Source organism: Frigoribacterium sp. MEB024 (assembly GCF_000878135.1).
Taxonomy (GTDB): domain Bacteria; phylum Actinomycetota; class Actinomycetes; order Actinomycetales; family Microbacteriaceae; genus Frigoribacterium.
In genome coordinates this window covers 168,907-281,555 of sequence record NZ_JXQZ01000032.1, presented here as the reverse complement: position 1 = coordinate 281,555, position 112,649 = coordinate 168,907, and the positions used below count along the sequence as shown (strand labels likewise).

The following is a 112,649-nucleotide window of genomic DNA, read 5'->3' as shown; positions in this document are numbered from 1 at the left end:
GCTATTCCCGGGCCATCGTCGACGGTGAGCAGATCCAGCTCAGTTCCCCGCCCAAGCTGAAGAAGCAGATCAAGCACGACATCTCGGTCGTCGTCGATCGCCTCGTCGCCTCCGATCAGGCGCTGACCCGTCTGACCGACTCCCTCGAGACCGCCCTCCGCCTGACCGACGGCCTGGTCACGATCGACTTCGTCGACACCGACGAGGGCGCAGCCGGCAAGTACCGGACGTTCTCCGAGAAGCTCTCGTGCCCGAACAACCACCCCGTCCAGCTCACCGAGATCGAGCCTCGGACGTTCTCGTTCAACGCCCCCTTCGGCGCCTGCCCCGAATGCTCCGGTCTCGGCACCAAGATGTCCGTCGACTCCGACCTGCTGCTCGGCGACCCCGAACTGAGCCTCGCCGACGGTGTCATCCTTCCCTGGACCCAGTCCGGCAAGGGTCTTTACAACTACTTCCAGAAACTCCTCGAGGGTCTGGCCGGCGATCTCGGCTTCAGCCTCAAGACTCCGTGGCACGACCTGCCCGAGAAGATCCAGCACGCCGTCCTCCAGGGCAACGACTTCGAGGTCACGGTCAAGTGGCGGAACCGTTTCGGGCGTGAGATGACGTACTCGACCGGTTTCGAGGGTGTGATGCCCTACATCGAGCGCAAGTACGCCGAGGCCGAGACCGACACCCAGCGACAGCGCTACGCGTCCTACCTCCGCGAGATCCCGTGCGTCGTGTGCAAGGGCAAGCGGCTCAAACCCGAGGTCCTCGCCGTCCTGGTCGACGGGAACGACATCGCGACCGTGTCCGAGCTCAGTCTCGCCGACGCCTTCGAGTTCATGAACAGCCTCACCCTCACGACCCGCGAGGCGCGCATCGCCGCCCAGGTCCTTCGAGAGATCCGGGTCCGACTCGAGTTCTTGCTCGAGGTGGGACTCACGTACCTCTCGCTGGCCCGCGCCGCCGGGTCCCTCTCGGGTGGCGAGGCCCAGCGCATCCGCCTCGCGACCCAGATCGGCTCCGGCCTCACCGGAGTGCTCTACGTCCTCGACGAGCCGAGCATCGGCCTGCACCAGCGCGACAACCGCCGCCTGATCGACACGCTGGTCAAACTCAAGAACCTCGGCAACACGCTGATCGTCGTCGAGCACGACGAGGACACCATCAAGACGGCCGACTGGGTCGTCGACATCGGTCCGGGTGCCGGCGTCAACGGCGGCACGGTCGTGCACTCGGGCAGCTACGAGGACCTCGTCGCGAACACCGACTCGTACACGGGCGACTACCTCGCCGGACGGCGCTCCATCGAGACCCCGACCAGCCGTCGTCCCGTCGACAAGAAGCGCATGATCTCGGTCGTCGGCGCCAAGGCCAACAACCTGCGCGACGTCACGGTCGACTTCCCCCTGGGTACCTTCGTCGCCGTGACGGGCGTCAGCGGTTCCGGCAAGTCCTCCCTCGTCAACGACATCCTGTACAAGGTCCTGGCGAACCAACTCAACGGAGCCCGTCAGATCCCCGGCAAGCACACACGTGTCACGGGGCTCGACGCCCTCGACAAGGTCGTCCACGTGGACCAGGCGCCGATCGGCCGCACCCCGCGCTCGAATCCCGCGACCTACACGGGCGTGTTCGACCGAATCCGCACCCTCTTCGCCGAGACGACCGACGCGAAGGCCCGCGGTTACCTTCCGGGTCGGTTCAGCTTCAACGTCAAGGGCGGCCGCTGCGAGAACTGCGCGGGTGACGGCACGATCAAGATCGAGATGAACTTCCTGCCCGACGTCTACGTGGCCTGCGAGGTCTGCGGCGGCGCGCGGTACAACCGCGACACCCTGGCGGTGCGGTACAAGGGCAAGAACATCTCCGAGGTCCTCGAGATGCCGATCAGCGAGGCCGCCGAGTTCTTCGCCCCCATCTCGGCGATCTCGCGCTTCATGTCGACCCTGGTCGACGTCGGCCTGGGCTACGTGCGACTCGGTCAGAGCGCCACCACGCTGAGCGGTGGCGAGGCCCAGCGCGTCAAGCTCGCGACCGAGCTGCAGAAGCGATCGAACGGTCGCAGCGTCTACGTGCTCGACGAGCCGACCACCGGTCTGCACTTCGAGGACGTCCGCAAGCTCCTCCTCGTGCTGAACGGTCTCGTCGAGAAGGGCAACACCGTCATCACGATCGAGCACAACCTCGACGTCATCAAGTCCGCCGACTGGCTCATCGACATGGGCCCCGAAGGAGGCGCGGGTGGCGGTACCGTCATCGCCACCGGTACGCCCGAGCACCTCGCCACCGTGTCCGAGAGCCACACAGGCGTCTTCTTGAAGGAGATCCTCGAGTCGGGTCACACCGTGCCTCGCGTCCAGAAGAAGAAGGCCACGCCGACGCGACGTCGGGAGGCCGTCGAAGCCCGATGAGCAACACCGTCTCCTGGCGCCCGAAGGCGGGCGAGATCCCGACAGACCCTGGCGTCTACCGCTGGCGTGACGAGCGGGGCCGGGTCTTGTACGTCGGCAAGGCCAAGAACCTCCGGGCCCGGCTGAGCAACTACTTCGCCCCGCTGCCTTCCTTGCACGAACGAACCCGACGGATGGTCCTGACGGCGAGGTCGGTCGAATGGACCGTCGTGGGCAGCGACATCGAGGCCCTGCAGCTCGAGTACACGTGGATCAAAGAGTTCGATCCTCCGTTCAACGTCAAGTTCCGCGACGACAAGACCTACCCCTTCATGGCCGTCACCCTGGCCGACGAGGCGCCCCGGGTCATGGTCACGCGGAACCCGCGCATCAAGGGGGCCAAGTACTTCGGGCCGTACCCGAAGATCTGGGCGGTCCACGACACCATCGACCTGATGATCAAGGTCTTCCCGATCCGCACGTGCTCCGACAGCAGCTACAAGAAGGCCATGCAGACGGGCAAGCCCTGCTTCCCGGGGCAGATCGGTCGTTGCGGCGGGCCCTGCTCGCACAAGGTGTCGATCGAGGAGCACCGGGCGATCGTCGACGAGTTCGTCAAGTTCATGGGCAGCTACGACAAGCGGGTGATCGCCGACCTCCAGCGCTCGATGAAGACGGCCGCCGTCGAGCAGCGCTTCGAGGACGCAGCCACGTACCGTGACCAGGTGCAGGCCCTCGAGGCCGTGCTCGACAAGTCGGCGGTCGTCCTCCGCGACAACGTCGACCTCGACCTCTACGCCCTCGCCGAGGACGAGCTGGCGGCCGCCGTCCAACTCTTCACGGTGAGGGGCGGTCGCATCCGTGGTTCCCGCGGATGGGTCGTCGACAAAGAGATCGACATCTCGACCGGCGACCTCGTCGAGCAGGTCCTGCAAGGCATCTACACGGCCGGCGCCGAGCTTCCCCGCGAGATCGTCGTGACCGAGACCCCGGACGACAACGACGCCCTCGAGAGCGTGCTGAGTTCCCTCCGCGGGCGCGGACGGGTGCAGATCCACACGGCACAGCGAGGTGAGAAGGCGAACCTGATGCAGACGGCGACCCTCAACGCGCAGCAGTCGCTCATGCTCTACAAGACCCGTCGCAGCGCCGACTTCGCCACCCGGTCGACCGCCCTGGCCGACATCCAGGAGGCCCTCGGCATGAGCGACGCTCCCTTGCGCATGGAGTGCTACGACGTGTCCCACCTCTCGGGCACGAACATCGTCGCCTCGATGGTCGTGTTCGAGGACGGCCTGCCGCGGAAGGACCAGTACCGGCGATTCAACATCCCGCAGTCGACCGACGACACGGAGTCGATCTACCAGACCCTCAGCCGCCGGCTCTCGCGCCTCGACGACGAACTCGCCCCCGTCGAGGAGGTGGGTGAGCAACGCAAACGGTTCGCGTACCGCCCCAACCTCCTCATCGTCGACGGCGGACAACCCCAGGTGGCAGCGGCCCGACGAGCACTCGACGACGCCGGCGTCACCGACATCGCCCTGTGCGGCATCGCGAAGCGGCTCGAAGAGATCTGGCTGCCCGACGACGACTTCCCGGTCATCCTGCCGCGCAACAGCGACGCGCTGTTCCTGATCCAGCGCATCCGGGACGAGGCGCACCGGTTCGCGATCACACACCAGCGGCAGCGACGCAAGCGTGACATCTCGACGCAACTGGCCGAGATCCCGGGGCTGGGCCCCTCCCGCGTGGCCGTGCTCCTGAAGCACTTCGGCTCGGTCAAGCGACTGAAGGACGCCGAGCTCGCCGACATCTCGGCGATCCGCGGCATCGGACCGACGCTCGCCGCGGCCGTCGTCGAACGCCTCCGCGGAGCCGAAGACGTGACCGTCGACGACGCCGCGCCCCCCACGAGCCCCGCCTAGACTCGATTCACCGCCCGCCGACCCGGAGGACACCACCGACATGAGCGACGTCAGCGAACAGCAAGAGGTCCTGATCGTGACGGGCATGTCCGGTGCCGGGCGGTCGACGGTCGGCAACGCCCTCGAAGATCTCGACTGGTACGTGGTCGACAACCTGCCCGCGCAGATGCTGCGACCGTTGCTCGACCTGGCCGAGCGCGCGGGGGACTCGCTCCCCAAGATCGCGGCCGTCGTCGACGTCCGCGGCGGTCGTCTCTTCAGCGAGGCACAAGAGGCCGTCCGCACCCTCCGGGCGAGCATGCCCAGCAAGGTGCGCGTGCTCTTCCTCGACGCGACCGACGCAGCCTTGGTGCGGCGTTTCGAGCAAGTCCGGCGGCCACACCCGCTGCAGGGCGACGGCACGTTGCTCGACGGCATCCTCGCCGAGCGTGCACGGATGGAAGAACTCCGAGAGACCAGTGACGTGATCATCGACACGTCAGAACTCAACATCCATCAGCTGGCCACGACGATCTCCGAGAAGTTCGCCGAGACCGACCGTGCCGGGGTGCAGGTGACCGTCCTCAGCTTCGGGTTCAAGTACGGCCTGCCCACGGACGCCGACATGGTGGGCGACGCACGGTTCCTCCCCAACCCGTTCTGGGTGCCCGCACTCCGGCAGCAGTCGGGGCTCGACGAACCCGTGACGACGTACGTCATGCAGCAGGACGGGGCACGGGAGTTCGTCGACGCCTTCGCCGCCTCGCTCGTCCCCGTGTTGTCGGGCTATCAGCGTGAGAACAAGAGACACGCTACGATCGCCATTGGCTGCACCGGGGGCAAACATCGATCGGTCACCCTCGTGGGTGAACTGGCGGCGCGTCTGCGTGGACTCCCCGGCGTGGCCGTCAGCGTGAAACACCGCGACCTCGGCCGAGAATGACCCACCGAGGTCCTTCAGCACGCCCGTGTACCGACGACAAGTCGACCTGACGAAAAGGAACAACCGGAGTGGCCCAGACTGCCGACGTCAAAGAAGAACTCGCCCGCGTCGAGGTGAGCAGGACGACGATCCGGGCTGCCGAGCTCGCCACCGTCCTCCGTTTCGCCGGGGGACTGCACCTCATCTCCGGTCGGATCGCGGTCGAGGCAGAACTCGACTCGGCGCTCATCGCTCGACGGGTCCGCAAAGACCTGGCCGAGCTGTACGGGGCGCGGAGCGACGTGGCCATGACGGCTCCCTCGGGGTCACGACGCACGCCCGGGTTCCTCGTGCGGGTCCACGAGGCCGGCGAGACGCTTGCCCGTCAGACAGGACTCATGGACGCCCGCCGACGACCCGTGCGCGGCCTGCCGAACCGGCTCACGACCGGCTCGCGCGACGATCTCGCCGCGATCTGGCGCGGGGCCTTCCTCGCCCAGGGCTCCCTGACCGATCCCGGTCGTTCCGCCTCGCTCGAGGTCGTGTGCCCCGGCAACGAGACCGCCATGGCGCTGGTCGGGGCCGCCGGCCGACTCGGCGTCGCGGCGAAGGCCCGCGAGGTCCGCGGCGTCCACCGCGTGATCATCCGTGACGGCGAGGCCATCGGCACCATGCTCAAGGTGATGGGTGCCGAGAAGAGCGTCACCGACTGGGAAGAGATGCGGCAGCGCCGGGAGGTGCGCGCGACCGCGAACCGACTCGTCAACTTCGACGACGCGAACCTGCGACGCTCGGCCCAGGCCGCCGTCGCCGCCTGCGCCCGGGTCGACCGGGCCATGGAACTCCTGGGCGACGACATCCCCGATCACCTCAAGTACGCGGGCGAGCTGCGCCTGGCCCATCGTGACGCCAGCTTGGACGAACTCGGTCACCACGCCGACCCCCCGATGACCAAGGACGCCGTCGCCGGACGCATCCGCCGTCTCCTCGCCATGGCCGACAAGAAGGCCAGCGACCTGGGCCTGCCGGGTACGGACGCCAATCTCCCGAACGACCTCGACCTCGACTGACGACCGGCGGAGCGGGTCCCGTGACGTCACGGGACGACGAATCCGAGGGGGCTGCTGCTACTGTCGTAAGCGGTGTCCGACCCGAGGTCATCGAGAGTTCGGGCGTCGCCACGGGCCTGGTCGCCCACACCCTCCACGCGTCCCCACGACGCCTGATCATCAGGAGTTTCATTGACCGTCAAGATCGGCATCAACGGCTTCGGTCGCATCGGCCGTAACTACTTCCGCGCGGCGCTCGCCAAGGGAACCGACATCGAGATCGTCGCCGTCAACGACCTGACCGACAACGCCGCCCTCGCGCACCTCCTCAAGTTCGACTCGATCACGGGTCGTCTCGACGCCACCGTCGAGCTGGACGGCGACTCGATCGTCGTCGACGGCAAGCCGATCAAGGTGCTCGCCGAGCGCGACCCCGCCAACCTGCCCTGGGGCGAGCTGGGCGTCGACATCGTCGTCGAGTCGACCGGCTTCTTCACCAAGGCCGAAGACGCGCGCAAGCACATCACCGCCGGTGCCAAGAAGGTCCTCATCTCGGCTCCTGCCACCGGTGACGACGCCACCATCGTGTTGGGCGTGAACGAGGGCATCTACGACCCCGCCAACCACCACATCATCTCGAACGCGTCGTGCACGACGAACAGCCTCGCGCCCCTGATGAAGGTGTTCCTCGACAACTTCGGTGTCGAACGCGGTCTCATGACGACCGTCCACGCGTACACGGCCGACCAGAACCTGCAGGACGGCCCGCACAAGGACCCCCGTCGTGCCCGCGCCGCCGCGCTCAACATCGTCCCGACGTCCACCGGTGCCGCCAAGGCGATCGGCCTCGTGATCCCCGAGCTCGCCGGCAAGCTCGACGGTTACGCCCTGCGTGTTCCCGTCCCCACCGGCTCGATCACCGACGTGACCCTCGAGACCAGCACACCGGTGACGGTCGAGCAGATCAACGCCGCGTACAAGGCCGCTGCCGAGGGCGAACTCAAGGGCATCCTCGCCTACTCCGAAGACCCGCTGGTGTCCACCGACATCACGACCGACCCGCACTCGTCGATCTACGACTCCGGGCTCACCAAGGTCATCGGCAACCTCGTCAAGATCACCTCGTGGTACGACAACGAGTGGGGCTACTCGAACCGCCTCGTCGACCTGACGAAGTACGTGGCCGACCGCCTCTAGTCCGACCTCGATGCCCCGGCCCTCACGGGCCGGGGCATCGTCCTCCAACCCCGAAACGAACCCATGAGCCTGCGAACCCTCGATTCCCTCGGTCCCTTGTCGGGCAAGCGCGTCATCGTCCGATGCGACCTCAACGTCCCGCTGAAAGACGGTGAGATCACCGACGACGGACGCATCCGTGCCTCCCTCGAGACCCTGGACCTGCTGATCAACCAAGGGGCGAGGGTGGTCGTCATCTCGCACCTCGGTCGCCCCGACGGTGAGGCCAAGGCCGAATACAGCCTGCGACCGGTCGCTCAGCGACTCAGCGAACTCCTCGGCAAGAGCGTCGGCTTCGCATCGAGCACCGTCGGTGACGAGACCAGCGCAGCGGTCGCAGGTCTGACCGACGGTCAGATCATGGTGCTCGAGAACCTCCGCTACAACGCTGCCGAGACGTCTAAGGACGAGTCGGACCGTCAGGAGTTCGCTCGTCGCCTGGCCGAACTCGGCGACGTGTTCGTCTCCGACGGCTTCGGCGTCGTACACCGCAAGCAGGCGAGCGTGTACGAGCTCCCCTCTCTCCTCCCGAGCGCCGCGGGCACGCTGATCTCCCGCGAGCTCGAGGTCCTCGACAAGCTGACCGAGAACCCCACGCGGCCCTACACCGTGGTCCTCGGCGGCTCGAAGGTGTCCGACAAGCTCGGCGTCATCGAGCACCTGCTCCCGCGGGTCGACAACCTGCTCATCGGCGGCGGTATGCTCTTCACGTTCCTCGCCGCCCAGGGGCTCCCCGTCGGCAAGAGCCTGCTCGAGAAGGACCAGCTGGACCGGGTCCGTGGCTACGTCGACGAAGCCGCGCGTCGGGGCGTCAACCTCGTCCTCCCCGTCGACGTGGTGGTCGCCTCGTCGTTCAGCGCCGATGCCGACCACACCGTGGTCGCCTCGGACGGCATCGAGTCCTCTCCTCTCGGCGCGGATGCCCTCGGGTTGGACATCGGTCCCGAGACGGCGGCCCGCTTCGCCGAGACCGTCCAGACGTCGTCCACGGTCTTCTGGAACGGACCCATGGGAGTCTTCGAGTTCCCGGCGTTCGCACACGGCACCAAGGCGGTCGCCGAGGCTCTCACGCATGTCTCAGGTCTCGGTGTCGTCGGCGGTGGCGACTCCGCCGCGGCGGTTCGTGCCCTGGGCTTCACGGACGACCAGTTCGGCCACATCTCCACCGGTGGTGGAGCCAGCCTCGAGTTCCTCGAGGGCAAACGACTCCCCGGACTGGAGGTCCTCGGATGGTGACCACACGCACCCCCCTCATCGCCGGCAACTGGAAGATGAACCTCGATCACCTGCAGGCGATCGCGTTCGTCCAGAAGCTCGCCTGGTCCCTCAAGGACGCCAAACACGACTTCGACTCGGTCGAGACCGCGGTGTTCCCGCCGTTCACCGATCTCCGCAGCGTGCAGACCCTGCTCGACGCCGACAAGCTCGAGCTGGCTCTCGGGGCCCAGGACCTCTCCGCCCACGATTCCGGTGCCTACACGGGCGAGGTCTCGGGGCAGTTCCTCGCCAAGCTCGACGTACGCTTCGTCCTGGTCGGGCACTCGGAGCGCCGCACGCTCCATGCTGAGGACGACGAGGTCGTGGCGACGAAGGTCGCCGCGGCTCACCGGTCCGGCCTCGTACCCGTGATCTGCGTCGGTGAGACGGCCGACGACCTCGAGCAGCACGGTCCCAGTGCCGTTCCGGTGGCCCAACTCCGTGCGGCGCTCGCCCAGGTGCCCGCCTCCGCGGAGATCGTCGTGGCCTACGAGCCCGTCTGGGCCATCGGGTCCGGGCAGGCCGCCACGGCCGAACAGGCCGAACAGGTCTGCGCCGCGCTGCGGGCAGCCCTGGTCGACGTCATGGGTTCGGAGTCCGCCGCAGCCACCCGCGTCCTCTACGGCGGATCGGTCAAATCCACCAACATCGCGTCCTTCATGCGTGAGCCCAACGTCGACGGAGCCCTCGTCGGTGGGGCGAGCCTCGACGTGTCCGAGTTCGCCAGCATCGTCCGCTTCCAGGCACACGTCGGCGTCTGAGCCGCCGGGCGCGTCGGTCATCGGCGCCCGTCCGACTCGACCTGCCGGGGCGACGGCCTCTCGCGGTTATACTGTTCAGCGGTCTCACCGCATCGAAAGGTCCTACGTGGAAATTCTCCAGGTCATCCTGCAGGTGTTGCTCGGCATCACGAGCCTCCTGTTGACCCTCCTCATCCTGCTCCACCGCGGCCGTGGTGGCGGTCTCTCCGACATGTTCGGCGGTGGCGTCACGAGCAACCTCGGGGCGTCGGGTGTCGCCGAGCGCAACCTCAACCGCATCACGGTCTTCTTGGGTCTCGTCTGGATCACCTGCATCGTGGTCCTGGGTCTCATCACCAAGTTCGCGGCGGTCAGCTGATGGCCTCGGGCGGTAGCGCAATCCGTGGCTCGCGCGTCGGCGCGGGTCCCATGGGTGAGCAAGATCGTGGCTTCCACGCCGAGCGGATCACCATCTCGTACTGGGATGCCCTCGGCAACGAAGTCGTCCGTCACTTCGCGGCCAACGTGCCCGACGAAGAAATCCCCGAAACCGTCGACTCGCCCTCGAGCGGACTGCCGGCAGGGCGCGACAAAGCCAACCCGCCGACGGTCGCAAAGCTCGAACCGTACAAGACGCACCTCGCGTACGTGAAAGAGCGACGGACCGAAGAAGAAGCCGAGCAGCTGCTCGAAGAGGCACTGCAGCAGCTGCGCGTTCGACGCGGCAAGGCCTGACCCAGCCGAGCGCGCCTTCTGGTGTCCCGACACCGAACATGACGAAGGGCCCCGCAGCCGTGAGCTGCGGGGCCCTTCGTCATTCGGTCCGGGGCAGTTGCACCCGCGGTGGTGACTCAGTAGGTCGAGGCGATCAAGTTCTCGGGCACCTCGGCCGCCGCGTCCCGATCCACGAAGAAGACCGTCCGCTTGCGTCCCTTGACCCCTGCCACCGGCACCTGGTCCGCGCCGGCACCCGCCAGGGCGAGCCCCAGCGACGAAGCCTTCTCGGCTCCGGCGAGGATCATCCAGACGCGCTGCGAATTGTTGATGACCGGCAGGCTCAACGTGAGGCGTACCGGCGGGGGCTTGGGGGAGTCGTCGATCGTGAGCACGGTCGGCTCGAGCTGGCGGATCTGTGCTTTGTCGGGGAACAACGAAGCGACATGGCCGTCGGGACCGACGCCGAGGAGCGTGATGTCGAAGCGGGGGGCCGCGTCGTCAGCCTGTGCGTGCTGCAACAACTCGTCGCGGTAGGCGGCGGCTGCCGCCTCGACGTCGTCGAAGTCGCCCACCGCACCGAAGCGGTGGACGTTCTCGGGCAGCAACCCGATGTGGTCGAGCAAGTCGATGCCTGCCTGGGTGTCGTTCCGATCCGCGTCACCTGCGGGGACCCAACGCTCGTCGGCCCACCAGATCGAGACCTTCGACCAGTCGACGCTGTCACGTGCCGGCGACGCGTTGATGGCCGCCAGCACGAGCGTGCTCACCGAGCCTCCGCTGACGACGACCGACGCATAGTTCTGCTCTTCGAGCACGTCGATGATCTTGGTGATGAACCGGGCGGCCACGGAGGCACCCAGTGATTCTTTGTCGGGGTGGACCAGCACCCGGCGTTCGTTCGTCACGGTTCTCTATCTGCTCTAGTTGCTCTGGACGGGTTCGCTCAGTTGGCCGACCCCGTGTCTCACGACGTTCCCGAACAGGTCGTCGGGGTCGAGTCTACGGAGTTCCTCGGCCAGGCAGTCGCGCAGCGAGCGGCGTGGCAGCGCCAGGTCGTGCGTGGGCTGACCCGGTTGGGTCAGCGTCGCGACGTCGTCCAGGGAGCGTTCGAGGACGATCGATCCGGACGCGCGAACGAGTCGCACTCCGTGGATGCCGCTCGAGCCGGTCGCCCGGGTCGTCAAGTCGCCGTCGACCGGAACCTGGAGCTGCAGACGCAGCCAGGCGGCCAGGAGGAGCGTCGAGGGGGAGTCGGGCGCCCCGGAGACGCCGACCTCGGTGACCGACTCGTAGGGCGGCTGGTCGAGCACCGCGGCGAGCTGTGCCCGCCACAGGGTGAGGCGGGTCCAGGCGAAGTCGGTGTCACCGGGAGCGTAGCTGCGGGCGAGGTCGATGATCGACTGGCGCGGGTCGGACTGGCTCGCGGCGTCGGTGATGCGCCGTTGCGCGATGCGCCCCAGGGGAGACTCCGAGACGACGGGAGGCGCGGTCTTGGGCCACCACGCCACGACGGGAGCGTCGGGGAGCAGGAGCCCCGTCACCAATCCCTCCTCGTCGCTCGCGGTCTCACCGTAGGCCCGCAGCAAGATGACCTCGCTGGCGCCCGCGTCACCGCCCACGCGGATCTGGGCGTCGAGTCGCCCGTCGACGTCGTCGAGGTCGGTCGACGTGGACACGACGATGACCCTCATGGGGTGCTCGCGTGACGCGTCGTTCGCGGCCTCGATGGCTTCTTCCTCGTCGCCGAGACGAGTGGAGATGATCAAGGTGAGGACGCGGCCCAACGCGACCGCGCCTCCTTCTTCCCTGATCTTGACCAGCGTCTTCTGGACGCGGCTGATGGTGCTGTCGGGCAGGTCGACGATCACGGACGCCTCCAGGTACGGCCGTCACGGGCCATGAGTTCATCGGCGGAGGTGGGGCCCCACGTGCCGGGTCGGTACTGCTCGGGCTGGCCCTGGGTGGCCCAGAACTCTTCGATCGGGTCGAGGATCTTCCAGGAGAGCTCGACCTCCTCGTGCCGAGGGAAGAGGGGTGGGTCGCCCAGGAGCACGTCGAGGATGAGGCGCTCGTAGGCCTCGGGGCTCGCCTCGGTGAAGGCGTGTCCGTAGCCGAAGTCCATGGTGACGTCGCGGACCTGCGTACCGATGCCGGGCACCTTGGACCCGAATCGGAGGGTCACTCCCTCATCGGGCTGGACGCGGATCACGAGGGCGTTCTGCCCGAGTGACGTCTGGGTTCCGAAGATGTTCTCGGGCACCTGCTTGAAGACGACGGCGATCTCGGTCACGCGACGCCCGAGCCGCTTTCCGGCCCGGAGGTAGAAGGGCACGCCCGCCCACCGCCGGGTCGCGATCTCGAGCTTGATGGCGGCGAAGGTCTCGGTCGTGCTCTCGGGGTTCATGCCCTCTTCGTCCAGGAAGCCGAGGACCTTCTCCCCACCTTGCCACCCCCCGGCGTACTGACCCCGAGCCGTGCCCGTCGCGAGGTCGGCGGGCAGACGGACGGCCGAGAGGATCTTCTCCTTCTCGGCCCGGAGGTCGCGGGCGGCGAACGTGACCGGCTCTTCCATCGCCGTCAGGGCGAGGAGTTGGAGGAGGTGGTTCTGGATGACGTCGCGGGCGGCCCCGATGCCGTCGTAATAGCCGGCGCGACCACCGACGCCGATGTCCTCGGCCATGGTGATCTGGACGTGGTCGACGTAGTTCGAGTTCCAGAGGGGTTCGTACATCTGGTTGGCGAACCGGAGCGTGAGCAGGTTCTGCACCGTCTCTTTGCCGAGGTAGTGGTCGATGCGGAACACGCTGTCGGGCTCGAAGACCGTCTCGACGACGGCGTTGAGTTCGCGGGCCGTCTTGAGGTCGGAGCCGAAGGGCTTCTCGATGACGACGCGTCGCCACGCGCCGTCCTTCTCCTCGGCGAGCCCGGAGTTGCGGAGCTGCTCGGTGACCATGGGGAAGGCCTTGGGCGGGATCGAGAGGTAGAACGCGTGGTTGCCCATCGTGCCGCGTTCGCGGTCGAGCTCTTCGATGGTGTCCTTCAGTCGCGCGAACGCATCGGCGTCGTCGAAGACACCCTGGACGAAACGGAACCCCTCTTTGAGCTGACGCCAGACGTCTTCGTCGAACGGCGTGCGCGCGTGGTCCTTGACGGACTGATAGACGACCTGCTCGAAGTCCTGGCCCTCGAACTCTTGACGGGCGAACCCGACCAGCGCGAAACCGGGCGGCAGCAAGCCTCGGTTGGCGAGGTCGTAGACGGCGGGCATGAGCTTCTTGCGGGAGAGATCACCCGTCACACCGAAGATGATGAGACCGCTGGGGCCCGCGATGCGGTTGAGACGTCGGTCGGAGGGCAACCGCAACGGGTTGGACTCCGGCGTGATCGGCACCGGTGACATGGGGTTCCGTTCTGTGGTTCGAGGGGCGATCGGGTCGAGGACGGGTGAGACCCGCGGAGACCACCCGGGGGCAAGACGAAAGGGCCGGCGTCCGTGAGGACGCCGGCCCTTTCGGCTCAGCGGAGTGCGGCGGTGATGACCGGCAGCGCGGCGGCCACGTCGGTCACCGTCAGCGTGAGCACGGGACGACCGTGCTCGGCCAGGACCTTGGCGTCACCGGCGGCCTGTGCCTGCACGAGCTGCCCGAACGTGAACGGGCTCTCGGGGATCTCGAGGTCGGTCGCGGGCACCTGCGTGATCTGCAGGAAGACGCCGTTGGCCGGGCCGCCCTTGTGGTACTGACCCGTCGAGTGCAGGAAGCGCGGCCCCCACCCGAAGGTGACGGGACGCTGTGTGCGTGCCGCGAGCAGATCACGGATCTCCTCGAGCTGCGGGTTCGCCACGCGATCCACGTATGCCTGGATCGAGACGTAGCCGTCATCGCTCAGGTGCGAGAGAAGCGCGGCGACGGCCGACTCGAGAGAGTCGCCCAGTTCGATGCCTCCGACCTCGCGGACCTCGACACCCTCGGCCGTGAAGGCCGGGGGAGTGGGCTCGGGTCGGTCGTCGAGCAACGCCCGCGTCGCGACCTTCGCCGACTCGACGTCGGGCTGGTCGAACGGGTTGATGTCGAGCAGACGCCCGGCCACCGCGACGGCGTACTCCCAGACCATGATCTGACCGCCGAGCGAACCCGAGATCTCGACCTCGCCGGGCGCGACCTCACGGGTCTCGTCGGCGTTCGCCACGAGACGCACGACCTGCACGTCGTGGAGGCCCGCCGTGATCTCGGGGGCCGAGGTGCCGATGACGACGGGGAGCAGGCCGCGACCCTGTTTGCCGGTCGACTCGGCGATGAGCTGCTCGGCCCAGTCCGGGAACCCCACGATGTGGGTGCCGTCGGCGACGATCGCGATCTTGTCGCGCAGGGGTGAGGTGCCCGCCAGGACGGCACCCAGCACGAGGCCCGGGTTGTCGGCGCGGTCCTGGGCCAGCTCGACCGTCACGGCGTCGGCCTCGGCGAGCAGCTCGCGGATGTCGGCACCGGCCAGGCCGGACGGCACGAGGCCGAACGCCGACAGGGCCGAGTAGCGCCCGCCGATGTTGGGGTCGGCGTTGAAGACGCGGTAACCGGCCTCACGGGCCTGCCCGTCCAGGGGCGATCCGGGATCGGTGACCACGACGATGCGCTCGACGGGGTCGATGCCGGCGTCGGTGAACGCCTTCTCGAACGTCTTGCGCTGGCTGGCCGTCTCGACGGTCGAACCCGACTTCGACGACACGACGAGCACGGTGCGCTCGAGACGGTCGGCGAGGGCCGTGAGGACCTGACCGGGCTCCGTCGCGTCGAGCACGGTGAGCTCGACGCCGTAGGTGCGGGTGATCACCTCGGGCGCGAGCGACGAGCCGCCCATGCCCGCGAGCACGACGTGGTCGACGCCCTTGGCGGCGAGCTCGTCGCGCAACGAGTCGATCTCGTCGAGCAGCGGGGTCGAGACCACGACGGCCTCGGTCCAACCGAGGCGTTTGGCGGACTCGTCCTCGGCGTCAGGGCCCCACAGGGTGGGGTTCTGCGCCGTGATGCCCGAGGCGACGAGGTCGCTCACGAGCGTCGGGACGACCGCCTCGACCGCCTGCGCCGCGTCTCCGCTGGCAGCGATGGTGATGGTCACTTGGACTCCCCGGCGGGCTTGGCTGCCTCGAGGGCCGCGGTGACCGTGTCGAGCAGTTCGTTCCACGACACGATGAACTTCTCGACGCCCTCCTTCTCGAGGGTCTCGGTCACGTCGTCGTAGGACACGCCCTGCGCGGCGATCGCGTCCATGGTCTCGTTGGCCGAGGCGTAGGAGGCGCTGATCGTGTCGCCACGGATCACACCGTGGTCGAAGGTCGCCTCGAGGGTCTTCTCGGGCATCGTGTTGACGACGTCCTGGGCGACGAGCTCGACCACGTAGGTGGTGTCGAGCACGGCGGGGTCCTTGACTCCGGTCGAGGCCCAGAGGGGGCGCTGCTTGTTGGCGCCGGCAGCGAGGAGGCCCTTGGCCCGCTCGGTGTCGAAGGCCTGCTGGTACACCTCGTAGGCGAGCTGAGCGTTGGCCACGCCGGCCTTGCCCTTGAGGGCCTTGGCCTCGTCGGTCCCGACCGCGTCGAGGCGCTTGTCGATCTCGGTGTCGACGCGCGACACGAAGAACGAGGCGACCGAGTGGATCTCGGAGATGTCGATGCCCGCGGCCTTGGCCTGCTCGAGACCCGTGAGGTACGCGTTGATGACGGCGCGGTAGCGCTCGAGGCTGAAGATCAAGGTCACGTTGACGCTGATGCCCTGGGCGATGACCGCCGTGATGGCCTCGAGACCCTCGACGGTCGCCGGGATCTTGATGAGGGCGTTGGGGCGACCGACCTTGGCGGCCAGCTTGACCGCCTGGTCGATGGTGCCCTGCGCGTCGTGCGCGAGACCGGGCTCGACCTCGATCGACACGCGGCCGTCGAAGCCGTCCGTCGTGTCGTAGAGCTCGCGGAAGATGTCGCAGGCACGGGTGACGTCGTCGGTGGTGATCTCGAAGACGGCGTCCGTGACGCTGACGCCGGTCTTCGCGAGCAGGGCGACCTGGTCGTCGTAGGCCTCACCCTTGGCGAGAGCCGAGGCGAAGATCGTGGGGTTGGTGGTGACGCCGACGACGTTGCGCTCGGCGATCAGCTTCTGCAGGCCTCCCGCGTTGATGCGCTCGCGCGACAGGTCGTCGAGCCAGATGCTCACGCCGGCGGCGGAGAGCTGTGCGGTGTTCGAATCAGTCATGTTCTTCTTCTTCCTTCGTCGACGCTCAGAGAGCGGCGATCGAGTCCTTGGCGGCGGCGACGGCGGCTTCGGTCGTCATGCCGAACTGCTTGAACAGCGTCTTGTAGTCGGCCGAGGCACCGAAGTGCTCGATCGACACGCTGCGACCGGCGTCGCCGACGATGCCGCGCCACGGCATGGCCACACCGGCCTCGATCGAGACGCGAGCCTTCACGGCGGCCGGGAGGACCGCCTCCTTGTACTCGTCGCTCTGCTCGTCGAACCACTCGATGCTCGGAGCCGAGACGACTCGGGCGTTGATGCCCTCGCCGCGCAGGACCTCACGGGCCTCGACGGCGATCTGCACCTCGGAACCCGTGGCGACGAAGATCACGTCGGGCGTTCCACCCGGCGCCTCGGCCAGGACGTAGGCACCCTTGGCCACGTTCTTCGCCGACGCGAAGGTGTCGCCCTCGGCGTCACCGGTGCCGCGCTCGAAGACGGGCAGGTTCTGACGGCTGAGCGCGATGCCGGCGGGGCCGTGGTGGCGCTCGAGGATCGTCGCCCAGGCCCAGGCCGTCTCGTTGGCGTCGGCGGGACGCACGACGTCGAGGTCGGGGATCGCCCGCAGCGACGCGAGCTGTTCGATCGGCTGGTGCGTCGGACCGTCCTCGCCCAGGGCGACGGAGTCGTGGGTCCAGACGTAGATCGCCGGAGACTTCATCAGGGCCGCGAGGCGGACCGCGGGGCGCATGTAGTCACTGAAGATCAGGAACGTGCCGCCGAACGGGCGCGTGTTGCCGTGCAGCGTGATGCCGTTGAGGATGGCGCCCATCGCGTGCTCGCGGATGCCGAAGTGCAGCACACGACCGTAGGGGTCGCCGCTCCACTCGTCGGTCGACCACTCGGTGGGGACGAACGACTTCGAACCCGTGATCGTCGTCAGGTTCGACTCGGCCAGGTCGGCCGAGCCGCCCCAGAGCTCGGGGACCACACCGGCGAGGGCGTTGATGACCTTGCCCGAGGCGGCGCGGGTGGAGACGTCCTTGCCGGCCTCGAAGACGGGGAGCGCTTCTTCGACGCCCTCGGGGAGCTCGTTCGCGAGGATGCGGTCGAGCATGACCTTCTTGTCGGGGTTGGCCGACGCCCACGCGGCGAGCTTCTCGTCCCACTCGGCGTGCTGGGCCTGTCCGCGCTCGACGGCCTTGCGGGTGTGCTCGAGGACGGCGGGGTCGACGTCGAAGGACTTCTCGGGGTCGAACCCGAGGACCGACTTGAGGCCGGCGACCTCGTCGGCACCGAGGGCCGAACCGTGGATCTTGCCGGAGTTCTGCTTCTTGGGCGAGGGCCAGCCGATGATCGTCTTGAGGATGATCAGCGAGGGCTTGTCGGTGACGGCCTTGGCCTTCTCGATGGCGTCGTGCAGTTCGGCGACGTCCTCGACGTATTCGCCGGTCTTCTTCCAGTCGACGACCTGGACGTCCCAGTCGTAGGACTCGAAGCGCTTGTGGACGTCCTCGGTGAAGGCGATGTTCGTGTCGTCCTCGATCGAGATCTGGTTCGAGTCGTAGATGGCGACGAGGTTGCCGAGCTTCTGGTGCCCGGCCAGCGACGCGGCCTCGCTCGTGACGCCCTCTTGCATGTCGCCGTCACCGGCGATGACGTACACGAAGTGGTCGAACGGGCTCGTGCCGGGTGCGGCGTCGGGGTCGAACAGGCCGCGCTCGAAGCGGGCGGCGTAGGCGAAGCCCACCGAGCTGGCGAAGCCCTGGCCCAGCGGACCGGTGGTGATCTCGATGCCGTCCGTGTGGCCGTACTCGGGGTGGCCCGGGGTCTTCGAGCCCCAGGTGCGCAGGGCCTCGAGGTCGTCGAGCTCGAGACCGTAGCCGCCCAGGTAGAACTGGATGTACTGCGTCAGCGAGCTGTGGCCGACGGACAGGATGAACCGGTCGCGACCGATCCAGGTGCTGTCGCTCGGGTCACGACGCATGACCTTCTGGAAGAGCAGGTAGGCGGCGGGCGCCAGGCTCATCGCGGTGCCGGGGTGACCGTTGCCGACCTTCTCGACCGCGTCGGCCGCGAGGACGCGGACCGTGTCTACTGCTTTGTTGTCAATGGATTCCCATTGCAGATCTGCCACTGGAAGTTGACCCTTCTTGATGCGAACTGCGCGGGGTCGATTCGCTCCCGCGCTGACGTGCGCCTGCCGAGACGTCGTCGGCTGGGTCGCACACACGCCGGGGCGGAGATCGGGACGGTTCGTCCGGTGATTCGGGACCGAGAGGGCGTACGACTGGCAAGCACCTGCAAGTATAGGGACGAACCCCCTTCTCCCGTCCGCATCGGCCGAGGGTTCGCCGTCAGCGTCGACGTTCATCGCCTAGACTCCTTGGGCAAACCGTTCGTCTCGTTAGAGGACTCATGACCGCAGCCGTTGACATCCGCCCCGACACGTCACCCCGGGGCTTCCGTCGCAAGGCTCGGGCGTACGTCGCCCTCACGAAGCCCCGCGTGATGGAGCTCCTGCTCGTCACCACGGCGCCGACGATGTTCCTGGCCCAGGGGGGCATCCCCAACCTGTGGCTCGTCGCCGCGACGCTGATCGGTGGGGCGCTGAGCGCCGGCTCGGCCTCGGCCTTCAACTGCTACATCGATCGTGACATCGACCGCATCATGAAGCGGACGCAGGGCCGACCGCTCGTGACCGGTGAGGTCAGCGACCGCGAGGCGTTGATCTTCTCGTACGTCGTCGGCGTCGCGTCGATCGTCTGGCTCGCCCTGACGGTCAACCTCCTCTCGGCGGCGCTGTCGCTCGGAGCCATCCTCTTCTACGTCGTCGTGTACACCCTCTGGCTGAAGCGTCGCACGCCGCAGAACATCGTGTGGGGCGGCATCGCCGGGTGCATGCCGGTGCTCATCGGCTGGGCCGCCGTCACGAACGACCTGTCGTGGTCGGCCGTCATCCTCTTCATGGTCATCTTCCTCTGGACGCCGCCGCACTACTGGCCGCTGTCGATGAAGTACCGCGACGACTACGCCGCGGCCGACGTCCCGATGCTCGCCGTGGTGCGCGGCCGGTCCATCGTCGGCTTGCAGGTCATCCTCTATGCCTGGGCCACCGTGGTCTGCTCGTTGATCCTCGTCCCCGTCGCCGGCATGGGCGTGCTCTACACGGTCGTGGCCCTCGCCAGCGGCGCCTGGTTCGTCTGGGAGTCGCACCGGCTGTACAGCCGAGCCATCCAGCACGTCGCCGAGGTCCGGCCGATGCGCGTCTTCCACAGCTCGATCACGTACCTCACGCTGCTGTTCGTCGCCGTCGGCGTCGACCCCCTGCTCCCGTTCTAGCCTCGTGAGCCCCTTCGACTGGACGGTGCGTCCGGCGCGCCCGGACGACGTCGAGCCGTTGACCGACCTGAAGCTCGTCGTCCTGAGGCCCGAGTTCGAGCGTCTCGGCATCTGGAACCCGCCGCGTCACCGTGCGCGCTTCGTGCGCGAGTTCATGGCCGACGAGACGCAGGTCGTCGAAGGCGACCAGCGCCTCCTCGGCTGCATCGCCCTGCATCCGGACGGCGACACGACCTGGCTACGCCACTTCTACCTGGCCGAGGAGGCGCGAGGCCAGGGCATCGGGACAGCCCTGCTCACCGAGGCGATCGGCTCGGTCACCACGGGGTCGATCACCCTCGACGTGCTCACCGGAAGTCGTGCCGTGTCGCTCTACGAGCGCACGGGGTTCGTCGTCGTCGATCAGGACGACGTCGACACCGTCATGCGTCGCGACTAGGGCACCCGGTCGCGTCGATCAGGCGCGGACGGCAGCCGCCTCGACGATCGGTTCGACCTCGTCCGGGGCCTGGTCGTTGCGCAGGGACAGCACGACGGCGGTCGTCGCGGCCACGAGCAGTGCGGCCAGCACCATGTGGCTGCCGACGAGCAGGGGCGGCAACCCCGAGCGCGCCTGGGTGATGCCGACCGCGATCTGGACCAGCTCCACGCCGAGCAGGGCGAGGGGGAAACGGCGGGGGAGGCCTGCCCGCAGCGTCCAAGCGACGACGGCCAGGGTCAGGGCGAGGGTGGCGTATGCCGGCCAGCTGTGGACGTGGTCCATGATCGCCGGGTCGAGACCGTTGCGGGGAGTGGCCGCGTCACCGGCGTGCGGGCCGGAGCCGGTCGTGAGGACACCGACGATCACCGTGACGCCGACGACCGCCGCCGTCACGTGGACGAGCCGTCCGTAGCCTCGCGGCGTCGCGGCGTGGCGCCCCCGGGGGCCGCGGTACACCCGCCAGAGCAACGTCGTGGTCAGTGCGACGAGGACGATCGAGACGACGAAGTGGGCCCCGACGATGTAGGGGTTGAGCCCGGTCAGGACGGTGATCCCCCCGAGCACGGCCTGGAAGGGGATGCTCAGGCCCTGGACGAGGGTCAGCCAGAAGAAGTCGCGCCGGACCGTGCGCATGCGGAGCACGAGGAGGAACGCGAGGATGACCACGAGGGTGAGCACGAAGGTGAGCAGTCGGTTGCCGAACTCGATGACGCCGTGGACGCCCATCTCGGGCGTGCTGACGAACGAGTCGGCGGTGCAGCGGGGCCAGGTGGGGCAACCGAGTCCCGATCCCGTGAGGCGCACCGCGCCACCTGTGCCGATCAGCAGCACCTGACAGACGAACGACGCCCAGGCGATGAAACGGACCCGACGGTCGACGGTCGTGGGGAGCCACGACCAGGCTCGGGTCAGGACTCCGGTGGCGCCCACCTGTGCGTTGCTCACGACTTGCTGCCTTTCGTCACTTTCGGCGGTCGGCCCTGTAGAATCAACGGGTTCAGGAACACGACCCGGCAGGGTGTCGACGGAGACATCCGAAGACCGTGAGATCCGCAGAAGCGGTGCACGGCCTTCAGCACCAGTCTAAGCAACGCCACCTGACGACTCGATCACGTCGAGCGTCGTCCGGCGAGGCGACGACAGCCGGTGTGTTCGACTCGCAGGGCGAGCAACCGGGCTGCTCCACCACCCGGGGAATGCCGTTCGGCCGACCCGTGTTCGGTCCGGCAGAGAAAGAGGTAGTCATGTCAGACGTGTTGATCGATCGACCCGAGCTCGCGAGCCTGGGGCAGTACGAGTTCGGCTGGTCCGACTCCGACTCCGCGGGCGCCTCGGCGCGCCGGGGGGTGTCACCCGAGGTCGTCACCGACATCTCGAACCTGAAGAGCGAACCCGAGTGGATGCTCAAGAACCGCCTCAAGGGGCTGACGCTGTTCGAGCGCAAGCCCATGCCGACGTGGGGTGCCGACCTGTCGGGCATCGACTTCGACAACATCAAGTACTTCGTGCGTTCGACCGAGAAGCAGGCGACCACCTGGGACGAGCTTCCGGACGACATCAAGAACACCTACGAGAAGCTCGGCATCCCCGAGGCCGAGCGCAACCGCCTCGTGGCGGGCGTCGCCGCCCAGTACGAGTCCGAGGTGGTCTACCACCAGATCCGCGAGGACCTTGAGCAGCAGGGTGTCATCTTCATGGACACCGACACGGCGCTCCGCGAGCACCCCGAGCTCTTCCAGGAGTACTTCGGCACGGTCATCCCCGCCGGCGACAACAAGTTCGCCGCGTTGAACACGGCCGTGTGGTCCGGCGGTTCGTTCGTGTACGTCCCCAAGGGCGTCCACGTCGAGATCCCGCTGCAGGCGTACTTCCGCATCAACACCGAGAACATGGGCCAGTTCGAGCGGACGCTGATCATCGCCGACGAAGGCAGCTACGTCCACTACATCGAGGGCTGCACCGCCCCGATCTACAAGTCCGACTCCCTGCACTCGGCCGTGGTCGAGATCATCGTGAAGAAGAACGCCCGTGTGCGTTACACCACGATCCAGAACTGGTCGAACAACGTGTACAACCTGGTCACCAAGCGCGCGATCGCCCACGAGGGCGCGACGATGGAGTGGATCGACGGCAACATCGGCTCCAAGGTGACGATGAAGTACCCGTCGATCTACCTGGTCGGCGAGCACGCCAAGGGCGAGACGCTCTCCGTCGCCTTCGCGGGCCCCGGTCAGCACCAGGACGCCGGCGCGAAGATGATCCACATGGCGCCCTACACCACGTCGTCGATCGTGTCGAAGTCGATCGCCCGAGGCGGCGGTCGCGCCGGTTACCGTGGCGAGGTCCGGGTCGACGAGGCCGCCCACCACGCGGCCAACACGGTGCGCTGCGACGCCCTGCTCGTGGACACGATCTCCCGGTCGGACACCTATCCCGCCATCGACATCCGCGTCGACGACGTTCAGCTCGGTCACGAGGCCACGGTGTCGCGAGTGAGCGAAGAGCAGCTCTTCTACCTCATGTCGCGGGGCATGGCCGAAGACGAAGCGATGGCCATGATCGTCCGTGGCTTCATCGAGCCCATCGCCCGCGAGCTCCCGATGGAGTACGCGCTCGAACTCAACAAGCTCATCGAGATGAGCATGGAAGGATCAGTCGGCTAGATGTCCGCCGCAGCACCCACCACCACACCAGAGTCCACCACCGAGCCGGGCGTTCAGCACGGCGCCGGTGCCCACAGCGACGGCGGCTGGGGCCTTGTGCCCGTGCAGACGCGTTCCGAGCGGTTCACCTCGGTCGACCCCGCGGCGTTCCCCGACGTGACCGGTCGCGAGGTGGACTGGAAGCTGAGCCCGGTGTCGCGCCTCCGTCCGTTGATCGACGGCGACCTCGACGGCTCGCCCTATGCGTACCTGGCTCGAGAGACGCCCGGCGCCACCGTCGAGTGGATCGACCGCGGCGACTCTCGGGTCGGCACGGCCGGAACGCCCGAGGACAAGGCCGCGGCGAACGCGTGGGCGAGTGCCGAGAAGGTGCTGGCCGTCACGCTCGAGGGTGACGAACCGTCGGCGATCACCGTCGGACGCTCGGGTCTCGACCGCGAGCCACGGGCCGGCCACACCCTGATCCACGCCAAGGCGAACAGCCAGGCCATGGTCGTCCTCCGCAACACCGGGTCGGCGCAGCTGGTCGAGAACGTCGAGATCGTCGTCGACGAGGGGGCGCACCTCACCGTCGTCACCCTGCAGGAGTGGGACGACGACGCCGTCCACCTCGCGAGCCACCACGCCCGCATCGGTCGGGACGCCCAGCTCAAGCACTTCGTCGTCAGCCTCGGCGGCTCGGTCGTCCGGGTCAACCCCTCGGCCCACCTGGCCGAGCAGGGCGCCGACGCCGAGCTCTACGGCGTCTACTTCGCCGATGCCGGTCAGCACCTCGAGCAGCAGGTCTACGTCAACCACGACGCTCCCAAGACACGGAGCCGCGTCAACTACAAGGGTGCCCTCCAGGGTGCCGGTGCCCGGACCGTGTGGATCGGTGACGTGCTCATCGGTCGGACGGCTCCCGGAACCGACAGCTACGAGCAGAACCGCAACCTGGTGCTGAGCGAGGGCACGCGCGCCGACTCGATCCCGAACCTCGAGATCGAGACCGGCGACATCGAGGGCGCGGGTCACGCCAGCGCGACCGGTCGCTTCGACGACGAGCACCTGTTCTACCTGCAGTCGCGCGGCATCTCCGAGCACGAGGCCCGTCGCCTGGTGGTGCTCGGCTTCCTCGTCGAGGTCATCCAGAAGATCGGTGACGCCGACCTGCAGGCCCGGCTCGTGGACGCCATCGAGGTCGAACTGGCCGCGGGCGAGGCGACATCGACCGAGACGGTCGCCTGATGGCCACGAAGGTCTGCGGCGTCGACGACGTCAGCCCCTCCCAGGCGCACCGCGTCGTCGTCGACGGCGTCGCGATCGCCGTCGTGAAAGACAGTGCCGGCACGATCCACGCGATCGGCGACACCTGCACCCACGGCGACATCTCCCTCTCCGAGGGCTTCGTCGAGGACGACACCCTCGAGTGCTGGGCCCACGGCTCCAAGTTCGAGCTCACCACCGGCAAGCCGCTCACGCTGCCCGCCTACGAACCCGTACCGGTCTTCTCGGTCTCCGTCATCGACGGCGAGGTGTACGTCGACACCACCTCGACCTCCACCGGCGCCGCACAGTAAAGGAACAGAACGCATGTCCACTCTCGAGATCCGCGACCTCAAGGTCAGCATCGACACCGACGCCGGCCCCAAGCCCATCCTCAAGGGCGTCGACCTCACCATCAACGAGGGCGAGATCCACGCCGTCATGGGCCCCAACGGCTCGGGCAAGTCCACCCTCGCCTACACGATCGCCGGCCACCCCCGCTACAACGTCGACGGGGGCTCCATCCTCCTCGACGGTCGTGAGGTGCTCGAGATGAGCGTCGACGAGCGCGCCAAGGCAGGGCTCTTCCTCGCCATGCAGTACCCCGTCGAGATCCCCGGCGTCACGGTCTCGAACTTCCTCCGCACGGCCAAGACGGCTCTCGACGGCGAGGCTCCGGCCATCCGCGGCTGGATCAAGGACCTCCGCGAGTCGATGAACGCGCTCAAGATGGACTCGGCCTTCGCCGAGCGCAACGTCAACGAAGGCTTCTCGGGTGGCGAGAAGAAACGACACGAGATCATGCAGCTCGAGCTCCTCAAGCCGAAGTTCGCCGTCCTCGACGAGACCGACTCGGGTCTCGACGTCGACGCGCTGAAGATCGTGTCCGAGGGCGTCAACCGTGCCAAGACCAACACCGGACTCGGCTTGCTGCTCATCACGCACTACACGCGCATCCTGCGCTACATCAAGCCCGACTTCGTCCACGTGTTCGTCGACGGTCACGTCGCCGACGAGGGTGGGCCCGAGCTGGCCGACCGCCTCGAGAACGATGGCTACGACCGGTACGTCACGGCAGCCGCCGCCGAGGCCGCCGCGACCCCGGCGGTCTGACCGTGGCCGTCGCACTCAGCCCCGAGAAGTTCGACCAGACCATCGAGGCACTGAAAGAGGTCGTCGACCCCGAGCTGGGCGTCAACATCGTCGATCTGGGGCTCATCTACGACCTCGCGATGGACGAAGAGCACGAGAACGCGCTCATCATCAGCATGACCCTGACGAGCGCCGGCTGCCCCTTGACGGACGTCATCGAGGGCGACACGGCCAATGCCCTCGACGGTGTCGTCGACGCCTTCCGCATCAACTGGGTGTGGATGCCGCCGTGGGGCCCCGATCGCATCACGGACGACGGTCGCGACATGATGCGCGCCATCGGGTTCTCCATCTGAAACCCGCCCGTCGGAACGACGACGAAGCCCCGCCCCTCCGAGAGGGGCGGGGCTTCGTCGCGTGTCCTCGACGATCACGCCGGGGAACGGGAGGCGCTAGTCACCGATGCGCTTCAGCGCACGCCAGGCGAGGGGCAGGGCCGCCGCCGCGATCAGCCACTTGGCGATGCCGCCGACGATGAACGGGTACAGGCCGGCCGCGAGGACGCTCGGCAGGTCGTTCGGCAGACCCAACGACCCGAGCACGACGGCCAGGTAGGGGAGGCCGACGGCGAAGGGGATCAGGCTCGCCAGGAAGAAGGCCGCCGCCGAGCGCCACCACTTCTTGTCCCAGTCCCGCTCGGAGAGCCAGCCGATGACGGCCGCTGCGACGACGAACCCGATGACGAACCCGAAGCTCGGCTTGAGGACGCTGAGGGGTCCGCCCGAGAACTCGGCGAAGATCGGCAAGCCCGCGACACCCAGCACCAGGTAGGTGGCCAAGGAGAGCGCCCCGCGACGGGCGCCGAGGGAGGCGCCGACGAGCATCACACCGAGCGTCTGTCCGGTGACGGGCACCGGCCAGAGCGGCACCTGCACCTGCGCGAGGGCCGAGACGACGGCGACTCCACCGAGGACGAGGGCCACGTCGGTGGCGACGCCCCGGGCCACCAGACGGTCGGCGAGGACCGGCCGTGAGGTCGATGCGGCAGTGTTCGTCATGGGGACTCCTAGAATGGGTAGGTTGATCGGCCGAGCGGCTGGTCGGCAGCGCAGTGCTGCGACCCTCTCCACACGACGTCCCCATCCTATGGGCGGCCCCCTTCCGGGCCCCGTTGTGGACTCCTCACCAATCGATTGGACATCTGCTGTGCTCTCCGTGCACGATCTCGAGATCCGCGTCGGCGCGCGCCTCCTCATGGCCGACGTCTCGTTCCGGGTCGACCGGGGCGACAAGATCGGCCTCGTCGGCCGCAACGGCGCCGGCAAGACGACCATGACCAAGACGCTGGCCGGCGAGACCCTCCCGACGGGCGGCAAGATCGAGCGCTCCGGTGAGATCGGCTACCTCCCGCAGGACCCCCGCAGTGGCAACCCCGAAGACCTCGCCCGGACCCGCATCCTCGACGCCCGGGGTCTCGGCCAGTTGCTGCTCGGCATCCAGGAAGCCACCCTCGCCATGGGTGACCCGGATCCCGACGTCGCCGCCCGCGCCATGAAACGCTACGGCGATCTCGACGACCAGTTCAACGCCCTCGGCGGGTACGCAGCCGAGGCCGAGGCGGCCTCCATCGCGAGCAACCTGAGCCTGCCGGACCGCATCCTCGACCAGCCCCTGTCGACGTTGTCGGGTGGTCAGCGCCGGCGCATCGAGCTGGCCCGCATCCTGTTCTCGGCCGCCGATACGATGATCCTCGACGAGCCCACGAACCACCTCGACGCCGACTCCGTCGTCTGGCTCCGCGAGTACCTGAAGACCTACCAGGGCGGCGTCATCGTGATCAGCCACGACATCGAACTCGTCGAGGAGGTCGTCAACCGCGTCTTCTACCTCGACGCCAACCGCCAAGCCATCGACGTCTACAACATGGGGTGGCGCAACTACCAGCGGCAGCGTGCTGCCGACGAGGAGCGCCGCAAGAAAGAGCGCTCGAACGCCGAGAAGCAGGCCTCGGCCCTGCAGAAGCAGGCGGCCCGGTTCGGCGCCAAGGCGTCGAAGGCCGCTGCGGCTCACCAGATGGTGGCACGAGCCGAGAAGCTCCTCTCCGGTCTCGACGAGGTCCGCGCGGTCGACCGCGTGGCCAAGCTGCGATTCCCGACGCCGGTGGCGTGCGGCAAGACGCCCCTCATGGCCTCGAACCTGTCGAAGAGCTACGGTTCGCTCGAGATCTTCACCGCCGTCGACCTCGCCATCGACCGTGGCTCGAAAGTCGTCATCCTGGGCCTGAACGGTGCCGGCAAGACGACCCTCCTGCGCATCCTCGCAGGGGTCGACGCTCCCGACACCGGGCAGCTCGAGCCGGGCCATGGGCTGCGGGTCGGCTACTACGCCCAGGAGCACGAGACCATCGACGTCAAGCGCAGCGTGCTCGAGAACATGGTGTCGTCCTCGCCGAACATCACCGAGATGGAGGCTCGACGGGTGTTGGGCTCGTTCCTCTTCACGGGCGACGACTCGGCCAAGCCGGCCGGTGTGCTGTCCGGCGGCGAGAAGACACGGCTGGCTCTGGCGATGATCGTCGTCTCGGGCGCGAACGTCCTGCTGCTCGACGAGCCCACCAACAACCTCGACCCCGCGAGTCGCCTCGAGATCCTCGACGCGCTGAGCAACTACGAAGGGGCCGTCGTCCTGGTGAGCCACGACGAGGGTGCCGTCGAGGCGTTGAACCCCGAGCGCGTGCTGATCATGCCCGAGGGCACCGAGGACCACTGGACCCCGGACTACTCCGACCTGATCAACCTGGCCTGATCAACCTGCCCTGCTCGACCTAGCACGACCGAGAACGGGCCAGGCCCTGGGGCACCAGCGCCCGGCCGGTGGTCCGGTCAGCGGCGCGCGCCGTCGAGGATCTCGTCCTCGACGTCGTTGTCGTGGCGGGGCCGGGCGTCGCGACGACGCTGCCGTTCGGCCTCGCGCTCGACGAGTTCGTCGTCGTCGGCGTTCTGGTTGCGGTACTCCTGTCGGAAGACGTAGAACAGGAACCCGAAGGCTCCGACCGCGAACATGAGCCACTGGACGAAGTACGACAGGTTGAGCCCGGTGTCGATCTCGGGCTTGGAGGACGGCACGGGTGCCGTCGCCGGCGCGGGGCTCTCGCTGACGACCAGACCGTAGGCGCTCGAGTAGACGGGCTGCCCGACTCGCGATTCGACCTCGCTGAGTTGGATGGTCGCGATCTGGTTCGTCCCGGGAACGCCCGTCCGGTCGCCCAGCGCCGGCTCGCCCGGCTTCAGGCGTGCGATCACGGTGACGTCGCCCGAAGGAGGCGCGGGCACGACGTCGGGGGAGTCCTGGGCGTTGCCGGTGGGCACCCAACCGCGGTCGACGACGAAGATCTCGCCCTGGGTGGTGCGGAACGGGACGAGCACCTCGAAGCCGGGCTGCCCGTTGAGCGGGCGGTTGCGCACCAGCAACTCGTCGTCGGTGAGGTAGCGCCCGGTCATCTCGACCGGCTGCCACTCTTGAGCGGCGTCGTAGGACGACAGTTCGGGCAAGGCCTGCTGCAGGGGGATCGGATCGGCGTCGTAGGTCTGCTCGAGCTGGTGCACGACCGCGAGCTTCTCATCGTGCCGCGACCACTGCCAGTGGGCGAGGAACACGCAGATGATCGCGAAGACGACGGCGACGGCGAGGTAGCCCAGCCATCTGCGCGAGAGGGCGAAGCGGATGTTCGTCACCGCGCCTCCGTTCCGACCTGTTCGACGACCTCTGACACCCCCGTCACGACGACCGGGAAGTCACGTGCCTCGAGGAACTCACGCAGGAAGTCGACGTGCTCGTCGCACGCCGACCACACCTTGACCCGATCGATGCCATGGATCTTGGGGTTGCGCCAGTGGACATTATGCCGTGCCTCGGCTCGACAGGAGGCGCGAGAGCACTGCACGCCGACGGGATCGAGGCCGAGCATCAGGCGCTCCGCCGATCGTGATCCGCCTCGCCGGGCGCGTCATCGGACGAGGCGGCGGGGCCGGCAGGACCCGCGTCGCCGTCGACCACGGTCGGCCGGAACGGCGCCTGCGGCTCGCGGTAGAGCTCGATGCCGCCCGGGCTCTCGACTGCGTCGCCCGCCTCGTGGCCCACGTTCGCGAAGACGACGGCGATGTAGGGGATGACGACGGCACCGATGACGGGCAACAGGGTCCACCAGCCGAGGGGGAAGACGAAGCAGAGGGCGATGCAGACCAACCTGATGCCCATCGCCACCAGGTACTTGACCATGCGGGAGTGCCGGTCGTCGGTGGGGGAGGGCGGGAGGGATGTGATCGTGTTCGAGGCCTTCACGGGGCACACCTCGATGTCGGGAAGAGGGCGGACGCACCACGGACGGGTGCCGGACGGGACTCGGGCACGAGACGTCCGGGGGAGCGCCTCGATCCTATGACCCGGGTCCGACAGTAGGCTGGTCGGCGGCCTGCCGATCACAGGTTCGCCGATCCGCGCCGCGACCTCGCGGCCACCGTCGAGATCGCTCACGAGGAGACAACCCATGACCACGCCCCGCACCGTCCTCGTCACCGGCGGCAACCGAGGCATCGGCTTCGCCATCGCCGAAGAGTTCGTCGCCCAGGGTCACCGCGTCGCCGTCACGGCCCGCAGCGGGCGGGGCCCCGAGGGGACGCTCACCGTCGTCGCCGACGTCACCGACGCCGCGTCGATCGACGCGGCCTTCAGCACCGTCGAGGCCGAGCTCGGGCCGGTCGAGGTCGTCGTCGCCAACGCCGGCATCACGAAGGACGGTCTGCTCATGCGCATGACCGAGGACGACTTCACCTCGGTCGTCGACACCAACCTCGGCGGCGCCTTCCGCGTCGTCAAGCGGGCGTCCAAGGGCATGTTGAAGGCCCGCTTCGGACGCATCGTCCTCGTGTCGAGCGTCGTCGGTCTCTACGGCGGCCCGGGCCAGGCCAACTACGCCGCCTCGAAGGCGGGCCTGGTGGGCTTCGCCCGCTCGCTGACCCGCGAGCTCGGGGCCCGCGGCATCACCGCCAACGTGGTGGCCCCGGGCTTCGTCGAGACCGACATGACCGCCGTCCTGCCCGAGGCGCAGCAGGCCGAGTACAAGAAGAGCATTCCCGCCGGCCGGTACGGCACCACGGGGGAGGTCGCGAAGACGATCACGTGGCTCGCGGGCGACGACGCCGCCTACATCTCGGGGGCCGTGATCCCGGTCGACGGCGGCCTCGGCATGGGCCACTAGGTCCGACCACGCAGGAGGCGCGGGTCGTCCCCTCGAGGGACGCCCGCCTCCCGCCGCGGGTCAGCCGCGCAGTCCGAGCAGGGGCAGCAGCTGAGAGAGGTCGTTCGTCCCGACGACCACGTCGGCTCGCTCACGGACCCGCGGCTTGGCGTTGAACGCGACCGAGAGTCCCGCTACGGCCATCATCTCGAGATCGTTGGCCCCGTCGCCGACGGCGACGGTGTGCGCGAGGCCGACCCGCGCCTCCTCGGCCCATTGCCGCAGGGCGACGGCCTTGGCGTGCGCGTCGATCACGGGGCCGGAGACCCGTCCGGTCAGCCGGCCGTCCCGCACCTCGAGGCGGTTGGCCCGGCGGAAGTCCAGGCCCAGGTCGTCGGCCAGCGGGTCGAGGGTCTCGTGGAACCCGCCCGACACGACGCCGACGAGGCCACCCGCGGCGTGGACGCCGTCGAGGAGTTCACGGACGCCGCGGGTCGGCTTGATGCGCGAACGCACCTCGGCGAAGACGGACTCGGGCAAGCCCTCGAGCGTCGCGACGCGCTCGGCCAGGCTGGCAGCGAAGTCGAGTTCACCCGCCATCGCCCGAGAGGTGACGTCCTCGACGCGCTCTCGCGAACCGGCGGCGTCGGCCAGCAGCTCGATCACCTCGTCCTCGATCAGGGTGGAGTCGACGTCGAGGACGATGAGGAAACGCGGCACGCCGACAGCCTAGGGCCGTCGGCGCACCGCGCCTCTCGTGTGACCTCGGAGGACTACTGGTCGACGCGGACGCCCTTGCCGACCACCGTGATGCCGGACGGCGTGACGGTGAAGCCACGGGCCCGGTCGGCCTCGGGATCGACGCCGACGGAGGCCCCGGCCGCGATGACGACGTCCTTGTCGAGGATCGCCCGGTTGACGACGGCGTTCGGGCCGACGTGCGCCCGCTCGAAGACCACCGAGTCGACGACCCGCGAGCCGCTGTCGAGGGTGCACCAGGGGCCCAGGACGCTGCGCTCCACGTGCGCCCCCGAGAGCAACGAGCCCAGCGACACGATCGAGTCGATCGTCGTTCCGAGGTTGCCGTGGCCGTCACGGACGAACTTCGCCGGGGGAGAGTTGAGCTGCTGGCTGAAGATCGGCCAGTCGGTGTTGTAGAGGTTGAAGATCGGCAGGGCCGAGATCAGGTCGCGGTGCGCGTCGTAGAACGAGTCGATGGTGCCGACGTCGCGCCAGTAGTAGCGGTCGCGCTCGGTCGCCCCGGGCACCTCGTTGCGGTTCAGGTCGTAGACGGCCGCGTCGCCACGGGACACGAAGTCGGGGACGATGTCGCCGCCCATGTCGTGGTTCGAGTCGGGCTTCTCGCCGTCGCGCAGCACGGCGTCGATCAGGACGTCCGCGTCGAAGACGTAGTTGCCCATGGACGCGAGGATCTCGTCGGGGGAGTCCGGCAGACCCGTGGCGTCCGTCGGCTTCTCGAGGAACCGGCCGATGCGGGTCGGGTCGTCGGAGTCGACCTCGATGACGCCGAACTGGTCGGCGAGGGAGATGGGCTGACGGATGGCAGCCACGGTGACCCCGGCGCCCGAGGCGATGTGCGCCTCGATCATCTGGGAGAAGTCCATGCGGTAGACGTGGTCGGCGCCGACCACGACGACGATGTCGGGCTTCTCGTCACGCAGCAGGTTGAGGCTCTGCAGGATGGCGTCGGCACTGCCGGCGAACCAGCGCTTGCCGAGCCGCTGCTGGGCCGGGACCGAGGCGACGTAGGCGCCGAGCAGGCCCTCGATGCTCCAGGTCTGCGACACGTGGCGGTCGAGGCTGTGCGACTTGTACTGCGTCAGGACGACGATCTGCCGAAGACCCGAGTTGATCAGGTTCGACAGGGCGAAGTCGACGAGGCGGTAGTTGCCACCGAACGGGACAGCGGGTTTCGCGCGGTCGGCGGTCAGCGGCATCAGGCGTTTGCCCTCGCCACCAGCCAGGACGATGCCGAAGATCTTCTTTGATGCCATGGGGCCAGAATGGCACGATTCGCGGTCGCACGACTACGGTGAACCACGTGCGAGTCGATGTCATCACCAAGGAATACCCGCCCAACGTCTACGGGGGCGCGGGCGTCCACGTCGTCGAACTCGTCAAGGCCCTGCGTCAGGGCGTCGAGGTGCAGGTGCGGGCGTTCGGTGAGGTCGACTCCGAACCCGACACGACCGGGTACCCCGACCTCCCCCAGCTCGACCAGGCGAACGCCACCCTGCGCACCCTGGGAGTGGACGTCACCATGGCCCAGGACGTCGCCGGAGCCGACGTCGTCCACAGCCACACCTGGTACGCGAACGCGGCCGGCCAGCTGGCCCAGATGCTGCACGGCGTCCCTCACGTCCTGACGGCCCACAGCCTCGAACCGCTCCGGCCCTGGAAGGCCGAACAGCTCGGCGGCGGCTACCGCGTCTCGAGCTGGATCGAGCGCCAGGCCTACGAGACCGCCGACCGCGTCATCGCCGTCAGCGACGGCATGAGACGCGACATCCTGCGCTCCTACCCGTCGATCGACGAGTCCAAGGTCCACGTCGTCTACAACGGCATCGACCTCGAGGGGTGGCAGCGCGTCGACGACGCCGAGCTGGTCCGGGGCCTGGGCATCGACCCCGATCGCCCGTCGGTCGTCTTCGTCGGTCGAATCACCCGCCAGAAGGGCCTCCCGTACCTGTTGCGCGCGGCCAAGCTGCTGCCCGCCGACGTGCAGCTCGTGCTCTGCGCCGGGGCGCCCGACACACCCGAGATCATGGCCGAGGTCACGGGCCTGGTCCGCGAGCTCCAAGAGGAACGCACCGGGGTCGTCTGGATCGACACCGTGCTGCCCCGTCACCAGCTCAGTGCGGTGCTGAGCGCCGCCACCACCTTCGTCTGCCCGTCGGTGTACGAACCCCTCGGCATCGTCAACCTCGAGGCGATGGCCTGCGGCGTTCCCGTCGTCGGGTCCGACACGGGCGGCATCCCCGAGGTCGTCGCGGACGGTCTGACGGGCCGGATCGTGCCCCTCGACCAGGTGCAGGACGGCACCGGCACCCCGGTCGACCCCGACCGCTTCGTGGCCGACCTGGCGGCCACCCTCACCGAGGTCGTCTCCGACCCGGCACTCGCCCGCCTCATGGGACGAGCCGGCCGCATGAGGGCCGAAGAAGAGTTCTCGTGGTCGCGGATCGCCGAGCAGACGCTGGGGATCTACGAGGGACTGCTCAACTAGGCTGAGGACCATGCCTACCGTCCTGCAGCTCACCGATGTCTCGATCGTCCGAGGCGGCACCGCCGTCGTCGACAAACTGACCTGGACGGTCGACTCCGACGAGCGCTGGGTCGTGCTCGGCCCGAACGGTGCCGGCAAGACGAGCCTGCTGCAGGTCGCCGCCGCGCAGAGCCACCCGTCCTCGGGCGAGGCCAGCATCCTCGGCTCCGATCTCGGCTCCGTCGACCTGTTCGACCTGAGGCCGCGCATCGGCTTCGCCTCGACGGCCATCGCCCGGCGCATCCCGGCTAAGGAAAAGGTCGTTGACGTCGTCCTGACGGCCGCCTACTCGGTCACCGGGCGCTGGAACGAAGAATACGAGGGCGTCGACGTCCGTCGGGCGCACCGCGTGCTCGACGAGTGGAAGCTCGACCACCTCGCGGACCGTACCTTCGGCGAACTGAGCGACGGCGAGCAGAAGCGGGTCCAGATCGCGCGCTCGGTCATGACCGACCCCGAGCTGCTGTTGCTCGACGAGCCGGCCGCCAGCCTCGACCTCGGCGCCCGCGAAGAGCTGCTGCAGATGCTGTCGGGCTACGCCTCGTCCGAGGGTGCTCCGGCCATCGTCATGGTGACCCACCACGTCGAAGAGATCCCCAAGGGATTCACGCACGCCCTGCTGCTCGACCACGGCTCCGTCGTGGCCGCCGGTCCGCTCGACGAGGTCATCACCGCCGAGACCCTCGGCGCGACCTTCGGCGTCGAGCTGCGGGTCGAGTCCGACGGGGGCCGGTACTCGGCCCGCGCGGCCGGCTGACCCGCGCCTCCTACGATCCGGGCCGTCGGTCTGGTATCGTTGACAGCTGGTCCGCAGCGTCGCTGCGCGTGCCTCCTGAACTCACCATCATCACTCGTTCGCTAGACCTAGGACAATCATGAAGACCGACATCCACCCCGAGTACAAGCAGATCGTCTTCCGGGACCTCGCGTCGGGCGCCACGTTCCTCACGCGCTCCACCACGACGAGCGACAAGACCATCGAGCTCGACGGTGAGACCTACCCGGTCATCGACGTCGAGATCTCGTCCGAGTCGCACCCGTTCTACACGGGCAAGCAGCGCATCCTCGACTCGGCCGGTCGCGTCGAGAAGTTCAACTCGCGCTACAAGAACTTCGGCAAGTAGGCTTCGGCCCGCAACCCCGTCAGAGGCGGTCCACTTCGGTGGGCCGCCTCTTTCGCGTACCCGGGCGGACACGCCTCGGGTGGGGACGCCCCGGGTGGGGACGCCACGGCGGGTCACGTGGAGAGCACGAGAGGCCGGGTGGACCCGAGGGGACTCGGGGCACGACCCCGTTCAGGCGAACGGGAGTGGGCGGTGCGGCCAGTCACCGTGAGCGGTGAAGGTGGGGTCTTTCGCACGGCGCATGTACTGCTGGAAGCTCTCGGCCTGGGTCGAGCACCACCCGACCTGGAGGTCGTGCAGCTCGGTGACGGGCACGTCGAGCCGGTCGGGGTACCGCTTGGCCATGGCCTGGGCAACGCGACCAGCGGCGATCGCGTCGGCCCCGGCGTCGTGGGCGTCGTCGAGCGAGACGCCGTAGACGGCTGCGGCGGCCTCGAGGGTGCGTTTGCCCTTGCGGTAGGTGTCGACGGCCTTGTCGATGACGAGCGGATCGACGACGCAGCCGATCTCGCCCACCTCGCCGAGAGGTTCGACACCGTGGCGGCGGGCCTCACGGTCGAGCAGCGTGAGGTCGTAGGGCGCGTTGTAGACGACCAACGGCACGCCGCGAGCGAAGACGGCACGGATGGCCGCGACGATCTCGGCCACGACCTCGGCGGCCGGTCGCCCCTCGGCTCGGGCCCGCTCGGTCGAGATGCCGTGGACGGCGCTGGCCTGCTCGGGGATCTCGACGCCCGGATCGGCCAACCACTCGCCGTGCGCGACCGTCGCACCGGTGGCGTCGATCAAGCCGACGTGGGCGGTCACGATGCGGGCCGTCTCGACGTCGATGCCGGTGGTCTCGAGGTCGAAGACGCCGAGCGCCTGCCACCAGGCGGCCGGCGGCTCGCCCACGGCCGCGAGGTCGGGAGCGGTGCCGGTCGTCTCGGTGTCAGTCACCCTGCGAGTTTAGGAGGCGCCACCGACAGCGGATGCCGCCGCAGCAGGCACGTCGCCGACGTGCAACCAGAAGAACGCCTGCGTCCCGAGGGTCAGCGTGACCTTCCCCTCGTCGTCGAACGAGGGGAACTGCGCTCCACCGAACAGGTCGAACAACGTGCGTCCGGCGAACTGCGGGGCCACGATGTCGACCGAGGTCGGGTTGTGACCGAACGAGAAGACGCAGAGGATGTCCTCGGCCGAGTCGCCGAACTGCGTCCCCGCCCCTTCGTACGAACGGACGAACGACAGGACGGACTCCTGGTTGGTCTCGAGCACCTCGAGGGTGCCGAGGCCGAAGGTCGGGTGGGCCTTGCGCACGTGGATGACGTTGCGCACCCAGTGCAGGAGCGACCGTGACTGCGCCAGCTGGCTCTCGACGTTGACCAGGTTGTAGTTGTAGACGAGCGACTGGACAACGGGCAGGAAGAGCTTGCCCGGGTCGGCGGTCGAGAAGCCGGCGTTGCGGTCGGGCGTCCACTGCATCGGCGTGCGGGACGAGTCGCGGTCCGGAAGCCAGATGTTGTCGCCCATCCCGATCTCGTCGCCGTAGTACAGGAACGGACTGCCGGGCAGCGAGAAGAGCAGCGCGTGGACGAGTTCGAGTTCGGCGCGCGAGTTGTCGAGCAGAGGAGCGAGGCGACGACGGATGCCGATGTTCGAGCGCATGCGGGGGTCGTACGCGTACCAGCCGTACATCGCCTGCCGGTACTCCTCGCTGACCATCTCGAGGGTGAGCTCGTCGTGGTTGCGGAGGAAGACTGCCCAGGCCGCGCCCGGGGGCACCTCGGTCGTCTCGGAGAGGATGCGCTTGAGCTCGTCGGCGCTCTGGGCGCGCAGCGAGTAGAAGATGCGGGGCATGACCGGGAAGTCGAAGGCCATGTGGCACTCCGGCTCGTCCTCGGTGCCGAAGAACGCCGCCGTCTCGGCGGGCCACTGGTTCGCCTCGGCGATGAGCACGCGACCGGGGAACTCCTCGTCGACCATGGCGCGCAGACGCTTGATGAACTCGTGCGTGGCCGGTTCGCCCTCGCCGTTGCCCTCTTCGGTCTCGAACAGGTACGGGATCGCGTCGAGGCGGAGCCCGTCGACGCCCATCGCCAGCCAGTGACGGACGACGTCGAAGACCGCCTCCTGGACGGCGGGGTTCTCGAAGTTGAGGTCGGGCTGGTGCGAGAAGAAGCGGTGGAAGAAGAACTGACGGCGTACCGGGTCGAACGTCCAGTTGGACTCTTCGGTGTCGACGAAGATGACGCGGATGTTCGAGTACTCCTCGTCGGTGTCGCGCCAGACGTAGAAGTCGCCGTAGGGACCCTCGGGGTCTTCGCGGCTCTGCTGGAACCACTCGTGCTGGTCGCTCGTGTGGTTGAGGACCATGTCGATGACGATGCGCATGTTGCGCTCGTGCGACTTGGTCACGAGGTCGCGGAACTCGTCGAGCGTGCCGAACTCGGGCAGGATCGCCTTGTAGTCCTGGATGTCGTAGCCACCGTCGCGCAGGGGCGACTGGAAGAACGGCGGCAGCCAGAGGGCGTCGACGCCGAGCCACTGCAGATAGTCCAGACGGGTGAGCAGACCTTGCAGGTCACCCGCTCCGTCGCCGTTGCTGTCGACGAACGACCGCACCATCACCTCGTAGAACACCGCCCGGCGGTGCCAGTTGGGGTCGAGGGTCAGTCCGGGCTGCTGGATCGGGGCAGTGAAGCTCACCCGCCCACCCTACGGGCGCGCGACCCGGGGCGCGCACTCCGCCCAGCGCGTCGCTCGTAGACTCGGGCGCGTGATCGTCCGACCCCCGCGCGTGAAGTCGCCGTACCGTGCCCTCCTCGACGCCCGACCGGTGCGCGACGACGTCGTCGAGGTCGCCGGCAGCCTCACGCGGTACTGGACGTACGAACCGCCAGAAGGGCAGGAGGCGCGGGTCACCGTCGTCGCGGTGCACGGCTTCCGGGGCGACCACCACGGTCTCGAACCGGTCGTGGCGCACCTCGACCACGTGCGGGTGGTCATGCCCGACCTGCCGGGCTTCGGCGAGTCGACCCCGCTGGACGGCGAGCACAGCGTCGCGGCGTACGCGGGCTGGCTGACCGCGTTCGTGGCGACCCTCTCGCTCGGTGACGACGTCGTGGTGCTGGGGCACTCGTTCGGCTCGATCGTCACGTCGGCCGCGGTGGCCGACGGGCTCCGCGCCTCCCGGCTGATCCTGGTCAACCCGATCGCCGCTCCCGCCCTGCAGGGCCCGCGCGGCGTCGTGACGCGGCTGGCCGTCTTCTACTACTGGGCCGGCGCGGCCCTGCCCGAACGCGCCGGTCAGCAGGTGCTGCAGAACGCCGCCGTCACGCGGATCACCAGCCTCGCGATGGTCAAGACGCACGACCGGGCCCTGCGCCGGTGGATCCACGACCAGCACGACAGCTTCTTCTCGCGCTTCTCGGACCGTCGCGTGGTGCTCGACGCGTTCCGCGCCTCCGTCTCGAGCGACGTGAGCACGTACGCGGCCCGCGTCGCGGTACCCACCCTGCTGATCGCCGCCGACCGCGACGACATCACCGCCCTGCCGGCACAGCACCGGCTGCAGGCACTCTTCCCCGACGCGACGCTCGACGTGATCGAGGGGGTCGGTCACCTGATCCACTACGAGAAGCCGCGCCAGGCCGCCGCCGCGATCGGGGCGTTCGTCCGATGAGGATCGTCGTCGACTGCCGGTACGTCCGTGTCGGACGCCACGACGGCATCAGCCGGTTCAGCGCCGGCGTCGTGTCGGCCCTGGCCGAGCGCCACGCGGTGACGATGCTCGTCAGCGACCCGCGTCAGCTCGACAAGCTGCCCGACCAGCCGCACCTGCTCGTCAGCGCGCCCACGAGCGTCCTCGAGCCCCTCGTGGCCCGGCAGGTGAACCGGCTGCGTCCCGACGTCGTCTGGTCGCCCATGCAGACCATGGGCTCGGCCGGGCGCCGGTACCCGCTCGTGCTGACCCTGCACGACCTGATCTACTACACGAACCGCACGCCACCACCCGAGTTCGCCCTGCCGATCAAGCTGCTGTGGCGGCTGTACCACCTGGCCTGGTGGCCGCAGAGGGTGTTGCTGGACCGAGCCGACTCGGTCGTCACGGTGAGCCGTACGACCCGTGACGAGATGCATCGCCACCGGCTGACCCGGCGTCCCGTGACGGTGGTGTACAACGCGGCCGACCCGGTCGACGCGGTCGAGCCCCGCACCGCACCCGCGCGGCGCGACCTCGTCTACATGGGGTCGTTCATGCCGTACAAGAACGTGACCGCGCTGGCCAGGGCACTGCCGTTGCTCGACGGGTACCGACTGCACCTGATGAGCCGGGTGTCCGTGGCCGAGCGCGCCTCCTTGGCGGCCCTGGCGCCCGCCGGGGCGCTGGTCTTCCACGACGGGGCGAGCGACGACGAGTACCGCGAGACGCTGCTCGGTGCGACGGCCGTCGTGACGGCCTCGCGGGCCGAGGGATTCGGCATCCCGCTCGTCGAGGGCATGGCGCTCGGCACGCCGGCCGTGGTCAGCGACATCCCGATCTTCCGTGAGATCGGTGGCGACGCGGCGCTCTACTTCGACCCGTCGTCGCCTGCGTCGATCGCCACCGCCGTCCGTCGGCTCGAGGGCGAGTGGGAGGCGCGCTCGGCCGCGTCGGTCGAGCAGGCCGCCCGGTTCAGTTGGCGTGACTCGGCCGACGTGCTGCTGCGCCTGCTGGCCGACGTCGCCGCGGCGGGCAGCCACCGACGTCGACGCTCGGGACGCTGACGCCCCGGTCACCGACCGGACGGGCGCTCAGGCCGGATCGGCCGCGTCGCGCTCGAGGGGGTTCTGGTACTCGAAGGAGTAGGTGCCCGGGCGTTCGGACTCGACCTCGATCGGGTCGTCGAACTCGCGCAGCGTCAGGGCGTCGCCCGCGAACTCGAACGAGTGGATGGACCCGTTGCGGATGGGCACGCCGAGGTGCGCGTCGGTGTCGGGGGAGACGTGGTTCACCACCGCCCGGATGACCGCGCCGTGCGTCGCGACGACCACGGACGCGCCGTCGCCGTACCGGGCGGCGATCGCGGCGAGGGCGGGCAGCACCCGCGCGACGAGGGCCCCGCGACTCTCGCGGCCGGGCACCGGGGTGCCCGTGGGGAACCGTGCCTCGACCTGCTCGCCGGTCAGGCCCTCGGCGTCGCCGTAGCGGCGCTCGGCGACCTCGGGGGCGAGCTCGGGCGCGGCCAGGCCCAGGCGCTCGGCGATGATCGACCCGGTCTCGGCCGCCCGCGAGAGAGGGCTGGCGACGACGGCGTCGAACCGGCGGCGCGCGAGCAGGTCGCCCGCCTCTCGGGCCTGCGAGCGACCGAGGTCGTTCAGGGGGATGTCGGTGGAGCCCTGGATGCGTCGGGCGCGGTTCCAGTCGGTCTCGCCGTGGCGGACCAGGTACAAGAGCGTCATCGTTCCTCCGGTGGGCACGGCCCGGGAGGCTACGCGCCCAGGTGCTCGGCCAGGGCCGTCAGGGTCTCCGACGTGCCGGCGTCCAGCTTAACCGTGGCCCGAGAGTCGCCCTTGGTGACGCCCCGGTTCAGGACGACCACGGGCAGCTTGCGGCGCGTCGCCTGGTCGAGCAGGCGGATGCCGCTGTTGACGACGAGCGACGAGCCGGCGACGAGCAGCGCTTCGGCGCCGACGACCATCGAGCGCGCCTCGGCGAACCGCTCGGTGGGCACGAACTCGCCGAAGAACACGACGTCGGGTTTGAGCAGGCCGCCGCATACCGTGCAGGTCGGCACGACGAACGCGTCGATGTCGTGCACCTCGACGTCGCCGTCCGGCGCGAGCCGCACCTGGTCGGGCTCGTCGATCCAGGGGTTCTCGGCGGCGAGGCGGGCCGCCACCATGTCGCGGGCGAACGCCTGCCCGCAGGTGAGGCAGACGACGCGGTCGACGGTGCCGTGCAGGTCGACGACCCGGCGCGACCCGGCGCGGACGTGCAGGTTGTCGACGTTCTGGGTGATGACGCCGTTCGTGACGCCGGCGGCCTCGAGCCGGGCCAGCGCGCGATGCCCCTCGTTGGGCCCGGCGGCACGGAAGGACTTCCAGCCGAGGTGGCTGCCGGCCCAGTAGCGCTTGCGGTAGCTCTCGCTCGAGAGGAACTGCTGGAAGGTCATGGGATTTCGTGGCGGAGCACCCTCGCCCCGGTAGTCCGGGATGCCCGAGTCGGTGCTGACCCCCGCCCCGGTGAGCACGGCCACGCGGCGCCCGCGGAGGGCCTCGACCGCGGCCTCGAGGGCCTGCTCGTCGGTGGGGGCCGCGGGGGCGTTCGACACGGGTGGGGCTCCTTCGGGTGCGGTGACGCTAGCCTAAACGCGTCCCCCTCCGATTCGATTCCAGCGGTCGCCCGTCCGCCGGGGCCGTCCCCCGTGGAGCACCGTGCACGTCACCCGCATCACCGACCTCGACCACGAGGCACTCGCCGACTACAACCGGCTCACCGACGTCGCCCTGCGGCGCGTGTCCGAGCCCGAGGGCGGGCTCTACATCGCCGAGTCGACCAAGGTCATCGAACGGGCGCTGCGAGCGGGCCACGTGCCCCGGTCGGTGCTGATGACGGACCGCTGGCTGCCCGACATCGAGCCCCTCGTGGCCGACCACGAGGGCGAGATCTTCGTCGGCGACGCGGCCCTGCTCGAGACCCTCACCGGCTACCACCTGCACCGTGGCGCCCTCGCCGCCATGCACCGTCCCGAGCTGCCCACGGTCGAGTCGGTGCTCGACGGCGCGCGGCGCGTCGTCGTGCTCGAGGACATCGTCGACCACACGAACGTGGGCGCGATCTTCCGCGCCGTCGCGGGCCTGGGGGCGGACGCCGTGCTCATCACCCCGCGCTGCGCCGACCCGCTCTACCGCCGCAGCGTCCGCGTCAGCATGGGCACCGTCCTGCAGGTCCCGTGGACGCGTTTCCCCGAGTGGCCGGCCGGTGCCGAGTTGCTCCGTGAGGCGGGGTTCGAGGTGGCCGCCCTGGCGCTGAGCGACGACGCGGTGACCCTCGACTCCTACGCGGCCGCGCCTCCTGGCCGCGTCGCCCTTCTGCTCGGCACCGAGGGTGACGGACTCAGCCGTGCCGCCCTGCAGGCCGCCGACACCGTCGTCACCATCCCGATGCTGCACGGCGTCGACAGCCTCAACGTGGCCGCCGCCTCGGCCGTGGCCCTCTGGGCCCTCCGCGTGCCGGCGGGCGGGTCCGAGGCGGTCGCGTGACCGGCGTCGACGGGCGTCGTCGTCCGGGCGTCGTCCGGAGGCGCGTGGGCGTGATCGCGCTGCTCGCCCTGATCGTCGCCGTCGGCGGGTACGTCCCCCTCGCCCTGCTCAGCCCGCTGGCACCCGCCGCGGCGGACGTCGCCGCCTACACCGCGCCGGCCGAGGCGAGCCCCGATCTCACCTTCCCCTCGTACGGTGCGACGGCGGTCGAGGCGACCGGCTGGGACGACAGCCTCACGACGAGCGGCGACGAACGGCCCCGCCCGATCGCGAGCATCAGCAAGGTGGTCACGGCCCTCGTCGTCCTCGACGAGAGACCGCTCGACGGCGGCGACGGTCCGACGTTGACCTTCGGCCCGGCAGAGGCGGCCCTGGTCGACGCGTACCGGGCGCAGAACGGCAAGGTGGCACCGATGGCCGCCGGGCAGGCCCTCACCGAACGCCAGGTGCTCGAGGTCATGCTCATCGAGTCCGCCAACAACTACGCCGAGGTGCTGGCCCGGTGGGCGTTCGGCAGCGACCAGGCCTTCGTCGACGCCGCGCGGGCCTGGCTCGCCGACCACGACCTCACCTCGACGACGCTCGTCGAGCCGACCGGGCTGTCGCCGCAGAACACGAGCACCTCGACCGACCTGATCGAACTCGGGCGGCTGGCCCTGGCCGACCCCGACGTCGCCCGCACGGTCGGCACGGCGACGACGACCGTGCCCGGCATCGGCGAGATCAGCAACAGCAACGAGCTGCTCGGGCTGGACGGCGTCGTCGGCATCAAGACGGGCACCCTCGACGAGGCGGGCGCCTGCCTGCTGTTCGCGGCGGACTACACGATCGGCGGTCGGCAGGTCACGGTCGTGGGCGCCATGCTCGGCGGCGTCGACCACGACCAGCTGGACCGCGACGTGCAGGCCCTGCTCTCCAGCGTCGCCGACCGCTTCCGGACCGTCACGCTGACCACCCGCGGTGACGCCTTCGCCGACTACGACCTGCCCTGGGGCGACGCCGCCCGTGCGGTGGCCGCGGAGGACGCCAGCGTGCTCGTCTGGGGTGACGAGACCGTCGAGGCCTCGGTCGAGACCGACGACGTGGGGGCGGCCCCGGCCGGCACCCGCGTGGGTGACGTCACGTTCACCGTCGACGGAGAACGGCACGTCGTGCCCCTCGAGCTCGACACGACCATCGGCGAGCCCGGGGCGTGGTGGCGACTGACGCACCCCGACGAGGTGCTCTGAGACGACCGTTCGCACGGCGACCCGTCGCACGGCGACCCGTCGCACGGCGACCCGTCGCACGGCGACCGCCCGGACGCCGACCGGTCAGACGTCGTCGCGATGGACCATCATGACGGCGTCCGGACGCTTGGCCTGGACGAAGTCGCCCGACGACTGGTGTCGGATGCGACGCACGACCCAGGGCACGAGGTACTCGCGCGCCCAGCCCATGTCGTCGGCCCGGGCGCTGCGCCACGGTCGGCGCTCGAGCGGCTCGGGTGCATAGGGGGCGAGGTCGTTCTCGACCGCGAGGGCCTGCAGGACCATCCGTGCGATCGTGTGGTGGCCGAGGGGGCTGAAGTGCAGCCGGTCCGGTGCCCACATGCGTGGGTCGACGAGCTGACGCAGCGCCCACATGTCGGCGACCACGGCGTCGTGCCGCAGCGCGATGGCGTGGACGTGCTCGTTGTAGATCGCGACCTTGCCGCGCAGGCGACCGAGGACCGGGGTGAGGCCGATGTCGGGCCCGGTGAAGACCACGACCGTGGCACCGTCGGACCGCAGTCGTGCGACCAGCCCTTCGAAGCCCGCGGCGACCTCGTCGGGGTCGGTGCCGGGGCGGATGATGTCGTTGCCCCCGGCCGAGACCGAGATGAGGTCGGGCCTCAGGGCGAGCGCGGCCTCGGACTGCTCGTCGATGATCTGTTTCAACAGGCGGCCCCGGACGGCGAGGTTCGCGTAGGCGAAGTCCTCGGTCGAGGCGCCCAACACCTCGGCGACGCGGTCGGCCCAGCCCCGGTGGCCCCCGGGGGAGCGCTCCTCGGGGTCGCCTATCCCCTCGGTGAACGAGTCGCCGAGGGCGACGTAACGGGACCACGGGTGTTGCTGACTCATGCGACCAAACTACTCTCGACGCGTGCCCGCACCGAAGCCCGCCCCCGCGTCCGACCCGACCCGCGCCTCCTGGTCGCCCGACGAGCTGCTGCCCGACGGGCTGCTCGAACGCTTCCGGGGGCGGGCCGCGGGCCACGACCGCGAGAACACGTTCCCCCACGACGACCTCGCCGAGCTGCGTGAGCGCGGCTACCTGCGGGCCTTCGTCCCGACCGACCGAGGAGGCGCGGGTCTCGGACTCGAGCAGGTCGCGTCCCTGCAGTCGCGCCTCGCGACCGCGGCCCCGGCGACGGCGCTGGCGGTCAACATGCACCTGGTCTGGACCGGGTGCGCGGCCGTGCTGCACGCCCGGGGCGACGACTCGCTCGACCTCGTGCTCGAGGACGCCGCCCACGACGAGGTCTTCGCCTTCGGCGTCAGCGAGCCCGGCAACGACCTCGTCCTGTTCGACTCGGTGACCTCGGCCGACCCCACGGGCGACGGCGGCTACCGGTTCACCGGCACGAAGGTCTCCACCTCGCTCTCGCCGGTCTGGACGCGCCTCGGCGTCTTCGGACGGGACGACTCCGACCCGGACTCGCCGGCCCTCGTCCACGGGTTCGTGCACCGCGACCAGCCGGGCCACGCCTCGCTCGAGGACTGGGACACCCTCGGCATGCGCGCGACGCAGAGCCACACGACCCGGCTCGCCGGCGTCGAGGTCCCCGCCTCGCGCATCGTTCGTCGACTGCCCGTCGGCCCGAGCGCCGACCCGTTCGTCTTCGCCGTCTTCGCCGTGTTCGAGACGACCGTCGCCGCCGTCTACCGGGGACTCGCCCGCCGGGCCCTCGAGCTCGCCGTCGAGTCGGCCCTCGGGACGACCTCGAGACGCGCCGGGGGAGCGGCCAGGGCGCTCGACCCGGTCCTGCGGTGGCGCGTCGCCGACGCGGGGCTGGCGGTCGACGGGCTCGAACCCCAGGTGGACCAGATCGCGCGGGACGTCGACGCGCTCGTCGACCACGGTGCCGACTGGCCGAGGCTCGTGCTCGGGCTCAAGACGCGCGCCACCGAGACGGCCCGCGCGGTGGTCGAGCAGGCGGTCACCGTCGCCGGGGGTTCGTCGTACCGGTCGTCATCCGAGCTCGGGCGCCTGCAGCGCGACGTCCTCGCCGGACGTTTCCACCCGTCGAGCACCGACTCGGCGCACGCCACGATCGCGGCGGCGCTGCTCGGACCGGGGGCCTGACGGGCTCGCACGCCCGGTCGAGGCGGGACCCGTCACCCGGGCGGCCCGGGGGGCCGCGTCCCGGGCGACGCCGATGTCGGTGGCTCGTGTGAGGATGCTCCGGTGAGCAAACAAGACGGCAGCGGGCGACTCGTCACCACGGTGCCGACGGACGATGCGACCGCACCGATCTTCCACGTCGACATGGACGCCTTCTTCGCCTCCGTCGAACTGCTCGACCACCCCGAGTTGCGGGGGCGACCCGTGGTCATCGGGCACCGCTCCGACCGTTCGGTCGTCACGGCCGCCACCTACGAGGCACGCAAGTACGGGGTCAACTCGGCGATGCCCATGGCGATCGCGTTGCGTCGCTGCCCTCAGGCGGTCGTGCTCGAACCGCACTTCGAGAAGTACCAGCACTGGTCCTCGCGCGTCATGTCGATGTTCGACGACGTCACGCCACTGGTCGAGCGCCTCGGCATCGACGAGGCGTTCCTCGACGTCAGCGGGTCGATCCGCCTCATGGGCTCCCCGTTCGAGATCGCCACGGCACTTCGTCGTCGGGTGCACGCCGAGACCGGCCTGCACTGCAGCATCGGTGCCGCGTCGACCAAGTTCGTCGCCAAGCTCGCCTCGAGCGTCGCCAAGCCCGACGGGCTCCTGCTCGTGCCGCACCGTCACACCCTGGCCTTCCTCCACCCGCGGCCGATCAGCGCTCTCTGGGGGGTAGGGGGCAAGACCGAGCAGGTGCTGCTCGACCGTGGCCTGCGAACGGTCGGCGACGTCGCCGCGGCCCCCCTCGACATGCTCGTCCACGCGGTCGGGCCGGCGGCCGGCGCGAAGCTGCACGACCTGGCGTGGGGCCGCGATCCCCGCAGCGTGCACACCGAGACGGCCGAGAAGAGCGTCGGCAACGAGAACACCTTCGGCACCGACGTCGTCGACCCGGTCGTCGTCCGACGCGAACTCCTCCGCTTGAGCGACAAGGTCGGCACCCGCCTGCGGGCCGCGGGCGTGAGCGGCCGCACGGTCGTGCTCAAGCTGCGGACCACCGACTTCGTGACGATCACGCGGTCTCGGACGCTCGCCGACCCGACCGACCTCGGTCGCCGCATCTACGACGAGGTCGTCTCCCTCTACGAAGCCACGGGGAAGCAGCACGAACGCATCCGGCTCGTCGGCGTGCGCGTCGAACAGCTCAGCGAGGGGACGGGCGGTGATTCGCTCGGCCTGTGGGACGACGACGCCGACTGGCGCGAGGCGGAGTCGACCATGGACGCCCTCCGGGCCAAGTTCGGGTCGGCCATGCTGACGCCCGCCTCGCTGCTCGGCGCCTCGCGACGTCGACCCGGCACCTCCGGTCGAGATGCCGGTGCCGCGTCCGTCGACGACGCCGGTCGAGGGTAAACTCGGTTCGAGTGAGCACCGCCAACGCATCCGACCCCGCCGGGGGTGAGCAGCACCTCGACGGCCTGTCGTCCGACCCGCTCGACGTCGGCGTCTCGGCAGGCAACTCGGCCGCCGAACATCTCTCGCCCGCGTTCCCCGAGCGGGCCGCTTGGGGCACCGCCAGCAAGTTGCGCGCGTGGCAGGCCGACGCCCTCGAGCTGTACTTCTCGACGATGCCGAGGGACTTCCTCGCGGCGGCCACGCCGGGCGCCGGCAAGACGACGTTCGCCCTCCGCCTCGCGACCGAGCTCCTGTCCCGCGGCGAGGTCGACCGTGTCGTGGTCGTCGCTCCCACCGAGCACCTGAAGCGCCAGTGGGCCGACGCCGCCGACCGGGTCAACCTCCGCCTCGATCCGATGTTCAAGAACGCCGACGGCACGTTCGGGCGGCACTACCACGGCATCGCCGTCACCTACGCCCAGGTCGGCATGAAGCCCGAGGTGCACAAGGCCATCACGACGGCCGGTCGCACCCTCGTGATCCTCGACGAGGTGCACCACGGCGGCGACGCGCTCAGTTGGGGCGACGGCATCCGCGAGGCCTACACGGGCGCGACCCGCCGCCTCTCCTTGACGGGCACCCCGTTCCGGTCCGACACGGCACCGATCCCGTTCGTGCAGTACGCCCCCGACGAGCACGGCATCCGCACCTCGAGGGCGGATTACTCCTACGGCTACGGTCGCGCCCTCGCCGACGGTGTCGTGCGTCCCGTCCTCTTCATGGCGTACGCCGGGCAGATGCGCTGGCGCACCCGGATGGGCGACGAGATGAGCGCATCCCTCGGCGAAGCCGTGACGAAGGACATCACGGCTCAGGCCTGGCGCACGGCGCTCTCACCCCAGGGCGACTGGATCCCGGCCGTCCTCTCGGCGGCCGACAAGCGTCTCACCGAGGTGCGCCGGGGCGTTCCCGACGCCGGCGGTCTGGTCATCGCCACCGACCACACCGCGGCTCGGCAGTACGCGGCGGTGTTGCAGAAGCTCACGGGCGAGCGCCCGACCGTCGTCCTGAGCGACGAGAAGGCCGCCTCCGACCGCATCCAGGCCTTCTCCGATGGTGACAGCCGCTGGATGGTCGCCGTCCGCATGGTGTCCGAAGGCGTCGACGTCCCGCGGCTCGCCGTCGGCGTGTACGCCACCTCGGCCTCGACGCCGCTCTTCTTCGCCCAGGTCGTCGGTCGGTTCGTCCGGGCCCGGCGACGGGGTGAGACCGCATCGATCTTCCTGCCGAGCGTGCCCAGCCTGATGGCCCTGGCCAACCAGCTCGAGCTGCAACGCGACCACGCGCTCGACCGGCCCACCGACGCCGACGACGGGTTGTTCGCGCCCGAGGAAGACATGATGGCCGCGGCCAACCGCGACGAGAAGGCGTCGAGCCTTCTCGAGCAGCAACCGTTCGAGGCCCTCGACTCGCAGGCGTCGTTCGACCGGGTGCTCTACGACGGAGGCGAGTTCGGCACCGGAGGCGAGATCGGCAGTCTCGAAGAACTCGACTTCATCGGCATCCCCGGTCTGCTCGAGCCCGATCAGGTGCGCGACCTGCTGCGGCAGCGCCAGGCGACCCAGGCACGACGGGCTCCGAAGACCGGGTTGCCGACGACCGTTCCGGTCGACGAGGCCCGGCCGCTCTACCAGACGATCAAGGAGCAGCGGCAAGAGCTCAGCAGGCTGGTGTCGATCTGGTCACGTCATTCGAACGAGCCGCACGGGCTGATCCACGCCGACCTCAGGCGCATCAGCGGGGGGCCGTCGGTCGCCCAGGCCAGCACCGAGCAGATCCAGAAGCGCATCGACGTGCTGCGCGGTCGCCTCGGCCAGCGCGCCTGACCCGGGTACGATCGACCGATGCTCGACGAGAACGTCCCCGATCGGTGGACCGTGCGCGCCGATCCCGAGGCGGCCCCCGAGGCTGTCGTCGAGCGTTTCGGCGGCGGGTACCGGCTCAGCCGGTGGAGTCCGACCGACGCCGAGCCGGCCCGACTGGGCGTCTACACGTCCCCGGAACTCGCCGAGACCGCCTGGTGGCGCCTCGTCGACCGCGAGCAGGGTCAGGGCAGGCGGACGATGTCGACCAGGCGGACGGGGCTCGAGGACGCCTGAGGGACACCACCCCGTGCTGTGCGTCCGCCCGTTCCACGGCCCGCGTCGAGCACGGACACGCCGTCGTCGCCGCACAGCAGGACCGGTCGGACCTCGAACGGTCGTCCTCGACCGAGCGCCCGGAGCCCTTCGGCCCACCGTCGATCCGAAGGACCGCACGACGCGGCCCCGACCCTCTCGAGGACGAACGCCACGGTCCCGGCGCCGAACTCCGTGGCGACGGCCGCCAGGGCGTCACCGTAGTGGTCCAGGGCGGAGGTGTCGGGCACCTCGGGGATGCCCTCGAGCGGCACCATGAGGGGCAGGGGGACGTCGTCGTCGTCGAAGAACAACGTCCAGAGCTGCCGACGCACCGCCACGGGGACGATGGCCTCGACGTGCCGGACGAGGTCGGCGACGTCGCGGACGGGCGCGTGCGGATCGACGGCCCGTGCCGGGTCGCACTCGTCGCGGGCCCCGATCCCGTCGTCGGGCGGTCGGGCGGGGGTGGTGTCGAGGACCGAGGTGAGTGTCATGGATCGAGCATCTCGGGCCGCCACGACGCTCGGTGGGTTCTCCCCAGTCGCCACCGTCGTCGACGGGCGATGCCGGGCTGGGGAGGACCGGTCAGCCCTGGAGCCGGACGGAGTCGCCGACGGTGACCGGTTCGGCGCCGTGGCCCGGTGCACCCGAGAGGGCCCGGAGCGCGCGACGGAGGACCGTGCTGGACGTGCTCATCGTGTACGGGAAGTAGACGACCTCGACCCCCACCTCCCCGAACTCGCGCTCGAGCCGGAGGCCCTTCTCGGTGCCCCGCCAGTCGTCGCCCTTGAAGAAGACGTCGAAACGCAGCTCGCGCCAGACGTCCATCTTGTCGGGCACCGTCTCGGCGTGGACGCCGTCCACGACGTCGATGTGACGGACGATCTCGAGTCGTTCGGCGAGGGGGACGACCGGCGAGATCCCCTTCGTCACCTGCAGCATCTCGTCGGACACGACCCCGGCGATGAGGTGGTCGCACTGCGCGGACGCGTGCCGCAGCAGGTTCAGGTGGCCGATGTGGAACAGGTCGAAGGCGCCGGCCGCGTAGCCGACCCGGCCCGCGCCTCCTCGTCCTCTCCCGACCTCGACGGGGTCGAGGGCGAGGCCGGTGGCGGGGGTGGGGATGACGTCCACGGGTGTGGTCCTCTCGGAGGGGTGCTGCTCGGGTGTGGTCACGACAGGGCACCGGGCCGGCGTCGGAGGCGGGGGAGGTCCTGGAGCGGACGGGTCCCGCCGGCGTGGTCGACGAGGTCGGCGATGCTGAAGGAAGGGGCGGGTTCCGCGACCGGCTGGCGGATGTCGTCGTCCAGCCAGGTGGCACGCACCAGGACCCGGCGCCACGGGGGCACACCGGTCAGCACGACGCCCACGGGCTGGACGTCCAGGCTGAGCAGTTCGGCGCTCAGGCTCCGGAGGGACTCGGCGGTCGTGACGCCGGACCGGACGACGAGCAGCACGCCGTCGACCTCGTCGGTCACGCTGCGCAACGCGAGCGGGTGGGAGTCGCTCGAAGCCTGCACGACGGACACGTCGTAGTCCTCCCGGAGGGCGGCGAAGAACGCGTGGGTCCCGGAGCGGACCAGATGACGGGACGACGCCACGACCCCGTCGGGCACCGGCACGCGGTCGTATCCGTGCCGATCGGCCTCGACCTCCTCGGGCACGGCGCCGACGGGCACCGTCGAGGGGCGGGACAGGGTGCGGGTGTCGAAGTCGGACTGGACCAGGGCGCAGGTGGCGCCGAGCTCGACGACGGCGCGCGCGAGACCGCCGTCGACGCCGACCGCCTCGCGGACCGAATCGGTCCGTGCCAGCAGGAGCGTGGCGGGCAGTGCGCCGCCGCGCAGTGCCCGCGTGTTCTGGACGATCTCGCGGAGGGCCGTGCGGGTCCGGGCGGACGAGACCCCGGTGACCGGGTCGTCGCCGTGTCGGAGGGCCCCCGGGAGCTGTCCCACGACCGGGAGCCCCGTGATCCGGCGGACGTCGTCGACCGAGTCGACCGTCGGCCGGGCACGGGAGAGGACGAGCGCGCCCGCGAGGCCCACGGCCAGACCGGCCAGGAGTCCCGAGAGCATCGTCAGCGCGAGGCCCGGTTCGTCAGGCGTCGTCGGCACGGCCGCGGGGGAGGTGAGGTCGAGCGCGACGGTCCGACCGTCCGGATCGCCCTGGGACTCCACGCGGTCCACGACCGCCGTGAGGCTCTCCGCGACGTCGTCGGCCAGCGAGGCCGCCTCGTCGGGCGTCCCGGCCGTCGTCTGCACGCGGAGGACGGCGGTGCCGCCCGGGTTGACCACCGAGACCCGTTCGGCGAGTTCGTCGACGGGCACGCCGAGGTCGGCGGCGACCGGCCCGAGGACCTCGGGGCTCGTACCCAGCTCGGCGTAGGACGCCACGCGCTGCTGAGGGAACTGCCCTCGGGCCGCGAGGCCCGATCCCGGGGACTCGACGCGGACGAGGAGGGTCGCCTCGGCGCGCCAACCTGCCGGAGCTGCTTGCGACGCGCCGACGCCGGCGGCCACCCCCAGGAGGGCCGCCACGCCGACGAGCGCGGCATGGCGTGACACGGCCCGACCGAGACCACCGACGAGGGCACGTCGGGCAGGTGCGCCCTCGCGGCTCACGGCCTCGACCCGATCGACGGGGGCGTCACGGACTTCAGTTCGCGGAACCACTTCGGCAGGGCGAGGACGAGGTAGCCGGCGTTGGCGACGAGGAGGGCGAGGTAGACCACGGTGAACGCGGGCGGCCAGGCCAACAGGACGAATGCGAGGCACATCAGGCCGTAGTCCGTCGGGACGACCGCCAGGGAGTAGAGCAGCCCTGTACGACGTCCCACGGGCGCGGCGACGCCGGTCCGGGCCGCCTCCGCCCGGCGGAGCTGATCGGTCAGGACGATGGCGAAGAACGCGACCGTCGCCACGACCTGGTACACGAGCGGTGCGGCCAGCAGGGCCTCGCGACCGTCCGGTTCACGCAACCACGACGCGAAGACGGCCAGGTGCAGCACCGCGATCTTGGTCGCGTCGATGACGTGGTCGAGCCACTCGCCCGCGGGGCTGCCGCCACCACGGAGTCGGGCGACCTGCCCGTCGGCCGAGTCGAGCGCGTATCCCACGACGAGGAGCAGGACGACGGCCACGGCCGTGCCGATGCCGGACGGCGCGAGGGCGAGGACGGCGATGCCCGCGAAGGTGCACGCCGCGCTCAGAGCGGTGACCTGGTTCGGCGTCGCACCCAGCGTGTAGGCCACCGCGGCGGCCCAGCGACCGAGGCGGCGGTTGACGAAGCGCGAGTAGGCGGGCGCACCCGTCGACGGCTTCTGGGCCGACGCCAGGGCGGCGAGGGCGGGCCGCACGGCACGGGGCACGGCGGGTCGGGCCGTGGTCGACGCAGAGGTCGTGGTGGTGTCGCTCACGAGGCCACCGCCAGCGAGTCGACGTCGGCCGTGTGCAGTTCGCGCGTGACGACGGCACCGATGCGGCGGCGCATGCGTTCCGGCGTGAACCGCTGCAGGTAGGCCTCGCGGGCGTGGCGCCCGGCGACGGCCAGGGTGGAGACGTCCATCGACGCGAGGATCGCCGTCAGGCCGTCGACGTCGCGACGGTCGAAGAGCCAGCCCGTGCGGCCCTCGTCGACGACCTCCTCCGGACCACCGGAGCGGCTGGCGATGACGGGACGCCCCTGACTGAACGCCTCGAGGGTCACGAGTCCGAACCCCTCGAGGGTGTCGGTCGGCAGGATGACCGCGTCGGCGTCGCGCAGGTAGGGCGACGCGTCGTCGACCTCTCCCACGACGACGACCGTCTCGGGCCGCGAGACGATGGCAGCGACGAGACCCGGCACGTCGACCGAGGAGCCGACGGCCGGGGGGCCGCCCAGGACGACGAGCTGACCGGGGCAGCCCGCCGCGTTCCAGGCGGTGAGCAGCGTCGCGTGGCCCTTGTGGCCGTTCCATCGGCTCGCCACCACGTACTGGGGCTCGCGGCCCTCGGTGCGGTCGCTCGCGGCGATCGACCGGTCCGAGACGCCGTTGTGGACCACGACCGCACGCGAGTCGTCCGAGAGGCCGGACGAGTCGAGCACCGAGCGCGACACGGCGACCAGCGAGGTGCAGGCGCGGGCCAGAGGACGGAGGCCACGACGGTCACCGGCGCTCCAGGGCTCTTGCAGGTGTCCCACGACGCGGCGGACGCCCATGGCCCGGGCGACGGGAGCGACGACGAGACACGCGCTCGTCGCGCAGTAGACGAGGTCGAAGTGGCGTCCGGACAAGCGGAGCGCCGTACGGGCCGCGTCACGGGCCAGGCGGACGAGTCCGAGCGGCCCGAGCCGGGTCCGGCGCAGGATCGGCAGGGGCGTCCGCTCGACGCGTGCGCCGAGTTCGCGCAGCCTCGGACCCAGGGGCCCGACCGCGACGTCGGAGGGCAGCCAGACCGTGACGTCGAGGTCGTCGCGGGCGGCGAGCTCGCCGACCACCTCGAGGACGATCCGGTCCGAGCCGTACATCTCGTCGGACGAGTGCACGAGCAGCACCCGGCTGCGACGCGATCCCCTCCGGCGGCGGGGGAGTTCGGGCAGGTCGACGCCCGCGCGGGCGTCCTCCCGAGTGGCCGGTGCGGCGGTCACCGTCGGTGCGGCGGTCGCCGTCGGTGCGGCGGTCGCCGCCGGTGCGGACTCGCGGTCCCTGTAGTGCCTGATGTCGACGGACATGCTGTCTCCCCTGTCGTCGTGAGCGTGGTCCGGGCCCGTGAACGGCCCGTGGTGGTCTCGGATGCTGCTGGACGGGCTCAATACGCTCCCCGGTGCTCGAAGAGCACGCGGACGGTGCGCCACATGATGACGAAGTCGACCGTCAGCGACCAGTTCTCGACGTAGTAGAGGTCGAGACGGACGCTCTCCTCCCAGCTGAGGTCGCTGCGCCCGTTCACCTGCCACATGCCGGTGAGACCGGGCTTGATGTAGAGACGTCGGTGGACGTGGTCCTCGTACCCCTCGACCTCGCGGGGGAGGGGCGGCCGGGGCCCGACGACGCTCATCTCGCCCCGGACGATGTTCCACAGCTGGGGCAGCTCGTCGAGCGACCAGCGGCGGAGGACACCGCCGACGCGGGTGACTCGGGGGTCGGACTTCATCTTGAAGAGGAGGCCGGCGCCCTCGTCGGCCTGCGTCAGGTCGGCGAGACGGCTCTCGGCGTCGACGACCATCGAACGGAACTTCAGCATCTCGAAGGTGCGCCCGTCCCGGCCGACCCTGCGCTGGCGGAACAACACCGGGCCGGGGCCGTCGAGCCGCACCGCGAGGGCGACCACCGCGAACACCGGCGCGAGGACGACGAGGGCGGCGGACGCCAGCACCAGGTCGGACAGACGTTTGAGGGCGTGCCGCGGGCCGTCGAACTGCGGCAGCTCGACGTGCATCAGGGGAAGACCCTCGACCGGACGGTAGTGGATGCGCGGCCCGGCGACGTTCGTCAGTCGCGAGGCGATGACGAGCTCCGTCGCGCGTCCCTCCAGCGACCATCCGAGGTCGCGGAGGTACTCGCGGCCACGACCGGGTTCGCCGGCGACGATCACGCTCTCGGCGCCCAGACGCCAGACCGCACGGGGGACCCCGTCGAGGTCGGCCACCACGGGGACGACGCGACCTCCGACGACGATGCCCCGCGGGTCGGCGTCCGGGACGGCGGCCCCGACGACGTCGTACACGGCACCGCTCGTCTTGTCGATGCGACGGACGACGTCCGCGATGTCGTCGCGAGACCCCACGACGACCGCCCTCGAGAGGTAGTGACCTTTCGCACGCTGACGCTCGAGCCAACGCCGCATCGTCCACCGGCCGACGACCAGGCCGGCCCCGCCGACGGGCAGCGCCACGAGGAAGTAGCCCTCGCCACCGATGTGACCGACCGACGCGAACCCGATCGCCACGACGGCGAACGCCCAGACGCTGGCCGTGAGGAGGCGCTTGTACTCGACGACGCCGCTGCCGACGACTGCGAGGTCGCGGGTGCGGTGCAGCGTCAGGCACAGGGTCCAGACCAGTCCCACGACGACGGGCAGCACGGGCGAGCCGACCGACTCGACGAGGGTGGTCGCGTCCGAGCCCCGACCGGCGGCGATGGCCCTCGCGGCGTCCACCGCGACGGCACCGACGATGCTCAGGGTCAGGACGACGGTGTCGACGAGGCGGAGGCGGCGCCGGTAGCGGCGAGCCCAGGCCGCGCCGGACTCGGCGTCGTGTGTCGCGGCGGGGGAGGCGAGGGAAGCCTCCGACTCGGGCAGGTCGAACGGGGGGTCGATCCGTCGGGGTGACGACGGTCCGACCAGGACTGAGCGGAGTTCGCTCTGCGTGCTGGACATCGGGTCTCGGGTTCGGGTAGGCGACGGCACGCCCACGTCGGTGGTGACGACGGGGCGGTGGCGGGCGGTCGATCGAGATTCGGGTTCGATCGACCGCCCAGGCGTCGCGCCGCGGCACGGACGTCACGAGGGTGCGCGACGGCGGCCGGGGCGGCGACGGGCGCGCCGGGCAGCGGGTCTGCTCGGCGCACGATTCGGGTCGGTGCGGTGATGTGGGAGCACGAGCTCCCGGGGAGAGGGTCGGGTTTCTCGGGTTCCTGGTGATTTCGGGTCGACCAGGAGGATGCTGTGACTCTAGTTCGGGGGGCACCCGACGCAGGAGCCCATCGAGACCCCCCGTTCGGGGGCGGTCGTGTCCCCCCTGTTGCCGACACCCGAACGGGTGACTCCCGACCCCCGTCGTGTCACCCGTGCGGGGGTGACAAGGAGCCGTGAAACGGGCCGGTGCGGCGTGTCCCTCCGAAGGCAGGACGCGAGCATCCGGTCACCCTCTGCAAAATACCTGATCAGAGGCCTGATCACACCTACCAACGGATGCTCGACACGCGAACGAGGACGGCGTTCACCATCACGACACGTGTCGTTCATCCGACCTCGTCCCCCTCTCGGAGGACACCGGTGGGGTACAGACGGACAGCGCCCCCCGACCGACCGGTCGAGGGGCGCATCACCCGTCACAATCACCCTCGCCCGCGTGTCACGGACGGGTGACGAATCCTTGCTCGACCATCCAGTCGAAGGCCACGTCGGCCGGCTCCTGGCCCTCGACGTCGACCGCCAGGTTGAGGCGGCGCATCTCGGTGTCGGTGAGGGCGGGTGAGATCTCGTCGTACACCTCGGCCAGCTGCGGGTACTCCTCGAGCGTGGCCGTCGAGAGCACCGGTGCGGCGTTGTAGGCGGGGAAGAACCCGCGGTCGTCCTCGAGCACGTCGAGGTCGAGCGAGTCGATCCGACCGTCGGTCGTGAAGACCTCGCCGAAGTTGCAGCTGCCCCGGTCCGTCGCGGTGTAGACCGTGCCCGTGTCGAGGATGCTGACGTTGCTCGTCGGCACGCCGTCCGCGGCCCCGAGTTCGAGCCCGTAGGCCGCGAGCATGGGGGCGAAGCCGTCGGCCCGAGAGTTGAACTCTGCCTCGACGCAGAAGGTGCGCTGGTCGACGGGCAGGTCGGCGATCTGTGAGAGCGACGTGATGTCGCCCAACTCGGGCGCGGCCTCGGCCCGGACGGCCATGGCGTAGGTGTTGTTGAGGGGCGCGGGCTCGAGCCAGGTCAGTCCGTTGTCGGCGTCCGCGTCGCGAACGGCCTCGTACTGCTCCTGCTGGTCGGGGATGCCCTCCGCCTCGGCGAGGTAGGTCAGCCAGGCGGTGCCGGTGTACTCGTAGGTCATGTCGGCCGTGCCGTCGAGCATCAGCTGTCGCACCGCCACCGACCCCGGCACGTTCGTCATGTCGGTCACCTCGAAGCCCGCGGCCTGGGCGGCCAGCACCGCGATCTTGCCGAGGATCAGTTGCTCGGTGAAGTTCTTCGCCGTCACGGTGATGGCCGCGTCGTCGGGCAGCCCCTCGATGGCGCGGATCGAGCCGGGCGCCACCGCGGGCACGAAGGCCGTCGCCGGTTGCAGACCGCACCCGGTCAGCGCCACCGTCGCCGCGGCGACGACGGCGAGGCACGAGGAGGCGCGGCGCAGCCGGCGGGGGAGGCGGGAGGTGGTCATGCGCGGAGTCCCTTCGGACGGGCGACGTACTCGACGACACGACCCAGCCAGTCGATCATGAGAGCGAGCAGAGCGATGAGCAGGGCCCCGGAGACGAGGACCCGGGGCAGGAAGAGGTTGACCCCGGTGGTGATCAGGAGGCCCAGGCCGCCGGCGCCGATGAACGTGGCGAGGGCCGCCGACCCGACGAGCAGCACGAGGGCCGTGCGGATGCCCGAGAGCATCACGGGGACGGCCAGCGGCAGCTCGACCTTGAGCAGGACCGCGGACGCGCTCATGCCCATGCCTCGACCGGCCTCGACGAGGCGGGCGTCGACGCTCTGCAGCCCGATCATGGTGTTGCGCAGCACCGGCAGCACCGCGTACAGCACGAGCGCGACGACGGCCGCCCAGAAGGTGAAGCCGAGCCAGAACGCGAGCAGCACGATCAGACCGATGGCCGGAGCGGCCTGCCCGAAGTTCGCGACGACGAGCACGGGTCCGCTGATGCGGACGAACGGGCGCCGGGTGAGCAGCACCCCGAGCGGGATGGCCAGCACGAGCACGATCGCGGCCGACACGAACGTCAGGGCGAGGTGCTCGCCCGTGTAGGCCAACAGGTCGGAGGGGTTGAGCGTGGTGCGTTCGGCCGTCGTGAGGTCGGCCGTGGTCAGCCAGACGACGAACGCCGCGAACACGGCGAGCACGGCCACGGGTTGCACGAGCAGTCCGAGCCACGCCGGGCGGGGCCCACGCCGACCGGACGAGCGCCCGTCGATCGAGGCCGGAGCGGCCGAGGCGGTCACGCCGCGTCCTCGTCGTCCGCGGGGGCCCCCGGCACGATGTCGAAGGAGCCCGTGTTCGTCCCCACCGGCGCGTCGTGTTGGGCCTCCGCCGCCGATGCGCGCGCCCGGGTGATGGCCTCCATCACGACCTCGACCGTGATGACGCCGATGAATGCGTCGCGTCGGCCCGTGACCAGTGCGGCGCCCGCACTCGAGACCAGCATGGTGTCCAGTGCGTCGTTGAGGGTGGCGCCGCTGCCGATGACGGGCAGGTCGGCGTCGGGTGTCGACCCCAGCACGCCGAGCCGGCCGAGCTGGCGGCGTGAGGGCCACGAGACGGGTCGTTCCCGGTCGTCGACGACGACCGCGTGGCCGTGGCCGGCGGCCTCGACCCGGGCGAGGACGTCGGCGGCGGACTCGCCCGAGCGGGCGACGACGGCCTCGGCGAGGTCGACGTCGCGCACGCGCGTCAACGTCAGTTGCTTGAGGCCGGCCCCCGACCCGATGAAGTTCTCGACGAACTCGTTCGCGGGCTCGGCGAGGATGCGCTCCGGGGTGTCGTACTGCACGATGTGCGCGCCCTCGGAGAAGATGACGATCCAGTCGCCGAGCTTCACGGCCTCGTCGAAGTCGTGGGTGACGATGACGATGGTCTTCTGCAGCTCGTGCTGGATGTTGATCAGCTCGTCCTGCAGGCGTTGGCGGGTGATGGGGTCGACGGCACCGAAGGGCTCGTCCATCAGCAGCACGGGCGGATCGGCCGCCAGTGCCCGCGCGACGCCGACCCGCTGCTGCTGACCACCCGAGAGCTCGCGCGGGTAGCGGTCGCGGTACGTGGCCGGATCGAGCGACACGAGTTCGAGCAGCTCGTCGACGCGGGCCGAGATGCGCTCCTTCGACCAGCCGAGCATCTTCGGCACGATCGCGATGTTCGCCGCGACGCTCATGTGCGGGAACAGCCCGCCGGCCTGGATCACGTAGCCGATGCGACGGCGCAGCTCGTCGCCGTCGATGGAGGTGACGTCGTCGTCGCCCAGGACGATGCGGCCCTCGGACGGCTCGATCAGCCGGTTGATCATCTTCAGGGTCGTGGTCTTGCCACAGCCGGAGGGCCCGACGAGCATGACGATCTTGCCCGCAGGGATCTCGAGGGTGATGCCGTCGACCGCCGGCTTCGCCTGGCCGGGGTACCGCTTGGTGACCTGGTCGAGGGTGATGCTGCGGCCCGAGACCTCGTCCGAGGGGGACGAGGAGGCGCGGGTGGGGTCAGTTCTGGACACGGATGCCTCTCGAGACGGTAAGGCGGCCGAGGCCGACGAGGAGGAGGTCGAGGACGAGGGCGAGCAGGACGACGCCCACCACGCCCGTGACCACGGAGGCGAGCGCGTTCGCCCCGCCGAGTCGGGACAGGCCCGAGAAGATGAAGCCGCCGAGGCCGGGCCCCAGCGCGTACGCCGCCACCGCGGCGATGCCCATGACCATCTGGGCGCTCACGCGGATGCCCGTGAGGATGATGGGCCACGCGAGGGGCATCTGGACGGTCGCGAGGGTGCGGAACCTGCCCATGCCGATGCCCCGCGCCGACTCGATGATGGAGCCGTCGACCTCGTGGAGCCCGACGACGGCGTTCCGCAAGATCGGCAAGGCGGCGAAGAACGTCACGACGATGACCGACGGCGCGACGCCGAAGCCCGCGAAGGGGATCAGCAGGCCGACGAGCGCGAAGGACGGGAGGGTCAGCCCGACCGCGGAGACGCCGTTCGCCAGGGCGTAGAGCTTGGGGCTGCGGTGCACGAGGGCGGCGAGCCCGACCGAGATGAGCACGGCCAGGACGAGGCACTGCACCACGAGGGAGAAGTGCTGCCAGGAGGCGAACCAGATCTGGCTCCACCGGTCCACCACGAAATCCCACGCCAAGCAGACCATCTCCTCTGAGCAACGACCATCAGTCCGAATCGTCGCTTCCCCGAGAGGCGACCGACGCCCACACTAACCACGGCCCCGACGCCGCGTCATGTCGCCGACCACCCTTCCGGGAGCCCGAGAGTCGCCTGCCGTTATGAAATCCGACGGACGAAAGCCCTGATGGGAACGGCGTGTCGACTTTCGCCGACACGCCGTTGTAACGATCCTAAGATCCTCGCCCCGCAGGGCCTCCGTCAGTCGACGCGGGCTCCGGTCGAGACCTTGTACCGCGCCCCGTGGTGCTCGTCCGGCAGCCGGTCTCCGCGCCCGAACAGCTTCTGCCGCAGCGTGCCCGGTTCGTACCCGGTGGGATAGACGCCCCGGGCCTGGAGCACGGGGATGACGTGCTCGACGACGTCCTCGAACGTGCCGGGAGTGATCGCGTAGGCGAGGTTGAACCCGTCGACGTCGGTCTCGTCGACCCACTCCTGCAACTGGTCGGCGATCTCCTCGCCGGACCCGACGATGCGGGGTCCGAGGCCGCCGATCCCCGCCGCCTCGGCGATGTCGCGGATCGTCCACTCCTTTCCCGTGTCGCCCTCCTGCGCCTGGAAGTTCGCGAGTGCCGACTGGATGGCGTTGCTCTCGACGTCACCCACGGGGTCGTCGAGCGAGTAGGTCGACAGGTCGACGCCCATCCAGCCCGACATCAGCGTCAGGGCCCCTTCGTGGGAGGCGTAGCGCCGGTACTCGTCGTGCTTGGCCCGGGCCGCCTCGGGGGTGGCGTCGGTGATGATGGTCAGCAACGTGTAGATGCGCGCCGAGTAGCGGTCGCGGCCCGCGGCCTCGAGGGCGTCCCGGATCTTGCCGACCGTCGCGGCCAGGCGTTCCTTGGTCGGGGCGGCCACGAAGATCGACTCGGCGTTGCCGGCGGCGAAGCGGATGCCCCGCGGCGAGGCACCCGCCTGGTAGATCACGGGCGTGCGTTGAGGGCTGGGCTCGGCGATGTGGATGCCGGGCACCTTGTAGTACGTGCCGTCGTGGCCGATCTCATGGACCTTCGTCGGGTCCGTGAAGACGCCCGACTCGCGATCGCGCACGACGGCGTCGTCCTCCCACGACCCCTCCCACAGCTTGTACAGGACCTCGAGGTACTCGTCCGCCTGGTCGTAGCGGGTGTCGTGGTCGAGCTGGTCGTCGGCCCCCATGTTGCGGGCGGCGCTCGGCAGGTAGCCGGTGACGACGTTCCAGCCGACCCGCCCCTCCGTCAGGTGGTCGAGCGTCGACATGCGCCGGGCGAACGGGTAGGGGTGCTCGTAGGCCGTGCCGGCCGTGATGCCGAAGCCGAGGTGCTCGGTCGCGGCGGCCATGGCCGAGACGAGCAGCACCGGGTCGCCGACCGGGGTCTGGGTGCCGTTGCGCAGGGCCGCGTCGTGGTTGCCGCCGTAGACGTCGTAGGTGCCCAGCACGTCGGCGATGAAGAGCCCGTCGAAGACGCCCTTCTCGAGGAGGCGCGCAAGGGAGGTCCAGTAGCTCAGCTTCGTGTAGTCGGCCGAGCGGTCGTCGGGGTGCCGCCAGAGACCGGGGGACTGGTGCCCCACGCAGTTCATGTCGAAGGCGTTGAACCGGATTCGTCGAGTCATGAGGCCATCCTCACGACCCGGGCTCGTGCTGTCGTCCGTGCTGACACACGACGTCACACTCCACGCCCCGTAGCCTGTGTCGGTGCTCCCGTTCCGCCCCCGCGTCGCCGACGTCGACCGCCCCCGTCTCACCCGCGACGTCTACGTCCTCGGCGTGATCGCCTTCTTCGTCATGGTCGGCTTCGGCGTGGTCGTCCCCGTCCTGCCGGTCTACGCCCGCAGCTTCGGCGTCGACCACGCCCTGGTGGGCGCCGTCCTCTCGGCCTTCGCCCTCATGCGCCTCGTGGCGAGCCCGTTCGTGGGGCGACTCATCGACCTGATGGGCGAGCGGGTCGTGCTCTCGGTGGGCATCGGCATCGTGGCACTGTCGAGCGGTCTCGCCGGGCTCGCCCAGACCTACCCGCAACTCCTCCTGCTCCGGGGCGCGGGCGGCATCGGCTCGGCCATGTTCAGCATCGCGGCGATGACGTTGCTGCTCGGCGCCACCGATCCGTCGCTCCGGGCCCGGGCCGTCGGCTTCTACCAGGGCGGGTTCCTCGTCGGCGGGATGGCCGGGCCGGCCCTCGGCGGACTGCTCGCCACCGTCTCGTTGACGGCGCCGTTCTTCTTCTACGCGGGCACGCTCGCCGTGGCCGGCCTGGTCGGCGTCGTGCTCTTGCGCCGGGCACCGCAGCACTCCTCGACGATCGTCACCGCGCCTCCGGTGCCCCTCGGGGTCGTGCTGCGCGACGTGCGGTTCCGGACCGCGTGCGTGGCCAACTTCGCGCAGGGCTGGTCGTCGCTGGGGGTGCGCAGCGCCCTCGTCCCCGTCCTCGTGGTCGAGGTCCTGCGCGGTCCGACGGCGTGGACGGGCCTGCTCTTCGCCGCGTCGGCGGTGGCCCAGACCCTCGCGCTGGCACCGGCCGCGCGCTTCGTCGACACCGTCGGCCGTCGACCGGCCGTGATCGGTGCGTTCGCGGTGGCCGCCGTGACCCTGTTCGCGGTGTCGCTCGCGTCGGACGTCTGGACCCTCGGCGCCCTGCTCTGCGTCTACGGCGTGGCGACGGCGTTCATGGGCACCGCGCCGGCAGCGCTCGTCGGCGACGCCGCGGGCGCCCGGGGCGGTCGTCCGGTCGCGATCTTCTCGATGTGCTCCGACGTCGGGGCGATCGCCGGACCGCTCGTCGCCGGCCTGCTCGTCGACACGGTCTCGTACCCCGCGGCGTTCGGAGTCGCGGCCGTCCTGCTGGCCGTGGCGGCCGGGGCGGCGATCCGCCTGCCCCGGACCGCCGCCGGCACGCCCACCCCGGCCTGATCAGCCGAGGTGCACGGGCGCCTCGGTGGGCAGCAGGTCCTCCTTGCGGCCGCGGATGAGGAAGAACGAGATCGGCGCCGCGAGCAGCATGGCGATCGCGGCGGCCAGGAACGCCACCGAGTAGCCGTCGACCAGCGCACCGAGCGGCCCGCCCACCGTCGACGTCGAGGACGCGACGGCACCGGCGTAGAGGTTCGTGAACACGGCGAGACCGATCGATCCGCCGATCTGCATCATGGCGTTCGAGGTCGCGCTGGCGGCACCGGCGTCGTGCGGCGCGACCCTGCTGAGCGCCAGGTTCTGCATGGGCACGAAGACGCCGGCGAGGCCGACGCCCATGACGAGCAGGGCCGGCAGCACCTGGACGGCGTACGAGCCGTCGGCCGTGATCTGCGTGGCGAGCCAGAGCAACCCCGCCCCGGCGACGAGCGGCCCGACGATCATCATCGGGCGAGGGCCGACGACCGGCAGCAGCTTCGTGAGCAGGGGAGCGCAGACCATGATGACCAGCGTCATCGGCAGGCTGGCGAGCCCCGCCTCGAGCGGACCGAAGCCGAGGACGATCTGCAGGTGGAAGGTCAGGTACAGCAGGGCGCCGATCATGACGCTGCCGACAATCAGCTGCACCAGGAAGGCCCCGCCCCGCACGCGGTCGGCGAGCACGCGCATCGGCAGCAGCGGATGGTCGCTCCGTCGCTCGACGACGACGAACAGGGCGAGCAGGCCGGCCCCCAGGGCGATGAAGCCGATGACGACGACCGACCCCCAGCCGTCCTCGGCCCGGGTGAAGCCGTAGACGAGGCTGGCGAGGCCGGCGGCGACGACGATCGTCCCGACGACGTCGAGGCGGTTGCGACCCTCGGCCCGGCTCTCGCTCACCACGAAGGCGGCGGCGACGATGGCGACGAGCACGATGGGCACGTTGACGAGCAGGCACCAGCGCCAGCTGACGAACTCGGTCAGCACCCCGCCGAGCACGAGTCCGACGGCCGCACCCGCGCCCGAGATGGCACCGAAGACCGCGAAGGCGGTGTTCCGGTCACGTCCCGACGCGAAGGTGGTGGTGAGCACGGCGAGGGCCGCGGGGGCGAGCAGGGCGGCGAAGACGCCCTGCAGGCCACGGGCGAGGATCAGCTCGCCGCCGGTCTGCACGAGTCCGCCGAACGCCGAGGCGGCGCCGAATCCGACCATCCCGACGATGAAGGTGCGCTTGCGCCCCCAGAAGTCGGCGATCCGACCACCGAGCAGCAGCAGCGCGCCGAAGGCGAGCGCGTAGGCCGTCACGACCCACTGGCGGTTCTCGTCGCTGAGGCCGAGGTCGGCCTGGGCGTCGGGCAGGGCGATGTTGACGATGGTGCCGTCGAGGACGACGACGAGTTGCGCGAGGGCGACGATGACGAGCACCCACCAGCGGCGCGACGAACGCGTCTCGGTGGGGGCGGGGGCGACGGTGGTCACTGCGGTACCTGTTTCTCTGGGGGACGACGGACCACCCTACCTACTAGTTGGTTGGTTCGTAAGTCGGCTACGGTGATCCGATGCGAACCGATGCCGCCGAGACCCGTCGAGCCATCCTCGAGGCCGCGACGGCGGAGTTCTCGCGACACGGGTTGGCCGGGGCGCGCGTCGACCGCATCGCCGCCGAGGCAGGCTGCAGCAAAGAGCGTCTCTACGCGAACTTCGGTGACAAACGATCGCTCTTCACGACCGTCCTGAACGGCACGTTCGAGACCATGGGGGACGCCGCGTCCCGCCCCGCCGCGAGCGTCGAGGAGTTCGCCCTGGCCGTCTTCGACCACATGCAGGCCCACCCCGACCACAACCGGCTCCTCGCCTGGGCCCGGCTCGAGGGCGAGCACGACTGGGAGTCCTCGGTGCCCACCCTGCGCTCGGTCCAGGACGCCGCCCTGTCACAGCTCGACCGTCTTCGCGGCGACCCCGCCGTGACGGTGTCCTGGAGCAGCGACGACATCTTCGCCCTCGTCATGTCGCTCGCCTGCGCCTGGCAGAACCTGCCCGGTCTCGGCGAGGCGCACCCGGGTGTCGTCCTCGACCCCGCCCTCCAGCGCGAGATCGTACGCGAGGCCGTGCGGCGACTCACCACCGCCTGAGCCGGGCGCCGGGCCGCTCGACCGCACCGACGACGAGGGAGGCGCGCCCCGGTCACCCGGGACGCGCCTCCTTCTGTCGGTCGCTCGCGTCTACTTCTTCGCGTCGACCTTGGGCGTGACCTTGAGGAAGCCCGCACGCGGGTCGCCGAGGCCGACCAGCGGAGTCGTGTCGCGGCCGCCGACGAAGTTCGTCACCCAGCCGGACAGGATGCGGAACTTGCGGTTGAGCGTCGGCATCGCGTACAGGTGGTAGCCGCGGTGGGCCATCCAGGCCGGCACGTTCTTGAGCTGCAGGCCGAACATGCTGGCCGCACCCTTGCCGATGCCGTAGCTCGCCACGGTGCCGAGCGACTCGTGGCGGTACTCCTTGACGGGCTCGCCCGAGAGGGTGGCGATGACGTTGTCGGCCACGGTGACCGCCTGACGCACGGCGTTCTGCGCGTTCGGCGGGTAGTAGGCGGGCTGCTTCTCGGAGAGGAGGTCGGGGACCTGCGCCCCGTCGCCGAGAGCCCAGACGCCGTCCAGCTTCTGGCCGTCCTCGGTCTGCACCTGCAGCGTCGCGCTGACGTTGACGTGTCCCTTCGGGCCGAGGGGCAGGCCCATGTCGCCCAGCACGGGGTTCGGCTTGACGCCGGCCGTCCAGACGATCGTGCCCGCGGGGATGGTCTCGCCGTCGCTCAGCACGACGTCGCCGTCGACGCACGAGGGCATCGTCGTCTTGAGGCGGATGTCGATGCCGCGACCGCGCAACTGGCCGAGTGTCCACTTCGAGAGCTCGGGGCCGACCTCGGGAGCGACGCGGTCGAGGGCCTCGACGAGCACGAAGCGCAGTTCGTCGCGGGACAGGTTCGGGAACGTGTCGACGGCCGAGTTCGCGGCGTCGGACAACTCGGCGAGGGCCTCGACGCCGGTGTAGCCGCCGCCGACGAAGACGACGGTCAGGAGCTTGCGTCGGACGGCCGGGTCCTTGACGCTGGCCGCCTCGGCGATGTTGCCGAGGATGCGGTCACGGACGTACTGCGCCTCTTCGACGCTCTTGAAGCCGACGCCGTTCTCGGCGAGCCCCGGGGTCGGGAAGGTGCGGGTGACGGCGCCGAGGGCGACGACCAGCTGGTCGTAGGCGATGTCGGTCGACTCGCCGTCCGCGCTGGTGACGGTGACCTTCTTGGCCTCGCTGTCGAGCCCGGTGACGGACGCCTCGACGACCTTCGTGCGCTTCAGCGTCTTGCGCAGCGGCACGGTGACGTCGCGCGCCGCGATGTGGCCACCGGCGACCTCGGGCAAGAACGGCTGGTAGGTGAAGTACGGGGCCTGGTCGACGAGGGTGATGCTCGCCGCCTGGGGTGGGTGTCGCTTCTGCAGTTCGAGTGCAGTGGTGAGCCCGGCGGAACCGCCGCCGAGAATTACGATTCGCTTGGTCATGTATGTGTTCCTCCCTCAGACGACCGTACCCCCGGGGCCGCCTGCCGGAACGCCACACGCCGAACGGCCCGGCACCCCTGAGAGCCGGGCCGGGCACGGCCACGCGTCGGACGGTGCGGTCAGCGGCCGCCGTCGAGGTCGCTCTGCGTGAACGACCCGTCCGGTTCGCCGTCGTGGGGTCCGCCGTCGGCGGCCGGCTCGTCCGGGACCTGCGCGTCGACGTACGACCCGTCGCCCTCGCTCGTGCCGGCTTCTTCGGTGTAGGTGCCGTCGGCCTCGCCGTCGTGCGGCCCACGCGTGCGGGCGCCGCCGTCGAGGTCGTCGTCGACGTACGAGCCGTCCTCGCCCGAGGTGGGTCCGCCGGTGCTCGGCCGGTCGTGCTCGTGGTGGTTGGCGTCGCTGCCCATGGGTGCTGCCCTTCGTCGAGGTCGGTCGGCGTCGTCGCCGCCCGTGCGGCTCACCTTAGACCGACGCGGCCACGGCCGACCGAGCGGAGCGACGGCGTCAGAACCCCTCGTTCTCGCGGGTCACGTAGGGCGACTCGAGCGCGTCCAGCTCGTCGTCCGTGAGCCACAGGTCGACCGAGGCCACGGCGTCGTCGAGGTGCTGCATCTTCGTGGCCCCGACGATCGGCGAGGTGACCGCGTCCTGCTGCCGCACCCAGGCCAGCGCGACCTGTGCGCGCGAGACGCCCCGCGCCTCCGCGACGTCGGCGACGGCCTGCGCGACGGCCCGGTCGCCGTCCTCGCGCTGCTTGTAGAGCGTCTGACCGAAGCGGTCGGTCTCGGTCCGGACCGTGGTGGCGTCCCAGTCGCGGGTCAGCTTCCCGCGGGCCAGGGGAGACCACGGCAGCACACCGACGCCCTGGTCGAGGCAGTAGGGGTGCATCTCACGTTCTTCCTCGCGTTGGATCAGGCTGTACTGGTCCTGCATCGAGACGAAACGCGTCCAGCCCCCGAGGTCGGCCGCGTGCTGCATCGAGGCGAACTGCCAGGCCCACATGCTCGAGGCGCCGATGTAGCGGGCCTTGCCGGCCTTGACGACGTCGTGGAGCGCCTCCATCGTCTCCTCCACGGGCACCTCGGGGTCGAAGCGGTGGATCTGGTACAGGTCGACGTAGTCGGTGCCGAGCCGGCGCAGGCTGTCGTCGATCGCGCTCATGACGTGCCCCCGGCTGAGCCCGGCCCCGTTCGGGCCGGGACGCATGCGGCCGTGCACCTTGGTCGCCAGGACGACCTCCTCGCGGGTCGCGAAGTCCCGCAGGGCCCGCCCGACGATCTCCTCGCTGGTGCCGTCCGAGTAGACGTCGGCGGTGTCGAAGGTCGTGATGCCGAGCTCGAGCGCCCGGGCGATGAACGGGCGGCTCTCGTCCTCGGGCAGGCTCCACTCGTGCGTGCCGCGGTCGGGCACGCCGTAGCTCATGCAGCCGAGGGTCACCGCCGAGACGGTCAAGCCGCTCGTGCCCAGTCGTGCGTACTCCATGTGTGGTCCCTCTCGTCGTGGGGCGGGGCACCGGTGGCCGCGCCGACTGCGACCCTATGCGCGGGGCGGTGCGGCCCGACCCGCGGTCGACGCGTCCCCGCGGATCACCGAGGCGGTGTGTCGGAGCGCCCTCCGCGCCTCCGGGGTCCAGGGCGCGCCGACGAAGTCGTGGAAGGCGCCGCGGTACAGCCGCAGCTCGACGCGTCCACCCGCCGCGGTCACGCCGGCGGCCAGCCGCTTCACGTCGGGCGTCAGCAGGTCGCGGTCGCCGGCGTAGGCGAACACGGGCGGGAGACCCGAGAGGTCGCCCCGCACCGGGCTGACGAGGGGGTCGGCCGCATCGCGGTCCCCGGCCCACCACCGCCCCGCGGCGACGAGACCGTCGCGGGCGAGCATCGGGTCGAGCGGCGCGATCTCGTCGATCGCGGGGGAGTCGAGCAGAGCGTCCACCCACGGCGAGAAGAGCACGACGGCGTCGGGGACGGGCCGGCCGGCGTCGCGTTCCCGCATCGCCGCGACGAGGGCGAGCGCCCCGCCCGCCGAGTCGCCGGCCACGACGACGCGGGACGGGGAGGCGCGGCGCACGTCCTCGAGGACGGCGTCCAGCAGCGGCAGCGCGTCGTCCACGTCGTGGGCCGGCGCGAGCCCGTAGAGGGGCACGGTGACGACGGCCCCGGAGGCGCGGACGAGACCCGCGAGCAGGTTCCAGTGCGTGGCCAGGACGGGGTGGACGTAGGCACCGCCGTGCAGGTAGACCACGTGGACGCCGCTCGGGGCCTGACGCGGACGGAGCGTGACGACGCGCGCACCACCGACCGGCGCCTCCTCGACGGTCGCGACGCGGTGCACCCCTCGGGTGACCGGCGCGGCGGAGCCCTGACGGGCGACCGAGCGGACGAGCGAGTCCTCGGACTCGGTCGAGCGGGGGCGGAAGCGGAGGCGCATGCGCAGAAGAGCACGCGTGGCGGCCATCGAGAGCGACATGACCCGACCCTATGGGCGCCGGGGACGACCAGGGGCGGCGGGGGCTACCGGACGGGATGCGAGGAAGCTAGCTTGTCCCCCGAACGGGTCACCCGACCCCGACGTCGCCGGTGCCGTCATCTGGGAGCGCGCACCGACGGCACACCTCGCTGCACGAACACACCCGAAGGAACGACGATGTTCGACACACGCTTCATCAGCAGTGCCATCTCCCGGAGCGCCGAGACCCCGATCGATCGACGACGGCTGCTCGCCGCCGCCGGCGTCACGGGCCTCGGCACGGGGCTCGCCGCGGTCGCCGCGACGCTGCCCGCCCAGTCCGCGGCCGCCGTCTCACCCTCGGACGAGGTGATCAGTGATGCGACGATCCTGAACTTCGCACTCAACCTCGAGTACCTCGAGGCGGAGTTCTACCTCCGGGCCGTCACCGGCTCGGGGCTGCCCGCCGACCAGATCACGGGCATCGACCCCCAGGGCGGCGTCGTCGGCGGCGCTCCCGTGCCGTTCAAGACCACGATCGTCAAGCGCATCGCGCAGGAGATCGCCGCGGACGAGAAGGCGCACGTCTCCTTCTTGCGGTCCGCACTCGGCGGCGCGAAGGTGTCGCGACCGGCGATCGACCTGCAGAGCAGCTTCACGGCGGCGGCCCTCGCGGCGGGCGTCATCACGCCGGGCCAGACCTTCGACCCGTTCGCCTCGGAGGAGAACTTCCTGCTCGGGGCGTTCATCTTCGAGGACGTCGGAGTGACCGCCTACAAGGGGGCCGCACCCCTGATCTACAACAAGACCTACCTCGGCGCGGCCGCCGGCATCCTCGCGGTCGAGGCCTACCACGCGGGCATCATCCGCACCACGCTGAACGCCAAGGGACTGCAGGTGCCCGCGACGAAGATCTCGGACGCCCGCGACTCCCTCGACGGGTCGACGGACGACGACCAGGGTCTGACCCTCGGTGGCGTCCAGAACCTCGTGCCGACCGACGCCAACGCCATCGTCTACGGACGGACCGCCGAGCGCGTGCTCAACGTCGTGTACCTGACGCCGAACCAGATCGACAAGGGCGGGTTCTTCCCGCAGGGCATCAACGGCTCGATCGTCGCCAGCGGCAACCCCGGCAGCGCGGTCTGACGACCGACGAAGGCCGGGAACCAAGGAAGGCCCGCACACCGGGGTGTGCGGGCCTTCCGTCGCTTGCGAACAAGCATCTGTCTCAACACAGATCTGGTGAAACGCCTCTCGGAAGAGGATGTTTCGAGTGTCCGAGGGGGGACTTGAACCCCCACGCCCTATACGGGCACTAGCACCTCAAGCTAGCGCGTCTGCCATTTCCGCCACCCGGACTGGATGGTGCCGACCGAAGCCGACACGAAAGATTAGCACGGCTCGGAGGGCCCTCGTGACCACCGCCACGTCCGTCGGCGTGAGGGGCGCGGCAGGTAGCGTGGGGCGCATGACGACGACCCCCACGAGCACCGGCCCGACCGAGCCCGAGCTCGACGAGACGGCCCGCATCGCCCGCGACCTCATCCGGTTCGACACGTCGAACTACGGCGGTGGGCGGTCGAACGGAGAAGCCGACGCGGCCGAGTACGTCGAGGCGGCCCTCCGCGACCTCGGCCTCGAGCCGCAGCTGTTCGAGTCCGAACCCGGCCGGGTCAGCGTGATCGCCCGGGTCGAGGGAGCAGAGCCGGCGAAGCCCGGCCTGGTGGTGCACGGCCACCTCGACGTCGTGCCGGCAGACCCGGCGAACTGGTCGGTCGATCCGTTCGGCGGGGTCGTGCAGGACGGCATGCTCTGGGGGCGCGGGGCCGTCGACATGAAGAACATGGACGCCATGATGTTGACGGCCGTCGGCGACATCCTGCGGGCGGGGGAACGACCGGCCCGCGACCTGGTGCTGGGGTTCCTCGCCGACGAGGAGGCCGGGGGAGTCCTCGGCTCGCACTTCCTCGTCAAGGAGCACCCCGGGTTGTTCGACGGCGCCACCGAGGCGATCAGCGAGGTCGGCGGTTACTCGACGTTCATCGACGGACGCCGCTCGTACCTGCTGCAGACGGGCGAGAAGGCCCTGATCTGGGTCAAGCTCCGGGCACGGGGCACCGCTGGCCACGGCTCCCAGATGATCGAGGCGAACGCCGTGACGCGCCTGGCCGAGGCCGTGGCCGTCCTCGGCCGCCAGCAGTGGCCGATCGTGCTGACCGACACGACGACCGCCCTGCTGGGCGAGGTGGCCCGCATCCTCGACGTCGACGTGCACGAGGTCGCCCCCGACGAACTGGTCCTGCGCACCGGCACGGCCAAGGGCTTCATCCGCGGGTCGCTGCGGACGACGACCAACCCCACGATGCTGACGGCGGGCTACAAGCACAACGTCGTGCCCGACACGGCCGAGGCCCTGGTCGACATCCGATGCATGCCGGGGCAGGAACAGGCCGTGCTCGCCGAGGTACAGGCGCTGATCGGCGACGACGTCGAGATCGAGACGATGCACACCGACATCGGGCTCGAGACGCCTTTCTCGGGCCCACTGGTCGACGCGATCACCGCCACACTCGACCGCCACGACCCGGGGGCACCCGTCCTGCCGTACCTGCTCTCGGGCGGCACCGACAACAAGGCCCTCAGCCTCCTCGGCATCGCCGGCTACGGCTTCGCCCCGCTCCGGCTCGACGAGGGCATGGACTTCCCGGCCATGTTCCACGGCGTCGACGAACGGGTGCCGCTCGACGCACTATCCTTTGGCAGTCGCGTCCTGCGGGACTTGTTGTCGACGTACTAGCAACCCCCGCACCAGAAGGGTCACCCGCGTGGAGCATCTCCTCCAGGCACTCCTGCTCGGCCTCGTCCAGGGCCTCACGGAGTTCCTCCCCGTCTCGTCGAGCGCCCACCTGCGGCTCGTCGGCCTGTTCTTCAGCGATCCCGGAGCGGCGGCCGAGTTCGACCCGGGCGCCACCTTCACCGCCATCACGCAGCTCGGCACCGAACTGGCGGTCGTCATCTACTTCTGGCGTGACATCACCCGCATCGTCTCGCGCTGGTTCGCCGGCATGACCGGCAAGATCCCGCGCACCGACCCCGACGTCCGCATGGGCTGGCTCGTGATCATCGGCACCGTCCCGATCGTGCTCGTCGGATACGTCGCGCAGGAGTACATCCGCACGGTGTTCCGGTCGCTCTGGATCGTGGCGATCGTCCTGATCGTGTTCGGCGTGCTGCTCGGCCTGGCCGACCGACTCGGCAAGAAGACCGAGCGCTTCGAGGACATGCGTTACGGCCACGGCATCGCCGTCGGCGTCGCCCAGGTGCTGGCGCTCTTCCCCGGCGTCTCGCGGTCGGGTGCCACCACGACCACGGCGCTCGCCCTCGGCTACACGCGGCCGGCCGCCGCGAGGTTCTCGTTCCTGCTGGCGGTGCCGGCCGTCTTCGGCAGCGGTCTCTACGAACTCGTGCAGAGCTTCAGCGACCCCGGACCCTACTCGCTGGGCGAGACCCTGGCCGCCACGGTCGTCGCCTTCGTCGTCGGCTTCGTCGTCATCGCGTTCTTCATGAACTACATCTCGCGCCGCAGCTTCGCCCCGTTCGTGGCCTACCGCATCGTGCTCGGCGTCGTCCTGCTCGTCCTGCTCGGCACGGGCGTGGTGGTCGCATGAGGTCCTGGGCAGAACCCGTCGTCCCGCGCCTCCCCGGTCTCGGCGACCTCCCGGCACTCCACGACACGTCGACCGGCACGGTGCACCCGACCGAGGTCGACGGTTCGTCGGCCGGCCTGTACGTGTGCGGCATCACGCCCTACGACGCCACCCACCTGGGCCACGCGTCGACCTACCTGGCGTTCGACACCCTGCTGCGCGTCTGGCGCGACGCCGGGGTCGAGGTGGTCTACGCCCAGAACACGACCGACGTCGACGACCCGCTGCTCGAGCGGGCGACGGCCACCGGCGTCGACTGGCGCGAACTCGCCGACGGCCAGACCGACCTGTTCCGCAGCGACATGCAGCACCTGGCCGTCGTGCCGCCGACGCACTACGTCGCCGTGACCGAGGTGGTGACCGACGTCGCCGACGCCGTGGCGCGCCTCCTCGACCGGGGTCTCGCGTACCCCGTGCCGACCGACGCCTCGAGCGCCGGCGACGACCTGTACTTCGACGTCCGGGCCGCCGAACGCGACACCGACTGGCACCTGGGCCTCGAGAGCCGCTACGACGCCGACACGATGGCCCGGTTCTTCGCCGAACGCGGTGGCGACCCCGACCGCCCCGGAAAGCGCGACCCGCTCGATCCGCTGCTCTGGCGAGCGGCCCGAGACGACGAGCCGTCCTGGCCGACCACGCTGGGGGCCGGCCGTCCGGGCTGGCACATCGAGTGCACGGTGATCGCCCAGCAGCACCTCGACGTCCCGATCACCGTCAACGGGGGCGGCAGCGACCTGGTGTTCCCGCACCACGAGATGAGCACGGCGCACGGCACGGCCCTCACCGGCCGCCCCTACGCCGTCCACCACACGCACACCGGGATGGTCGGCTACCAGGGCGAGAAGATGAGCAAGTCGCTCGGCAACCTCGTCAAGGTCAGCGAACTCGTCGCTGCGGGCCACGACCCGCGCGCGGTCCGACTCGCCCTCCTGGCGCACCACTACCGCGCCGACTGGGAGTGGTTCGACGCCGAGCTCGCCGCCGCCGAGCAGCGCCTCGGCCGCTGGGTCGCCTGGGCGGCCACGAGCGACGGAGGCGCGGTGGCGGCCACGGCTCCCACCCCCTTGGTCGTCGGCCTGCGCTCCTCCCTCGCAGACGACCTCGACACGCCGTCGGCCCTCGACGCCGTCGACGCCGTGGTGTCTCGGGGAACCGCCCCGTCCGAGGTCGACGTCGACGCCGTCCAGGCGTTGTTGGGCATCGACCTGCGCGCCTGAGCCCGCCGGGAGGACGCAGACGCCGACAGGCCCCAGGACGGCCCACGAGAAACGGGTCGTCTGCCCTGTTCTCCATGCATATGCATGAGTGTTCCTCATTCAGCACGAGCGTCTGCCCTACGATGGTCGGCGTGGAAACGTCGATCAACGCCCCGGCTCCGGCCGCGACGTCGAGCGACGCCCGCCGCCCACTCACCCGACGCGACACGCGCGTCGACCTCTGGATCGCCGCTCTCACCGCCGTTCTCGGCCTCGCCACGCTCTGGCTCAGTGCCGTCATCGTCGCGGACGCCGACGGGGCGGGCTCGCCGTCGATCGTCGAGAGCGTGCTGTGGCTCGTGGGCCTCTGTGCGCCGCTCGCCTTCCGCCGGCAACGGCCCGTGGCCGTCCTCGTCGTCGTGTCGGGCGTGTTCCTGGCCGCCCAGCTGAGGGGCTATCCCGACACGCTGACGCCGTCGATCGTCGAGTTCGTGGCCATCTTCACCGCGAACGCCTGGGCCGCCCGGCGCGCCCGCGCGCTCGTCGTCAGCGTCGTCGTGACCGCGGTCATGTTCGTCTGGCTCGGGGTGTGGCTGCGCTCGGTCTACGTGTCCGACGCCGAGGCCGCCGACCCCGTGACCCTCGCCACGATCGCCTACACGCTCGTCTCGAACGGCATCGTCCTCGTGACGGCCATCGCCTTCGGTCGAGCGGCCCGGGTGTCGGCCACCAGGCTGCACGCCCTCGAACGCACGGGGGTCGAACTGCGGGCGGCGCACGAGCTCGTCGCCGACCGGGCCATCAACGAGGAGCGCACGCGCCTCGCCCGCGAGTTGCACGACGTGGTCGCCCACCACGTCGCGGTCATCGGCATCCAGGCCGGCGCGGCCCGACGGACCCTCGACCGGCCCGAGATCGCACGAGGCGCCCTCTCGGCCGTCGAGGGCACGGCGCGCACGACCATCGACGAGCTCGACCGCCTGTTGTCCGTGCTGCGGTCGCGCGACGGCGAGACCGGGTCCGCCCCCTCGGGCCTCGGTGCCCTGCCCGAACTCATGGCCGACACGCGCGCCCTCGGTCTCGAGGTCCGGTTCTCGGTGCACGGTGACGCCCACGACGTCCCCGAGAGCATCGGCGTCACCCTCTACCGCATCACCCAAGAGGCGCTCACCAACACCCTCAAGCACGGCAACGCCTCGCTCGCCGAGGTGCACCTGCGCTACGGCGACCGCACCGTCGAGGTCGAGGTCGTCGACGACGGCCGTCCCGGCCCCACGCCCTACCCCGGGGCGACCCCGCCGCAGGGCACGGCCACGTCCGGCGCCGGACTGGGCCAGCGGGGCATGCGCGAACGGGTCGACCTCCACGGGGGCGAGTTGCACCTCGGCCCCCGACCGCGCGGGGGCTACCGGGTGCACGCCGTCCTGCCCGTGGGCGCCTGCGCCGACGCCCGCCCCCGCGACCACGTCGCCACCGACCCCTCCGAGAGACCATGACCGACACGACCGATCCCGTCACCGTCCTGCTCGTCGACGACCAGGACCTCGTCCGCACGGGTTTCCGCATCATCCTCGACACCGCGCCCGACGTCCGCGTCGTGGGTGAGGCCTGCGACGGGCTCGAGGCCGTCGACCTCGTCCGGCGACTCCGCCCCGACGTCGTCGTGATGGACATCGAGATGCCCGTCCTCGACGGGCTCGAGGCCACGCGCCGCATCCTCGCGCAGTCTCCCGAGGGCGGCCCGGCGGTCCTCGTCCTCACGACCTTCGGCCGGGACGACTACGTCTTCCGGGCCCTCCAGGCGGGGGCGAGCGGCTTCCTGCTCAAGACGGCCACGCCCGAGGACCTCATCGAGGCGATCGCCGTCGTGCACCGCGGGGACGCCCTGCTCTCGCCCCAGCTCACCCGTGCCGTCGTCGAACGCGCCGTGGGCGACCCGGCGACGGCGCGGGTCGTCGTCCCCAGTCCGGCCCTGGCGACGCTCACCGAACGCGAACGCGAGGTCCTCGACAGGCTGGCATCCGGGGCCTCGAACGCCGAGATCGCCCGACGGTTGTTCCTCGGCGAGGCGACGGTCAAGACGCACGTCTCGAACGTGCTCGGCAAGCTCGGCCTCCGTGACCGGACGGCGGCCGTGGTGTTCGCCTACGAGAACGGCGTGGCCGTCCCGGGCGGACCCACCACCTGAGCCGGGTCGTCGAGCCAGGACGCCGGGCCCCGTCCGACGGGGCCACGGCAGGGTGGCTCAGGGGACCGGGGGATACCTCGGGTCGTCCGGTCGGCCGTCCCCGCCCTTGCCGTCGCGCCGCCGGAGGTACCGTTCGAACTCCTGCGCGATGGCCTCCCCGCTGGCCTCGGGGCTGTCCACCGTGTCGCGGGCCTGCTCGAGCTGTTCGATGTAGCCGGCCATGTCCTCGTCGTCGGCCGCGAGGGCGTCGATGCCGGACTCCCAGGCCGTCGACTCCGCGTCGAGCTCGCCTCGGGGGATCGCCACGCCCGAGAGTTCGTCGAGCTTCTCGATGAGGGCGAGCGTCGCCTTGGGCGACGGGGCGTTGTGGACGTAGTGCGGCACCGAGGCCCAGATCGAGAGGGTCGGCACGCCGGCGGCCTCGACGGCGTCGGCGAGGACCGACAGGATGCCCACCGGTCCCTCGTAGGTGCTGCGTTCGAGGGAGTACTCGTCGCGGACGGCCTCGTTCTCGCTGCTGACGAAGACCGAGATGGGGCGCGTGTGGGGGACGTCGGCGAGCATGGCCCCGAGGAACACCACGCCCGTGACGTCGTGCACGTCGATCAGGTCGACGATCTCGGCGGCGAAGCCCCGCCAGCTGCGCGACGGTTCGGCGCCGAGCAGCACGAGCACCTCGGTGGCCGGCGACGCCGGGTCGCGGGGAAGGACCGTCACGGCGTCGGCGGCCGCGTGCAGCTGGATGCGGGGCCACACGAGGGTGCGCACCCCGTCGTCGTCGAGCCCCACCTGCGGACGGTTGAACTGGTAGTCGATGTACCGCTCGCCGTCGAGCTCGGCCACCGGTTCGAGCGAGAGCGTCTCGACCAGGCTGCGCGCGACGCCGCTGGCGGCCTCGCCGGCGTCGTTCCAGCCCTCGAAGGCAACCACCAGCAGGCGTCCCGCAGCGAAATCCGACGTGTTCGTCAACCTGAGTCCTCACCGTGCCGGAAGGGCGTCCGGCGCTTGACCCTCCACGATAGACCGTGACCGCCACCAGGAGGCGCGGGCCGGGAGGCCACGCCGGTCACGCCCGGTAGACTCGTCCGCCGTGACCGAAACCCTGCCTGCCGCCGTCCTGTGGGACATGGACGGAACCCTCGTCGACACCGAGCCGTACTGGTTCCTCTGCCAGGTCGAACTGGTCGAGTCCTTCGGCGGCACCTGGAGCCGCGAGGACGGCGACGCCATGATCGGCAGCGGCCTGTGGCAGTCCGCCCGCGTCCTGCAGTCCCACGGCGTCGACCTGTCCGAGGACGAGATCATCGACCGCCTGACCACCGCGGTCCTCGAGCGTGCCGCGGTCGAGATCCCCTGGCGTCCCGGCGCGAAAGAGCTCCTCGCCGAGCTCCGCCGTGAGGGAGTCCCGACCGCCCTGGTCACGATGTCGATCCGGCGCATGGCCCAGTTCATGGTCGACGCCATCGAGTTCGAAGCTTTCGACGCGATCGTCGCCGGCGACGACGTCGAGCACGCCAAGCCGCACCCCGAGGCCTACCTCCGGGGCGCCGCACTGCTGGGCGTCGACCCCGCCGACTGCATCGCCATCGAGGACAGCACGCCCGGCCTCGCCTCGGCCGTGGCCGCCGGCACCGTCGCGATCGGCGTCGAGCACCACGCGCCGCTCGCCGACGACGGCCCCTACATCCGACGCGACACGCTCGTCGGGACGACGGTCGGCGACCTCCGTGAGCTGCACCGTGCCGGGCGCGCCGTCCGCGACCAGGCGATCTCCGACTCCTGACCCCGGTGCGTACGCCGCGCCTCCTGCACCCCTCGGGGTGCGACCCGATCGAAAGCAGCACCCCCGCATGACCGCGTTCCGCCGCCAGTCCGGCCCTTTCGTCGAAGGCGACAAGGTCCAGCTCACGGGCCCCAAGGGCAAGATGAACACCATCGTGCTGACGCACGGTGCCGTGTTCCACACGCACCGCGGCATGATCGCGCACGACGACGTCGTCGGTCTGCCCGACGGGTCGGTCGTCCCGAGCACGACCGGCGACGAGTACCTCGCGCTCCGTCCCTTGTTGAGCGATTTCGTGATGTCCATGCCCCGGGGCGCCGCCATCGTCTACCCGAAGGACGCCGCACAGATCGTGGCGTTCGCCGACATCTTCCCCGGCGCGACCGTCGTCGAGGCGGGCGTGGGTTCGGGCGCGCTGTCACTCTGGTTGCTGCGTGCCGTCGGCCCCGAGGGACGCCTGGCGTCCTTCGAGCGCCGTCAGGAGTTCGCCGACGTGGCCGAGGGCAACGTCGCGAGCTTCTTCGGCGCCGAGCCCGAGAACTGGTCGGTCACGGTCGGCGACCTGGCCGACGAACTCCCGGCGGCGATGCCCGACGGGACGGTCGACCGGGTCGTCCTCGACATGCTCGCTCCGTGGGAGAACGTCGACGTCACGGCCGACGCGCTCAAGCCGGGCGGCCTGGTGATCTGCTACGTCGCCACGGCCACCCAGCTCTCGCGGACCGCCGAGGCCCTGCGCGCCTCGGGGTCCTTCACCGAACCCGACGCGTCCGAGACCCTCGTCCGCGGCTGGCACGTCGAAGGCCTCGCCGTTCGCCCCGACCATCGCATGATCGGGCACACCGGATTCCTCCTCACCGCACGCCGCCTCGCCCCCGGCGCGGTGCTTCCGCAGCTCAAGCGGCGCCCCTCGAAGTCCGACTACAGCGACGCCGACGTCGACGCCTGGACCCCCGGGGCCCTCGGCGACCGGTCGGCGAGCGACAAGAAGCTGCGCAAGACCGCCCGCCAGGCGCGGTCGGCAGCCGAGGCCGCCATCGCGGCGACCGGAGCCGTCGACGGCGGCGCCACCGACGGCCCCTCGACCGGTTCCGCGCCGGCCTGAGCGTCATCGAGGGCCCTGATCGCCCCCGCTAAGCTGTCCCCGCATCCGAACGACCCGACCGGAAGCCCCACTCGACCCCCGGTCACCTCCACGAAATGAGTCCCCGTGCGCACCATCCCCGCCCTCGTCGTGACGGTCGGCCTGCTCGCCTCGATGACGGCCTGCTCGACCACGGCCGGCCCCGGCTCGACCGGCTGCCCTGCCACGGGCGACGCCGCCTCGGTCGTCACGGCGACCGGTGACTTCGGCACGAAGCCCGACGTCGACGTGCCGACCCCCATCGTGACCAAGAAGACCGAGGTGTCGACGCTCATCCAGGGCGACGGCCAGCGACTCGTCGACGGCACCCCGGTCGTCATCGACTACACCCTCTTCGACGGCTCCACGGGGCAAGAGCTCGAGGACAGCGGTTACGACGGCTCCACGAACGTCCCCTTGACCGTCGGCGGCCAGACGCTCGCCCCGCTGGTCGACGCGCTCGAGTGCTCGACGGTGGGCTCGCGCGTCGCCGTCGCCGTCAAGGCGAGCGACCTCTCCGCATCGATCAACGGTGCCGCGACGACCCCGAACGACGACCCCGACGCGGCCTACGTCGCGGTGGTCGACGTCAAACGCGCATTCCTCGCCAAGGCCGACGGTGCCCTCCAGCTCGGCGCGAACGGTCTGCCCGCCGTCGTCACCGCCCCCGACGGAGCACCCGGCATCACGATCCCGGCGGGCGACGCTCCGACCGACGAGGTCGTGCACCTCGTCCGCAAGGGCCACGGCACGACGTTGACCGCCGACGACACGGCCGTGGTGCAGTTCACGGCCGTCACCTGGAGCCAGCCGGCCACCGTCGCGGGTTCGACCTGGACGAACGGCGGCTCGGCCACGCCGGTCGACCTCGGCGACGAGCAGATCCCGGACGACATCCGCTCGGCCCTGGTGGGGCAGCAGGTCGGTTCGCAGGTCATGATCGTGCTTCCGGCGTCTGCCGAGAGCGGCGGCTCCGCCTACGTCTACGTCTTCGACGTTCTCGGGGCGATCCGATGACGCGGCCCTGCTGAGCCGGTCGCCGTGCCCGCTGCCCGCACCCCCCGCGTCCCCGTCGAAGAGCGCCTGTTCAGCCTCGTGCTGGCCCTGCTCGCGACGGATTCCGGGTTGAGCAAGACCGAGATCCTGTCGACCGTCCAGGGGTACCGCCAGAAGTACTCGCGCTCCGGCGACAACGCCGCGCTCGAGCGGCAGTTCGAACGAGACAAGGACGACATCCGCGAACTCGGCGTCCCCCTCGAGACGATCGACGATCCCGCGTCGGCGGGCAACAACCAGGCCCTGCGCTACCGCATCCCGCGCGGGGCGTACGAGCTGCCCGAGGACATCTCGTTCTCCTCGGAAGAGACCGCCCTCCTCACCCTGGCGGCGATGGTCTGGCGCGAGGGGTCGCTCTCGCACGAGTCCCGTCGGGCCCTCCTCAAGCTCCGTTCACTCGGTGGCGCGGCGAGTGTCCCCGAGCTCGAGTACGCCCCTCGACTCCGTTCCCGCGACGCGGCGTTCGAGCCGTTGCGCACCGCGCTCGACCGCGGCGTCGTCGTCCGGTTCGACTACCTCAAGCCCGGAGACGAGGCCGCCCGACGGCGTGAGGTCGCTCCGGCTGCCTTGGTCCAGCACCACGGTCGGTGGCTGGTGTCCGCGGTCGAGGTGGGCACGGGAACGCTCAAGACGTTCCTGCTGTCGAGGGTGGTCGGTCCCGTCCAGCTGACGTCCACCCCGTTCGCACGCCCCGACGACGCCACCGCCGACCGCGCACTGGCCGACCTCGAGCAGGTCTGGCGCGACCGCACCGCGACCCTCCGGGTCGAGCCGACGTCCGACGCCGAGACCCGGCTCGGCAAACGTCGCGGCACCACGCGTCTCGATCCCGTCACCCTCACGGTCCATTGGACGGACGAACACCTCCTCGCCGACGAGCTCGCCTCCTTCGGACCCGAGGTGACGGTCGTCGAGCCCGAGAGCCTGCGCACCCTCGTGCGGCACCGCCTCGCGAGCGTGCTCGACACCCACACGGACGCCGTCGACGGAGGCGTTCGTGGCTGAATCCCGAGGTTCTCTCCACGCCGCGGACAAGCTGGCCTTCCTGCTCTCGCTCGTCCCCTGGCTCATGGACCACGAACGCGTCAGCGTCGCCGAGGCCGCCGCGCACTTCGGCGTGAGCGTGGCCGAGATCCGCCGTGCGGTCGAACTGATCGCCGTCTCGGGCATCCCCGGCGAGACCACCCAGTACCAGCACGGCGACCTCTTCGACATCGCCTGGGACGATTTCGAACAGAACGACGTCATCGTGCTGACCAACCTCGTCGCCATCGACGACTCGCCGCGGTTCTCCGCTCGCGAGGCCGCCGCTCTCATCGCCGGGCTGCAGTACCTGTCCTCGCTGCCCGAGAACGCCGATCGCGCGGCCATCGCCACCCTGATGAGCAAGCTCTCCCGAGGGGCCTCCAGCGAACCGAGCCAGGTCGCCGTCGACCAGTCCGAGACGAACGAGGTGCTGGGGCTCGTCGGACGGGCGGTCGAAACCGGCGTCCAGCTCGAGTTCGACTACCGCGGTACCCGTGGGGTCGCCGAACGCCGCCGGGTCGACCCGCTGCGGGTCGAGTCGGTCGACGCCGATTGGTACCTCAGGGCCTGGGACCACCTGCGCGAAGCCCCCCGCACGTTCCGACTCGACCGGATCGCCGCACCGGCACTGACGTCGACTCCCATCGCTCATCGGGCCGACGACGTCGCCCTGCCCGAGACGCTCTTCGAGGGGTCTCCGGACGACCTCGTCGTGGTGCTCGACCTCGACGCGGCCGCGGCACCGCTCCTCGCCGACTACGGCCCCGACGAACCCGAGCCCCTCGAGGACGACCGCGTCCGACTCCGACTGCGCGTCAACCGTCTCGGCACGCTCTGTCGACTCGTGGCCGGGCTGCCGGGTCGCCCGGAGGTCGTCGCACCCGAGTCGGCGCGCTCGGCGGTGGCCGACTGGGCCCGTCGGGCGATCGAGCGGTACGAGGCCGAGCCACCCCGCGCCTCCTAGGCTCTCCGCCCCACCCGCGCTGTGGATCGTCTGCGCCGCGCCAGTCGCGGGTGACACCGCACGATAGACTGATCGTCACCCTGCCCCGCAAGGAGACCCCATCATGTTCGGAAACGCACTCTCAGGCTGGCACCTGATCATCATCCTGGCGATCGTCCTGCTCCTCTTCGGTGCGCCGAAGCTCCCCGCCCTCGCGAAGAGCATCGCGCAGTCGATGCGCATCTTCAAGAACGAGGTCAACAGCGACAAGAAAGAGTCGGCAGTCGACGACGACTTCGACGACCGTCCGGTCCGTCGCTCCGACGACGCATCCGCCCGGTACAGCGACGGGTCGACCGCTCGTCGAGCCGACGACGGCTACCCGTCGCCGAATCGCGACGTCCCGCCGAAGTCCTGACGCGTGGCCACGACGACGACTCGTGGCGACAGCACCCAGGGGAGGGGCACCGGCCGTAGCCGCGGCCGCGACGGCAAGATGTCGCTCGGCCAGCACCTGCTCGAGTTGCGCAAACGCCTCTTCATCTCCGCCCTGGCCCTCATCCTGGCCGCTGTCGCCGGTTGGTTCCTCGCGCCGTTTGTCCTCGACGCCCTGAGGTCACCGGTCGAGGCCATCGCCGCAGCGCGCACGGGTGAGACCACCCTCAACTACTCGAACATCACCGGCGCGTTCGACCTCAAGCTGCAGATCGCGGTCACCGTCGGCGTCGTCATCTCGAGCCCCGTGTGGCTCTACCAGGTGTGGGCCTTCATCGTCCCGGCTCTCGTGCGCAAAGAGAAGCTCTACGCGGTCGGCTTCATCGGCACCGCCATCCCTCTCTTCCTGGGCGGCTGCTTGGCGGGTTGGTACGTCCTTCCCCACATCGTCGAGGTCATGACCGGCTTCGTCGACACCCAGGACGCCACCATCATCGAATCGAAGGTCTACTACGACTTCGTCCTCAAGCTGGTCCTCGCCGTGGGCATCGCCTTCGTCATGCCGGTGTTCCTCGTGCTGTTGAACTTCGTCGGAGTCGTCTCGGCCGCCGCGATCGTCAAGGGGTGGCGCGTCGCCATCCTCGTCATCGTCCTGTTCACCGCCATCGCGACGCCGTCCGCCGACATCTTCTCGATGTTCCTGCTGGCCATCCCGATGATCATCCTGTTCTTCCTCGCAGCAGGGGTGGCCTGGTTGCACGATCGTCGGGTCGCGAAGCGCGCCGCGGCCCTCGACGCCGAGCTGGCAGCGGGTTGACCCGGTGAGCCCCGACCTCAGCCCGGCCGAGCGCTTCGCCGCGGCGAAGACACGCGTGAAGACCCCCAAGCTCCAGGCATTCCGGTCCCGCTTGGGCTTCACGCTCGACCCGTTCCAGATCGCCGCCTGCGCCGCCCTAGAAGAAGGCGACAGCGTCCTCGTCGCCGCACCCACGGGCGCGGGCAAGACCTTGGTGGCCGAGTACGCCATCCATCTCGCCATGCAGGACCCTCGGGCCAAGGTCTTCTACACCGCCCCGATGAAGGCTCTGAGCAACCAGAAGTTCCAAGAGCTGGTGGCCGAGTACGGCGCGTCCGAGGTCGGTCTGCTGACCGGCGACACGAACGTGAACTCCCGGGCGCGCATCGTCGTGATGACGACCGAGGTCCTCCGCAACATGATCTACGCCGGTTCCGAGATGTTGACCGACCTGCGCTACGTCGTCCTCGACGAGGTCCACTTCCTCGCCGACCGGTTCCGAGGTGCCGTGTGGGAAGAGGTCATCATCCACCTGCCCCTCGACGTCCGGCTCATCTCGCTCAGCGCGACGGTGTCCAATGCCGAAGAGTTCGGTGACTGGTTGCAGACGGTCCGCGGCAGCACCGAGGTCATCGTCTCCGAGGACCGTCCCGTGCCGCTCGACCAGCACGTCCTCGTCGGGGGCAAGTTCCTCGACCTCTTCGACTCCTCGGGGCAGGCGGCGACGAACCGGGTGAACCCCGAGCTCCTCCGGGCCACCTCGCTCGGGCGGCGTGGCGGTCGCAGCGGCGGACGGCGGGACTCCCATTCCGCCGGACGGACGGGCCCCCGGGGTCACGTCGTCCCGCCCACGCAGGGCGGCCCCGGACGCCTCGACCGCTGGAAGATCGTCGAGATGCTCGACGACCAGAACCTGCTGCCCGCCATCTTCTTCGTCTTCAGTCGGGTGGGCTGCGACCAGGCCGTGTCCCAGGTGCTGAGGTCGGGCATCCGCCTGACGACCGCCGACCAGCGTCGAGAGATCCGCGAGATCGTCGAGGCCCGCTGCCGTACCCTGCGCGACGAGGACCTCGCGGTGCTCGGCTACTGGCGCTGGCTCGACGGGCTCGAGCGGGGCGTGGCAGCCCACCACGCCGGCCTGTTGCCCGCGTTCAAAGAGGTCGTCGAAGAGCTGTTCCAGAAGAAGCTCGTCAAGGTCGTGTTCGCGACCGAGACGCTCGCGCTGGGCATCAACATGCCGGCCCGTACCGTCGTGCTCGAGAAGCTCGAGAAGTTCAACGGCGAAGCCAGGGTGCCCATCACCCCCGGGGAGTACACCCAGCTGACCGGTCGCGCCGGTCGTCGCGGCATCGACGTCGAGGGCCACTCGCTGATCCAGTGGCAGCAGGGCCTCGATCCGCAGGCCGTCGCCTCGCTCGCTTCGCGGCGCACCTACCCGATGAACAGCAGCTTCCGGCCCACGTACAACATGGCCGTGAACCTCATCGAGCAGTTCGGTCGATCCCGTACCCGCGAGGTGCTCGAGACCTCGTTCGCCCAGTTCCAGGCCGACCGTTCGGTCGTCGACCTGGCGCGCAAGGTGCGGTCGCAGCAGCAGTCGCTCGACGGCTACGCCGCATCGATGGCCTGCCACCTGGGCGACTTCGGCGAGTACACGATGTTGCGTCGCGAGGTGGGCGATCTCGAGAAGCAGGGGGCTGCTCGTGCCGAATCGCAGTCGCGGGCCGAACGCGACAAACGTCAGCGGCGCATCGTCGAACTCCGGCGGCAGGTCCGGCAGCATCCCTGCCACGCCTGCCCCGAGCGAGAGCAGCACGCCCGCTGGTCGGAACGCTGGTTCAAGCTCAAGAAGCAGACCGACCAGCTGTCGGCGCAGATCCGCAGTCGGACCGGTGCCGTCGCCAAGGTCTTCGACCGAGTCACCGACGTGCTGCTCGACCGCGGCTACCTCGTCCCGACGGGCACGAACGCCGGAGGCGCGGGTCGCGTCGCCCGGGACGCCGAGGTCACCGTCGCCCCGACCGGTCGCACGTTGCGCCGCATCTACGGTGATCGCGACCTCCTCGTGGCCGAGAGCCTGCGCCTCGGCCTGTGGAACATGCTCGACGTGCCGTCGATGGCCGCCATGGCCGCGACGCTCGTGTACGAGCCCCGGCGGGACGAGGGCCAGCTCTCGGAGCGATTCCTGCCCCGGGGCGAGTTCCGTGCGGCCCTCGACGCCACCCAGTTGCTCTGGGCCGAACTCGACGACCTCGAGCACGAACACCGTCTTCCCGGCAGCCAGCCCCCGGCTCCGGGGCTCGCCCTGGCGATGCACCGCTGGGCGCGAGGTGCCGCACTCGACTCGGTGCTCGACGACGCCGACCTCGCCGCCGGCGACTTCGTGCGCTGGACGAAACAGACGATCGACCTGCTCGACCAGCTGTCGGTCGTGGGCGACCTGCCGGTCGGTCCGACGGCGCGACAGGCTCTCGACGCCGTCCGTCGCGGCATCGTGGCCTACACCGCGGTCGGCCCCTGAGCCCCTCTGTCTGCTGAGGCCGGGGACGACCGGCGACGACCGGCCTCTCAGACGCCGCCACCTAGAATCACGGGGTGTCTTCCCGAGCGATCGACGTCCGACTGCCCCTCTGGCTGGCCCTCATCGTCGCACTCGGTGCCGGCGCCGTCCTCGACGGCGGCTTCCCCGACGGTGACGTCTGGCCGCTGACCTTCGTCGGCATCGGGTTCGTGTTGTTGGCCCTCCGAGGCCGGTCGCTCGGCGGTTCGTTCCTGTTCGGCCTCGTGGCGGGCCTGTCCTTCTACCTGATCCACATCTCGTGGGCGACGCTCTTCCTCGGCGTCGTGCCCTGGGCCGCCCTGTCGACGCTCGAGGCGCTCTTCTTCGCCGCCGGGGCGATGCTGATCACCCTGGCGTACCGCTGGGTCCCGCGCGTCTGGCCCGGCACCCTGGGCCGCACGGTCCTCCTGCCGGTCGTCGTCGGGGGGCTCTGGACGCTCCGTGAGTTCGTCGCCGGCACCTGGCCCTACGGCGGCTTCGCGTGGGGCCGGGTGGCACTCAGCCAATCCGAGAGCCCGTTCGCCGGCCTCGTGGCCTGGCTGGGCATCTCGGGGTTGTCGTTCCTCATGGTGGCGATCGTCGCCGCACTGATCCAGCTCGCCCTCCAGACGACCGTCCGGGGTTCGACCCGTGTGCTCGCGGGTGCGACGGTCGTGGTCGCCGCCCTCGCCGTGCCCGCCTGGCCGACGCACTCCTCCGGCACGGCCACCATCGCCGCCGTCCAGGGTGACGGCGACGCCGGCTACTTCGCCGACCGGCAGTACGGCGACCTCACCAACGCCCAGGTGCTCGCGATGAGCGACCTGCAGGCCCAACTCGCGCAGTTGCCCGACGACCAGCGCTCCCTCGACATGATCGTCTGGCCCGAGGGCGGCAGCGACCGCGATCCCACCCGCGACGCCACCGGCCGGTACGTCTTCGACGCGATCTCCCGTGGCTACGACGCGCCCCTCGTGTCAGGAGTCATCACCGAGAGCGACGACGGTGAGACCGTCTACAACTCGTCCCTCCTCTGGTCCGACGGAGGCGTGCGAGACCAGTACGACAAGAAGCACCCGGTCCCGTTCGGCGAGTACGTGCCCGACCGTGATTTCTGGCGGCCCTTCGCCCCCGATCTCATCGACCTGATCGGCCGGGACTACACCCCGGGCACGCGTGACGAGGTCTTCGACCTGGGTGACTTCCGGGCGGGCATCTCGATCTGCTTCGACATCGTCGACGACCAGCTCATCACGAACATGATGGACGAGGGGGCGCAGGTCATCATCGGCCAGACGAACAACGCCGACTTCGGCACCCGTCCCGGCCAGACGGACGAGAACGAGCAGCAACTCGCCATCGCCCGCCTGCGCGCCATCGAGACGGCCCGGCCCCTCGTCAACGTCTCGACCGTCGCCTCGACGCGAGCCATCGACGCCTCGGGCAGGACGACCGCGAGCATCCCCGACTACGAGCCCGGCACCATGGTGGCGGTGGTCGACCTCGGCACCGGGACGACGCCCGCCGTGGCGGCGAGTCGGGCGATCGAACTGCTCGTGTCGTTCTTCGGTCTCGCGATGCTGCTGCTGTCCCGTCTGTTCATCGGTACCCGCCGGTCGGCTCGTCGCCGCCGGCTCGACGAGGCACCCGATCCGATCCTGCCGCGGTGGCGCGTCGTCGACTGACGTCTCGCGACGCCAGGAACGAAAGAAGGCCCGACCACCATGCGGTGGTCGGGCCTTCTCGTCTTCGTGGTGCCGTCCGGGCCGTCAGGCGCCGATCTTGTGCTGACCCTTGCGGGCCCGCAGGAAGTCGAGTCGTTCTTGGAGGAGCTCCTCGAGCTCGTCACGGCTGCGGCGCTCGAGCAACATGTCCCAGTGACTGCGGGGAACCTTGACGTCACCGGCGTCGATCTCGACCGGCTTGCCGTCGGCCGACAACAGACGACCCTCTTGACCACTCTTGGGGGACTGCCAGATGTCCGGGATCTCGGCGTCCGCAGCGAACACCATGTCGAACGTCTGGCCGTCGGTCGTCTGGTAAACGGCCTTCTTACGGGGCGAGAACTCCACGCCCTCTTCGCTCTGCAGGCTCTGGCTGCCGAGCCTCATTCCGCGCAAACTGCGATCTGCCATTGTGTGGTCTCCTCTCGCGTTGCAATCACCCGTTGTAACCCGTTCTGGACCTCCGCCGTTCCGAGCCGTGCGATTTCACAGTCCCTTCACAGTGCCCGGCAGTCTCCGACGGCGGTCACGGAGCGTGCCGACGCACCTCGTCGAGTGCCAGGTCGGCACGGTCGGTGACGATGCCGTGGACGCCCAGGGTGAGCAGTCGAGCCATGTCGTCGGGCTCGTTGACGGTCCAGACATGCGTCTCGACACCCAGCCCCGCCCACTCGGCGACGCGTGCGGCGGTGACGATGCGGATCGGACCCTTGCGCTCGGGCACCTGAACCGCCCGGCACCCGACGAGGGCGCGCCGCATCAGCGTCCGCCTGAGCCCGGGGAGCGGCACGAGACCTGCCGCCATCGCCGTGACGATGCCCCGAGACGAGGCCGACGTCGCGACTCCCGGCAGGGCCCGGACCGCCCGGAGACGCCTGCGGTGGTCGAACGAGGTCACCAGGACGCGATCCGTCGCCCGGACCCGGGCGATCGCCCTGACGGCCGGCGCCACGGCCTCGTCGGACTTGAGGTCGACGTTGAACCGGGTCTCGGGGAAGGCGTCGAGCGCCTCGTCGAGGGTGGGGATCTCGTGCTCACCGTTGAGCCGGATCGCCTTGACGTCCGCGAGGTCGAGGTCGAGGAGGCGCTGCTCGCGTCCCGCGACCCGCCTCAGGTCGGGATCGTGGCTGATGACAGCGATGCCGTCGCGCGTGGCGTGCACGTCCGTCTCGACGTACGTCGCACCAGCCGACACGGCCAGGGCGAACGCCGACATGGTGTTCTCGGGAGCATCGACGGCGAGGCCCCGGTGCGCCAGCACCCGGGGCCCGGCCGGCGCGAACCAGCCGGCCGAGATCGGGGGAGCGGACGGCACTACGAGGTCGCCGGGGGAGCGGTCGGGCCGGCGCCCGGGGCGCCCGTCTCGGGGACCTGACCGGCGGCACCGGCAGCACCCCCGCCTCCGGACCCGGTACCCGCACCGGATGCGGAGCCACCGGGCGTGGTCACCGTCGGGAAGCCGAGGTCGGGTTCGGCCTCGAGATCGACGGTCGAGGCCAGGTCGGGCGTGACGTCCATCTCGGACACCTTGGGAGCCTCGGTCGGGGTCCACCCGGGGGCGTTCGGGTCGCGAGGGGCGAAGAAGCCCTGCCCGATGCCCTTGAGGGCCTCGGTCAGCTCGCTGGGGATGATCCACATGGTGTTGGCCGAGCCGTCCGCGATCTTCGGGAGGGTCTGGAGATACTGGTACGCGAGCAGCTTCGGGTCGGGGTCGCCGGCGTGGATGGCGTTGAAGACCGTCGCGATGGCCTCGGCCTCACCCTGGGCCCTCAGCACCTGGGCCTTCGCATCACCCTCGGCCTTGAGGATCGACGACTGTCGCGACCCCTCGGCCTCGAGGATCTGCGACTGCTTGGTGCCCTCGGCGGTGAGGATGGCCGCACGGCGACTGCGCTCGGCACGCATCTGCTGCTCCATGGAGTCCTGGATCGACAGGGGCGGGTCGATGGCTTTGAGCTCGACGCGGCCGACCCTGATGCCCCACTTGCCGGTGGCTTCGTCGAGCACGATGCGCAGTTGGCCGTTGATGTTGTCGCGGCTGGTGAGGGCCTGCTCGAGGTTCAACCCTCCGACCACGTTGCGCAGCGTGGTCGTCGTGAGCTGTTCGACGGCCCCGAGGTAGTTGGCGATCTCGTAGGTCGCCGCGCGGGCGTCGGTCACCTGGAAGTACACGACCGTGTCGATCGAGACGACCAGGTTGTCCTCGGTGATGACGGGCTGCGGCGGGAACGAGACGACCTGCTCGCGCATGTCGATCAGCGGCCGCACCCGGTCGATGAACGGTACGAGCAGGTTGAGCCCGGGGGAGAGGGTCTTGTGGTACCGACCCAGTCTCTCGACCACGCCGGCACTCGCCTGCGGGATGATGCGGACCGAGCGGAACAGGATGACGAGGACGAGCACGACGACGATCGCGACGACCACGATGGTGACGACGGTGCCGGCACTGATGGTGTCCATGGCTTCAGGACCTCTCTGCGGGGGCGACGAACGCCGTCGACCCCTCGATGGCGGTCACGACGACCGGGGCCCCGGTGTCGAGTGCGAGGTCGGCGCCCGCCGACGTCGCGGGGGAGGACAGCACGCGGGCCGTCCAGGTCTCGCCGTTCGACAGCTTGACCTGGCCGGCGTCGGAGCCGATCGGCACGACGACCGTGCCGCGCAGCCCGAGCAGCGCCTCGACGTTGCTGGGGGTCGGATCGCCCCCGCGGCGGAGCGCCCGCAGCAACGGTGGCCGCACCGTGAACAGCAACAAGACCGCGAGGACGGCCGCGACGATCGCCTGCAACCACCACGGGGCGCCGAAGAGGCCCGCGAGCAGACCACCGACGCTGCCGATGGCGAGCATGAGGAAGGTGAATTCGAGCGTCGTCACCTCGACGATGACGAACACCAGGATGAGCGCGATCCACGCGACCCATGCGTAATCGTTCAGGACGTCCACGTCGACCTTCTCTCGTTCCCCTGTTATGGAAACTACCACCCACCACCGACGGTGACGAGGGGGATTGGTAGGGTCGAGTCCGGTCCACGGGCCGATCGAACCCCGCACAGTCTGGAGCACGCCTTGTCCAACCCCCTCGCCGCAGAGTCCCTCGCCGGAGCCCGAGTCCTGGTCACCGGGTCGTCCCGGGGGATCGGCGCCGACACCGTGCGGTACTTCGCCGAGGCCGGTGCCAAGGTCGTCGTGAACTACCGCAACAAGGAGAAGCGCGCGCTGCAGCTCGTCTCGAAGATCGAGGAGGCCGGCGGCGAGGCGATCGCCATCGGGGCCGACCTGACCGACGAGGCCAGCCTGGCGACGATGTTCGAGACCGTGCGCGAGGCCTGGGGCGGCCTCGACGTCCTCGTCATGAACGCCTCGGGCGGCATGGAGACGGGCATGGCCGAGGACTACGCGCTCAAGTTGAACCGCGACGCCCAGGTGGCGCTGCTGACCGCGGCCCTGCCGCTGCTCGCCCCGGGCTCGCGCGTCGTCTTCGTCACGAGTCACCAGGCCCACTTCATCCGCACGACCGAGACGATGCCCGAGTACCTTCCCGTCGCCCTGAGCAAGCGTGCCGGCGAAGACGCCCTGCGCGAGATGCTGCCGCAGCTCGAGACCGCGGGCGTCGAGTTCGTCGTGGTCTCGGGCGACATGATCGAGGGCACGATCACGGCGACCCTGCTCGAACGGTCGAATCCCGGGGCCATCTCGTCGCGGAAAGAGAGCGCGGGCAAGCTGTACAACGTCGCCGAGTTCGCCGCCGAGGTCGCATCGGCCGCCGTCGACCCCGTCCCGGCCGACCACACCCGACTGGTGGGCGACACCAGCGACTTCGCGCCGATCGTCTGAGACGGGGCACCTCGTGACCGAGCGCATCGTCCGACCGACCTCGCGCCTCCTCGTCCTCGACGGGGACGACCGCGTGCTCCTCATGAAGACGGTGGCGCCCGACACCAGTCGGACAGCGCGTTGGATCACCCCGGGTGGCGGTGTCGACCCGGGCGAGACGCACGTCCAGGCGGCCGTCCGCGAACTGCACGAAGAGACCGGCCAGGTGGTCACCGCGGTCGGCGACGTCGTGCGCGTGGACGACTTCGAGGTGTCCTGGGACGACGCCGACCACACGCACGGTCACGCGGAGTTCTTCGTCGTCCGCCTGCCGCACTTCGAGGTCGTCGACGACGACTGGACGGACGACGAGCGCACCGACATCCTCGAGTCGCGCTGGTTCAGCCTCGACGACCTGACGACGATCGTCGAACCGGTCGAGCCCGCCGACCTCGTCGACTTGCTGCGCACGGTGCTGGACAGCTCGTCCGAGGCCTGAGGAGCAGGACGCTCACGCCGCCCGCGAACCCCTTCCGGCTTTGTCATGTGACTGATAATGCACATTATGTCAAGTAAGTGGGAATCGGGCGTGGGAAGCGCTCCCCGCTGACGCATGCCGCGCCTCCACGGAGTTGCCTGGTCGCATGACGACCGACGCGACCCACACACCGCCCGACGCCGCGCACCGTCGACCTGACGGGCTCGACGACGACACCGTCGCCGCGCTCGGCGAGCTCTCGGCCGCGCTCGAGATCGTCGAGCAGGCACGAGGATTCCTCTACGGCTTCCACCGACTGACCGGCAAGGCCGACCTGGCCCTCGGCGACGCCGTCGAGTCGCTCCGACGCGCCGGACACGTCGAGGTCGCCGACCTGCTCGATCGAGACCTCGTCGGTCGCAACGTCGTCGAGGGCCGATGGACCTACCAGATCGTGGAGGACTACGACGACGGCTACTACGCCGCGTTCCGCGACCATGAGCAGAACATACGTGATTCTCTCGCGGGCGGCAAGAGGCATCTCTTCGAGGCCGAGATGAAGGAGGCGCGGCGCAGCCACGGACGGCGGCACCACGAGGCGCTCCCCCGCGAATCGACGACGCCGGGGGCGGACGGGAACGACGCCGCGGTCGACCCCGTCGCCTGAGAAGATGGCCTGATGACTCCCCCGCCCGTCGACCGGCCCCGCATCGAGGCCGCCGTGCTCGAACTGCTCGCCGCGATCGGTGAGGACGTCGACCGCCCGGGCCTCGAGTCCACCCCTCGACGCGTCGCCGACGCCTACGTCGAGTTCTTCTCGGGACTCACGATCGACGCGGCCGACCTCGTCCGCCAGGCCACGGTCTCGGCCGAGGCCCATCAACTCGGCGAGGTCGTGATCGTCCGCGACATCTCGTTCCGGTCGGTGTGCGAGCACCATCTGCTGCCCTTCGTCGGTGTCGCACACGTGGCCTACGTGCCGGGTGAGACGATCGTCGGGTTGGGCGCGCTTCCCCGGGTGGTCGACGCCGTGGCCTCGCGTCCCCAGCTCCAGGAGCGCCTCGGCGAGGAGATCGCCGAGGCCCTGCAGGCGGGCGCTCGCCCCGACGGCGTCCTCGTGGTGCTCGACGCCTCGCACGGCTGCGTCACGACCCGCGGCCCCCGCCAGACCGGCAGCACGACGGTGACGCTCGCCAGTCGGGGCGTGCTGTCCCAGGCGTCGGCGCGGGCCGAGGCGGTCGCCCTGATCGGCGCGCCCCGTGCGTGAGGCCGCGGGGCAGCCCCACGACGCCGACTCCCCCGCACCCGCCCTGCCCCCGCTGCTCGTCCCTCGGCGACGCATCGGGTCGCGGACCTTCGACTTCTCCCGCCAGGTCGCGGTCATGGCGATCGTCAACCGCACGCCCGACTCCTTCTTCGACCAGGGCGCGACCTTCGCCCTCGACCGCGCCGTGCAGGCCGCGGTGGACGCGGCGGCGGCGGGCGCCGACTGGGTCGACATCGGGGGCGTCCCCTTCGCCCCTGGGCCCGAGCTGTCCGCCTCCGACGAACTCGATCGGGTCCTGCCCGTGGTCGAAGCGCTCTCGGTCCGGTCGGACGTCGTCATCTCCGTCGACACCTTCCGCCCCGAGGTCGCCGAACGCGTCATCGCCGCCGGGGCGCACGTCGTCAACGACACCACGGGGCTCCACGACCCGCGGTTGGCCGACGTCGTCGCCGACAGCGGTGCCACGCTGGTCGTCACGCACAGCCTGGCCGCACCCCGACGGCCGCATCCCCGGCCGCACTACGACGACGTCGTCGCCGAGGTCGTCGAGTTCCTCGCGCGGCGGGTCGACGTGGCCCGCGCCCACGGCGTGCCCGACGACCGACTCGTCGTCGATCCGGGGCACGACCTGAACAAGACGACCCGGCACTCGCTCGAGCTCACCCGGCGCCTGTCCGAGGTGGCCGGCCTGGGCCACCCGACGCTCGCCGCGGTGTCCAACAAGGACTTCGTCGGCGAGTCCCTCGGTCGCGACAAACCCGACCGGCTGGCCGGTTCGCTCGCAGCGGCGGCCGTGAGCGTGCTGCAGGGCGCGCGCATCGTCCGGATGCACGACGTCCGGGCCAGCGTCGACGCCGTCCGCATGGTCGAGGCGATCCTCGGCTGGCGCGACCCCGTGGTGGAACGCCACAACGTCGCCGAGGACGTGTCGTGACCGCCGTGGGCATCTCGCAGCTACATCCCGCACCCCCGGTCCGCGGTGGCGCACTGACGATCGACGACCTCCTCGATCTCCACCGGCCGCGAGACCGGGCGACGCCTCGCGTGCGGGCCAACTTCGTCGCGAGCGTCGACGGCTCGGCGACGGCCGCCGGACGGACCCGCGACCTGGGCGGCCCCGCCGACCTGCTCGTCTTCGACCTGTTGCGTCAGCTCTGCGACGTCGTCGTGGTCGGTGCGGGCACGGTCCGCGACGAGGGCTACGGCCCGATGCGGCTCGGCGACGAGGCCGTCGCCTGGCGGCGCAGGGTCGGCCTGCCCGATCATCCCGTCTTCGCCATCGTCTCCGGCCGGCTCGGGCTCGATCCGACGAGCAGCGTGTTCGCGGGCGCTCCCGTCCGGCCGCTGGTGCTCACCCACGACGCGGCACCTCGCGCTGCTCGGGCCCGACTCGACCGGGTCGCCGACGTCGTGTCGTGCGGTCGCGACCGGGTCGACCCGCGCCTCCTCGTCCGGGCCCTGGTCGAACGGGGGCTGCCGCAGATCCACACCGAGGGCGGGCCGGCGTTGCTCGGCGACCTGGTCGCCGCCGACGTCGTCGACGAACTGTGCCTCACCGTGTCGCCGAACCTCGAGGGTGGAGCCGGCCCGCGCATCGTCGCGGCCCGTGAGGCCATGGCGCTGCGTGGCCTCGCCCTCGACCACGTGCTGCTCTCGGGCGACATGCTGCTGACGAAGTGGTCGCGGACACGCTGACGTCGGGAGCCGGCGACCCCGAGGTCAGGAGGCGCGGTGCAGGCGGGCGATCAGCTCGCCTTCTCGCCGAAGCCGCCCTCGATGAGCGCGATGAGGTCGTCGACGGCGGCTGCCGCGTCCGGGCCGGTCGCCATCACGGCCACCGTCGATCCGACTCCCACGTTCAACCCCATGATGCGCAGCAGGCTCTTGGCGTCGACGCCGTTGACCGTGACGTCTGCCTGGAACCGCGACGCGTGCGTGACGAGGTCGGCGGCCGGGCGGGCGTGCAGCCCTGAGGCGTTGACGAGCACGGCGGATCGTTCGACGGCGTCGCCGCCCCGGAGGTCGCGCTCGTCGGCGTGGGCGTCGGCGACGCCGGTGGCCGTCCGAGCCGCAGCGGCGACGGCCTCGAGGTCTCCCCCGGTCTCGGCGGAGACAGCCGCGGCCACCGTGCCCTCGACCAACGGGGCGTCCGCGATGACCACGCGCTGCTTGTCGGCGTCGTCGAGGAAGTCGACGGCCGTCTCGCTCGTGAGGATGGCGGAGCCGAGGTCGCAGAGCACCACGGCACCCCCGCCTCGTGACGCCTCGGCGAGGGCGGCGGAGATCTTGTCGAAGCTGGTGCCGATGGCGCCGTCGTCGGTTCCTCCCGCCGCCACGATCGTGGTCGTGGGGGCCATCTGGCGTGCCAGGTCGACCACGCCCTCGGCGATCTTGGCGCTGTGTGAGACGACGACGATTCCGATGGTGGGCATGCTCAGGACTCCTTGTTCGAGCCGTCGGCGGCGTCGGCCGCTGCGGCGATGATGAGGGACGAGGACTGCGCACCGGGATCGCGGTGACCCACGGCACGCTCGCCGAGATAGCTGGCTCGACCCTTGCGGGCGACGAGGGGTTCGGTCGATGCGGCGCCGGTCGCCGCGGCGTCTGCTGCGGCGCGGAGGACGGCCTCGGGCGACGCCCCGTCCGCAGCGGCGGCGGCCGCCGCGTCGACTGCCGGGGTCCACGCGTCGATCATGGTCTTGTCTCCGACCTCCGCCTTGCCTCTCAGCACGACGCCGTCGCGGGCCGCCGTGAGGAAGGCGACCAGCGCCTCCGCGTCCAGCTCGGTGGCGTCGCCCAGCGCGGCAGCCCCCTTCAGGTAGGCAGTGCCGAGCAGGGGGCCCGAGGCGCCGCCCACCGTCGAGATGAGGGTCGTGGCGACGAGCTTGAGCGCGGCCCCGGGCGTCGCGTCGGTGGGGAGGTCGGCGAGTTTGGCCCGGACGGCGGTGAAGCCCCGCGACAGGTTCTCGCCGTGGTCGCCGTCGCCGATCTGCCGGTCGAGCTCGCTGAGTGCCGTGTGCTCGGCGGCGACGACGTCGGCCGTCCGGTCGATCCAGGCCCGGGTCCAGGTGGCGTCGAGTGTCATGCGGTGGTCGTTCCTCTCGTGGTGCGGTGGTGCAGTGGTGCGGTGCTTCGTGCCCGCGGTCGGGGGCCGAGGTGGAGGGGCCGGGGCCGGGCAGACGACTATCGGCCGCGGCGCAACGCCACGGTCTCGACCGGGGCGTCCCAGAGCTCGGTCAGCTCGTCGTCCAGACGGGTCAGCGTGATCGACATGCCCTGCATCTCGAGCGACGTGACGTACGAGCCGACCAGGCTGCGGTACACCTCGACGCCTCGCGCCTCGAGAGCCTCGGCCGCCCGACGGTAGGCGATGTACAGCTCGACGAGGGGCGTGCCTCCCATGCCGTTCACGAAGAGCAGCACCCGCTCCCCGGAGGCGAGCCCCAGATCGTCGGTGACGGCGTCGAGCAGGCGATCGACGATGGCGTCGACGGGCTCGAGGGGAATGCGCTCACGGCCCGGTTCACCGTGGATGCCGATGCCGATCTCGACCTCGTCGTCGGCGAGCGTGAAGCTCGGCTCACCGGCATGTGGCACCGTTCCCGCGGTGAGCGCGACGCCCATCGACCGGGTCGCCGCGTTCGTGCGTCGGGCCACCTCGGCGACGGCGTCGAGCGAGTCGCCCCGCTCGGCGGCAGCCCCTGCGGTCTTCTCGACGACGACCGTGCCGGCGACGCCACGGCGGCCGGCGGTGTACAGCGAGTCCTTGACCGCGACGTCGTCGTCGACGAGCACGGTCCGGACCGTGATGCCCTCGGCCTCGGCGATGTCGGCCGCCGTCTCGAAGTTGAGCACGTCGCCCGTGTAGTTCTTGACGATGTAGAGGACGCCTGCTCCGGCGTCCACCGCCTGCGTGGCGGCGACGATCGGGTCGGGCGTGGGCGACGTGAAGACCGGTCCCGGCACCGCGGCCGACAGCATGCCGTAGCCGACGAACCCCGCGTGCAGGGGCTCGTGACCACTGCCGCCGCCACTGACGAGCGCGACCTTGCCCGGCACGGGGGTCGCCGAACGGCGGACGAACGTCGGATCGTGCGAGACGACCACCAGGTCGGCGTGCGCTGCGCCGAAGCCGGCCACGGCCTCGTCGACGACGTCGGACGGATCGTTGATGAGCTTCTTCATCGAAGTCCCTTTCTCGGCGCCGGAGACGGTGCTCGGGTGCACCAGGCTGCCGCTCAACCTACTCCCAGGACCCCCTCCTGCACATATGTGCAAACACCTGATCTTTCCTTCTCGTCGCATGTGATCACAGCACTAAGGTGTTGACACACGCTCACCGCGGGTGCACTGTCGCCCCGCCGTACGACAAGGAAGGTCGACGTGAACCTGGGATTGATTTTTCTTTCAGAAACGGTGGGCACCGCATTGCTGCTCACCCTCGGTGGCGGTGTCGTCGCCAACGTCGCCCTGACGAAGACGAAGGGCTTCAACGGCGGCACGCTCATGGTCAACTTCGGCTGGGGCCTCGCGGTCTTCGTCGGCATCCTGGCCTCGTACTCCTCCGGGGCACACCTCAACCCGGCCGTCAGCATCGCGCAGCTGATCCTCGGCAACATCACGTTCGCCGCGTTCCTCGTGTACGTCGCGGCGCAGATGGTCGGTGCCATCATCGGCGCGGTCGTCGTCTGGCTGGCCTACAAGCAGCACTTCGACGAGGAGCCCGACCCGGCCACGAAGCTGGGCGTGTTCTCGACCGGCCCCGCCATCCGCAACTACGGCTGGAACCTCGTCACCGAGATCATCGGCACCTTCGTCCTGGTCTTCACGATCATCGCCATCACCAACGGCGCCTCCCCGAACGCCGCCAACCTCGGCCCGCTCGGCGGCCTGGCCGTCGCGCTGCTCGTGGTCGGGATCGGTGCATCGCTCGGTGGCCCGACCGGCTACGCCATCAACCCCGCCCGAGACCTCGGACCCCGCATCGCCCACGCGTTCCTGCCCATCAAGGGCAAGGGCGGCAGCGACTGGTCCTACGCCTGGGTGCCGGTCGTCGGCCCTCTCGTCGGCGGTTCCCTCGCGGCGCTGCTGTCCTTCCCGCTCCTCCCCCTCGCCGCCTGACCCGGCGACACACTGATCGGTCGAGGCCGGCTCCCCCCGGGCCGGCCGACGCCGATCGATCCACCCGCTCCCAGCAGAGGCTCGGGCCCGTCCGCTCGAATGGACCGACCCGGGCCTCCGTGCGAGCCGCATCCATCAACGACGAAGGAGTTCCACCCGTGAGCGACACCGACTACGTCCTGGCCATCGACCAGGGAACGACCAGCACCCGCGCCATCATCTTCGACCACTCGGGCTCGATCGTGGCCACCGGCCAGAAAGAGCACGAGCAGATCTTCCCCCGCGCCGGTTGGGTCGAGCACGACCCCGCCGAGATCTGGGAGAACACCCGCGAGGTCATCGGCCAGGCCCTCTCCCGTGCCGACATCACGCGCCACAACATCAAGGCCGTCGGCATCACCAACCAGCGCGAGACCGCCGTGGTCTGGGACAAGACCACCGGCAAGGCCGTCTACAACGCCATCGTCTGGCAGGACACCCGCACGCAGCCCATCGTCGACCGCCTGGCCGCCGACGGTGGCGTCGAACGCTTCAAGCCGATCGTCGGCCTGCCGCTCGCGACCTACTTCTCGGGCACGAAGGTCGTCTGGATCCTCGAGAACGTCGAGGGCGCCCGCGAGAAGGCCGAGGCAGGCGACCTGCTGTTCGGCACGACCGACACCTGGGTCCTCTGGAACCTCACCGGCGGCACCGACGGCGGCGTCCACGTCACCGACGTCACGAACGCCTCGCGCACCCTCTTCATGGACCTCGAGACGCTCGAGTGGCGCGACGACATCCTCGAGGCGTTCGACGTGCCGAGGTCGATGCTCCCCGAGATCAAGAGCTCGTCCGAGGTCTACGGCACGGTCGAGGCCTCGAGCCTGCTGCGCGAGGTGCCCATCGCCGGCATCCTCGGAGACCAGCAGGCAGCCACGTTCGGCCAGGCCGCCTTCGACCAGGGCGAGTCGAAGAACACGTACGGCACCGGCAACTTCCTGATCTTCAACACGGGCGAAGAGATCGTCCACTCGAAGAACGGGCTGCTCACGACGCTGGGCTACAAGCTCGGCGACGCGGCACCGCACTACGCCCTCGAGGGGTCCATCGCGGTCACGGGCTCGTTGATCCAGTGGCTGCGCGACAACCTGGGCATGATCGGCTCGGCTCCTGAGGTCGAAGAGCTGGCCAAGACCGTCGAGGACAACGGCGGGGTCTACTTCGTGCCCGCGTTCTCGGGCCTGTTCGCGCCCTACTGGCGTTCGGACGCGCGAGGTGCTCTCGTGGGTCTCACCCGGTACGTCAACAAGGGCCACATCGCCCGTGCCGCCCTCGAGGCGACCGCGTTCCAGACCCGTGAGGTGCTCGACGCGGTCAACGCCGACTCGGGCGTCGACCTGACCGAGCTCAAGGTCGACGGCGGCATGACCGCCAACGACGCGCTCATGCAGTTCCAGGCCGACATCCTCGACGTCCCGGTCGTCCGTCCGGTGGTCGCCGAGACCACCGCGCTCGGAGCGGCCTACGCCGCCGGTCTCGCGGTCGGCTTCTGGGAGACCCTGGACGACCTCCGTGCCAACTGGCAGGAAGACAAGCGTTGGACCCCGAACATCGACGCCGACGAGCGTGACCGCACGCTGCGTCTCTGGAAGAAGGCCGTCACGAAGACCTTCGACTGGGTCGACGACGACGTCAACTGATCCCCCGCGCGAAGGGCCCGTCCGACAGGACGGGCCCTTCGTCGTCCGCCCCCTCGACGCGAGGAGGCGCGGTGCGTCTCAGGAGGCGCGGGTCGCCGCCACCCACTGGTCCAGTTTCGCAATGGCCGCCCCCGAGTCGACGGCCCGGGCCGCGACGTCCAGCTGCTCCCGGAAACGGGCGAGGAGCGGCCGTTCGCGCTGGCCCGGGTCGGCCGCCAGCCCGTACGACACCAGTCCGGCGGCGGCGTTGAGCAGCACGATGTCGCGGACCGGACCGCGCTCCCCCGCGAGCACCTCACGGGCGATGCCCGCATTGTGCGCCGCGTTCCCGCCGACGAGGTCGGAGATGCGCGCACGCGGGATGCCCAACTCGAGGGGATCGAGGTCGTGCTCGGTCACCGACCCACCGGTGACCTCCCAGATGTGGCTGTGACCGGTCGTGGTCAGCTCGTCCAGGCCGTCGTCACCGCGGAACACGAGTGCCGTCGCGCCCCGGGTCTGGAACACCCCGACGATGAGCGGCACCTTCTCGAGCGAGGCGACACCGACGGCGCTCGCCTCGGGTCGTGCGGGGTTCACGAGAGGCCCCAAGAAGTTGAAGACCGTCGGGACGCCGATCTCGCGGCGCACGGCGGCGGCATTGCCGAAGCCCGGATGGAAAGCAGCCGCGAAGGCGAAGGTCAACCCTGCTTCCTTGAGGACCTCCGCCACACGGTCGGCCCCGATCGTGAGGTCGATGCCGAGGGCCGACAACACGTCGGAGGAACCGGACGACGAGCTCGCCGCACGGTTGCCGTGCTTGATGACCGGAACTCCGGTCGCCGCGACCACGACAGAGGCCATGGTCGAGACGTTCACCGTACCGAACCGGTCACCACCCGTCCCGACGATGTCGACCGCCATGCTGTCGACCGGAAGGGGCACGGCGTGGGCGAGGACGGCGTCGCGGAAGCCGACGATCTCGTCCACGGTCTCACCCTTGGCGCGAAGGGCGACCAGGAAGGCTCCGAGCTGAGCGGGGGTGACGTCGCCCGTCATGACCTGCTCCATGGACCACGTGGCCTCGCTGATCGAGAGGTCGCGCCCGGTGAGGAGCGCGTCGATGATCGAGGGCCAGGTGAGCTCGGAAGTCATGGCCCCAGGCTACCGGCGGAGCATAAGGCACTCCGATGTCTCGGCGTCAAGGGAAATTCCCGACCCGGGGTTTCGAGCGCAAACCCAAGGCGACTTACCAGGCATAATGGACCTCGTGACAAGTACCTCTCTCTCGAGACCTTCTGGCGGCCCTGTCGTCAACCGACCCAGCACGGTTGCCGTGGGCACCATCGTGTGGCTCGGCAGCGAGGTCATGTTCTTCGCCGGCCTCTTCGCGATCTACTTCACGCTTCGCTCGACGTCTCCCGGCCTCTGGGCCGATCAGACGGCGCTGCACAACGTGCCGTTCGCGCTGACCAACACCATCACCCTGGTGCTGTCGTCGGTGGCCTGCCAGTTCGGTGTGTTCGCCGCCGAGCGCATGCAGCCGCACCGCACGGGCCGTCTGTTCCAGGTCAGCCGTTGGGGCATGGTCGAATGGTTCTTCCTCACCTACGCCATGGGCGCAGTGTTCGTCTGCGGCCAAGTGTTCGAGTACGCGACCCTGATCTCCGAGCACGTCACCCTCAGCTCGAGCGCGTACGGCTCGGCCTTCTACATGACGACCGGCTTCCACGGAGCCCACGTCATCGGTGGTCTGATCGCCTTCCTGCTCACCATCGGTCGCGCTTACGCGGTCAAGAACTTTGGGCACAAAGAGGCGACCACGGCCATCGTCGTGTCGTACTACTGGCACTTCGTCGACGTGGTCTGGATCGGCCTCTTCATCGTCATCTACCTCCTCAAATAGGCATTGGATCGTCTGCACAGCATGTTCACGAGAACCTCGTCCTCCCGACGCAACAAGAAGGCCGGCCGTCGCGGCCCCGTCGCCACCGCCTCTCTGCTGCTCGTCGGTCTGCTCACCACAGGCGGTGCCTACGCGCTCTTCTCCTCGACCGCCTCGGCGGACGAAAGCAGTGCGACCGCGACCTCGCAACAGAGCATCGACGAGGGTCAGAAGCTCTTCGCCTCGAACTGTGCCACCTGCCACGGACTGAGCGCGGCCGGTACCGACAGCGGGCCGAGCCTCATCGGCGTCGGCGCCGCCTCGGTCGACTTCCAGGTCGGAACGGGCCGCATGCCCATGGCTGTCAACGGCCCGCAGGCCGAGCAGAAGCCGACGCAGTTCTCGGACGAGCAGGTCGCCGCCATGGCCGCCTACGTCGCGTCGCTCGCCCCCGGCCCTGCGATCCCCGACGAGTCGTTGCTCCAGGCCGACGGCGACACGACCAACGGTGCCGAGCTGTTCCGCATCAACTGCGCCATGTGCCACAACGTGGCCGGCGCGGGCGGTGCTCTCACCCAGGGCAAGTTCGCCCCTGCACTGGACGGCGTGACCGCGCACCACATCTACGAGGCCATGCAGACGGGCCCGCAGAACATGCCGGTCTTCAACGACCTCAACCTGTCGCCTCAAGACAAGGCCGACATCATCACGTACCTCAAGTACGTCGAGAACAACCCGTCGCCGGGTGGATTCGAGCTCGGGAGCCTCGGCCCCGTCGCCGAAGGTCTCTTCATCTGGATCTTCGGGCTCGGTGCGATCGTCGCGATCACCATCTGGTTGACCGCCCGGTCGAACTGACCCGCGTTCTCTCCGTACTTCACGAAAGGCAGAATCAATGGCAGAGCACGACGACGAGGCCCCCACGGCGGGCTCGGCTGTCGAGAAGCGCGAGCCTCGACAGGTCTCGGCCGGCACGGCGGTCGTGACGTCCGACGTGTTCCAGAACCCGGGCGAGCCGCCTCACCGCGATCGCGTCACCGACATCGACCCCAAGGTCGAGAAACGTGCCGAGCGTCAGGTCAGCCTGTTCTTCTTCCTGTCGATCGTCGGAAGCATCGCCGCCATCGGCGCCTACGTCGCGTTCCCGATCACGTCGGGCGATTCGGGCTCGGTCCGACTGAACAACTTGTTCCTGGGGCTCGGCATCGCCCTCGGCCTGCTGTCGGTCGGAATCGGTGCGGTGCACTGGTCCAAGACGCTCATGCCGGCTCGAGAGATCACCGAGATGCGCCACGACACGCGCGGCTCCGAGCCGACGCGTGAGAAAGCCGTCGAGGTCTTCGCGCTGGGCAACCACGAGAGCGGCTTCGGTCGCCGTTCGCTCATTCGCAACAGCCTGATCGGTGCACTCGTCGCGACTCCCCTGCCTGCCGTCGTGCTGTTCCGCGACCTCGCCCCGGCCGAAGACCCCAATGCCGTCCTGCGCCACACACTGTGGGAAGAAGGCATGCACCTCGCCGCCGACCCCTCCGGCACGCGCATCAAGGCGTCGGACGTCACCCTCGGTTCCGTGTTCCACGTCATCCCCGAGAACCTCAACGAATCAGAACACCTGCTGGAAGAGAAAGCCAAGGCGGCCGTCCTTCTCATGCGCCTCAAGCCGGAAGACCTCAATCCGGCCGAAGGACGCGAAGACTGGCAGTACGACGGAATCGTCGCCTACTCCAAGATCTGCACGCACGTCGGGTGCCCCGTGGCCCTCTACGAACAGCAGACACACCACCTGCTCTGCCCCTGCCACCAGTCCACGTTCGACGTGACGAATAACTGCGAAGTCATCTTCGGGCCCGCCAAGCGCCCCCTGCCGCAGCTGCCCATCACGGTCGACGCCGACGGCTACCTCGTCGCGCAGAGCGACTTCCACGAACCTGTGGGCCCGAGCTTCTGGGAGCGCGAAAAGTGATCACCACCACACCGGCACACGGTGCCGAACCGGCCACGTCCGAGAACATCGGCAAGGCTCCTGCCTTCGCACCGACGAAGACCAACAAGTTCCTCGGTGCCACGGCGAACTACATCGACGAGCGCACGAGCATGTCCGGCCTGGTCAAAGAGGTGGGTCGCAAGATCTTCCCCGACCACTGGTCGTTCATGTTGGGCGAGGTCGCGCTCTACTCGTTCGTCGTCATCTTGCTCTCGGGCACGTTCCTGACGTTCTTCTTCCAGCCCTCGATGGCTGAGGTCAACTACAACGGTTCGTACGTTCCGCTCAAGGGCCTCAACATGTCGGCCGCCATGGCGTCGACGCTCGACATCTCGTTCGACATCCGTGGTGGCCTTCTGTTCCGCCAGATCCACCACTGGGCTGCACTGCTCTTCGTCGCGGCGATCATGCTGCACATGCTGCGCGTCTACTTCACCGGCGCCTTCCGCAAGCCTCGGGAGATCAACTGGGTCGTGGGCTTCACGCTGTGGATCCTCGCGATGGCCGAGGGCTTCACCGGGTACTCGCTTCCTGACGACCTCCTCTCCGGCAACGGCGCGCGCATCATCGACGGCATGATCAAGGGCATCCCCGTGATCGGCGTCTGGATCTCCTACCTCGTGTTCGGTGGCGAGTTCCCGGGTACCGACATGGTCGGCCGGTTCTACTCGCTGCACATCATGCTGTTGCCCGCGCTGCTGATCGCCCTCCTGGGCGTGCACCTGCTGTTGCTGATCATCAACAAGCACACGCAGTTCGCCGGCCCCGGCAAGACGAACCAGAACGTCGTCGGCGTGCCTGTCATGCCCGTGTTCGCGGCGAAGGCCGGTGGATTCTTCTTCATCGTCTTCGGCGTGATCGTCCTGATCGCTTCGCTGTTCACGATCAACCCCATCTGGAACTACGGGCCCTACGACCCCTCCCCCGTGTCGGCAGGTACCCAGCCCGACTGGTACATCGGCTTCGCCGACGGGGCCCTGCGCCTCGTGCCCCCGGGTTGGGAGTTCGTCGCCTTCGGCTACACGGTCTCGATGAACATCCTCGTGCCGATCACGGTGCTCGGTCTCTTCATCGTCGTCGTCCTGCTCTACCCGTTCTTCGAGGCCTGGGTGACCGGCGACAAGCGCGAGCACCACATCCTCGACCGCCCCCGCAACGCCCCGACACGTACCGCCATCGGTGCAGCCGGCATCGTGTTCTACGCCAGTCTCTGGGCGGCGGCGAGCTCCGACATCATGGCGACCCACTTCCACCTGTCGTTGAACTACGTGATCCATGCCTGCCAGGCAGCTCTGATTATCGGCCCGTTCATCGCCTTCTGGGTCACGAAGCGTGTCTGCCTCGCCCTGCAGAAGAAAGACCGCGAGATCGCATTGCACGGCTACGAGTCGGGACGCATCGTCCGTCTGCCCGGTGGTGAGTACATCGAGGTGCACGAGCAGCTCGACGAGTACGAGCGCTGGCGTCTCCTCGACTTCAACGAGTACGAGCCCCTCATGGTCCGACCGAACGCCAACGGCAAGATCACGGCTCTGCAGCGGGCCCGTGCATCGGCGTCGTCGTTCTTCTTCGAGGACCGCATCGCCCCGGTGAAGCGCTCCGAGATCGAGGCATCGCACCACGACGAAGGCCACTGACCTTCGGTAGTCCCCCTGGGCCCGGTTGCACGCTCCGTGCAGCCGGGCCTTCGGCATCTCCCGGGGAGCCGACATGCCCCCCTGACCGCACTCGAGGGGAGCTGCCAGCTGCGCCTCCGGCTCAGCTACTCCTGCTCCTGCATGCACTCCGAAGCGACAGCCCCTCGGTCAGCGGTGATCATTTCCCCCCTTTGTGACAAGCTCTACCGCTTCGGCAGATCGTGGCAGCGTCCACGACACCCGCTTCGAGCGCTGGGCTACCGCGACAGGCTAGGGCCTCGTCATGTCGCCACATCAAGATCCCCACCGGCAGGTCCTCGCCTGCTCTACGGCCTGCCGTCCTACTCCGTGCCCACCAGGAGGACCTGACCCGCTCGACGGCCTGCCGTCCTCCTCTGTGCCCACCAGAAGGTCCTCGCCCGCTCGACGGCCTGCCGCCCTCCCCTCTGTGGCCGCCCGACAAATGACTGGAGCCCTGGCATCCGCAGTCGAGGAGTGCGACAGGCCCCTCCCCCGCCGCGGTCCCCGTACCGGTTCTTGTCGTCGACACGAGGTGACTCGGCCCCGTGCCCGCCCGTCCTCCGGGTGCGCCTGCAGTCCCGGACCCGATCTCCTCGGCGCTCCTCCTCCTGCTCTCATCGGACAGCGGACTGCGGTCCTCGCCTCGCAGAGCATGGTTCGGTCGGTCCCCCATCACGGTGAGACGCTTCGTACTCGCGGCAGGTGAGATCTACTTCCCTGGGCGCACGTGGCGCAAATCGGCATAGCTGCTCGGCGGGCGTGACCCACTGCCGGTAGACGGTGCGCCAGGCGCTACCAGCGACTCTGCCGGCTCTGCCGCAATCGGCCACGCGCGGACCGTCACGGCTCTCGGGCCAAGCCCTCGTCGCGTCATGAACTTTCTTGGGCCGAATGGCCGCTCATACGCGTGGTCTCGACGAGCTCCCACATCCAGGACATGCCGGAAGACGTGGCCCCTGCTTCATCGAAGTGGTCACATCTCCGTGGTGCGGTCTGGCTCTCCGTCGCGGTGCGATCTGGCTCTCCCTGATCCCCTGTCCAGGGCATTGAGAGAGGAAGAACCGGCCGCAGCGCCTCCTGCTGCCGTCATCAAGGTTGTCCAGACCCGCGCCACCAATCGTTCTCGCGGACCGACCACCGGTCGTGGGGCCGACGTCGTGAAACCGCAAGATTCATGAACGGCGGCCGGCGACGCTTCCTCGAGGATGCTGCCGTGCTGAGACTCGCGCCAGAAGAGATACGTGAGGTGCCGGGCGCCAGACGCCAGCTGCCAGACGACGAAGGGCGCCGGTCCGAAGACCGACGCCCTTCCCGCTCGAACGAGCAGACGAACTAGTGTGCGAAGTTGCCGCGGTAGTACTCGTAGACCCAGCCGACGAGAGCCACGGCCGTCAGAGCGGCACCGATGTAGATGATCCACATGCCCGCGGCCAGCGCCAGGAAAATGAGGCTGCAACCAGCAGCGAGGATGATGGGCCACCACGACCACGGGCTGAAGAAGCCCATCTCGGGGTCACCGTCGTCGATGTTGGCGTCCAGACGGTCTTCAGGGAGCTCGCCCCCCTGAGTGGCGTGCGAGCGACCCATGTAGAACGCCAGGAAGGCCCCCAGCATGCCGGCGAGACCGATGCCGAGCGTGCCCGCCCATTCGACCTGACCGGTGTCGAGCAGGCTCCACAGCACGTAGACCGCGCACATGAGGAAGAAGAAGATCGCGAGGATCCAGAACAGCGTCGCGTTGGTCTTCATCGGTGCTACTTCACTTTCTCGCTGGACGCATCGTACGTGGGGGCGTCAGGTGCGTCCTTCACGGGCCCGATGCCGACGGGCAGTCCGGCTTCGGGGTGGTTCAGGTCGAATGCCGGCGACTCGGAACGGATGCGAGGGATGGACGTGAAGTTGTGTCGCGGCGGGGGGCAGGAGGTCGCCCACTCGAGCGAGCGTGAGTAACCCCACGGGTCGTTGACCTCGACCTTGGGCGCTCGACGAGCCGTGATGTACACGTTGTAGAGGAACGGCAGGATCGAGACGCCGAGCAACATGGCCCCGATGGTCGAAAGCTGGTTCATCCACGTGAAGTGGTCTTCGGGCTGGTACGTGGCGTAGCGGCGGGGCATGCCCATGACGCCGAGCCAGTGCTGCACGAGGAACGTCGTGTGGAATCCGACGAACAGCATCCAGAAGTGGATCTTCCCGAGACGCTCGTTGAGCATCTTGCCCGTCCACTTCGGCCACCAGAAGTAGAAGCCGGAGAACATCGCGAAGACCACGGTGCCGAAGACCACGTAGTGGAAGTGCGCCACGACGAAGTACGTGTCGGACACGTGGAAGTCGAGTGGCGGCGACGCCAGGATGACACCGGTGAGACCACCGAAGGTGAAGGTGATCAGGAACCCGATCGCCCAGAGCATCGGCGTCTCGAAGGTCACCGAGCCACGCCACATCGTGCCGATCCAGTTGAAGATCTTCACACCGGTGGGCACCGCGATGAGCATGGTCATCAGGGAGAAGAACGGCAGGAGGACGGAGCCGGTGACGTACATGTGGTGGGCCCACACCGTCACGGACAGGGCCGCGATCGAGATGGTGGCGTAGACGAGCGTCTTGTACCCGAAGATCGGCTTGCGGCTGAAGACCGGGAACACCTCGGACACGATGCCGAAGAACGGCAGGGCGATGATGTAGACCTCGGGGTGGCCGAAGAACCAGAACAGGTGCTGCCAGAGGATGGCACCGCCGTTGGCGGGGTTGAAGACCTGGGCGTCGAAGACGCGGTCGAATCCGAGTCCGAAGAGAGCAGCAGCCAACACAGGGAAGGCCATGATCACGAGGATCGAGGTGATCAGGGTGTTCCAGGTGAAGATGGGCATGCGCCACATGGTCATGCCCGGGGCACGCATCGAGACGATCGTGGTGATGAAGTTGACCGAACCGAGGATCGTGCTGAAGCCGGTGAGGCCCAGACCGAACACCCAGAGGTTTCCACCCAGCCCGGGTGAGAACGTCGTGTCGCTCAGAGGTGCGTAGGCGAACCAGCCGAACGAGGCAGCGCCCTGCGGGGTGAGGAAGCCGGCGACGGCGATGATCGAGCCGAAGGAGTACAGCCAGAAGGCGAAGCCGTTCAGACGGGGGAACGCGACGTCCGGCGCCCCGATCTGGAGCGGCATCAGGACGTTCGCGAAGCCGGAGAACAGCGGGGTCGCGAACATGAGCAGCATGATCGTGCCGTGCATCGTGAAGAGCTGGTTGTACTGCTCTTTGGTGGCGACGATCTCGAGGCCGGGGGCGAAGAGCTGCGCGCGGATGATCAGCGCCATGACGCCGCCGAGGCAGAAGAAGAGGAACGACGTGATCAGGTACATGTACCCGATGGTCTTGTGGTCGGTCGACGTGATCCAGTTGACGACGACGTTGCCCTTGCGGCCGACCTTCGATGCACCGAAGTTCTGACCGGACGAGGTCCCACCGGTGGTGGGGCGGGTGGCGGTGGCTGAGCTCATCGAACCGTGCCTTACTTCTCGGAGTCTTCGGTGCCGGCGGCGTTGGCAGGTGCCTCGGTGCCCGGCTGGTTGGTGTTGGTGTTGTACTGGTCGCCCAAGAGGCCGGTGTTTCCCTCGGCGTCGAGCGTCTGCAGGTACTGGTCGTACTCGGACTGCGACACGACCTTGACGTTGAAGAGCATCAGCGAGTGGTACTCGCCGCACAACTCAGCGCATTTTCCGCTGAACGTGCCTTCTTTCTCGGGCGTGAAGTACATCGAGTTGGTCTTGCCGGGGATCGTGTCCTTCTTGTAGAGGAAGTCGATGATCCAGAAGGAGTGGGCCACGTCGCGCGACTTGAGGTCGATCTGCACGGTCTTGCCGACGGGGAGGTAGAGCTCGGGGAGCTGGCTCTCGTCGATCGTGCCGTCACCCAGCTCTTGCGCCTGGATGCCCTGGTAGTAGACGCTCTCGTCTTCGTTCTGCTGGTCGATGTAGTTGAAGTCCCAGGCCCAGCGTTTGGCGTAGACGTCGATCTTCACGTCAGGGCTCGCGGTGGGCGCCTCGATGGCGGCCTGGTCGCGGGCGGTGAAGGCGAAGAAGCCCAGCACGAGGATCAGGGGCACGACCGTGTAGAAGATCTCGATCGGCATGTTGTAGCGGAGCTGTACGGGCAGGCCCGTCTGGCCCTTGCGCCGGCGGTACGCCACGCACACCCAGATGATCAGGCCCCACACGATGACGCCGACGATCAACAGCACGATCCACGAAGTGACCCAGAGGCCGATGACGCGGTCCACGTGGTTGGTCGTGCCCGCGGTGGTGGGCAGCCACCCCTGCAGCTGGTCGGTGGTGCACCCCGCTAGCACGAGAGCCAGGACGACTGCCATGGGGGCGGCAGCCCAACGAAGACGGCGGTTAGAACGCACTGTTACCTCTCGGATGACACGACAGTGGGGGGTGTTCCCAGTGTTGACGGGGACCTGCCTAGCTTACTCGCAGGTTCGACCCCCCAGCGCACGGCACGCGCCGGAAGCCTCTCGACGTCGAGCGAGAACGCCCCCCGGACATGCGGGAGGGGACCACCCTCGCGGATGATCCCCTCTCGACCGACGACCGGGAGCCGTCACGCGACGATCAGTGGAAGCTGTCGCCGCAGGCGCAGCTGCCCTGCGCGTTGGGGTTGTCGATGGTGAACCCCTGCTTCTGGATGGTGTCCTCGAAGTCGATGGCCGCACCGTCGAGGTAGGGAACGCTCATCTTGTCGACGATGACCTCGACGCCGTCGAAGTCGACGGTCGCGTCGCCGTCGAGCATGCGCTCGTCGAAGTACAGCTGGTAGATGAGCCCCGAGCAGCCGCCGGGCTGGACCGCCACGCGGAGGCGCAGGTCGTCCCGGCCTTCTTGCGTCAGCAGGCTCTTCACCTTGTCCGCGGCGGTGGACGTGATGGTCACGCCGTGCGCCTTCGCGTCGACGGGAGCGGTTGCGATGTCGGTCATGGTGCCTCCTTCGGGCCGGGTCGAGTGCGGGGCACTCGTCGTCGACCAGTGTAAGCAGCCGTGGGCCGGTTTTGTTCCGGACCCGCGCCTCCCCCGCTCGACAACGGTTCCGAGGAGGCGCGGGTCGCGCCGGTCAGCCCCTCGCGTCGAGGCGCGCCAGCAGGATCGCTTCGCTGAGGATGGCCCGATGCAGCACGCCGAGGTGTTGCGATTCGTTCGGGCTGTGCGCCCGGGTGTCGGGGTCCTCGACGCCGGTCACGAGGATCTGCGCCTCGGGGAAGGTCCGGACGAGGTCGGCGATGAACGGGATCGATCCGCCGATGCCCGTCTGGACCGGCGCCTCGCCCCAGCCCTCGGTCATCGCGACGGTGGCGTCGGCGATGGCGGTGCCGGTGGTGTCCACCAGGAACGGATCACCCTGGTCGACGTCGTCGATCTGCACGTGGGCGCCGAACGGTGCGTGTGCCCGCAGGTGCGCCTCCAGGGCGGCGTAGGCGTCCTCGGCGGTCTGCCCGGGAGCGATGCGGGCGCTGATGCGGACCGACACCTCGGGGCTCAGCGTGTTGGAGGCGTTGGCGACCGACGGTGCATCGATGCCGGTCACGGTGATCGACGGCTGCGACCACACCCGACTCAGGATCGGACCGCGGCCGATGGGGGTCACGCCCTCGAGCAGCCCGCTCTCGTCCCGCAGCTTCTGCTCGCTCTGCTCGGGGTGATCGGCCTCGCGACTCGTCAGCCCGGCCACGGCCACGCTGCCGTCGTCGTCGTGCAGGGTCGCGAGCAGCTTCACCATCGCCAGCATGGCGTCGGGGACCGCCCCGCCGAGCATGCCGGAGTGGGACGCGTGGGCCAGGGTGCGGACGGTGAGGCGGAAGGTCACGTTGCCGCGCAGGCCGACGGTGATGGCGGGCACCGTCGTGCTCCAGTTGTCGGAGTCCGCCACGACGATCACGTCCGCACGCAGCTCGTCCTCGTGCTGCACGAGGAAGTCGGCGAAGGAGCGGGAACCGAACTCCTCCTCGCCCTCGATGAACAACGAGACGCCGACGCCGAGGTCGTCCCCCATCACCTCGTGCACCGCGCGGAGGGCCGCCACGTGCGTCATCACGCCGGCCTTGTCGTCGGAGGCCCCACGCCCGTACAGCCGGTCGCCCTTGACCGTCGGCTCGAACGGAGGGGTGTCCCAGTCGGCGTCGTCGCCCTGCGGCTGCACGTCGTGGTGCGCGTACAGGAGGATGGTCGGCTTGCCGTCGCGAGCCGCACGGCGGGCGAGCACGGCGGGCTGGCCGAGGGTGCCGGTGCCACCGATGGGGGCCCTGCTCACGGCCACCTGGTCGAAGAGGCCCGTGCCCTCGACCAGGGCGGCGACCGCGTCGGCGCTGCGTCGCACCTGCTCGGGGTCGAAGGCGTCCCACGAGACGGAGGGGATGCGCACGAGGGCGCCGAGGTCGGCGATCGTCGCGGGCAGACCCGCGTGCACGGCCTCCGCGAGTTCGCTGACAGTACGGGGATCGGTCGGTCGGACGGGATGCTGCGAGTCGCTCATGCAGGTAATCTTAGGAACTCGGACAACCCTGAGGATCTCCCGTGGCCAAGCCAGACAGCAAGACGACCGAGACGACCACCGTCGCCGAGCCCGAGTCGACCGCGGTCGGCAAGGGTCGCCCGACGCCCACGCGACGCGAGCGCGAGGCCGCCAACCAGAGGCCCCTCGTCGCCTCGGGCAAAGAAGCCCAGAAGGCACAGCGGGCCCGTCTCGCCGAGCAGCGTGACCGTGCCCGCGTCGGCCTCGCGAACGGCGAGGAACGATTCCTGCCCGACCGCGACAAGGGCCCGCAGCGTCGCTTCATCCGTGACCACGTCGACGCCCGCTTCAGTGTGGGCGAGGCCATGATCCCGATCATGGTCGTCGTCATCGCGATGACGCTCGTGCAGTCGGCCGCCATCCAGTCGATCACGCTGCTCGTGCTCTGGGGGTTCTTCGCCCTCGCCGTCGTCGACTGCCTCATCGTCGGTCGCAGCGTCAACCGCAAGCTCGCCGCCAAGTACGGCGCCGAGAACGTCCGCAAGGGCAACCGCTGGTACGCCGCCATGCGCGCGATGCAGCTCAAGCCCATGCGCCTGCCCAAGCCGCAGGTCAAGCGCGGCGACTACCCCACCGCCTAGGCGCGTCACCCCGGACGACGAACGGCGTCACCCCTGGTGGGTGACGCCGTTTCGCGGTCTCGGCCTCGTCGGCGCGAGATCTCGTCAGGCCGAGGGTCGACGTCGCCGCAGGGCGACGAGCCCTCGGTTGACCTGGCGCGCCCAGAGCGGCCCGCGGTAGAGGAAGGCCGTGTAGCCCTGCACCAACGTGGCCCCGGCGCGCAGTCGTTCGTCGACGTCCTCGGCGCTCGATACGCCCCCGACGGAGATGACGCACGTCTCGCTCGGGACGGACTCCCGGACGAGCCTCAAGACCTCGAGGGATCGCGTGGCGAGCGGCGCACCCGAGAGGCCACCGGCTCCCGCGGCCTCGACCACGGACCCGTCGGTGACGAGGCCCTCTCGCGACACTGTCGTGTTGGTGGCGATCACGCCCGCCAGGCCGAGCTCGGTGACGAGGGCACCGATCCGACGGACCCCCTCGTC

108 protein-coding genes and 1 tRNA gene (1 of these 109 running past the window's edge) are annotated in these 112,649 nt (G+C 69.8%); 59 read left to right on the top strand and 50 right to left on the bottom strand.

The window, feature by feature from the left end; all coding sequences use genetic code 11:
- The 9 genes from uvrA to SZ60_RS08225 all read left to right on the top strand — a co-directional run.
- Positions 1–2,402, top strand: a 2,402-nt coding sequence (uvrA, locus tag SZ60_RS08265; protein ID WP_082059968.1) for an excinuclease ABC subunit UvrA, incomplete at its 5' end; no start/stop codon positions are given.
- Entirely contained in the window at positions 2,399–4,306 is a 1,908-nt protein-coding gene (gene uvrC, locus SZ60_RS08260) for an excinuclease ABC subunit UvrC (protein ID WP_043595018.1), read from the top strand. The genes uvrA and uvrC, both read left to right, overlap by 4 nt.
- A 40-nt stretch (positions 4,307–4,346) precedes the next feature.
- Positions 4,347–5,228, top strand: coding sequence for an RNase adapter RapZ (gene rapZ / locus SZ60_RS08255; RefSeq protein ID WP_043595017.1), 882 nt, complete (start codon positions 4,347–4,349; stop codon positions 5,226–5,228).
- 68 nt (positions 5,229–5,296) lie between these two features.
- Positions 5,297–6,277 (top strand): DNA-binding protein WhiA, encoded by a 981-nt coding sequence (whiA, locus tag SZ60_RS08250; RefSeq protein WP_043595016.1) that lies wholly within the window; start codon positions 5,297–5,299, stop codon positions 6,275–6,277.
- A gap of 171 nt (positions 6,278–6,448) precedes the next feature.
- Positions 6,449–7,453, top strand: coding sequence for a type I glyceraldehyde-3-phosphate dehydrogenase (gap, locus tag SZ60_RS08245; RefSeq protein ID WP_043595015.1), 1,005 nt, complete (start codon positions 6,449–6,451; stop codon positions 7,451–7,453).
- Positions 7,454–7,516: 63 nt separating this feature from the next.
- Positions 7,517–8,728: a phosphoglycerate kinase gene (gene pgk, locus SZ60_RS08240; protein ID WP_043595014.1), complete on the top strand. Its 1,212-nt coding sequence runs from the start codon at positions 7,517–7,519 to the stop codon at positions 8,726–8,728.
- Positions 8,722–9,510 (top strand): triose-phosphate isomerase, encoded by a 789-nt coding sequence (gene tpiA / locus SZ60_RS08235; protein ID WP_043595013.1) that lies wholly within the window; start codon positions 8,722–8,724, stop codon positions 9,508–9,510. The genes pgk and tpiA overlap by 7 nt, the downstream gene beginning before the upstream one ends.
- Before the next feature lie 106 nt (positions 9,511–9,616).
- Entirely contained in the window at positions 9,617–9,868 is a 252-nt protein-coding gene (gene secG / locus SZ60_RS08230) for a preprotein translocase subunit SecG (protein WP_043595012.1), read from the top strand.
- Positions 9,868–10,224, top strand: a complete 357-nt coding sequence (locus tag SZ60_RS08225; protein WP_043595011.1) for an RNA polymerase-binding protein RbpA — start codon at positions 9,868–9,870, stop codon at positions 10,222–10,224. Before secG ends, SZ60_RS08225 begins: the two co-directional genes overlap by 1 nt.
- Positions 10,225–10,340: 116 nt before the next feature.
- Here SZ60_RS08225 and pgl read toward each other — a convergent pair whose 3' ends face one another.
- The 6 genes from pgl to tkt form a co-directional block, all read right to left on the bottom strand.
- Positions 10,341–11,111: a 6-phosphogluconolactonase gene (pgl, locus tag SZ60_RS08220; RefSeq protein WP_043595010.1), complete on the bottom strand. Its 771-nt coding sequence runs from the start codon at positions 11,109–11,111 to the stop codon at positions 10,341–10,343.
- A 15-nt stretch (positions 11,112–11,126) separates the two neighbouring features.
- Positions 11,127–12,074 carry a glucose-6-phosphate dehydrogenase assembly protein OpcA gene (locus tag SZ60_RS08215; protein ID WP_043595009.1) on the bottom strand — a complete coding sequence of 316 codons (948 nt, stop codon included), beginning with the start codon at positions 12,072–12,074 and terminating at the stop codon, positions 11,127–11,129.
- Complete coding sequence (zwf, locus tag SZ60_RS08210; protein WP_043595008.1) at positions 12,071–13,606, bottom strand: glucose-6-phosphate dehydrogenase; 1,536 nt, start codon at positions 13,604–13,606, stop codon at positions 12,071–12,073. Before zwf ends, SZ60_RS08215 begins: the two co-directional genes overlap by 4 nt.
- A 116-nt stretch (positions 13,607–13,722) precedes the next feature.
- The gene (locus tag SZ60_RS08205) at positions 13,723–15,318 is read right to left on the bottom strand and encodes a glucose-6-phosphate isomerase (RefSeq protein ID WP_043595007.1); all 1,596 of its coding nucleotides are present in this window, start codon (positions 15,316–15,318) and stop codon (positions 13,723–13,725) included.
- Positions 15,315–16,442 (bottom strand): transaldolase, encoded by a 1,128-nt coding sequence (tal, locus tag SZ60_RS08200; protein WP_043595006.1) that lies wholly within the window; start codon positions 16,440–16,442, stop codon positions 15,315–15,317. Before tal ends, SZ60_RS08205 begins: the two co-directional genes overlap by 4 nt.
- Positions 16,443–16,467: 25 nt before the next feature.
- On the bottom strand, positions 16,468–18,561 hold the full coding sequence (tkt, locus tag SZ60_RS08195) for a transketolase (protein ID WP_043595005.1): 2,094 nt from the start codon (positions 18,559–18,561) through the stop codon (positions 16,468–16,470).
- Positions 18,562–18,842: 281 nt separating this feature from the next.
- Here tkt and SZ60_RS08190 point away from each other — a divergent pair, with 281 nt between their 5' ends.
- Positions 18,843–19,766, top strand: a complete 924-nt coding sequence (locus SZ60_RS08190) for a heme o synthase (RefSeq protein WP_043595004.1) — start codon at positions 18,843–18,845, stop codon at positions 19,764–19,766.
- Between the two features lie 4 nt (positions 19,767–19,770).
- Entirely contained in the window at positions 19,771–20,205 is a 435-nt protein-coding gene (locus SZ60_RS08185; RefSeq protein WP_043595003.1) for a GNAT family N-acetyltransferase, read from the top strand.
- Positions 20,206–20,223: 18 nt separating this feature from the next.
- On the opposite strand, the gene SZ60_RS08180 is transcribed toward SZ60_RS08185, so the two are convergent.
- A complete protein-coding gene (locus tag SZ60_RS08180) occupies positions 20,224–21,192 on the bottom strand; it encodes a heme A synthase (protein ID WP_043595002.1) in 969 nt (322 codons plus the stop codon).
- 299 nt (positions 21,193–21,491) lie between these two features.
- On the opposite strand from SZ60_RS08180, the gene sufB reads away from it, so the two are divergent.
- From sufB to SZ60_RS08155, 5 genes are read left to right on the top strand one after another with little or no spacing between them, the layout of a single operon-like run.
- Positions 21,492–22,910, top strand: a complete 1,419-nt coding sequence (gene sufB / locus SZ60_RS08175; protein ID WP_043595088.1) for a Fe-S cluster assembly protein SufB — start codon at positions 21,492–21,494, stop codon at positions 22,908–22,910.
- Positions 22,911–24,137: a Fe-S cluster assembly protein SufD gene (sufD, locus tag SZ60_RS08170; RefSeq protein WP_082059967.1), complete on the top strand. Its 1,227-nt coding sequence runs from the start codon at positions 22,911–22,913 to the stop codon at positions 24,135–24,137.
- Positions 24,137–24,469, top strand: a complete 333-nt coding sequence (locus tag SZ60_RS08165; protein WP_082059966.1) for a non-heme iron oxygenase ferredoxin subunit — start codon at positions 24,137–24,139, stop codon at positions 24,467–24,469. The genes sufD and SZ60_RS08165 overlap by 1 nt, the downstream gene beginning before the upstream one ends.
- A 13-nt stretch (positions 24,470–24,482) precedes the next feature.
- Positions 24,483–25,268: a Fe-S cluster assembly ATPase SufC gene (gene sufC / locus SZ60_RS08160; RefSeq protein WP_043594999.1), complete on the top strand. Its 786-nt coding sequence runs from the start codon at positions 24,483–24,485 to the stop codon at positions 25,266–25,268.
- Positions 25,269–25,270: 2 nt separating this feature from the next.
- The gene (locus tag SZ60_RS08155) at positions 25,271–25,603 is read left to right on the top strand and encodes a metal-sulfur cluster assembly factor (RefSeq protein ID WP_043594998.1); all 333 of its coding nucleotides are present in this window, start codon (positions 25,271–25,273) and stop codon (positions 25,601–25,603) included.
- A gap of 96 nt (positions 25,604–25,699) precedes the next feature.
- Here the strand turns inward: SZ60_RS08155 and SZ60_RS08150 are convergent, their stop codons facing one another.
- Entirely contained in the window at positions 25,700–26,305 is a 606-nt protein-coding gene (locus tag SZ60_RS08150; RefSeq protein WP_043594997.1) for a biotin transporter BioY, read from the bottom strand.
- Positions 26,306–26,453: 148 nt separating this feature from the next.
- On the opposite strand from SZ60_RS08150, the gene SZ60_RS08145 reads away from it, so the two are divergent.
- Entirely contained in the window at positions 26,454–28,052 is a 1,599-nt protein-coding gene (locus tag SZ60_RS08145; protein WP_043594996.1) for an ABC-F family ATP-binding cassette domain-containing protein, read from the top strand.
- A gap of 77 nt (positions 28,053–28,129) precedes the next feature.
- Here SZ60_RS08145 and SZ60_RS08140 read toward each other — a convergent pair whose 3' ends face one another.
- From SZ60_RS08140 to SZ60_RS17670, 3 genes are read right to left on the bottom strand one after another with little or no spacing between them, the layout of a single operon-like run.
- Complete coding sequence (locus SZ60_RS08140) at positions 28,130–28,981, bottom strand: SURF1 family protein (RefSeq protein WP_043594995.1); 852 nt, start codon at positions 28,979–28,981, stop codon at positions 28,130–28,132.
- Positions 28,978–29,214: a hypothetical protein gene (locus SZ60_RS08135; RefSeq protein WP_043594994.1), complete on the bottom strand. Its 237-nt coding sequence runs from the start codon at positions 29,212–29,214 to the stop codon at positions 28,978–28,980. Before SZ60_RS08135 ends, SZ60_RS08140 begins: the two co-directional genes overlap by 4 nt.
- Positions 29,214–29,588, bottom strand: coding sequence for a DUF3099 domain-containing protein (locus tag SZ60_RS17670; RefSeq protein WP_052505244.1), 375 nt, complete (start codon positions 29,586–29,588; stop codon positions 29,214–29,216). Before SZ60_RS17670 ends, SZ60_RS08135 begins: the two co-directional genes overlap by 1 nt.
- Positions 29,589–29,793: 205 nt before the next feature.
- Between SZ60_RS17670 and fabG the strand changes: the two genes are divergently transcribed.
- Positions 29,794–30,504 carry a 3-oxoacyl-ACP reductase FabG gene (gene fabG, locus SZ60_RS08125; RefSeq protein ID WP_043594993.1) on the top strand — a complete coding sequence of 237 codons (711 nt, stop codon included), beginning with the start codon at positions 29,794–29,796 and terminating at the stop codon, positions 30,502–30,504.
- A 60-nt stretch (positions 30,505–30,564) separates the two neighbouring features.
- Here the strand turns inward: fabG and serB are convergent, their stop codons facing one another.
- Both serB and SZ60_RS08115 read right to left on the bottom strand, forming a co-directional pair.
- Positions 30,565–31,203, bottom strand: a complete 639-nt coding sequence (gene serB, locus SZ60_RS08120) for a phosphoserine phosphatase SerB (protein WP_043594992.1) — start codon at positions 31,201–31,203, stop codon at positions 30,565–30,567.
- Positions 31,204–31,256: 53 nt separating this feature from the next.
- Entirely contained in the window at positions 31,257–32,498 is a 1,242-nt protein-coding gene (locus SZ60_RS08115) for a glucose-1-phosphate adenylyltransferase (protein WP_043594991.1), read from the bottom strand.
- A 47-nt stretch (positions 32,499–32,545) separates the two neighbouring features.
- Here SZ60_RS08115 and glgA point away from each other — a divergent pair, with 47 nt between their 5' ends.
- From glgA to SZ60_RS08100, 3 genes are all read left to right on the top strand, one after another.
- Positions 32,546–33,730, top strand: coding sequence for a glycogen synthase (gene glgA / locus SZ60_RS08110; protein WP_043595086.1), 1,185 nt, complete (start codon positions 32,546–32,548; stop codon positions 33,728–33,730).
- A gap of 10 nt (positions 33,731–33,740) precedes the next feature.
- Positions 33,741–34,526 carry an ABC transporter ATP-binding protein gene (locus tag SZ60_RS08105; RefSeq protein WP_043594990.1) on the top strand — a complete coding sequence of 262 codons (786 nt, stop codon included), beginning with the start codon at positions 33,741–33,743 and terminating at the stop codon, positions 34,524–34,526.
- Between the two features lie 118 nt (positions 34,527–34,644).
- The gene (locus SZ60_RS08100) at positions 34,645–34,893 is read left to right on the top strand and encodes a type B 50S ribosomal protein L31 (protein ID WP_043594989.1); all 249 of its coding nucleotides are present in this window, start codon (positions 34,645–34,647) and stop codon (positions 34,891–34,893) included.
- A 171-nt stretch (positions 34,894–35,064) separates the two neighbouring features.
- On the opposite strand, the gene SZ60_RS08095 is transcribed toward SZ60_RS08100, so the two are convergent.
- Together SZ60_RS08095 and treS are read right to left on the bottom strand one after the other, a co-directional pair.
- Positions 35,065–35,787: a 3'-5' exonuclease gene (locus SZ60_RS08095; RefSeq protein ID WP_052505248.1), complete on the bottom strand. Its 723-nt coding sequence runs from the start codon at positions 35,785–35,787 to the stop codon at positions 35,065–35,067.
- A 54-nt stretch (positions 35,788–35,841) separates the two neighbouring features.
- Positions 35,842–37,581: a maltose alpha-D-glucosyltransferase gene (gene treS, locus SZ60_RS08090; RefSeq protein WP_043594987.1), complete on the bottom strand. Its 1,740-nt coding sequence runs from the start codon at positions 37,579–37,581 to the stop codon at positions 35,842–35,844.
- Positions 37,582–37,651: 70 nt separating this feature from the next.
- Between treS and SZ60_RS08085 the strand changes: the two genes are divergently transcribed.
- Positions 37,652–38,557 (top strand): alpha/beta fold hydrolase, encoded by a 906-nt coding sequence (locus SZ60_RS08085; protein WP_231567082.1) that lies wholly within the window; start codon positions 37,652–37,654, stop codon positions 38,555–38,557.
- Positions 38,554–39,642 carry a glycosyltransferase family 1 protein gene (locus tag SZ60_RS08080; RefSeq protein WP_043594985.1) on the top strand — a complete coding sequence of 363 codons (1,089 nt, stop codon included), beginning with the start codon at positions 38,554–38,556 and terminating at the stop codon, positions 39,640–39,642. Before SZ60_RS08085 ends, SZ60_RS08080 begins: the two co-directional genes overlap by 4 nt.
- A gap of 27 nt (positions 39,643–39,669) precedes the next feature.
- Here the strand turns inward: SZ60_RS08080 and SZ60_RS08075 are convergent, their stop codons facing one another.
- Together SZ60_RS08075 and SZ60_RS08070 are read right to left on the bottom strand one after the other, a co-directional pair.
- Positions 39,670–40,335 (bottom strand): histidine phosphatase family protein, encoded by a 666-nt coding sequence (locus SZ60_RS08075; RefSeq protein ID WP_231567081.1) that lies wholly within the window; start codon positions 40,333–40,335, stop codon positions 39,670–39,672.
- A gap of 11 nt (positions 40,336–40,346) precedes the next feature.
- A complete protein-coding gene (locus tag SZ60_RS08070) occupies positions 40,347–41,189 on the bottom strand; it encodes an NAD-dependent protein deacetylase (protein WP_043594983.1) in 843 nt (280 codons plus the stop codon).
- 103 nt (positions 41,190–41,292) lie between these two features.
- Between SZ60_RS08070 and SZ60_RS08065 the strand changes: the two genes are divergently transcribed.
- Both SZ60_RS08065 and SZ60_RS08060 read left to right on the top strand, forming a co-directional pair.
- Positions 41,293–42,120: an RNA methyltransferase gene (locus SZ60_RS08065; protein WP_043594982.1), complete on the top strand. Its 828-nt coding sequence runs from the start codon at positions 41,293–41,295 to the stop codon at positions 42,118–42,120.
- On the top strand, positions 42,117–43,349 hold the full coding sequence (locus SZ60_RS08060; RefSeq protein ID WP_156155545.1) for a D-alanyl-D-alanine carboxypeptidase family protein: 1,233 nt from the start codon (positions 42,117–42,119) through the stop codon (positions 43,347–43,349). The genes SZ60_RS08065 and SZ60_RS08060 overlap by 4 nt, the downstream gene beginning before the upstream one ends.
- 84 nt (positions 43,350–43,433) lie before the next feature.
- On the opposite strand, the gene SZ60_RS08055 is transcribed toward SZ60_RS08060, so the two are convergent.
- Complete coding sequence (locus tag SZ60_RS08055) at positions 43,434–44,222, bottom strand: SGNH/GDSL hydrolase family protein (protein WP_043594980.1); 789 nt, start codon at positions 44,220–44,222, stop codon at positions 43,434–43,436.
- Between the two features lie 22 nt (positions 44,223–44,244).
- Here SZ60_RS08055 and SZ60_RS08050 point away from each other — a divergent pair, with 22 nt between their 5' ends.
- The 4 genes from SZ60_RS08050 to SZ60_RS08035 all read left to right on the top strand — a co-directional run bounded on the left by SZ60_RS08050 (position 44,245) and on the right by SZ60_RS08035 (position 48,974).
- Positions 44,245–45,447: an acyl-CoA dehydrogenase family protein gene (locus tag SZ60_RS08050; RefSeq protein WP_043594979.1), complete on the top strand. Its 1,203-nt coding sequence runs from the start codon at positions 44,245–44,247 to the stop codon at positions 45,445–45,447.
- 102 nt (positions 45,448–45,549) lie between these two features.
- Positions 45,550–46,833 (top strand): DNA polymerase IV, encoded by a 1,284-nt coding sequence (gene dinB / locus SZ60_RS08045; protein ID WP_043594978.1) that lies wholly within the window; start codon positions 45,550–45,552, stop codon positions 46,831–46,833.
- Positions 46,834–46,898: 65 nt separating this feature from the next.
- Positions 46,899–48,701, top strand: a complete 1,803-nt coding sequence (locus tag SZ60_RS08040) for a DEAD/DEAH box helicase (RefSeq protein ID WP_043595085.1) — start codon at positions 46,899–46,901, stop codon at positions 48,699–48,701.
- Between the two features lie 18 nt (positions 48,702–48,719).
- The gene (locus SZ60_RS08035; RefSeq protein WP_043594977.1) at positions 48,720–48,974 is read left to right on the top strand and encodes a hypothetical protein; all 255 of its coding nucleotides are present in this window, start codon (positions 48,720–48,722) and stop codon (positions 48,972–48,974) included.
- On the opposite strand, the gene SZ60_RS16430 is transcribed toward SZ60_RS08035, so the two are convergent.
- From SZ60_RS16430 to SZ60_RS07980, 11 genes are all read right to left on the bottom strand, one after another.
- On the bottom strand, positions 48,923–49,489 hold the full coding sequence (locus SZ60_RS16430) for a hypothetical protein (RefSeq protein ID WP_052505243.1): 567 nt from the start codon (positions 49,487–49,489) through the stop codon (positions 48,923–48,925). The genes SZ60_RS08035 and SZ60_RS16430 overlap by 52 nt on opposite strands.
- A 91-nt stretch (positions 49,490–49,580) precedes the next feature.
- Positions 49,581–50,129 (bottom strand): adenylyltransferase/cytidyltransferase family protein, encoded by a 549-nt coding sequence (locus tag SZ60_RS08025; protein WP_369700699.1) that lies wholly within the window; start codon positions 50,127–50,129, stop codon positions 49,581–49,583.
- Positions 50,130–50,167: 38 nt separating this feature from the next.
- The gene (locus tag SZ60_RS08020) at positions 50,168–51,559 is read right to left on the bottom strand and encodes a hypothetical protein (protein ID WP_197073524.1); all 1,392 of its coding nucleotides are present in this window, start codon (positions 51,557–51,559) and stop codon (positions 50,168–50,170) included.
- A gap of 53 nt (positions 51,560–51,612) precedes the next feature.
- Entirely contained in the window at positions 51,613–52,410 is a 798-nt protein-coding gene (locus tag SZ60_RS08015; RefSeq protein WP_082059964.1) for a CDP-alcohol phosphatidyltransferase family protein, read from the bottom strand.
- Entirely contained in the window at positions 52,407–53,705 is a 1,299-nt protein-coding gene (locus SZ60_RS08010) for a glycosyltransferase family 4 protein (protein WP_043594975.1), read from the bottom strand. Before SZ60_RS08010 ends, SZ60_RS08015 begins: the two co-directional genes overlap by 4 nt.
- A gap of 77 nt (positions 53,706–53,782) precedes the next feature.
- Entirely contained in the window at positions 53,783–55,354 is a 1,572-nt protein-coding gene (locus SZ60_RS08005; RefSeq protein ID WP_082059963.1) for a sugar transferase, read from the bottom strand.
- Positions 55,355–56,051: 697 nt separating this feature from the next.
- Positions 56,052–57,065: a glycine betaine ABC transporter substrate-binding protein gene (locus tag SZ60_RS08000; RefSeq protein ID WP_043594974.1), complete on the bottom strand. Its 1,014-nt coding sequence runs from the start codon at positions 57,063–57,065 to the stop codon at positions 56,052–56,054.
- Positions 57,062–57,823, bottom strand: coding sequence for an ABC transporter permease (locus SZ60_RS07995; RefSeq protein WP_043595080.1), 762 nt, complete (start codon positions 57,821–57,823; stop codon positions 57,062–57,064). Before SZ60_RS07995 ends, SZ60_RS08000 begins: the two co-directional genes overlap by 4 nt.
- A 23-nt stretch (positions 57,824–57,846) precedes the next feature.
- Positions 57,847–59,109 carry an ATP-binding cassette domain-containing protein gene (locus SZ60_RS07990; protein ID WP_043594973.1) on the bottom strand — a complete coding sequence of 421 codons (1,263 nt, stop codon included), beginning with the start codon at positions 59,107–59,109 and terminating at the stop codon, positions 57,847–57,849.
- Positions 59,096–59,746 (bottom strand): ABC transporter permease, encoded by a 651-nt coding sequence (locus SZ60_RS07985; RefSeq protein WP_231567080.1) that lies wholly within the window; start codon positions 59,744–59,746, stop codon positions 59,096–59,098. Before SZ60_RS07985 ends, SZ60_RS07990 begins: the two co-directional genes overlap by 14 nt.
- A gap of 242 nt (positions 59,747–59,988) precedes the next feature.
- Complete coding sequence (locus tag SZ60_RS07980; protein WP_043594971.1) at positions 59,989–61,377, bottom strand: LLM class flavin-dependent oxidoreductase; 1,389 nt, start codon at positions 61,375–61,377, stop codon at positions 59,989–59,991.
- 82 nt (positions 61,378–61,459) lie between these two features.
- Between SZ60_RS07980 and SZ60_RS07975 the strand changes: the two genes are divergently transcribed.
- On the top strand, positions 61,460–62,671 hold the full coding sequence (locus tag SZ60_RS07975) for an MFS transporter (protein WP_231567079.1): 1,212 nt from the start codon (positions 61,460–61,462) through the stop codon (positions 62,669–62,671).
- Here SZ60_RS07975 and SZ60_RS07970 read toward each other — a convergent pair whose 3' ends face one another.
- Positions 62,672–64,129: an MFS transporter gene (locus SZ60_RS07970; protein ID WP_043594969.1), complete on the bottom strand. Its 1,458-nt coding sequence runs from the start codon at positions 64,127–64,129 to the stop codon at positions 62,672–62,674.
- Between the two features lie 80 nt (positions 64,130–64,209).
- Here SZ60_RS07970 and SZ60_RS16425 point away from each other — a divergent pair, with 80 nt between their 5' ends.
- On the top strand, positions 64,210–64,782 hold the full coding sequence (locus SZ60_RS16425; protein ID WP_052505242.1) for a TetR/AcrR family transcriptional regulator: 573 nt from the start codon (positions 64,210–64,212) through the stop codon (positions 64,780–64,782).
- A gap of 90 nt (positions 64,783–64,872) precedes the next feature.
- Here SZ60_RS16425 and SZ60_RS07960 read toward each other — a convergent pair whose 3' ends face one another.
- The 4 genes from SZ60_RS07960 to SZ60_RS07945 all read right to left on the bottom strand — a co-directional run bounded on the left by SZ60_RS07960 (position 64,873) and on the right by SZ60_RS07945 (position 68,670).
- Positions 64,873–66,204 (bottom strand): NAD(P)/FAD-dependent oxidoreductase, encoded by a 1,332-nt coding sequence (locus tag SZ60_RS07960; protein WP_043594968.1) that lies wholly within the window; start codon positions 66,202–66,204, stop codon positions 64,873–64,875.
- A gap of 119 nt (positions 66,205–66,323) precedes the next feature.
- Entirely contained in the window at positions 66,324–66,611 is a 288-nt protein-coding gene (locus SZ60_RS07955; protein WP_043594967.1) for a hypothetical protein, read from the bottom strand.
- A 97-nt stretch (positions 66,612–66,708) separates the two neighbouring features.
- Positions 66,709–67,686 carry an aldo/keto reductase gene (locus SZ60_RS07950; RefSeq protein ID WP_043594966.1) on the bottom strand — a complete coding sequence of 326 codons (978 nt, stop codon included), beginning with the start codon at positions 67,684–67,686 and terminating at the stop codon, positions 66,709–66,711.
- 54 nt (positions 67,687–67,740) lie between these two features.
- Positions 67,741–68,670 carry an alpha/beta hydrolase fold domain-containing protein gene (locus SZ60_RS07945; RefSeq protein ID WP_043594965.1) on the bottom strand — a complete coding sequence of 310 codons (930 nt, stop codon included), beginning with the start codon at positions 68,668–68,670 and terminating at the stop codon, positions 67,741–67,743.
- A 177-nt stretch (positions 68,671–68,847) separates the two neighbouring features.
- Here SZ60_RS07945 and SZ60_RS07940 point away from each other — a divergent pair, with 177 nt between their 5' ends.
- Complete coding sequence (locus tag SZ60_RS07940) at positions 68,848–69,798, top strand: ferritin-like domain-containing protein (protein ID WP_043594964.1); 951 nt, start codon at positions 68,848–68,850, stop codon at positions 69,796–69,798.
- A gap of 128 nt (positions 69,799–69,926) precedes the next feature.
- Here the strand turns inward: SZ60_RS07940 and SZ60_RS07935 are convergent.
- A tRNA-Leu gene (locus SZ60_RS07935) sits at positions 69,927–70,011 on the bottom strand.
- 109 nt (positions 70,012–70,120) lie between these two features.
- Between SZ60_RS07935 and SZ60_RS07930 the strand changes: the two genes are divergently transcribed.
- The 5 genes from SZ60_RS07930 to SZ60_RS07910 all read left to right on the top strand — a co-directional run bounded on the left by SZ60_RS07930 (position 70,121) and on the right by SZ60_RS07910 (position 75,746).
- Entirely contained in the window at positions 70,121–71,449 is a 1,329-nt protein-coding gene (locus tag SZ60_RS07930) for a M20/M25/M40 family metallo-hydrolase (RefSeq protein ID WP_043595078.1), read from the top strand.
- Positions 71,450–71,477: 28 nt separating this feature from the next.
- Positions 71,478–72,320, top strand: coding sequence for an undecaprenyl-diphosphate phosphatase (locus SZ60_RS07925; protein ID WP_043594963.1), 843 nt, complete (start codon positions 71,478–71,480; stop codon positions 72,318–72,320).
- Entirely contained in the window at positions 72,317–73,579 is a 1,263-nt protein-coding gene (gene mshC / locus SZ60_RS07920; protein WP_043594962.1) for a cysteine--1-D-myo-inosityl 2-amino-2-deoxy-alpha-D-glucopyranoside ligase, read from the top strand. Before SZ60_RS07925 ends, mshC begins: the two co-directional genes overlap by 4 nt.
- A gap of 131 nt (positions 73,580–73,710) precedes the next feature.
- Positions 73,711–75,054, top strand: coding sequence for a sensor histidine kinase (locus SZ60_RS07915; RefSeq protein ID WP_156155543.1), 1,344 nt, complete (start codon positions 73,711–73,713; stop codon positions 75,052–75,054).
- Positions 75,051–75,746 (top strand): response regulator transcription factor, encoded by a 696-nt coding sequence (locus tag SZ60_RS07910; RefSeq protein WP_043594961.1) that lies wholly within the window; start codon positions 75,051–75,053, stop codon positions 75,744–75,746. Before SZ60_RS07915 ends, SZ60_RS07910 begins: the two co-directional genes overlap by 4 nt.
- A 57-nt stretch (positions 75,747–75,803) precedes the next feature.
- Here the strand turns inward: SZ60_RS07910 and SZ60_RS07905 are convergent, their stop codons facing one another.
- A complete protein-coding gene (locus SZ60_RS07905) occupies positions 75,804–76,715 on the bottom strand; it encodes a proteasome assembly chaperone family protein (RefSeq protein ID WP_043594960.1) in 912 nt (303 codons plus the stop codon).
- Positions 76,716–76,836: 121 nt separating this feature from the next.
- On the opposite strand from SZ60_RS07905, the gene SZ60_RS07900 reads away from it, so the two are divergent.
- From SZ60_RS07900 to lnt, 9 genes are all read left to right on the top strand, one after another.
- On the top strand, positions 76,837–77,529 hold the full coding sequence (locus tag SZ60_RS07900) for an HAD family phosphatase (protein WP_231567078.1): 693 nt from the start codon (positions 76,837–76,839) through the stop codon (positions 77,527–77,529).
- Between the two features lie 67 nt (positions 77,530–77,596).
- The gene (locus tag SZ60_RS07895; RefSeq protein ID WP_043594958.1) at positions 77,597–78,634 is read left to right on the top strand and encodes a tRNA (adenine-N1)-methyltransferase; all 1,038 of its coding nucleotides are present in this window, start codon (positions 77,597–77,599) and stop codon (positions 78,632–78,634) included.
- 105 nt (positions 78,635–78,739) lie between these two features.
- Positions 78,740–79,669, top strand: coding sequence for a hypothetical protein (locus tag SZ60_RS07890; protein ID WP_043594957.1), 930 nt, complete (start codon positions 78,740–78,742; stop codon positions 79,667–79,669).
- Between the two features lie 24 nt (positions 79,670–79,693).
- Positions 79,694–80,713 (top strand): YafY family protein, encoded by a 1,020-nt coding sequence (locus SZ60_RS07885; RefSeq protein WP_043594956.1) that lies wholly within the window; start codon positions 79,694–79,696, stop codon positions 80,711–80,713.
- Positions 80,706–81,698, top strand: a complete 993-nt coding sequence (locus SZ60_RS07880) for a YafY family protein (RefSeq protein ID WP_043594955.1) — start codon at positions 80,706–80,708, stop codon at positions 81,696–81,698. Before SZ60_RS07885 ends, SZ60_RS07880 begins: the two co-directional genes overlap by 8 nt.
- Before the next feature lie 103 nt (positions 81,699–81,801).
- A complete protein-coding gene (gene tatA, locus SZ60_RS07875; protein ID WP_043594954.1) occupies positions 81,802–82,095 on the top strand; it encodes a twin-arginine translocase TatA/TatE family subunit in 294 nt (97 codons plus the stop codon).
- Between the two features lie 78 nt (positions 82,096–82,173).
- The gene (tatC, locus tag SZ60_RS07870; RefSeq protein WP_043595076.1) at positions 82,174–82,929 is read left to right on the top strand and encodes a twin-arginine translocase subunit TatC; all 756 of its coding nucleotides are present in this window, start codon (positions 82,174–82,176) and stop codon (positions 82,927–82,929) included.
- Between the two features lie 4 nt (positions 82,930–82,933).
- Entirely contained in the window at positions 82,934–85,429 is a 2,496-nt protein-coding gene (locus tag SZ60_RS07865; RefSeq protein ID WP_043594953.1) for an RNA helicase, read from the top strand.
- A gap of 74 nt (positions 85,430–85,503) precedes the next feature.
- Positions 85,504–87,132, top strand: a complete 1,629-nt coding sequence (lnt, locus tag SZ60_RS07860; RefSeq protein WP_082059961.1) for an apolipoprotein N-acyltransferase — start codon at positions 85,504–85,506, stop codon at positions 87,130–87,132.
- Positions 87,133–87,216: 84 nt separating this feature from the next.
- Here the strand turns inward: lnt and SZ60_RS07855 are convergent, their stop codons facing one another.
- The 4 genes from SZ60_RS07855 to SZ60_RS07840 all read right to left on the bottom strand — a co-directional run bounded on the left by SZ60_RS07855 (position 87,217) and on the right by SZ60_RS07840 (position 90,115).
- On the bottom strand, positions 87,217–87,582 hold the full coding sequence (locus SZ60_RS07855) for an RNA polymerase-binding protein RbpA (RefSeq protein ID WP_043594952.1): 366 nt from the start codon (positions 87,580–87,582) through the stop codon (positions 87,217–87,219).
- A 115-nt stretch (positions 87,583–87,697) separates the two neighbouring features.
- Positions 87,698–88,486 carry a glycerophosphodiester phosphodiesterase family protein gene (locus SZ60_RS07850; protein WP_231567077.1) on the bottom strand — a complete coding sequence of 263 codons (789 nt, stop codon included), beginning with the start codon at positions 88,484–88,486 and terminating at the stop codon, positions 87,698–87,700.
- Complete coding sequence (locus tag SZ60_RS07845) at positions 88,486–89,631, bottom strand: SPFH domain-containing protein (RefSeq protein ID WP_082059960.1); 1,146 nt, start codon at positions 89,629–89,631, stop codon at positions 88,486–88,488. Before SZ60_RS07845 ends, SZ60_RS07850 begins: the two co-directional genes overlap by 1 nt.
- 4 nt (positions 89,632–89,635) lie before the next feature.
- Positions 89,636–90,115 (bottom strand): NfeD family protein, encoded by a 480-nt coding sequence (locus tag SZ60_RS07840; protein WP_043594951.1) that lies wholly within the window; start codon positions 90,113–90,115, stop codon positions 89,636–89,638.
- Between the two features lie 123 nt (positions 90,116–90,238).
- On the opposite strand from SZ60_RS07840, the gene SZ60_RS07835 reads away from it, so the two are divergent.
- The 6 genes from SZ60_RS07835 (at position 90,239) to SZ60_RS07810 (ending at position 94,425) form a co-directional block, all read left to right on the top strand.
- Positions 90,239–91,006, top strand: coding sequence for an SDR family oxidoreductase (locus SZ60_RS07835; RefSeq protein WP_043594950.1), 768 nt, complete (start codon positions 90,239–90,241; stop codon positions 91,004–91,006).
- 13 nt (positions 91,007–91,019) lie between these two features.
- Positions 91,020–91,484, top strand: coding sequence for an NUDIX hydrolase (locus SZ60_RS07830; protein WP_043594949.1), 465 nt, complete (start codon positions 91,020–91,022; stop codon positions 91,482–91,484).
- Positions 91,485–91,629: 145 nt separating this feature from the next.
- Positions 91,630–92,130: a hypothetical protein gene (locus tag SZ60_RS07825; protein ID WP_043594948.1), complete on the top strand. Its 501-nt coding sequence runs from the start codon at positions 91,630–91,632 to the stop codon at positions 92,128–92,130.
- Positions 92,131–92,142: 12 nt separating this feature from the next.
- Complete coding sequence (folE, locus tag SZ60_RS07820) at positions 92,143–92,730, top strand: GTP cyclohydrolase I FolE (protein ID WP_043594947.1); 588 nt, start codon at positions 92,143–92,145, stop codon at positions 92,728–92,730.
- On the top strand, positions 92,723–93,664 hold the full coding sequence (gene folP / locus SZ60_RS07815; protein ID WP_043594946.1) for a dihydropteroate synthase: 942 nt from the start codon (positions 92,723–92,725) through the stop codon (positions 93,662–93,664). Before folE ends, folP begins: the two co-directional genes overlap by 8 nt.
- The gene (locus SZ60_RS07810) at positions 93,661–94,425 is read left to right on the top strand and encodes a pyrimidine reductase family protein (RefSeq protein ID WP_197073523.1); all 765 of its coding nucleotides are present in this window, start codon (positions 93,661–93,663) and stop codon (positions 94,423–94,425) included. The genes folP and SZ60_RS07810 overlap by 4 nt, the downstream gene beginning before the upstream one ends.
- 50 nt (positions 94,426–94,475) lie before the next feature.
- Here SZ60_RS07810 and dhaM read toward each other — a convergent pair whose 3' ends face one another.
- From dhaM to dhaK, 3 genes are all read right to left on the bottom strand, one after another.
- Positions 94,476–95,162: a dihydroxyacetone kinase phosphoryl donor subunit DhaM gene (gene dhaM, locus SZ60_RS07805; RefSeq protein WP_043594945.1), complete on the bottom strand. Its 687-nt coding sequence runs from the start codon at positions 95,160–95,162 to the stop codon at positions 94,476–94,478.
- A gap of 2 nt (positions 95,163–95,164) precedes the next feature.
- On the bottom strand, positions 95,165–95,815 hold the full coding sequence (gene dhaL / locus SZ60_RS07800) for a dihydroxyacetone kinase subunit DhaL (RefSeq protein ID WP_043594944.1): 651 nt from the start codon (positions 95,813–95,815) through the stop codon (positions 95,165–95,167).
- Between the two features lie 98 nt (positions 95,816–95,913).
- Entirely contained in the window at positions 95,914–96,915 is a 1,002-nt protein-coding gene (dhaK, locus tag SZ60_RS07795; RefSeq protein WP_043594943.1) for a dihydroxyacetone kinase subunit DhaK, read from the bottom strand.
- A gap of 198 nt (positions 96,916–97,113) precedes the next feature.
- Here dhaK and SZ60_RS07790 point away from each other — a divergent pair, with 198 nt between their 5' ends.
- Entirely contained in the window at positions 97,114–97,851 is a 738-nt protein-coding gene (locus SZ60_RS07790; protein ID WP_082059959.1) for an MIP/aquaporin family protein, read from the top strand.
- Positions 97,852–98,009: 158 nt separating this feature from the next.
- Complete coding sequence (glpK, locus tag SZ60_RS07785; protein ID WP_043594942.1) at positions 98,010–99,530, top strand: glycerol kinase GlpK; 1,521 nt, start codon at positions 98,010–98,012, stop codon at positions 99,528–99,530.
- Positions 99,531–99,608: 78 nt separating this feature from the next.
- Here glpK and trpD read toward each other — a convergent pair whose 3' ends face one another.
- Entirely contained in the window at positions 99,609–100,664 is a 1,056-nt protein-coding gene (gene trpD / locus SZ60_RS07780; protein WP_043594941.1) for an anthranilate phosphoribosyltransferase, read from the bottom strand.
- Between the two features lie 106 nt (positions 100,665–100,770).
- Between trpD and SZ60_RS07775 the strand changes: the two genes are divergently transcribed.
- The 4 genes from SZ60_RS07775 to SZ60_RS07760 are packed head-to-tail and all read left to right on the top strand — an operon-like array spanning position 100,771 to position 105,015.
- A complete protein-coding gene (locus SZ60_RS07775) occupies positions 100,771–101,415 on the top strand; it encodes a heme-copper oxidase subunit III (protein ID WP_082059958.1) in 645 nt (214 codons plus the stop codon).
- 21 nt (positions 101,416–101,436) lie between these two features.
- On the top strand, positions 101,437–102,252 hold the full coding sequence (locus tag SZ60_RS07770) for a c-type cytochrome (protein ID WP_043594940.1): 816 nt from the start codon (positions 101,437–101,439) through the stop codon (positions 102,250–102,252).
- Positions 102,253–102,289: 37 nt separating this feature from the next.
- The gene (locus SZ60_RS07765; RefSeq protein WP_043594939.1) at positions 102,290–103,357 is read left to right on the top strand and encodes a ubiquinol-cytochrome c reductase iron-sulfur subunit; all 1,068 of its coding nucleotides are present in this window, start codon (positions 102,290–102,292) and stop codon (positions 103,355–103,357) included.
- Positions 103,358–103,404: 47 nt separating this feature from the next.
- The gene (locus tag SZ60_RS07760) at positions 103,405–105,015 is read left to right on the top strand and encodes a cytochrome bc complex cytochrome b subunit (RefSeq protein WP_043595069.1); all 1,611 of its coding nucleotides are present in this window, start codon (positions 103,405–103,407) and stop codon (positions 105,013–105,015) included.
- A 1,353-nt stretch (positions 105,016–106,368) separates the two neighbouring features.
- Here the strand turns inward: SZ60_RS07760 and SZ60_RS07755 are convergent.
- The 5 genes from SZ60_RS07755 to SZ60_RS07735 all read right to left on the bottom strand — a co-directional run bounded on the left by SZ60_RS07755 (position 106,369) and on the right by SZ60_RS07735 (position 111,564).
- Positions 106,369–106,785, bottom strand: a complete 417-nt coding sequence (locus SZ60_RS07755; RefSeq protein ID WP_043594938.1) for a cytochrome c oxidase subunit 4 — start codon at positions 106,783–106,785, stop codon at positions 106,369–106,371.
- A gap of 5 nt (positions 106,786–106,790) precedes the next feature.
- Complete coding sequence (gene ctaD / locus SZ60_RS07750; protein WP_082059957.1) at positions 106,791–108,536, bottom strand: cytochrome c oxidase subunit I; 1,746 nt, start codon at positions 108,534–108,536, stop codon at positions 106,791–106,793.
- 11 nt (positions 108,537–108,547) lie between these two features.
- Positions 108,548–109,405, bottom strand: a complete 858-nt coding sequence (coxB, locus tag SZ60_RS07745; protein WP_082059956.1) for a cytochrome c oxidase subunit II — start codon at positions 109,403–109,405, stop codon at positions 108,548–108,550.
- Between the two features lie 247 nt (positions 109,406–109,652).
- Positions 109,653–110,015 carry an iron-sulfur cluster insertion protein ErpA gene (erpA, locus tag SZ60_RS07740; RefSeq protein ID WP_043594936.1) on the bottom strand — a complete coding sequence of 121 codons (363 nt, stop codon included), beginning with the start codon at positions 110,013–110,015 and terminating at the stop codon, positions 109,653–109,655.
- Between the two features lie 133 nt (positions 110,016–110,148).
- On the bottom strand, positions 110,149–111,564 hold the full coding sequence (locus SZ60_RS07735; protein WP_043594935.1) for a dipeptidase: 1,416 nt from the start codon (positions 111,562–111,564) through the stop codon (positions 110,149–110,151).
- 41 nt (positions 111,565–111,605) lie between these two features.
- Between SZ60_RS07735 and SZ60_RS07730 the strand changes: the two genes are divergently transcribed.
- Positions 111,606–112,184, top strand: a complete 579-nt coding sequence (locus SZ60_RS07730; RefSeq protein WP_043594934.1) for a DUF3043 domain-containing protein — start codon at positions 111,606–111,608, stop codon at positions 112,182–112,184.
- A gap of 84 nt (positions 112,185–112,268) precedes the next feature.
- Here the strand turns inward: SZ60_RS07730 and SZ60_RS07725 are convergent, their stop codons facing one another.
- Positions 112,269–112,649: the 3' end of a quinone-dependent dihydroorotate dehydrogenase gene (locus SZ60_RS07725; RefSeq protein WP_255349706.1), read on the bottom strand. It continues 672 nt past the right edge of the window; the window shows 381 of its 1,053 coding nt (coding positions 673–1,053); its start codon lies off the right edge, out of view — the gene reads right to left on this strand; its stop codon occupies positions 112,269–112,271.

Excerpts from the sequence above, each read along its gene's own strand:
- uvrC (WP_043595018.1), top strand. The coding sequence starts at position 2,399 with ATGAGCAACACCGTCTCCTGGCGCCCGAAGGCGGGCGAGATCCCGACA.
- rapZ (WP_043595017.1), top strand. The coding sequence starts at position 4,347 with ATGAGCGACGTCAGCGAACAGCAAGAGGTCCTGATCGTGACGGGCATG.
- pgk (WP_043595014.1), top strand. The coding sequence starts at position 7,517 with ATGAGCCTGCGAACCCTCGATTCCCTCGGTCCCTTGTCGGGCAAGCGC.
- tpiA (WP_043595013.1), top strand. The coding sequence starts at position 8,722 with ATGGTGACCACACGCACCCCCCTCATCGCCGGCAACTGGAAGATGAAC.
- SZ60_RS08225 (WP_043595011.1), top strand. The coding sequence starts at position 9,868 with ATGGCCTCGGGCGGTAGCGCAATCCGTGGCTCGCGCGTCGGCGCGGGT.
- zwf (WP_043595008.1), bottom strand. The coding sequence starts at position 13,606 with ATGTCACCGGTGCCGATCACGCCGGAGTCCAACCCGTTGCGGTTGCCC.
- tal (WP_043595006.1), bottom strand. The coding sequence starts at position 16,442 with ATGACTGATTCGAACACCGCACAGCTCTCCGCCGCCGGCGTGAGCATC.
- SZ60_RS08190 (WP_043595004.1), top strand. The coding sequence starts at position 18,843 with ATGACCGCAGCCGTTGACATCCGCCCCGACACGTCACCCCGGGGCTTC.
- sufB (WP_043595088.1), top strand. The coding sequence starts at position 21,492 with ATGTCAGACGTGTTGATCGATCGACCCGAGCTCGCGAGCCTGGGGCAG.
- sufD (WP_082059967.1), top strand. The coding sequence starts at position 22,911 with ATGTCCGCCGCAGCACCCACCACCACACCAGAGTCCACCACCGAGCCG.
- SZ60_RS08165 (WP_082059966.1), top strand. The coding sequence starts at position 24,137 with ATGGCCACGAAGGTCTGCGGCGTCGACGACGTCAGCCCCTCCCAGGCG.
- sufC (WP_043594999.1), top strand. The coding sequence starts at position 24,483 with ATGTCCACTCTCGAGATCCGCGACCTCAAGGTCAGCATCGACACCGAC.
- SZ60_RS08150 (WP_043594997.1), bottom strand. The coding sequence starts at position 26,305 with ATGACGAACACTGCCGCATCGACCTCACGGCCGGTCCTCGCCGACCGT.
- SZ60_RS08135 (WP_043594994.1), bottom strand. The coding sequence starts at position 29,214 with ATGCTCGGCCTCGATCCCGTCGGCGTGCAGTGCTCTCGCGCCTCCTGT.
- fabG (WP_043594993.1), top strand. The coding sequence starts at position 29,794 with ATGACCACGCCCCGCACCGTCCTCGTCACCGGCGGCAACCGAGGCATC.
- SZ60_RS08115 (WP_043594991.1), bottom strand. The coding sequence starts at position 32,498 with ATGGCATCAAAGAAGATCTTCGGCATCGTCCTGGCTGGTGGCGAGGGC.
- SZ60_RS08105 (WP_043594990.1), top strand. The coding sequence starts at position 33,741 with ATGCCTACCGTCCTGCAGCTCACCGATGTCTCGATCGTCCGAGGCGGC.
- SZ60_RS08100 (WP_043594989.1), top strand. The coding sequence starts at position 34,645 with ATGAAGACCGACATCCACCCCGAGTACAAGCAGATCGTCTTCCGGGAC.
- SZ60_RS08080 (WP_043594985.1), top strand. The coding sequence starts at position 38,554 with ATGAGGATCGTCGTCGACTGCCGGTACGTCCGTGTCGGACGCCACGAC.
- SZ60_RS08055 (WP_043594980.1), bottom strand. The coding sequence starts at position 44,222 with ATGAGTCAGCAACACCCGTGGTCCCGTTACGTCGCCCTCGGCGACTCG.
- SZ60_RS08035 (WP_043594977.1), top strand. The coding sequence starts at position 48,720 with ATGCTCGACGAGAACGTCCCCGATCGGTGGACCGTGCGCGCCGATCCC.
- SZ60_RS16430 (WP_052505243.1), bottom strand. The coding sequence starts at position 49,489 with ATGACACTCACCTCGGTCCTCGACACCACCCCCGCCCGACCGCCCGAC.
- SZ60_RS08010 (WP_043594975.1), bottom strand. The coding sequence starts at position 53,705 with ATGTCCGTCGACATCAGGCACTACAGGGACCGCGAGTCCGCACCGGCG.
- SZ60_RS08005 (WP_082059963.1), bottom strand. The coding sequence starts at position 55,354 with ATGTCCAGCACGCAGAGCGAACTCCGCTCAGTCCTGGTCGGACCGTCG.
- SZ60_RS08000 (WP_043594974.1), bottom strand. The coding sequence starts at position 57,065 with ATGACCACCTCCCGCCTCCCCCGCCGGCTGCGCCGCGCCTCCTCGTGC.
- SZ60_RS07980 (WP_043594971.1), bottom strand. The coding sequence starts at position 61,377 with ATGACTCGACGAATCCGGTTCAACGCCTTCGACATGAACTGCGTGGGG.
- SZ60_RS16425 (WP_052505242.1), top strand. The coding sequence starts at position 64,210 with ATGCGAACCGATGCCGCCGAGACCCGTCGAGCCATCCTCGAGGCCGCG.
- SZ60_RS07960 (WP_043594968.1), bottom strand. The coding sequence starts at position 66,204 with ATGACCAAGCGAATCGTAATTCTCGGCGGCGGTTCCGCCGGGCTCACC.
- SZ60_RS07955 (WP_043594967.1), bottom strand. The coding sequence starts at position 66,611 with ATGGGCAGCGACGCCAACCACCACGAGCACGACCGGCCGAGCACCGGC.
- SZ60_RS07950 (WP_043594966.1), bottom strand. The coding sequence starts at position 67,686 with ATGGAGTACGCACGACTGGGCACGAGCGGCTTGACCGTCTCGGCGGTG.
- SZ60_RS07945 (WP_043594965.1), bottom strand. The coding sequence starts at position 68,670 with ATGTCGCTCTCGATGGCCGCCACGCGTGCTCTTCTGCGCATGCGCCTC.
- SZ60_RS07940 (WP_043594964.1), top strand. The coding sequence starts at position 68,848 with ATGTTCGACACACGCTTCATCAGCAGTGCCATCTCCCGGAGCGCCGAG.
- SZ60_RS07930 (WP_043595078.1), top strand. The coding sequence starts at position 70,121 with ATGACGACGACCCCCACGAGCACCGGCCCGACCGAGCCCGAGCTCGAC.
- mshC (WP_043594962.1), top strand. The coding sequence starts at position 72,317 with ATGAGGTCCTGGGCAGAACCCGTCGTCCCGCGCCTCCCCGGTCTCGGC.
- SZ60_RS07910 (WP_043594961.1), top strand. The coding sequence starts at position 75,051 with ATGACCGACACGACCGATCCCGTCACCGTCCTGCTCGTCGACGACCAG.
- SZ60_RS07895 (WP_043594958.1), top strand. The coding sequence starts at position 77,597 with ATGACCGCGTTCCGCCGCCAGTCCGGCCCTTTCGTCGAAGGCGACAAG.
- tatA (WP_043594954.1), top strand. The coding sequence starts at position 81,802 with ATGTTCGGAAACGCACTCTCAGGCTGGCACCTGATCATCATCCTGGCG.
- tatC (WP_043595076.1), top strand. The coding sequence starts at position 82,174 with ATGTCGCTCGGCCAGCACCTGCTCGAGTTGCGCAAACGCCTCTTCATC.
- SZ60_RS07855 (WP_043594952.1), bottom strand. The coding sequence starts at position 87,582 with ATGGCAGATCGCAGTTTGCGCGGAATGAGGCTCGGCAGCCAGAGCCTG.
- SZ60_RS07845 (WP_082059960.1), bottom strand. The coding sequence starts at position 89,631 with ATGGACACCATCAGTGCCGGCACCGTCGTCACCATCGTGGTCGTCGCG.
- SZ60_RS07825 (WP_043594948.1), top strand. The coding sequence starts at position 91,630 with ATGACGACCGACGCGACCCACACACCGCCCGACGCCGCGCACCGTCGA.
- folE (WP_043594947.1), top strand. The coding sequence starts at position 92,143 with ATGACTCCCCCGCCCGTCGACCGGCCCCGCATCGAGGCCGCCGTGCTC.
- dhaM (WP_043594945.1), bottom strand. The coding sequence starts at position 95,162 with ATGCCCACCATCGGAATCGTCGTCGTCTCACACAGCGCCAAGATCGCC.
- dhaL (WP_043594944.1), bottom strand. The coding sequence starts at position 95,815 with ATGACACTCGACGCCACCTGGACCCGGGCCTGGATCGACCGGACGGCC.
- dhaK (WP_043594943.1), bottom strand. The coding sequence starts at position 96,915 with ATGAAGAAGCTCATCAACGATCCGTCCGACGTCGTCGACGAGGCCGTG.
- trpD (WP_043594941.1), bottom strand. The coding sequence starts at position 100,664 with ATGACTTCCGAGCTCACCTGGCCCTCGATCATCGACGCGCTCCTCACC.
- SZ60_RS07775 (WP_082059958.1), top strand. The coding sequence starts at position 100,771 with ATGGACCTCGTGACAAGTACCTCTCTCTCGAGACCTTCTGGCGGCCCT.
- SZ60_RS07770 (WP_043594940.1), top strand. The coding sequence starts at position 101,437 with ATGTTCACGAGAACCTCGTCCTCCCGACGCAACAAGAAGGCCGGCCGT.
- SZ60_RS07765 (WP_043594939.1), top strand. The coding sequence starts at position 102,290 with ATGGCAGAGCACGACGACGAGGCCCCCACGGCGGGCTCGGCTGTCGAG.
- SZ60_RS07755 (WP_043594938.1), bottom strand. The coding sequence starts at position 106,785 with ATGAAGACCAACGCGACGCTGTTCTGGATCCTCGCGATCTTCTTCTTC.
- ctaD (WP_082059957.1), bottom strand. The coding sequence starts at position 108,536 with ATGAGCTCAGCCACCGCCACCCGCCCCACCACCGGTGGGACCTCGTCC.
- coxB (WP_082059956.1), bottom strand. The coding sequence starts at position 109,405 with ATGGCAGTCGTCCTGGCTCTCGTGCTAGCGGGGTGCACCACCGACCAG.
- erpA (WP_043594936.1), bottom strand. The coding sequence starts at position 110,015 with ATGACCGACATCGCAACCGCTCCCGTCGACGCGAAGGCGCACGGCGTG.
- SZ60_RS07735 (WP_043594935.1), bottom strand. The coding sequence starts at position 111,564 with ATGAGCGACTCGCAGCATCCCGTCCGACCGACCGATCCCCGTACTGTC.